Below are 115,343 nucleotides of genomic sequence, written 5' to 3' on the forward strand. Positions count from 1 at the left end.
GGACAAGGCGCCCGATGCCGGGGCGGACGCAGCGCAGGATGGCGATGCGAACACAACGCCGGAGATGCCGCCAGCCGGATCGTCGAACGAGGCGCCGATCTCCCTGCCGAAGGATTGTGAAGACGGCCGTATCACGATTCCGCTTGATCCGTCTTATCGCTGGATAGGCGACGAGCAGCTTTGGATCGACGGGATCGCGTATCCCATCGCGAATAAGCTGGAACCCGCTATGAAAGAAGAACCCGAACAGGGGACCGAAACGCTGGGAGAGGCTGAACAAGGCGGACAATAAATAGATTACAAACAAAACCGTCCGGGATCATGTTCTCGGACGGTTTTTCAGCGCCCCCATTCGGAGGCGTTGCATTATTTCTCCAATATGACAAGCAGCGTATCCGGCCCGATCGGAGCGAAACTGCCGCCCTTCGGCTCGAGACTGATCGTAATGTTGTCGGCGCCGCTAATTTTCCCGCCATGCACATACAGATGCGCCATTCCCTTCTTCCATTTCAGTATGCCCCCGTTCTCCCGGATATTGGCGGTATTGAATGTAAACCAGGCTTGATAATCTTTCTCTGTCGAGGGCTCCAGCCCATCAATCAACAGAAACACTTCATCCGACAACCGGTTGACCCAGGCGTAGCCTTCGGCGTCCTTCGCATTGAGCGCGGTCATTTTATATTGGACGGTCTTCGGATCGACCAGCATGGTCAGGCTGCGGTCTTCGGGATGAAATTCGGTTGCGATGCGATCGAGCGAGGCAGTCAACGGTGCGCGGATTTCACCCGAATCCTTGAACGTTTGAAACAACCCTAAGAAGATGAACAGAAGCGCAACGGCTCCCGCGAGTGCGGCTGCCTTGCCGGAACGCATCATCCCGCGGGCGAATGCGGGCAGCTTCTTGAGCCATATATATTTGAGCTTTAACCCGGTTTTCAAGCGCGGGGGCGGGCCGGGCAAGGCCTCTTCCTGGCGGGAAGAGAGCAACTCCATCCATTCCCGCATTTGGTCGCGGCACGAAAGGCAGCCGGCAACATGGTCCCGCAACCGGGCGCAACGTTCTTCAGGCAGCGATCCTAATATATAATCGACGAGTTCTTGCTCGGAAAAGCCGCATTGCCGTTCATTCATGTTGCCTCGCCTCCTCCGATTTCGATAACTGTTTGCGGTCGTTCCATTGTTTGCGAATATTACGAATTCCGTAACGGATTAACGACTTTACCGTTCCTAGCGGATAATTCAGTTTTTGCGCCAATTGCTTCTGCGTTCGCGCTTCGCAGTAAAATCCGATCAACGCTTCCTTTTGCGGTTGCGGAATGTTGTCGATGGCGGCGTACAGACGTTCTTTATCGAGCTCCAGCATGGCCCGCTGTTCCGGATTGGCGTCGGCCGGCGCAGCATATTCCTCTTGCGGTTCATTATAAACGAGCCGCTGTTTGCGTCGCAACCGGTCTAACGACCTGCTGCGCGTCATAACCGAAAGCCATGCTTCCAGGCTCCCCCGCGACGGATCGAATCGATCGGCCTTGCGAAACACTTCGAGAAATACGTCATGGCAAATATCTTCCGCTTCCATCCGGTCTTTTGTCAGCTTCAGCGCAATATGAAAGATAAGCGGCGCGTACCGCTCGTAAAAAACTTCGAAAGCTTCCATAGAACCGTTATGCATCTCTTGCAGCAATGATGACGTTGTATCCTTTGCAATCATCCGACTCACCTCGCATTCCCTCATTTCATATTTACAAAATTTTTGATGAAAAGGGAACGGGAGTTCCGCAAAATTTAAGTTGTTTTAAGCAAAATTTTATGTTGTTTTAATAAATCCAAAGGCCTTCTCCGTGCGTACTTAGAGTGATGATCAACGAGCGGATCTCTCGCAAGGCGGCAAAGGGAAATTGCCGAAGAGTCCGCTTGGACAAAACATATGGGAGGGTCTAAGCATGCGCAAATGGAGGTTGGCGTTAAGTCTGCTGCTAACGGTGATGACGGGGGTGTTTCTATTCGGAGGAACCGGCGTATACGCGGCCAGCGGCGTCGTGATGTATACGCCGTATACCGATATTTCCGTCACGCCGGGAGAATCCATCTCTTATTCGATCGATCTGATCAACAATACGAGCGAAGTGCAAAATATGAGCCTGTCTTTGGACAATATTCCGGCGGAATGGAAGGCCGAGCTTACTTCGGGCGGCTGGGCGATTCGGCAAATTGCGGTCAGACCGAACGACGAGAAAAATATTAATTTGCAAATTGACGTGCCGTTAGCCGTCGATAAAGGAACGTATCATTTTAAAGTGAACGCGCAAGAATCGTCTTTGCCGCTCACCGTTAACGTAACGGAAAAGGGAACGTATAAGACGGAACTGGCTACGGAACAGCCGAATTTGCAAGGAGATGCGAATTCGTCGTTCGACTACACGCTTTCCTTAAAGAATCGAACCGCCAGCGACCAGCAATACGCCATCGCATCGTCTGCTCCGCGCGGCTGGACGGTTGAATTCGTGCATGGCGGCAAAAAAGTCACTTCCGTCGACGTCAAGGCGAACTCGGCGGAAGATATTAGCGTCAACATCAAACCGCCGGCGCAAGTGAAGGAAGGAAGCTACAAAATTCCGGTCAAAGCGGCTACGAACTCCACTTCCGCGGAAACGGAACTGGAAGCGGTCATTACCGGGACGTACGGTCTCGAATTGAGCACTCCGAACGGATTGCTTAGCGCGGACGTAACGGCCGGAAGAGAGAAGAAGATCGAACTGCAGTTGAAAAATACCGGCACGGCGGCGTTGAAGGATATCGAATTGACGGCTTCGACGCCGGTCGATTGGGAAGTGACGTTCGACGAGAAAAAAATTGCGAGCCTGGAAGCAGGGCAAACGGCGAACGTAACGGCAACGGTGAAAGCGGACGGCAAGGCGATCGCGGGCGATTATCAGTTGAATATCAATGCGAACACGCCGGAATCGTCGTCTATGGCTCAGTTTCGGATGACGGTCAAAACGTCCATGTTATGGGGATGGATCGGAGTTCTCATCATCGCCGCGGTCATTGTCGGCATGTACTATATTTTCCGCAAGTATGGGAGGAGGTAAACGTGAGTCAGCCCAGCAAGGAAGCCGTTGATATGACGAACGCTTTGACGGAACAAACGGAAGGGAAAAAACCGATTATTGAAATGACGGATTTAACGAAGCAATACGGCGATTACGTCGCGGTGGATCATTTGTCGTTATCCATCCAAGAAGGCGAAATTTTCGGATTGCTTGGCCCGAACGGAGCGGGCAAATCGACGACGATTTTGATGCTGCTCGGGCTTACCGAGCCGACATCGGGCGAAGTGCGCGTATGCGGAATCGACTCGATCCGCCAGCCGATCGCCGTCAAGAAGCGGGTCGGATATTTGCCGGACGATGTCGGGTTTTACGAAGATTTATCCGGGGCGGAAAACTTGATGTATACCGCGAGATTAAACCGCATTCCCGAGACGGAAGCGCGCAAGCGGGTGGAAGAACTGATGCAGCGCGTCGGATTGGCGGATGCGGCCGGCAAGAAGGCGGGCACGTATTCGCGCGGCATGCGGCAGCGGTTAGGTTTGGCGGATGTGCTGGTGAAACAGCCGGAAGTCATCATTCTCGACGAGCCGACGCTCGGCATCGACCCTGAAGGGGTGCGGGAGCTGTTGCTGCTCATTAAACAATTGAGCCGCGATGAAGGCATAACCGTATTGCTGTCGTCGCATCATTTGCATCAGGTTCAACAAATTTGCGACCGCGTAGGTCTCTTCGTGAAGGGACGACTCCTTGCCGAAGGCGATGTGCCGTCTTTGGCGAGAGCGCTGTTCCTCGAGGAGACGTTCACGTTGGAGGCAGGCGTTCGGCCGCTTCATAGCGGTTTGATGGAGACGTTGCGGGCGCTGCCGGGCGTCGCCAGAATCGAAGAGCATGGCGAACTTCTTCACATCGGCTGCACGGAAGATATAGCCGCCGAACTGGCGCGGGCGATCATTGAATCGGGAAGCTCCCTGTATCATTTGAACAAAAAGGAATACGGGTTGGACGAAATTTACCATCGTTACTTCGAAGGAGGGGAGTCAGATGACCATCAACGGAAACGGCATGCTCGTTAAAATACGAAACTTGATAGCATGGGAAGACCGTGTGCGCAAGCCGCGAACCCAATCGCCGGCGCCCCATCCGTTCTGGGTAATCGTTCGCAAGGAAATGTCCGATTTGATCCGCAGTTGGCGCTATATGGTGCTGCTCGGTTTAATGACGCTGACATGCATCGGTTCGCTGTATACGGCGATTACAAGCATACGCGCGGCCGTTCCGGCGGATCACGATTTAAACTCGTTCGTTTTCTTGAAATTGTTTACGGTGTCCGACGGAACGATGCCCGCGTTTATGACGTTTATTAGTTTTCTCGGCCCTTTGATCGGCATTGCGCTCGGATTTGACGCCGTCAACTCCGAACGCAACAAGGGTACATTGTCAAGGATGATGGCGCAGCCGATTCATCGGGACTATGTCCTGAACGCCAAATTCGTGGCGGCGATCAGCGTCATTGCCATTCTGTTCTTCGGCTTGGGATTTTTCATTATGGGCCTTGGCTTGTTGACGATCGGCATTCCGCCTTCGTTGGAAGAGTTTTTGCGCATGCTGTGCTTTTTGGCGCTGAGCGTCTTTTACGTCGCTTTTTGGTTGAACCTGTCGATCTTGTTCTCGGTCAGGTTCCGCCAACCGGCAACATCGGCACTGACCTGCATCGCCCTTTGGATTTTCTTCGCCATTTTCTATTCGATGATTGTCGATTTAATCGCCAAAGGAATTGCGCCTGTCAATCCGACGCATATCGATCAAGTGCTCGGATTTCAACAAACGGTGCAATTTCTGCAGCGATTGTCGCCGAGCCAATTGTTCGGCGAAGCGACAACGACGCTGCTTATGCCCGAAGTGCGCACGCTAAGTTTGTTCGTCACTCCGGAGCAAGCGTACGGCGCGCTGCCGAGCCCGCTGCCGCTCGGCCAGAGCTTGCTGCTCGTATGGCCGCAGCTGACCGGATTGATCGCGGCCGTTATGGTCTGTTTTATCATCGCATATGTTTGGTTTATGCGGCAGGAGATTCGTTCCCGCTAAAAGCCGCCTCGCAGGGCGCAGAAACGGAATGTTCGTTTCTGCGCCTTTTTTTGGTGATGAAAGGTGAAATATATCAATTTTGGCGATTAGGGCTATGGCGTAGCATCGAAAAGGCAGCGGATTCGAGTTCATGGAAGCTGCCAATGCGCGATTGGCCGGGAACTCACCGTGTCAAATACTAATTCGTGTAAATATGCAGGTAATAGAGGGGAAAAGCCTGCGATTAGAATCAATTTCATCATACCATTGACGGCTGACGTTCCTTCGGGTGGGACGAAACGTAGAGACGCTAATCGCGTGGAAATCACCTTGTTGCTCGTGCAACGAAACTGAAACACGCTAATGAGGGGAAAAAGACGCTCAAACCGCCGATTTCCAATGAATAACGATACGTACTTTCGTTAAATTGGGAATATCTTCATTTTGAGCCCGATAAGGATGGTCAGTTTCGTTAGCGCCAAACAAGAAGCGTAGGTCCGCGGGGAGCGCCTTCGAAATAGGGGGTTACCTCTTCGATATGCGTAATAAAGCCAGTTACATCAACGGTGGCGAATTGCAGGAAATCCGCCCCGAACCGTCCCATCCCCCATTGAAAGCGTGAAAAAAGATGCCTTTTCACAAGCTTTGTCGCAGTTTTGATCGATCAAAACGGGTTAGAAGATGCACAATTGCGGGTTTCCGAATCAAACTCCTTCATCGCCTAAGCTCTTTTCCTTCCGCTGGGGCGGATGGTTTGAAAAGACGAATACACTGCTTCGTCATCCTAGCCCGTTTTAAAATGAATGCAACGCCGGTGAAAAAACCGCAAGAATTGGCCTGTTTTCCCCGATCTGTGCATCAACCCATCGTGCGCTGCTGATAGTGTGTGATTTTTCATACAATGTACAGGGATTAGGGCTCATGCGCCGCACATTGTGTATGATTTTTCGCATACATTAGCAGGATTGAGGGCTAAAATCGCGATTCGTGTATGAAATTTCGTACAAATCGACGGATTCGATCCGTCCATCCCCTTTTTGTGTGAACGAAACCGACTACAATCAGAATGAGAATGAAAGGTCCTTCATTGCCTGGTTATTCTTTCGCGCTGGTGCGGTATGGTTGGCCGTATCGTTTCGTTATCCCAACCCCTTTTACAATGGGTGCAACGGGGGTAGGGTTAGAGGCATGTACGGATCAAATTCCGGCAGGGGAAGTGTATTATGCCCGCCGCCCATGGGTTTTTTTACTGGAATGGCAATCTTCTATTTTTATATCACTACACTGTTATCTCTATCAAAAGGCCGATGCGAATCATAGATTATATTATTACAACGGGGGAGGGAAAAGTATGGATACTGAAATGAGAAATGTTTCCGAAGAAGTAGCTGAAACAAGCAGCGACCGCAGCCATCGCAGCCATCGCAGCCATCGCAGCACTCGCGGTACTCGCGGTACTCGCGGTACTCGCGGTACTCGCGGTACTCGCGGCACTCGCGGCACTCGCGGTACTCGCGGCACTCGCGGCACTCGCGGCACTCGCGGCACTCGTGGTACTCGCGGCACTCGTGGTACTCGCGGCACTCGTGGTACTCGCGGCACTCGTGGTACTCGCGGCACTCGTGGTACTCGCGGCACTCGTGGTACTCGCGGTACTCGCGGAACCAAAGGTACACGCGGCACTCGTGGTACTCGCGGTACTCGTGGTACCCGCGGCACTCGCGGATGTCGCGGATGCCGCTGTACGCGCGGTACGCGCGGCTCAAGAGGACGCAGATAAGGAGTCTCTACCGGATATCGACACATTCGCATTTGCCAGTTAACGGACAATTGCCGTGTCAATGGATACAGCAATGGCATAGAGTAATGCAACAATAAGCCTATCGCATCGATAGGCTTATTGATCTACCTCGGGAAAGGTGATTGCTCTATGAGCTTTCCGGTACGGCAAATTTTTATTTCGGAAGACCAATTGAAGCTGCTGAACAAAGATGTATGGAGCAATAAGTTCGTCGAAGCGTACGTGCTGAACAAAGGGATGCGGGAACGTGTTCAATTGCGCTACCGCGGAGGACATACGCGCGGCTACAGTAAGAAATCGTACGAGATCGTAAGAAAAAATAAAACATATCATTACAATGCCGAATACGACGATCCTTCCATGATTCGAAACGCTTTATCCTTCCGGTTTTTCGAACGGATCGGAGTGCCGAGCCCGAAGACGAAACATTGCTTGATCAAGCTGAACGGAAAAAATATGGGGGTTTATCTTGAGATCGAAGGAGTCGACCGGTATTTTTTCAAACGAAGAGCGATCCCGATGCAATCTTTGGTGTATGCGACGAATGACGACGCCAATTTCAGTTTCATCAGCCCGGAAATGAATCGACGCAAAACTTCATTATTTGACGGATACCAGCTCATAATCGGAAACGATGCGGACCGGAGAAGGCTGCAAGGATTCATATCGCGTGTCAATACGCTTTCGCAGCGGCAACTGCTTCCCTATTTGCGTTCGCATCTCGATATCGACAACTATTTGCATTGGCTTGCGGGTGCGGTATTTACGGGAAATTACGACGGTTTTCATCATAATTACGCTTTATACCGCCATAAAGGACGCGGCTATTACCGCATCATCCCATGGGATTACGAAGGAACTTGGGGACGGGACAGCTATGGGGACATTTTCGGGAGCAATCCGGTGCCGGTGACCGGGCGCAATCATTTGACGAAACGATTATTAACCTATAAGTCGGTACGGCAAAAATACAAAACGATCGTGCGTCAAATCGCCAAACATGCGTTTACGGAGAAAAGGCTCGCTCCAGTCATCGCCCAGATGTACGCGAAAATCGCCCCGTATATTATGGAAGACAGGACCCGCCGCTGGCCTTCTTCGGTATTTCTAAACGAACCCGGCGTCATATTGGAGTATATTAGGGAACGCAGAGAAATTATTTTGCGGGATATCGATGCGTTATAACAGGAATACCCGGCCTTCTAACAGAAGACCGGGGCTGCATAGAGAATCGGGTTAGAACAGCCACGAAACCCAGTAATAGAGCACAACCAGCGTGAAAATGACCGTTGGCGGAATCGCGATAAAGGTAACGCGGATATAATCTTGCCAGTTGATTTTCACATGATGCTGTTTCAAGATATGCATCCACATTAACGATGCCAAAGTACCGATCGGGAGGAGCAATGATCCGATGTCGCTGCCGATCACATTGGCAAGATAGGCGATTTTCAAAGTGAGCGGATCGAGTCCCATATTCGTTAACGTAAGCGTCCCTACCATCAAAGCGGGATGGTTGTTGAATAATATCGACATAACGCTGATTAAGCTGCCCATCGAGAGGCTGGCATTGAGAAGATTTCCGGAGACGATCGGTTGAAAGATGGAAATAAGCCGTTCGGTTAAACCGATATTATGCAATCCGTAAATGATCACATACATCCCGAAACAGAAGATGAGAATATGCCAAGGCGTCTTTTTGATCATGTCGGCCGGCGAAATGTTGAGATAGAGCCATCTCCAGCCGAGCAGCAGCCCGGACCCGATAACCGCCACAACCCAAACCGGTATTCCGGCAAAGGAAGCGACAAATAAACCGACGCGTACGCTGAATACGAACAGCAGAATATACAGCATAAATCTCGAGCGATTTTTAATTTTCGCAACGGCGGGGGAATGCGATTTTAACGGGTGCGATCTAGGATCCGGATGAATCCCTCTCCAAGCCGAGGGGAGTTTGCCGGGCAGTTCCCGGCGTACGAGCAAGAAGATGATGAACAGCAGGAACAATAATCCGAGCGTGGAAGGGATAAACATCATTTCGGTATGCTTGTATAAATCCATATCCACGATTTTCAGAGCGATCAGATTGACGACGTTGCTGACGCCGATCGGCGCGCTCGAAGCGGTAGCGATTAACGCCCCGGAGAGCAAATACGGTATTTTTTGTTTATTTTTCAGACCGAGGTTTTTCAGCAAAATTAAAAGAATGGGAGTCGTTATTAGAATACTTCCGTCGTTGTTAAAGAAAAGCGTCATTAGAAAACATAGCAGGTTCACGTACCAGAACAGGCGAATTCCCGAGCCTTTCGCTCTTGCGGCCAATCCTTCAGCGGCCCAGGTGAAGAAACCGAAGCTTTCCAATATGATCGCCATGACGATCGTCGACATAATGGTAATGGCGGCGCCACTGACCGTATCTCCGATCGTGACCAGATCGGACCATGAAACGCTCCCGCTTAATATAACAAGGATCGCTCCGCCCATGGCGGGAATGGCTTCATTTAAGCCGCGAGGCCGCCACAGAATAAGCACGAGCGTGAGGAAAAAGGAAATGACCGTTAGCGTTACCATAGCGGACCCATGCATCTACTCATTCTCCTTTGCAGCCAGGCGTTAATGTTGCAAAAGTTCGGTTTCGCGCAATGCAGGGTCTGGGGACGCTTCATCGGCGCTTTCAGCATGATAAGAGTGAATACTGGCAATCGCGGGCGGTTTAATGAGATAGTAGATCGCAACGCCGGATATCGTAAAAGCGATCAGTGTAATGAACATAAATCACCCTTCCTTCCTCATCATAGATTTATGATTCGCGCAAGCAGCGCGTTTTTAAGGCAAATGGACCGTCTTAATATGATCGATATGAAGATAGACGGATTCTTCGTTTGCGGTGATCAACTCGACTCTGCTGTTCTCGACCTTTTTCAATACCCCGATTTTATGAGGGTTGTCCCCTAAATCCAGAACGAGCAAAGTTCCCTCCAATTTTTTGAGCTGCTGGTCGAAGGATCGGGACAAGGACATATTGGTTGGAATGAGCGGGAAATGGTCTTGGCTCAAGGAGTACGGAGTTGCGTTCGGATTGTACGGAATTAAATATTTGAGATGATGCAGAGGGATGATTAAGGTGTGAAACACCGGAGAGTAGAAAATAAAATAATTGGTCATAATGCTCGTAATATAACCGGAGATGGATTGATTTCCGGTAATATAAACCTCAAGAAAGACTCCCCTTGCGTTCATTAAAATTTTTCGATACGAGATTTCTTCATTTGGGTTTTCAAACGGGGACGGGGAATCGGGAATAAAGTTCAATTCCGGATTAATATGTTTGGCGAGCTTCATCAAATGAATATGAAACGTCGGAATGTACAGAAATTGTTCGCCGTTGTAAACGACGATTATATCGCTCCCTACGTCAACAAGCGCACCTTTGACCATCGGTATTTTACCGGGAATATCGAGTTCGATTTGTTTGCCCAGCAAAGTTTTAAATTCATTCACTTGTGAACCTCCTCTCAACAACATGGATTCGTTCGTTTTGGAAGATGCGTTGGAAGTGTGGAGTTCCAACGCATCGTATCAGGGTGGGAGAATGATGAATCCCGCAATTTTTTGTTGGATTACAAGGGGAGAATAGGAGCACCGGTAAGGAATAACGATAGGAAAATCGTGACGGGAGAGGAAGAGCGGCGTTGCGGGATATTGGGGGAGAGGACGGGATGTTATCTCGTTCTTGTTTTTGTTCTTGTTCTCGTTCTTGCCGAGGCTCTGGCGCCGCTTCTTTTAACGACTCTGGATCTCGTTCTCGTTCTGCTGCTTGTTCGTCTGCTTGTTCGTCTGCTTGATCCGGCTCTGCGGCCGTAGCTGCCCCAATCGAAAGCGGATCTGTTGCGGCTGGATCTGCTGCTGGAGCGATGGCCCGACCGGTTGCCGGATTTGTAGCCGGACTTATTGTTGGCGTTTGCGTCGTTATTATTGTTTGCGTTGTTATTGTTATTTTTATTATTGTTATTGTTATTGTTATTTCCGGTATAACCGTACGTTTTGGAAGATACTCTGACGCTCTTGATATGGTAGTTGGCGATTTTGATCGGTTCGCGATCTGATACCAAGAACAAGTATTGATCGTCGCTTTGCACGACAAAGCCGTCCAATTTTTCATGCCCGCCGTTATTGATCTGCACGAATCTATGATTCAATTTTTTCATGATCGAGTTGAAATCGGATGCGGAAATAATATCGTAATCGGTAGTATAAGAGTCTTTAGAATATTGCGAGCTCAGGCTCATGCTTTTGATATGGGAATTGCGGACATAAACGATTTCGCAATAATTTTGATTGTTTCCTTGTCCTTGCCCTTGACTCTGACCTTGCGCCTGTCCCTGATTATTGTTCTTATTGTTATTATTATTGTTGTTATTGTTCGATTGAGCCAGCACGACCACGTAGTCGCTTCCGATCTTTTTCAGGATGCCTGTAATAAAATCCGGTCCGCCGCGGTTGATGATTACCTCTTTGCCGAGAAAGCTGCGAACGCCCGCCGATTTCGACGAAGTGGAACTTGAATGAGTGGATCTCGACTTCAAATGCGATGACGACGATGATCTGGAGGATTTCGAGGAAGAGGATTTGGAGGATTTGGACGATCTCGAGGAACACGAGGAACTCGAAGATCTATGGGATTGACTTGTTAAACGGGCACGGTATGCCATTTTAAACATTTCCCCTCTCATTTAATATGGATTTACGAGCTTGTTGATCACTGCTTGATAGATACATCTGCAACAATGCTATAAACGATCACCTGCCTTTGGCAAACATCGATGGACCGGTTGGACGAATGATTCCCTCAAGGTGTCATTGATGTTTATTTGTAATTTATTTATATGTATACCGCATCAAAAGGTACTAGATTTCAATCTATTCTCTCGAAAATCCATGAATATCTTAGTATGTTGGACGAGGGTTTAGAAGATTTGGAGCGAATCCCCTTAAGCTGTGCGAAGTACGGGACATATGCCGTGTCCGCATTCATCCCGCCCGCATAACGTAACATCAAAAAGGCGGATGTCCCTATGAGCTTGCCAACCCGTTTTATTGAGATCCATCAGGATGAAGAGCGCGCACTGGAAGAGGATATATGGAGCACTGAATACGTAAAGGCGTATTTATGGAATAGAGGGATTAGGGAAACCGTGAAATTGCGGTATCGTGGAGGGCATACGAGAGAGTATCCCAAAAGATCCTACGATGTATTGCATGGAACGCAAATGTTTCATTTTAACGCGGAATACGACGATCCTTCGATGATTCGCAACGCGCTTTCCTTTCAATTTTTCGAATGGATCGGCGTTCCCTGCCCGCAAACGAGGCATTGCCGGCTCGTGATCAATGGGGTGAACAGAGGCGTTTACCTTGAGATTGAAGCGGTAAACCGCCAATTCTTCGCGAAGCGGGGCATTCCTATGGAATCTTTGGTGTTTGCTGTAAACAATCACGCCAATTTCAGCCTGTTTCATTATAAAACCGGAAAAAGAAAGCAATCGCTGTTTAAAGGATACGATCTGGAAATCGGAAAAGAAGCGGACGCCCGCAAATTGTCCCGGTTCGTTTACAAGCTGAATACGCTGAAAGGAAGGGAGTTGTTCTCCTTCTTGGCCAAGGAGGTCGATATCGAAAATTATCTCCGCTGGCTGGCCGGCGCGGTGTTTACGGGCAACTACGACGGTTTCGATCAAAACTATGCCCTGTATCGCCATAAAACCCGCAACATGTACCGCATTATTCCGTGGGATTATGAGGGGACATGGGGACGGAACTGTTACGGGAAACAGGTGGAAAGCAGTTTGGTCCGCGTAACCGGATATAATCAATTGACGAAAAAATTGCTGCAATTTAGCAGCGTGCGGGTCAGATATAAAGAAATATTGCGCGAAATACTCAAAGAGACGTTTACCGTGTCCAAAATATCGCCCGTTATTTACAAAATGTCCCGGGAAATTTCGCCATATATTTATGCGGATTATGGACGGAAATGGCCGCTGTACGTATACGAAAACGAACCGTTGGTCATTCAAAACTATATTCAGGAACGGCGAAAGCTGATATCGCGGGCGATACTGAAGCTGTAATCCGCGGTACTGCGCATGATTACGGCATAAGCCGAACCGGCGCTTTCTAATCATTCGTCATTCATGATATAATAATGGCAATCTTGCTAGAGCGATACTGACGAAAGAAGGCGTGGAGATGGCTGTGGACGATACACAACGCAAGCCGGATTGGATCAAAATCAAGCTGACAACCGGCGATAATTATAACGAGATCAAAAATATGATGCGTTCCAAAACATTGCATACGGTATGCGAAGAAGCGCGTTGTCCGAACATTTACGAATGTTGGGCGAACCGTACGGCAACGTTTATGATTTTGGGCGATATTTGTACGCGCGCCTGCCGTTTTTGCGCCGTCAACACGGGCATGCCGACGGAACTTGACTTGCAGGAGCCGGAGCGGGTGGCCGATGCCGCGGAGAAGATGGGTCTGCGCCATTGCGTCGTGACGTCGGTCGCACGCGACGATTTGCAGGACGGCGGAGCCGCGATTTTCGCCGAGACGATTAAGGCGTTGCGGCGCCAACTGCCTTTGTGCAGCGTGGAAGTTCTCATCCCCGATTTTATGGGGAATTGGGATGCGCTTCGCGTCGTGATGGATGCGAAGCCGGACATCCTGAATCATAATATCGAGACCGTGGAGCGCATGTCGGACCGGGTTCGGGCCAAGGCGAAGTACCGCCGCTCGCTTGAACTGCTGCAGCGTGCGAAACAAATGCAGCCGCAAATTCCGACCAAATCCAGCATCATGCTCGGCGTCGGCGAAGAATGGGATGAAATTTTGCAGGCGATGGACGATTTGCGCGCGGTCGACTGCGATATTTTGACGATCGGCCAATATTTGCAGCCGACGAAGAAGCATTTGGCGATCGAGAAATATTACCGGCCCGAAGAATTCGCGACATTGAAGGAAGAAGGGCTGCGGCGCGGATTCAGCCATGTCGAATCCGGACCGCTCGTTCGCAGTTCCTATCATGCGCATGAGCAAGTGAAATCGGCGTCGAAGACGCTGCAGGCTAATCATGCGGCTTCTGTGCGATAAGTTAAGTTGAGGTTCGTATCTGCCATAGAAGCGCCTTTCTTGTAATACGCGTTCATAAAGTCAACTTTATTCGCGATCAAAAGCGGGCTTTTTGAACAACCTCTCGTAATTTGATGTTGGGGAGTTGTGTTCATGTTGATACATGTATCCGGCAAAACATATGAACTGGTTCAGGATCATAAAAACGGCTGGAATCCGGAAGCGTTCCGCGACCGGTACAGCGATGTGCTTGACCGTTACGATTACATTATCGGCGATTGGGGATATAATCAGTTGAGATTGAAAGGGTTCTTTCGCGACAATCATCCGAAAGCGTCCAAAGACACGGCCATATCCGGAATCGTCGATTACATTAACGAATACTGCAACTTCGGCTGCGCGTATTTCGTCCTGGAGAAAAACCGCGAACCGCGGCCGAACGGCGGATCGTAACCGACAAGAAACCCCTCGCATGCTGACGAAAGTCAACAAACGAGGGGTTTTATAATAGAGAGGCGCTAATCGGTTGCAGCCGCTTCTTTCGGGATAAAGGAATAGATTTCTCCGGTTTCGAAGGAATCGATTAATCGATGCAGCCAGCGGTAATAATTCAGAGCTTCATTGATTTTATCAATATCGGATTTCAACACAGCTTCAAGCTTCTCGTCCCCTTCATATTCCTTGCGAAGATTGGACAGTTCAAGCAGCGATTTCTTCAAGGCGTTTGCGTTTAACTCCACCGCTTTTCTCCATTTGACCGAGAAATAATCGGTAAAATTCTGGTGCCAATCCGGGTCGACCTCGTACAAGTCTTTGCGTGCTCCCTTTTCCCACACTTTATTTACCATTTTCAAATCCATCAACGTACGCATGCCTGTGCTCATGCTCGTTTTGCTCATTCCCATCGTTTCGCCCATTTCGTCGAGCGTAACGGGATGGTTGTAGAAATACATATGCCCGTATAAGTGACCGATGGATAAGGTTACTCCGTAAAGATCCATATTTTTGCCGATCGACTCGATCACTCTTTGGCGCGATTTTTGTATTCTCCCGATTTGCTCTTCGCTGAGTCCCTCGAACTCCTTCATGATTGATCCTCCCACGGATGTAAGTAGCTATTAATCTTTTCTATCTATTTGAACACGCCCTATTATATATCATTATTCTAAAAAAACAATCCTTCGATGTAAAGAAAGGGGTAAGGAAGGAAAAGGGAGGAAAACAGAGTATACAGTACATAAAGCTTGTAAAGTTAAAACTGTACAAAGATTACAAAGGATTCTCCGTTTTGACGGATCGTCGGTAACATCTCTAAACTTAAACAAAAGAACATTGAGGAGGGTGACGATGCCGATTATTGAGGTAAAGCAATTAACGAAAATATTTGGCTACGACCCCAAACTCGCGCTTCCGCTGCTTGAACAAGGGTGGTCTAAAGATCGGATTTTAAAAGAGACGAAGCAGACCGTAGCGGTGAACCAAGTGAGTTTTTCCATTGAACCCGGCGAAATCTTTGTCATTATGGGATTGTCGGGGAGCGGCAAATCGACGTTGGTCCGTTTGTTCAATCGATTGATCGATCCGACGTCCGGCCAGGTGTTGATTAACGGGGAAGATTTGACCAAGAAAAACGCGGAGCAACTGCGGGAAATCCGCAGAAAGCAAATTAGCATGGTGTTTCAGAAGTTCGCTCTGTTCCCCCATCGGACCGTGCTGCAAAATGTGGAATACGGGCTCGAAGTACAAGGAATTGAGCGTAAAGTGCGCAAAGAAAAAGCCATTCAAGCATTGGCGCTGGTCGGTTTGGAAGGCTGGGCCGACAGTTATCCCGATCAGTTGAGCGGCGGCATGCAGCAGCGCGTAGGGTTGGCCCGGGCGCTTGCCAACGATCCGGCCGTATTGCTGATGGACGAGGCGTTCAGCGCACTCGATCCGCTCATTCGCAAGGAAATGCAGGATGAGCTGTTGGAGCTTCAAACGAAAATGAAAAAGACGATCGTCTTTATTACGCATGACTTGGACGAAGCGCTGCGAATCGGCGACCGGATCGCTTTGATGAAAGACGGGGCGGTCGTGCAGCTAGGCACGCCGGAGGAAATTATGACGAAGCCGGCCGACGCCTATGTTGAGAAATTCGTAGAGGATGTAGACTTGTCCAAGGTGCTTACGGCATCGCATGTCATGATTCGGCCGGAGACGATTACGCCCGAGCGCGGTCCGCGGGTTGCGCTGCAATTGATGCGCGATCTCGGCATATCCAATTTGTACGCGGTGGACAAAACGAAATCGCTGCTCGGGGTCATTACCGCGGACGGGGCGTCGCAGGCCGTACGCGAAGGTTTGCAGTTGGAAGATATTATCGTAACCGATGTCCCGACGGTTTCGCCGGATACGGTGCTGCACGACTTCTTCGATACGATGAGCAGTTCCAAAGTGCCGGTTGCCGTCGTCGACGAGAACAGACGGTTGAGAGGGATTATTATTAGAGGTTCCGTCTTGGCAGCATTGTCAGGCAACTCGGATATAGAGGTAGGTGGAACGCTTGAACATGCCTAAAATTCCGATCGGGTCTTGGATCGAATCGCTCGAGACCTGGCTCGGTAATAACGTAGATCCATTATTTCGCTTTATTAAATTGATTATTGGAAGCATCGTACAATGGTTTGAATTTATCTTTTTAGGAATTCATCCGCTCGTTTTAATCGTATTGTTCACGGCAATCGCTTATTTGATCGGCCGCTGGAAAATTGCCCTGTTTACGCTGATCGGATTCGGCTTGGTGCTGAATCTGGGGTATTGGGACCATACGATGCAAACTTTGTCGCTTGTGTTGACGGCTGCGCTTATATCCGTTCTGTTCGGCATTCCGATCGGAATATGGTGCGCGAGATCGGATAGCGTTCAAAAAGTTGTGACGCCCGTCCTCGATTTTATGCAGACGATGCCCGCGTTCGTCTATTTGCTGCCGGCAGTCTCGTTCTTTTCTTTGGGCGTCGTTCCGGGAGTTATTTCTTCCATTATTTTTGCGATTCCGCCGACGATTCGGCTGACGAATTTAGGAATTCGCCAAGTGCCGGGCGATTTGGTGGAAGCGGCCAACGCGTTTGGCTCGACATCGATGCAGAAGTTGTGGAAGCTGCAACTGCCGCTTGCGCTGCCGACGATTCTCGCCGGCGTCAACCAGACGATTATGCTGTCGTTGTCGATGGTCGTCATCGCTTCGATGATCGGGGCGCAAGGCGTCGGGGCCGACGTATACCGCGCGGTGACGCAAACGAAGACGGGAGTCGGCTTCGAAGCGGGATTGGCGATTGTTGTTTTAGCTATCGTTCTCGATAGATTAACTCAAAATATGATGAAGAAAAAAAGAAAGGGTTGATGGAGCATTGAAGAAACATTGGGGGAAAGGTCTGGCGTTTATTCTCATGTTAAGTTTGGTACTAGCAGGCTGCGCAAGCGGAGGTCAGGCGAAAGGCGGCAAAATATCGCTGGCTTACGTCGCCTGGGATTCCGAAATTGCCAGTACGCATGTCGTTAAGCATATACTGCAAGACAAGTTAGGATATGACGTGGAAATGCTGCAAGTCGATGCAGGGCCGATGTGGAGCGGGGTTGCGGACGGCAGCGCCGATGCGATGGTTGCCGCTTGGCTCCCTGTCACGCATGCCAGCTATTTGGAGAAAAACGAAAGCAAAATCGAGGATCTCGGGTCTAATCTGGAAGGAACGAAGCTCGGATTAGTGGTGCCTTCCTATATGGATATTCAAAGCATTGAGGATTTGAGTAAAGACGAAGTCGGCGCCGCCGTCGATTATAAAGTGATCGGCATCGAACCGGGCGCCGGAATTATGATGTCCACGGAAAAGGCGCTGGAGGATTACGGCTTGAAAGATAAATGGAACTTGGTCGAAAGCTCTTCCGCAGCGATGGCTACGGAATTGCAAAAAGCTTACGACAAGCAAGAGCCGATTATTATTACAGGCTGGACGCCGCACTGGATGTTCGCCAAAATGGACTTGAAGTATTTGGACGATCCGAAAAACGTATACGGGGACGAAGAACAAATTCATACGATCGTACGGAAAGGATTGAAGGATAACGAGCCGAAAGCCTACCAATTCCTCGACCAGTTCCATTGGACGCCGGAAGATATGGCTGCTGTTATGGTCGATATCCAGGAAGGAACTTCGCCGGATGACGCTGCGGTCAAATGGATCGAAGCAAACGATGCGAAAGTGCAGGAATGGCTCGCCGGAGTGGAATAACGACGTAAGGAGAAAGGGGGAGAAACTCGAAGGAGTTTCTCCCCCTTTCTATATGTTGGCGGGATTAATCTTCGGTATTCTCATAGCCGATGAACGCCCGCCGCACGCGATTCCAGAACGGATAAGGACGGTAGCGCGCGAAGCTCACCTTCTGTTTGGCGACGCTGCAGCGCACATAATGAAGATTTCCGAGCGGCACGGACAGATGATCCACCGTTAATAAAAGGCGCTGCTCGTTGCGGGGGTAAATATCGCAATGATGATGATTCGGCAATATTAACGACGAGCCGAGCGTACGATACACTCTATTGTTGATCGAGGCGATCTCGGCCAACTGCAGCGCTTCGATCGACGGATGAAGCATGGCGCCACCCAAGCTTTTATTATAGGCGGTACTGCCGGACGGAGTGGAGACGCAAATTCCGTCTCCGCGAAACATTTCAAACAGTTGATCGTTAATATCGATTTGCGCGACGATCGTTCCGTCGATGCCTCTGACCGTAAATTCATTCAAAGCCAAATATTTCCTCACTCCGCTATCCGTATGAATTTCCAGCTCGACTAGCGGATATTTGACAATGCGGGGCGAGAGGAGATCGGATTTCTTCACGCCCGACATGAGGTCGACCAAATCTTCGAGTTCCGTTGCTTGCCAATCGGCGTAAAATCCTAGATGTCCCGTATGTATGCCCACAAATGCGATTTCGTCCAACCGTTCGATATAACGGTGAAATGCGTGCAGCATCGTTCCGTCCCCGCCGATGGATACGACGATCTCCGGGGTTTGCTCGTCGCACTGCAAGCCTCGCTCGGCCGCGAGGCGGTGAAACTTGTCCGTCAATTCTTTCGAAACGCTGTCGCTGCGTGTTTGCACGAAGTATCTCAACGTAATAACGACTCCTTTAAAATGTTTGTTCAAAAGAGGACTTTTTGAACAACCTCTTAAAATTACTCTCTTTAGATCATAATCAATCTGAACGAGGATTACAATGCGTAATATACGAAAACGATCGCCATCGCCAATATGCCGTGAACGAAACGGGCAAGCAAGAAAGGCCCGTACCGGAGATCGGTTGAATTTAATATGCTCACGACTTGCGCATGCACCGATAATCCGCCCCAGGACAAGACGAAGGCGGCGACGGCCGCTTTAAACGGAATCGCAATATTCGCCCCTGCTTCCCCGGCGGATTGGGCTCCGAGCGTCACTTCGAAAATGCCGTTAACAATGGCCTCCGATAACGATTGCGGCATGCCGAACAACTCGAGCACACTGCGAATGAGCGCGTAGAAGCCGCGCATCGCATTCGCATCGGTCAACAATTGCAAGACGACGGAGAAGAAAACGACCAAGCCTCCGACGACGATGATAAGTTTCAAGGAGGATTCGAGCGCGCTTCGCATCAATTCGCCCAAATTGCGCCCGTCCCGAATGCGGGCTTGATGCATCGATGCGAATGCCCGCTTAAGCCTGCTCCGCTCTCCGCTTTGGCCCGCATGTTCAGGCGGCGTGGGAGGCGCTCCGCGTCCGTGAAACCGCATGAGGAGGCCGATCAATATGCCGGCTCCGTAATGCGCCAGCGCCAATATAGGAGCCATCTTCGCATCTTGGAAAAATCCGACGGAAACGGCGCCGATCAGAAAAATCGGATCGGATGTCGTCGTAATGGCGACAAGCCGCTCTCCTTCTTCGCGCGTAACAAGCTTCTGCTCCCATAATTGCAAAGTCAGCTTGGCGCCGACCGGATAGCCGGAAGCGTAGCCCATGGCAAAAACGAAACCTCCGGTTCCGGGAATGCGGAACAGCGGACGCATGAACGGATCGAGCAGCGTGCCGACAAAATGGACGATGCCGAAACCGAGCAATAATTCCGAAATAACAAAAAAAGGAAATAAAGCGGGAAATAACACGTCCCACCAAATGGCAAGCCCTCGCACCGCAGCTTCCAATGTCGATTCCGGAAAAACGATCATGAGTACGATCAACGAAAAGGCGATTAATGTCAATAGCGGCGTTGCGGATAATCGTAAGGGAAACATAATGTGAATAACTCCTTTGGATTTTTCAACTGCCTTTCTTCTATTGTTATGACCGGGACCGGACAAACAGTACTGAAGAAGGTCAAGCTTCCTTAAAGAATGCGGAAAGAAAACGTTTACATTGCAGCGCTTCTATGTTAGACTATAGGAAATGGAATATGTCGAACGGATCGACAATATGGACGTGGAGTGATGAATATGAGCATTATTGCCGGAATACTCGTATGCGCTTTCGTATATGTCATTCGCGAATCGTTAACCGTACCGGCGGAAGAAGATTATGAAAGCGAAATGAACGGACCTGCGAGACGCTAAACGTAAGTCGAAGTTTACTTTTATAATTTCTTTAGAATTCACCCTTACAATGAATCTGCACTCGGACGCAATCCGGCTGCAGATCATGGAAAGGGTGATTTTTTTATGAAACCTGTTATTGCTCAGGAACGTATTCCTATTCTCGACATCGCCAGAGGACTGGCTATTCTGGGCATCCTTCTCGCCAATATGGCGTTTTATTCTATTTCCTTACAGGCGATTCAATTTCAGATCGAGCAGTGGCCGGATTTCTGGAACCAAGCAGCGAATAAGTTTCTTGAAATATTCGTTAACGGCAAGTTCATCGCTGTGTTCTCCTTCCTGTTCGGTTATGGCATGATTCTATTGAAAGACCGGGCGGCAACCAAAGGCAGGCGTTTCGTGCCGCTGTATTTACGAAGGCTGCTTGCCCTGTTCCTTTTTGGATGGATTCACGGATGGTTTATCTGGTTCGGGGATATTCTTCTCCACTATGCCTTGCTTGGGTTTGTTCTGCTGTTGTTCCACAAATGCAAACCAAGAACGCTGCTGATTTGGGCTGTCTTGCTAATCATGCTGATTCCGGTATTGCTCCTAGCCACTGGAGGGGAAGGAGCAGGAACTGTGCAGTTGAGTCCTGAATTCCAGCAGTACGTCGGTCAAATGATTGAACGGGATCAGATGATTTATGGGGCCGGCACTTATGGGGAAATTCAGAAGCAGCGAGTGTGGGATTGGAATATTTCGCTGGGCAACCAGCTCCTGTTTTACCCGCAGCTTCTCGGCTTATTTCTGTTGGGTGCTTACTTCGCCAAGCGCAGACTGCTTCATGATGTAACCGCATATCAACCGGTATGGATTCGGATTTGCCTCTGGTCGGGAGCAATAGGGCTTGTGTCTACCTTGCTGCCGGTCGGACTGGAGCTAGTCCGAGCCCATTCGGGGCTAATCAATCAATTGAATGTCATCAGGCACTTGATCGGCAGTCCATTGCTCGGCTTGTTCTACATTGCCCTGCTTGCCTTGCTTGTCCGCAAGCAAACAGGGGAGAAAACCTTGCGGCCATTAGCGAATGTCGGCAGGATGGCTTTCACCAACTATATCATGCAGTCCGTCCTGTGCACGCTGATCTTTTGCAGTTACGGATTGGGCTGGTACGGGAAACTCAACGTGCTGGAAGGCCTGCTCTTGTCCGTATTCCTATTTGCTTGCCAAATGGCGATCAGCGCCCTCTGGCTGCGGAGATTCCAAATGGGTCCGCTGGAGTGGATCTGGAGGATGCTTACTTATTTATCGATTTCACCGATTCGCAAGAAAAGGCCGGGTGCCGAACTTTCAGGATAATCCGTACATAAGCCCCGCCCTCGGGGAGATTCCCGGCAGCAACGCTTCCCCCGTGCTTTTCCGCCAATGTTTTGACGATATACAGTCCAAGACCGGCATGACCTTTGGCCGCGGATCGTGAAGGATCGCCTTGATAAAATTTATTGAACAGATAGCTCAGGTCAGCTTCAGTAAACCCTGGACCGGAATCGGCCGTTTCAATAACGGCGGTTTCCGGTCCGATGTTTATCCGCCAACGAATCTGCCCGCCCTCAGGAGTGAACCGAATGCTGTTGGCAATCACATTATCCATCATTTGCTCCAATCGGTGGACATCGGCATCGATTCTCCCGGGATCATCATCGGACATATGAAACGACGATTGAAAATCGATCCGTTTAGCTGCGCACATCATCTGGTATTCCTCCGCTTTTTCCTGACAGAAGGCCATCAAGTCAATCGGCCGTTTAGTCAGAATAAAATCGGGCTGATCGATTTCCGAAACAAGATTCATATCGTCCAGCAATCGGACGGCTCGGTCTGTGCTTTTCCGAATCGTATGCAAATATTTGTCCAGCCGCTCGGCTTGCTTGTCTTTCCTCTCCAGCAAATTGTCGACATGGCCTTGAATGATCGTCAAGGGTGTCCGAAGATCATGCGCAATCGCGGCCACCATATCCCGGCGCTCCTGATCCATCTGCCATTGGGTTGTCAGGGAAGTATGAAGCGCCCGACGCATGTCCTCGAAAGCGCTGGCCAGCTGTGTCAATTCCTTTGAGCCGCCGACGTCGGACAAGGTAAAATCAAGATCGTTCTGGCGAATCCGTGCGGCTCCATCGATCAGTTTCGCGATCGGAGGCTCCAACCGCTTGCCTATTCTGTGGGCAAACAGAATGGTAAACAGCAGAATAAACAGGAAGGGAGCGGCCATGTTTCCGAATATAAACAAGGAAGTTTCGCATCAACCGGCTGGTTGCTGTATAACAGGCTAAGGGCATATCGAAGCACGAAGACGCCGGATAACCGTTCCTCCTGATCCAATATGGGCAAATAACGAATAAAGTATCCGTCCAATTGCTCGGATGTGTTCACCTTGCGTACGATATCCCCAGGTTCGGACAAGAAGCGGCGGCCTTCCCATCCATGGATAATCTGGCCGGATAAATCAACCACTTGATAGTTTATCACTTCTAACGGAATGATCCGCTCCAATTCTGGCTGGAACGATGGGGAGAGCAGCATGTCCTGATTCTGTTTGGCAAACTGTATAATCTCCGGAATTTTCCGTTCGTAGTAATTAGCCGGACGAAGGAAATCACCCTCATTGGAAAGGAGATAATAGAGGCTTGCCCCCCATATGGCTGCAGTACATACCATACTGAGTACAAGCGTCAAGATTAAGGCAAATATAAATTGTCTGCGAAACGATGAGTTCCTCTTCACGACTGCCCACCCCACTTATAGCCGACACCCCATACGGTGGAAATATGGCTTTGATCCGGTGCCAACTCGGTTAATTTCGCCCGGATTTTTTTAACATGTTCCGTGACGGTACTTGAATCTCCTTCTGCATCGAAACCCCATACTTTTTCATAAATTTGCTCCCTGCTAAAAACCTGGTGCGGATGCATCAGTAAAAATTGGACAATTTCAAACTCGCGGACGGTTAACGGCACCTGGCGATTTCGTATAAATACTTGATAGCTCCCAGCATCCAGCGTCAATTCGCCATAGTGAATAATCGAACGGGTCCGGCCCATGCCGTTTCTTTGCTCACGCCGCAAGTGCGCGCGAATTCGCGCTTTCATCTCTTTGATGCTGAAGGGTTTGAGCAAATAGTCATCGCCGCCGACCATCAGCCCTTGAATGCGATCTTCTTCGCTTTGCCTTGCACTTAGGAACAGAATCGGACAAGCGACAAGTCCGCGAATCGCCCGACATACTTCCCATCCATCAAGCCCAGGCATCATTACGTCGAGTATGATCAGATCCGGTTTGGCTCCCAACAGTTCGAATACCTGATCCCCATTCAAAGCTGTGATCACATCATAACCTTCGTCTGTCAACGCATCTTGAATAAACTCCACGATTTCCGGTTCATCATCAACAATCAGTATTTTTTCCTTCATTGGTTTCCCCTCTGTATGTCCTACTGTCTAGCTCGAAACGATGTTATGGGAATTATAGCATAACTCCGTCGATAGGGGTTCAGTTGAACGAACGTAAAGGATACCGTTAGGCCTTTTTCTTAATTTTTTGGTATACTAATATAGAGCGAATAGAACTGTGTTCAATAAATTTGCCTCTTAGAGCGTTCTATTCATAACATAATGGAAAGCTGGGAGAAACGATGAGCAAATACGGTACGATTTACGAAGCGCTGGGCGGCGCGCCTGCTGTACGCCGTCTAGTCGAAGCTTTTTACCCGCGAGTGCAGAAGCATCCTTTGATAGGACCGTTGTTTCCGGAGGATATTAACCCGGTGATGGAGAAGCAGTATATGTTTTTGACGCAATTTTTCGGCGGACCGTCGCTGTATTCCGACGAATACGGCCATCCGATGATGCGTGCGAGACATCTCGCTTTCGAAGTGACGAAGGAACGGGCTGAAGCATGGCTAGGCTGTATGGAGGAAGCTTTGGAGGAAATCGGAGTCGAGCCGGAGCTTAGACAATTTACGATTCAAAGATTATCCGGCCCCGCTTTTCATTTTGTAAATACACCGTAAAAAACGGGACTGGAGGTGGGCGCATGGCTCTGGAGCCGCTATATAAAATGAAAGTGAAGTGCGCGTATTGCGAGAATGTGTTTGAAACGTCGCGAGTGCGCCATAGTTTAAAAAAAGCATATAAAACCGATACCGACTTTTGCGCGTATTACAAAACGATGAATCCCGATTATTACGTCGTAAGAGTTTGTCCGGCTTGCGGATTCGCTTCTACGGAAAATTTCGGAGATAAATTGTCGGATAAGCAGCGCAAAGATTTTGAATCGCAGATTAAAGAGCGCTGGGTTCCCCGCGCCTACGAGGGTGAGCGTTCCTGGGAACAAGCGCTCGAAACGTATCAGCTGGCATTGTTGTGCGCGCAAGCCGTCAGCGAGAAAAAGCGGCTGATCGCAAGTCTCCTGCACCATATTGCCTGGCTATACCGTTACCGGAACGATCACGAGCAAGAGCAACGGTTTATGCAATATACGCTGCAGGAATACATTCGCGTCTACGAGTTGGAAGGGGTGGGCGCCAACAACGCGCGCCTGTTATATTTGATCGGCGAGATCAATCGCCGCCTGGGCAATTACAATGAGGCGGTCAAATGGTTCTCCCGTGTCGTGCATGACAAAAAAATTATGGACGGCGCCATGATTCGGGCGAGCCGCGAGCAATGGCAAGCGCTTCGCGAAGAAATGGCGGAGCGTAAACTGGAGCCGACCGAAGAAATGAAAGCCGCGGAACAAGGAATGTAGCGCGGGCGATCAATCTCCGATTAGCGCGAATGTTCCGATTGACCGGACGAAGGCCGTTTCCGCAGGACGGTATCCGTTAACAAATAATCCCTGTCCGTGTCAACCACGGTTACTTTGTTGCGGCAACAGGGGAAAACAAGCAATTTTTTCTTGCCGTCGTGGATAGCTGCCAATTCCTTCGGCTTCAGCGGAAGCAGAACGTTGGATTCGCCGCAGAACGGGCAATCTTGTACATAGAGATCGTTCATGATGATTTCATACGGCCAAGTTTTTTCGAACGGGATCATGATTGTTCCCCGGTCTCTTCGTTATTTTTTTGCTGGTCGGTTAATTCCGCTATTTTTTGCAATAAAATATGACGAGGCATATGCATCAGATGCTCGAGCGGAACGTTTAATTTTTTGGCTAGCATGACGGCCGTTTCAGGCGATATTTGCAGAGGTTTCATAGGACGCCTCCCGAAAGTTTTTCCACCATTATATCAATAACGAAAGGAAAGGTGAAGAAGGTGAAGCAGCCTTTACAACCGACTTGGGATTTAGATTCGATTTTTGCAGGGGGATCCGGCTCTGCTCCTTTCGCTAGTTTTCTGCAGACGCTGCAAGAAGATTTGTCTTCTTTGCAGCAACAGTTCAAGGAGTTTCAGTTGCCGCGCAATGTAGAGGAAACCGGCAAATTAAACGAATTATTGGATCGGATTCAGAGCGCGATGCAGCGTCTGCGCGAGGCAAGCGCATTTACGGAATGCCTAACGGCGGAAAATCAGAAAGACCGCCAGGCGGTCTTGTTAACCGGCCGCGTCAAATCGATCAACGCGCAACTGTTGGCCGCTTTTACGCGATTTGACGAAATATTGAGCAAGATGGACGAACAAGTCTGGAACGCTTGGCTGGAAACGGCTGAGGTGAAGCCGCTCGCCTTCAATTTGAACGAACGCCGCGAACAAGCGCGCGACAAGCTTCCGCCGGAACAGGAGGCGTTAGCCGGCGATTTGGCGGTTGACGGATATCACGGTTGGGGAGAGTTTTATAATACGCTCGTAAGCCGGATTCGCATTCCGTCCACGGAAGACGGGAAGACGGTTCATTGGTCGGCGGGGCAGGCGTCGAACAAAATGCATGACCCCGATCCGGAAGTTCGTTCGCGCATTTTCAAGCAATGGGAACAAACGTGGGGGGAACAGGCCGATTTATTCGCGGATACGCTGAACTATATGGCCGGCTTCCGGTTGAAATTGTACGAACACCGCGGTTGGGACTCGGTATTGAAAGAGTCGCTTGAAATCAACCGCATGTCGGAGCAAACGCTGCAAGTGATGTGGGACGTGATCGTCCGCAGCAAACCTGTATTCGTCCAATATTTGCAACGGAAGGCCAAGTTATTGGGGAAAGACAAGTTAAGCTGGGAAGACGTCGAGGCGCCTGTCGGCTCTTTGCATAAGAAGGTGTCGTACGACGAGGCCGCGCAATCGATCGTGGAGCAATTCCGCAAATTCAGCCCTAAAATGGCCGATTTCTCGGTTCGGGCATTTGAAGAGCGGTGGATCGAGGCGGAGGATCGCCCGGGCAAGCGTCCTGGCGGATTTTGCACTTCGCTGCCTGTCAGCAGGCAAACGCGCATTTTCTTGACGTTCGCCGGAACGCCGTCCAATGTTTCGACATTGGCGCATGAGCTTGGCCATGGGTACCATCAGCTTGTGATGGACGATTTGCCGGCATTGTCGCAGGAATATGCGATGAATGTGGCTGAGACGGCATCGACGCTGGCGGAGGCGATCATGATGGATTCGACCTTGAAGCAAGCCGAGAGCGATGAAGAACGGATCGTGCTGCTCGATGAGAAAATTCAAAATTCGATCGCATTCTATATGAACATCCATGCTCGCTTCTTGTTCGAAACCCGTTTTTATGAGCTGCGCAAACAGGGATTGGTCGGCGCGGACCGATTATGCGAATTGATGGCGGAAGCGCAAAAAGAAGCGTACTGCGATGCGTTATCCGAATATCATCCGCATTTCTGGGCATCCAAGCTGCATTTCTATATTACGGACGTTCCATTCTACAATTTCCCGTATACGTTCGGTTATTTGTTCAGCGCGGGCATCTATGCCGAAGCGCTGCGCCGCGGCGCCGGCTTCGAAGAGCAATATATCGATTTGCTGCGCGATACGGGCCGGATGACGGTAGAGCAATTGGCTCAGAAGCATCTCGGCGTCGACCTGACGAAGCCGGATTTCTGGCAAAGCGCGGTCGATTTGACCGTGAACGACGTTCGCGAGTTTTTGCAGATTACGGAATAATCCGCCCAATAGAAAAGCGATCGGGGAGAGGTGCGCTCTGTCCGATCGCTTTTTTCATAGTCTCGACTTTAACGACTATAGCTTGAAAATTTGAATCGTTCGCTGCAACTGGATGACCATTTGCTGCATTCGTTCGGCTTCCTGCACCATTTCGACAACCGAATTGATTTGTTCGTTCATCGACGCGGACACTTGCTCCGTGCCGGCGGCCGATTGCTGCGTAATGGCGGAAATATTCTCGATTGCGCCCGATATTTTCTGAGCGTTCGCCAGCATCAGATCGCTTTGCTGGGCGAAATTATAAATTTCATCGGTAATAAATTTTACGCTATGTACAATTTCGGCAAACACTTTCTCGGTTTCCTGGATGAGCTGTGTTTGCATTTTTACGATTTCTTCGTTCACGCTTATGTTTTCGATCGCTTTTCTTACTCCTTGCTCGATTCCCCGCACCAAGGTGAACACTTCTTTGGTCGAAGCGGAAGATTCTTCAGCCAATTTCCGCACTTCATAGGCGACGACCGCGAACCCTTTGCCGTGCTCCCCGGCGCGAGCCGCTTCGATGGAGGCGTTAAGCGACAATAAATTCGTTTGTTCCGCAATTTCGGATATCGTCTTCGTGATTTTGGTAATGCCGTCCGCTTGTTTGGCCAGTTCTTCGATTGTGTAAGCTACGGTTTCCGTCGCTTCGATATTTCTTTGCATGCCGGCGCTTTGGCTTTCGACAGCCGATCTTCCTTTTTCGACTAGCATCAAGGCGCTTTCGGAACGGGCGTTCATTTCTTTGGTCGATGCGGCATAACTTGCGACCTTCTGTTCGATGTCTTTAATCGATTCGGACACGGAGCCGACTTCTTCCGAAATCTCGGCCGCGCCTGTCGCCAGTTCGTTGGAAGAGGATGCGACTTGTTCCATCACAAGCTTCATATTATTGTTTTTATTGAAAATGTCTCTGCTTGTATCCGCTACGTGGCGGGAAATATTCGACGTTTCTTTCAAAATTTCTTTCAGTTTGTCAATCATGCTGTTGAACGAACGCCCTAGTTGGCCTAATGCGTCGTCGGACGTTATCGAGACACTGTTCGAAAAGTCTCCTTTGGAAATGCTGAGCGCTACGCGAGAAATATTCTCGATCGGTTCGGTCAGCGCTTTCTCAAGCATGCCGATAAACGGATAGCTGGCCGCAATGAGAACGAGAAGCACGATAAGTCCCGGTACGAAAGCGCCTCCAGCCGTGAGCAGCAATACGATCGTCGCGATCGAAAATACGCCTACGATAGAGTAACAGCCGATGAGAAGTTTCTGTTTGAAAGAGAGAGAATGGAACCAGTTCATAGGAACGCTCCTTTTCTAAAATGATATCCATATTATAACATCGGTTCGATAAATGGTCTACAAGACCCAATGAAGTCTTTTGTTGAATAGACCCATAAAATGCAGAAATATGTTGATATTAGGAAATTCGTTCCGTATAATGTGAAATAAGCACTATTAATAAATAGAAAATTTAGGAGATGAAAGGAGGGAAATGATGGAATTGAACCAACTTTCTTTGGCGAGGCAGATGGATATGGTGGTTAGAGAACTGAGCGATGAATTGTCTTCCCTCTCTTCGGGTACGGTATTTGTGCAAATTCGCAACAATGCGATCGGCAAATTCGGCATCCGGCATAATCCGATCGAAAGCCGCAACGGTGAGATGCAGCAGCCGCAGCAAGGTTTGACGTCCGTTCAGCAACGGTCGTTCCGCAACATGGCCATTGAAGCGCTCAAGTACAAAACCAGTTGGACGCACGGAGAAATTTGTTTCGATTTTACGGTGAGGCAACAGGCTGTCGTTATTAGCGTACAATTTGAATCCCATTATAATATGGCGAATTTATTAATCCGCATGAATCAACGGCATACATACCGCGAGAAAAATTTGGACTTATAGCAATTTTTATATCAACGTCCCCTAGTATTATAAAGTACTAGGGGCGATTCATGTTATGGACTACTTACCCCGCCAAACGATCCGACGACGGTACCTGATGCGTTTAGGTTAACGGATTTTCGGGGCGTTATTTTGTCCGAAAATGCTGTTTTGGCGGAGTTAACGGATTTTGAGGGCGTTATTTTTCCGAAACTTATTAAAATTAAACATTCTCGGGTAAATTGCGGCATATTAACGGATCGAAAATCCGCTAATTCCGAAACATTGACTGGAAACTGGAAAATAGGGCCTTGGAAATCCGTTATTTTTTGCGGCACGTTACCATCCGCATCCCAGTTAGTCAATGTAATTGCTATGCTAACCAACGCTAACGGTAAAAACCGGCGTTAATTCCTCCATTTATGCTCTGCGGCATAAAATAACGGTATTTCCTACAGTTAATTCTTACGTAAAAACGAATTTAGCCGGGAATGTGCCTAATTAGAGGTAGAAATTGGAGTTGCTTTCGCTGCGGCCTTAAAAACAAGGAAAGTAGCGGTAGTTTTTACCGCTACTTCGTTCAGGCAGCAATTGTTACAATCTCGGATGCCGCCGCGGAGCTTATACGTATTCCTGTTGCGCGATCAGTTTCGCTCGGCGACGCTCATGCCGGCGAAGAGCCGGTCGACATCCTCCGGGCGCACGTTGCCGGCACTCGGCGTCAGCGCGTTGGCGCTGCCGCAGGCGCAGCCGAAACGGAGCAAGTCGGCGTCGGAATAGCCGCGCTTCATCGCTACAACCATGCCGCTGACCATCGAATCGCCGCTGCCGACCGGATTGACGATGTCCATCGGCGGAAATTGGACGCGATAGACGGAGCCGTTGCAACCGGCCAGAGCGCCGTTGCCGCCGAGCGAGACGACGACGTACGGAATGCCGCGTCCCATGATGTCGCGAATGCAGGCGATCAGATCCGCTTCCGTCCCGGCCGCTTTGCCGAGCAGCTTCCGGATTTCATGCTCGTTCGGCTTGATGAGCGCCGGCTTCGCCTCGATTCCGGCGACCAAGGCGTCGCCGCTCGTGTCGAGAATGAGCCGCAACGATCCGTTCGCGGAGCGGGCCTCTTCGATCAGTTCCGCATACGTCCCGGCAGGACAGCCTTTCGGCAAACTGCCGGAGAACACCATATGCGTCGACCGTTTCGCCAACTCGCCGATTTTCCGTTTCATGGCGTCCAATTGCCCGCTCGTGATTGTCGGTCCGGGCTCGAGCAATTCCGTTTGCCGGTTCGCGTTCGCCGGATCGAGCACGGTGATGCATTGGCGCGATTCGCCGTCGACCTGGACAAAATCGTGGGCGATCTTCTCCCGATCCAGGCCGCTTGTAATAAACGATCCATGGGAGCCGGCGACGAAGCCGGTCGCCGTCACGACCTCGCCCAACGTCTTCGTAACCCGGGCGACGTTGATGCCTTTGCCGCCGGCAACGGCTGTCATGCTTTGGACCCGGAATACGTTGTCCGTGCCGAAGTGGGGAACCGTATACGTTTTGTCGATTGCCGCATTTAAAGTGACTGTCGTAATCATCGTTTATGCTCCTAACTTACGCTTTGCATTCGTTTGCGCGTCCCACGCAGCCGGTAAGCTGCATTTTCTCGATCGCCAAACGTTTCACCGCTTCTTTCGCAGGAACCATATATTTGCGCGGATCGTTCTCTTCCGGGTTCTGTGCGAATATATGCTTGATCGCATCGGAGAAAGCGATGCGCAGTTCCGTGGCAACGTTCATTTTCGCCATGCCGAGACTGACGCAACGCTTCACTTGGTCGGCGGGAATGCCCGAGCCGCCGTGCAGAACGAGCGGGACTTGCACCGAATTGAAAATTTGCTCCAATTTATGGAAGGCGATGTTCGGCTCGCCTTTATAAATGCCGTGCGCGGTGCCGATCGCGGGCGCGAACGTCGGTACGCCGGTCCGTTCCACGAATACGACGCATTCCTTCGGATCGGCCAAGCGGGCGTCTTCCTCTTCAACGACGATATCGTCTTCAACGCCGCCTACCTTGCCAAGCTCGGCCTCGACGTTGACGCCTGCGGCTTTGGCCACTTGAACCACTTCGGCCGTTCTGCGGACGTTTTCCTCGAACGGATGCATCGAAGCGTCGATCATGACCGATGTGTATCCGGCGCGAATGCAGCGCACAATCAAATCGTAATCGGTGCAATGATCCAAATGAAGCGCGATCGGCACCGACGATGTTTTGGCCGCGACCGAAGCGGCTGCAACGATATATTCAGGCCCGAGATGCTTGACGGTTCCTACGGTCGTTTGCAATATGAGAGGCGCTTGCGCCTCTTCGGCCGCTTCGACGACGGCCTGAAGCATTTCAAGCGTATGAACGTTAAACGCGGTAATGCCGTATCCGTTCGCTCTTGCAGTTTCCAACATCGATGTTGATGAAATTAAATGTCCCATTGAATGTCCCCTCCAATAAAATGATTGAAACGATCAAAATAATGATTTATACTTTCATTTAAGTTGATTATAGTGTAGGATAAAGCAAGTGTCAATTGCGATGAACGGCAAGTACATCAAATCGCTGCCAATCAACGGCCTCCTGCGTTTCCGAGCTTATCGGCGAGGGCTCCAATATGCTATAATGATGTGAGCCTTTCAATCAAATGCATCATCGGCGATCGGATGGGCGGCACCAACGAATAAATAATACCAATGGGCGGAGTGACTTATCATGACCGGACCGGCTCTTACCAAAGGCGAGCTTAGACGTCAACAAATTTTACAATTTATTAAGCAAAAAGGACGAATCACGATACAGGAGATCATCGAAAATTTCGATTGTTCGGAAGCGACCGCGCGCCGCGATTTGGACTTGTTGGACAAGCAAGGCGCCATCATCCGGACGATCGGCGGAGCTTTGTTCGAAGGAATGAATTCCGTGCGCGAGGTTCCTTTCGCCGAGAAGAAACAGCAGTTGTGGCTGGAAAAAGAAAAGATCGCGCGCAAGGCGGTCGAATGGATCGAAGAAGGGGATAGCGTCTGTCTAACCGGCGGTACGACCACGTTTCTGATCGCGCGCGAGCTGAAACAAATGCAGGGCGTGACGGTTGTGACGAACGCGGTCAATATCGCGATGGAACTCGCCGATTCCGACGGCATCCAAGTCGTTGTCGTCGGCGGCGTTATGCGCAGCAAAAGCTACGAGCTCAGCGGGCCGCTTGCGGAGAAGACGATCGAGCATCTCAATATCGAGAAGCTCTTTATCGGCATTGACGGCATATCGATCGAACAAGGAATTTCGACGTATTCAGAGCTTGAGGCCCAGACGGCCAAAATGCTCATGGCCCGCACCAAGCGCACCATTGCCGTATTCGACCATACAAAGGTCGGCAAGGCCTCCTTATTCTCGATCGCGCCGCTTACCGAACTGCACGCTTGCCTTACGGATACGAGGATGGACGCGGCGATGGAAGCCGAATTGGACCGCCACGGCATAACGGTCGCTTACGCGCTATAGCGCCGCAAATGCAAAGAAGCAATGCCTCCGGCGAACGAGGCATTGCTTCTTTCTTATTCGTAACGGATGTCGAGGTTGACCTGCAAATCGACCTTATCATGCGGCTGGATATCGATTAACCCGGTAACGGATCGATCGAGCTTCAAATTCGGCGCATCCGGCAGCCAAGTATACGGTTCGATGCAGATGAATTGATCGGCCTCGCCCTTCGTATAGACGACCCAATGTTTAAAGTATCGTTCCCCCGCGCTGTACACTAGCTTCAATCCGTCGTCGCGCGTTAAGACGGCGCGGACCGGGTTGGCGCCGATTTGGAAGGCGGTATCGAAATTCGTTCCTTTCAACTTGATCCCTTGCGGCAATAAAGCGTGTTCGCCGAGCGGCAAAACGTTGCCGGTCGGCAGCAATTCCGCGTCCAGTTCGTATATGGCGGAAACCGGCAGTTCCAGCTTCCACTTCTCGGGTTCTCCGTCGATCATAAACCAGGTATGCAGCCCGAAGCCGAAGGGAGCGGCATGCTCGCCGAGATTGTGCACCTGGAGCGATTGCGACAACGTCGAACCGCGCAATTCGAGCGTCATCTCAAGCTTGAGAGGGATCGGATATTGCCGCGCCCAGTTCGGATCGCTGTCCGTCAGGAACGTTGCCGTAACGGTGCAATATTCGTCCAGTTCTTGAATATCGGCCACTTTCCACGACTGCGTACGGTGCAAACCGTGAATATGGTTGTTGTTGGCCGTATTTTGATCGAATTGGTATTGCACTCCGTCATATTCGAAGGCGCCGCGGCGGATCCGTCCGGGCGGAATTAACATCGGAATGCCGAAGTGATACGGTTTCTGCATATAAAAATCGAGATCGGCGGCATCGGGTACGCGCAGCACTTCGCGCTGTTTCGTGCGGTCCCAAATGCGGATGACGTTGTTGCCGAGTCCGGGAAGAAGCGTTACTTCAAGTTGTTCGCTATGTAGGATATACGTATCATGGCCGTTCCATTGTCCTTTTGTTACTTGGGGCATAGCGCATTAACTCCTTTTAGAGGTTGTTCAAAAAGTCCTCTTTTGATCACGAAGTATTACTGGAGCGGATTCGACATCGAATCTTGCGTTCACCCTCGAATAGCTTATGCTTACGAAGTATGTTTCCTCCGGAAACATTGCAGGTGCTCATGCAGGTTTTGCCTACACTCCGCTCCTCCTGAAAGTTTTGCGCAGCAAAACTCGCTTCGGAAGCATGGCTTCGGGTTCCCGCAACCTTCTCGGTGCTGAAAAGCTGACTTTTTGAACACGCATTTTTATATAATCTCTTCTCATCATATCAAATTCGAAGAAGAAAGTCATAATAAATGTATCGGCGCGGGTCAAGACGACTGCCGGGGGCAACGTACCGCCATTTGACATTCTATGCGGCAATCTGTTATGATAACCCCAAAATTCAATGAAACGAAAAGCGATGAGAGGGATAAGTAAACGGTCGGCGGACCCTGCAGAGAGCCGGTGGTTGCTGCGAACCGGCGGAGCCTATTGATTGAAATGGACCCTTGAGCGCCGAAGCGGAAACGATAGAGGCCAGGTAACGCCGTGAAACGGCGGAGGAACGGCGGCAGCGGCAAGTTGCCCGTTCTAGGCCGAATTGAAGTATGCCGGTCGTCCGCCCCGCGTTAAGGGGTGAGAAGGTTTGTTCGGATCGTTTGCTGCATGGTTCCGAACGAACAAATTAGGGTGGCACCACGGTCTTTCGTCCCTTGCGGACGGGAGGCCTTTTTGATTTGAAAATAGGTTGCAAGCACAAGGAGGAGCAAATAATGAAACGAGTATTATCGGGCATTCAACCAAGCGGCAAGCTGACTCTCGGCAACTACATCGGCGCGATGTTGAATTTCGTGAAATTGCAGGAGGACCATGAATGCTTCTTCATGGTTGTCGATTTGCACGCAATTACGGTTCCGCAGCAACCGGAGGCTCTCAGAGAGCAGTCGGAAGCGGTGGCGGCATTGTTCATAGCGGCGGGAATCGATCCGGCGAAGGCGAACGTTTACATGCAATCGCATGTGCCTGCGCATCCGGAGTTGGGATGGCTGCTAACGACGTTAACGTATATGGGCGAATTGGAGCGAATGACTCAATTTAAGGATAAATCCGAGGGGAAAGAATCGGTCGGAGCGGGGTTGTTCGTCTATCCGGCATTGATGGCGGCCGATATTTTAGTGTACAATGCCGATTTGGTGCCGGTCGGGGAAGACCAGAAGCAGCATTTGGAATTATCACGCGATTTGGCGGTACGTTTCAACCATCGGTTCGGGGAATGCTTCACCGTTCCGGAACCGTACATTCCGAAAGTGGGCGCGCGAATTATGTCGCTTGACGACGCAACCAAAAAAATGAGCAAAAGCAATCCGAATCCTGGCAGCTACATCGCCCTGCTCGATACGCCGGACGAGATTCGCAAAAAAATTAGCCGCGCCACGACCGATTCCGGACGCGAAGTCCGTTACGATCCGGCGAATAAGCCGGAAGTCAGCAACTTGATGAGCATCTATTCGCATGTTGCGGGCTTATCGCTTGAACAGATCGAAGCGAATTACGAAGGTCAAGGATACGGAGCGTTCAAAAAGGATTTGGCGGAGCGGGTCGTTGCGGCAATTGAGCCGTTGCAGCAGCGTTATCGCGATATTCGCGAATCGGGCGATATCCATGATATATTGCGGCAAGGAGCCGAGCGGGCTTCGGAAGTCGCCGAAGCGACGCTCAAGCAAGTGAAGGAGATGATGGGCTTCCTGCCAAGAATGCCGCGTTAACGATCGGCAATATTAATTCGTCGAATTGCCGGACTGGCGCCGTCCCATTCGCGCCTTGACGACAAAGCCGAAACCGATGTTGGCGAGCGTGACGACGGCGAGCAGCACGGCAAGCCACGCATAATGGCTTATCGAGACGGCCGTGGCGATCATTAGCACCACCGAACTGACGGCAAACCATAAAGAGAGACCTTTACTCATTGTATAAAACCTCCAATGACATTTCGTGTACGTTTTCTTTGGATATGGGAATAACATTTTCAAGGCGGGTAATAATAAGCTTGCAAGCTTGCAAGAACACATTTTATCGCAGCGTGAAAGGAGATTTTATTGTATGGGTCAATCACGTCGCTCTAACCAGTTATTAGTTCCAGAAGCGAATGCAGCTTTGGAGCGCATGAAAATGGAAGCTGCTCAAGAACAAGGCGTTACGATTCCTCAAGACGGTTACTACGGTCACGTTACATCGCGCGACGCCGGATCTCTTGGCGGATACATCACGAAACATTTGGTTCAAATGGCTGAACAACAACTTTCCGGCCGTACGAACCGCTAATCGATCGGCAAAGATTCAAAAGAGCTCGAGGCTGCGCCTTGAGCTTTCTTTTTTTCATTATATAATGTTGATTGTGACGCAAGTTGGGGCGATCGTCAATAGCTGTTTAACCGCAGCCGTTTTTCGATGCGTTTATCGTTGATCCAGCCGACATAGGATTCCAGCGGTTGAAACTCTTTGTCCATCATCACGACGGCGACAAACGGAAACTGTCTCCGGTGACGGAAGCGGACGTCCGACCAGCGCACCACATACCCGACACGGGTTTTCTTCACTTCGGCGCAAGCGTAAGAGGATAGATGCAGCATTGCTTGCACGCATTCGTCCTGTTTCGATTCGCTCACGGCCGGATGATCGGAGCATGTCACATGTTCGATCCATTCCAACTGATTCGGATGAAACTTTCCGATCATATAGCTTCGATCCGGCTTCGTCTTCACGACATGCCAACGGGACAGCGATACGGTAGGAATAAGAACATAGGTATCGCCTTGCTCGTATTCGGAATCGAGCTTGGGCAAATTCCGTTCCAACCGGTTATGGTCGAAGGTGCGCCATAAATAGTAAAGAATCAGAAACCCGTACAATAACGGGAAAATGACATTTGGCCGGCTTAAACCGAAGGCCCACATAAAAATCGCGACGACATGCGTTGCGAAAATAACCGGGTCGAACAGGTGGATAATATTCCAAGAAACCCGCTTATTCATCAGGGGCCAAAACGCTTGCGTGCCGTACGGATTGAACAGGTCGGTGAAGTTGTGCAAACAAACGGCGAAAAACACCCAGAATGCGACGTGATCGACCGGCACGTTGCGAAAAAAGAAAGTGACGACTAGCGTGACCAATAAGGTCCATATCGGAATAAACAAAAGCGAATGGGTAATGCCGCGATGATGGCGGACATAGAACGCATTGCTTTTTAACCGCAGCACATCGTCGAAATCGGGGGCCTGCGAGCCGATGACGGTCCCGAGCAACACGGCGGCCGCAAGCGAGGAATTCGCCGCAACGGCCGGATCGATATAACTGAGCCCGGCGAGTCCGAGTCCCATGACCAGATGTGTTCCCGTATCCATTTTGAAATTTCCTCCCTTTTGACTAGAAAACTTATGCAACGAATGTTAGTATTGGCCGAAAGCATGTAAAATATAAGACGGATGAAAGCAAGAAAGGCGGAATGAAGAAATGAATGTCGGCTTTGTAGAGTATAAAATCGATCCCGAGCGCCGCGAAGCTTACTTGAAAACGATGAAAAGGCTGCTGGCGGATTGCGGGGGGAACGTCACGCTGTATGAAGGCGCCGATCAACCGAATTTGTTCGTCGAGACGTGGAGCTTGACTTGCCCCGAAGATTTCGAACGCATAAAACGGGATAGGCTTACCGCGGGCAGCGAATGGGAGCGCATGACCGATTTTATCGTCGGCGGTAAGGATAAAATACATATCTGGGAGTTTATTCATGTGTTAGATGCGAAATGCTAAGGAATTGTCAAATTGATGAATGTTCTCGCGCGAACGTTGTCAAACGTCGAATGGTTTTGATATGATAAACATCATAGCAAAGCCGTGAAAGTTGCGCTTTCGCGAGTACAAGCGAAGCGAATGATTGCGAGGCAATGTTGTTTCTCGGCTGGCCTCGCGTGGAAGCGAGTCTTTCGCAAAACTTTTAGGAGGAACGAATCAGTGGACAAACAATTAGGTTACCAAGTTCCGTCCGATTCCGTATCCATTCCCAATCCTTCGATTGCAAGCAAGAAGGAGGGCAAATGGAAAGAATTTATACGTGTGACGAAACCTGGGATACTCCGTTCTAATTTATTTGCGGCTTTTGCCGGGTATTGGGTAGCTTCGCAATGGGAAATTTATATTCCCACTTTACTATGGATGCTGCTCGGGACCGCTTTCGTATTAGCGTCTTCTTGCGCGTTCAATAACGTTTACGATCGCGAGCTGGACGCCAAAATGGAACGAACCCGCACACGTGCGCTGCCGGCCGGGAGGCTGCAGCCGAAGACGGTGATTTGGTACGCAACGATTCTTGGGGTGCTCGGATTAGCGATTTTATTTATTTTGGATCCTCTGGTGGGAGCGATCGGCGCCCTCGGCATGATTGGGTATGATGTCGTGTATACGATGTGGTTAAAGCGCTCGTCGACGTGGAGCACTTCGATCGGTGCGATCGGCGGCGCGATGCCTCCGTTGATCGGTTATGTCGCCGCCGCGGGCGTGGTCGATCAGGGAGCGTTGTTGGTGTACGCCATCATGTTTTTATGGCAGCCGCCTCATTTCTGGGCGCTCGGCATCCGCCGCTTGGAAGAATACCGTCAGGCCGGATATCCTCTATTGCCTGTCGTCAAAGGAATCAAGCGCACCAAATATCAAATGATTCCTTACTTGGTACTGTTGATTGTCGCATCGGTTCTTTTATATGCATTCGGATATGTAGGCGTTTTTTATTTGATCGTGGCTTTAATTACCGGAATCGCATGGCTATGGATTTCGCTTTCCGGATTTAAGGCGAAGGACGAAAATCTTTGGGCGAAGAAGACGTTCCTGTTCTCCATCAACTATTTAATGATTACATTTCTCGTAATGATCATCGACACGGTGCATAAATAAATATGTTGCTACGTTTATAGCGGGGTCGGATCCGGGTATATGATATACTCCTCCAGCCCCGCTTTTTCTAATTGTTGAATGAGATATTCGTCCGGAGTTCCTTCCACGCCCGCATAGCCGCGCCGCGTGTATATATGTTCCGCATCCGGATAAGTGTCGCGCAGAATGGCTCTTATTTTTTTGCCCGACGCATCGTTATCCATAAACAAATAAACGGCGGAATCGCCGATTTTCTTTTTCAACGATTCGATCCGCTCTGTGCTTAACGTCCCGTAAGTGCATAATATGGCGATTTCGGAAGAGAGCAGCTTCTGCAATCTGTTGCGGTCGTTTTTTCCTTCGACGACAATGACGATCGACATCGGTTTCACTCCTTGTTCTATTCCCCGGGAAATGGCCGAAATGTTGCATCTTCGGTAGCGATTATACATGAAAAAAAGCGGCTTGCCAAACGGGCAAACCGCGAGCGGACGAAACAAAATTAATATAAACGCGCTCTGGATATAATGACGAGCAAAATAAACAGGACAAGAATCACGCCGACCGATGTAAAGCCGCCGCAACCGAAGGACGGTCCTATGGCTGCAGGCGAAACGATTGGCGGCGGACAGTATGGAGCCGGCGAAACGGCTGCCGGCGAAACGGCCGTCGGCGCATAAGGGGTGGCATAACTCGGGCCATGGCATCCGCAATCTTTTTTATATTCCACTTTCAAGAAACCTCCTCATAGTTATTTGTGCTAGGTCACAATGCATACTATGTGGTAGGCAAGTACAGGTATTGTGCGCATACCTATGTCCCAGAAAATAGGTCAATGGACCATTCCGTAGAAGAACGTCAAGAATGAACCGGATTGCCGTTTTTATTGCCGGGGACGAAAGCGGTCGTGCGCGAAGCGGGCTGGCCCGGCAAAAAGCAAAGGCCGAGCATCAGGACGATAAAGGCGATATAATAAGACGAGACGAAGTCGCGCAACTGTCCCGCCAGCATCGGACCGAGGAACGATCCGACGGACATGGCGATCGCAAGCCCGGAGAACATGCGTCCGTACCGCGTTCCGCCGCTTAGTTCGATCAACAGTGTCGACAGAGCGGGGAATACGATTCCTTTGGCCATGCCGATGACGAGCAAAATGGCGGTTAGCGGGATCGGCCACCCCACGGCGATGGTGAAAAAGCAAATGGCAAGGGCCAAGCACCCGAACCATGTGCGGAAATAGGACGAATACCGGTTGAGAAACAAAAGGCTTAGCGTCACCAAAGCGCCGAAGCTGACGATGGAGAATAAAATTCCCGTCGTCATAATGGATTCAAGCGCGATTTGCATTAAAGGAAGCTCGAAAAACAAGATGCCTTGCGAGCATGAAATCGCAATCGGCAACAGGAAAAAACGCCAAGGGATCTTCGTCACATTCTGTTCGGCGATCGCCGCCCCGCCCGCCGGCATAGCTGTCTCCTCCGCATTAGTTGTAGAAGAAGGGGCCGGAGAGGGCGAATCATGTATGAAAAAAACGGCCAGCAAGGCGATGCCGATCAAAACGTATCCGAGCGCCGTAAAAGCGTGGAAAAAGCCGATTTTGGCGACCAAGTACGCGCCCGCCGCGGGCGAAACGACGGAAGCGAGCGTATGAACCAGGCCGTTGCCCGCCATCAGCTTGCCTTGATGGATATGATCCTTGGCCAGCCGCGCCAGCAGCGCCAAACAAGCCGGAGACAAGAAGGCCAGCACAAATCCGCTTACGGATCGGAGGGCGAGCAGCTGCCACGGATTCGTCGCCATCCCCTGCAGCAGCATGATCACACCGGCGCCGGCCAAGCTCAACACGATGAAAATCCGGCTGCCGTAGCGGTCGACGCTGAAGCCGGCGATAATGTTGCCGGGCAAATGGGTAAATGAATAGATGCCCATCATTAACCCGATAAACGACGGCGCGGCGCCCAAAGAAATGGCGAAGGGCGTTAATATCGGGTATTGCGCATGCAAGTCGAAAAAAGCGATAAACAGAAATAAATACAGCCAAACGGCGGTTTTCAATGAAGCTCCCCCCTCATCGTTGCGCGAAGCCGTACGTTCGTCGAATAGCTGCGCATGCTATACTTGTACGTCTTATGGGACGAAGTTATTCCTTTTTCCGGTAAAGGTTTCTTTTATGCGAAGCGGCGCAGTCTAAAGTAACATTTACGTAGAAACTGGGAATCATGTATAATCAATAGATGGAATAGGAAGGAGTTGAATTGGTTTGAATACGGAAGCCGTTTTGCAGTTTTTGCAAGAAAACTGGCTCATTATCGCCATAGCTGTCGTCGTGCTGTTCCTGATCGTCAGCTTTGTGAAGACCGTCTTGAAATGGGTGCTTGTGATCGGCATTATCGTCGGCATCGCCATTTACGGGGGATATACGATCAACGATATTTCGAAAGTCGTCTCCACCGTTACGGACGTCGATAAGTTGAAGGACGAGGCGATGAAGCTGATGGCATCGGAAGCGAAGGATGCCAAATATACGATGAACGAAGACGGGACCTTTACGGTAGAAACGCCGTCGAAGTTAGTATTGACGGGTAAACCCGGTGCCGATAAGGTGGACGTTACGTTCCGCGGCATTTCGCTCGGCGAATGGAGCGTTAGCGGAGCCGTCAAGACGTTAATCGACGGAGCGGGCAAGTAACATGTTTGCCGATCTTAATATTGTCTCCGCGATTTTGATCTTGATCGTCATCGTATCGTGTTTGTATGGAATGTTTCGAGGTGCGTCGGGTTCTGCGAGGCATCTTTTTTTCTTTATCGCGTCCGGAGCGAGCGCGTTAATCAGCATCGCGCTTGCCGCATACCTCGCGCGCTCGTTGTCGCCGCTCGCGCAGCGCTGGTTGACGGCGCGGGAGATCGTTGTCCCGGATCGCGCGCTGCGGGTGTGGGAGCAATTTTATTACACGCTTGTGACCGCGCTGCGCGATTTTTCTTTGCTTCGATTTGCCGTTATCTTCATCCTTCTCTATCTTCTCATTCGCATGATTCTCGATATGTTCGGCAATTGGGGAGCGCATCGCTTCTCGCCTGAGCCGACGGCGGACGCCGCGCAGCGGGCAGGATTGTTTAGCCGCGTCATTGGGGCGTTGATCGGAACGGTGATCGGTGCGGGGCGGTCGATCATGGCGATCGCTCTATTATTCGTTGTCGTCTCGTTATACCCGCAATTATGGATCAGCGATTATATTAAAGAGTCGTCCGTATATAGCCGGGGGGCGGCGCTCGTTGTCGAACCGCTGACGGGCCGTTGGATGAAGGAGCAGCTGCCCGTTCTGACGAAAGCGGCGGAACAGGAATTTCAGGCGGTGCTGCAGCGTAAATATGAGGTAATCGATCATGCGATACCGGACGATATCGCCCTGGCCGCGGGCAGCGTGACCGACGGCGCGAAGAGCGACGAGCAGAAGGCGCGACGGCTCTACGATTGGGTCGGTACGCGCATTCGCTATGATTGGGATAAAGTGCGAGCGTACGAGGAGCGCGGCGAGTGGAAGGAGCAGACGCCGCAGCATACGTTTGATTCGCGGGAAGGCGTTTGTATCGATTATGCAAGATTATACGCCGTCATGGCCCGTTCGGTCGGGCTGCAAGTGAAAGTCGTGACCGGCTTGGGATACGACGGCAATGGCGGGTTCGGGGCGCATGCCTGGAACGAAGTGTATTTATCCGAACGGAACGAATGGGTTCCGCTCGATCCGACATGGGCCGGCGCAGGCGATTGGTTCGACCCGCCCGGATTTTACGACACGCATCGCAAAGATGCATATTACTCTACTTTAGACTCGGCTTAAATTATGATAAACTAATAGAAAGATAGATAGAAAGAGCGGGTTAGGCCGCTTTCACTTGGATCATTGCCGGGTGAATCCTATCCGGGCAATAGCGCCGCTTCGGGAATTTCGAGGCATAGCGGAATTTAACGGTTTTTGCCGAATTCTCGCAAAATGCGGCACGAAACCGACGTTCATCGAATTTTAACGGATCTGGAGGACCTTAAAGCGGCAATAAGCGGTCTTTTCGAATTTTAACGGAAGCCAGTGCGCTTATTCGATATTTTTCTAGCCAGAAATGAACGAATGACCGCAAATAAGGTCCGCCACTTCCGTTACATTTTGAAATGTCTCGATTTTGCGCAAATAGCGTCTGCGATTTCCGTTAGCCGTGAATAGCACATGTGCCGATTGATCGTCATTAAGGCTACGGACTCCTATTATTTTTAAGCGAGGAAGGATTTATGTAAGATGACCAACCATTCCATGGATGATCAGCAAAAACGGGAGATTATTAACCGCCGCAATTTTTCGTTTCGTTTAAATTTATTCTTTTTCGCCACATTTGTCATTTTCTCGGTGCTCATTGTAAGGCTCGCCATATTGCAATTTGTCGAAGGCCCCGGTTTCCGGGAAATGGAGGCGAGAATCGGGACGAAGGATGTCAAGATCCCGCCCATCCGCGGTTCGATTCTGGACGCGAACGGCGAGAGAATCGCCTATTCGACGTCTACGCAATCGCTCTATTTTAATTTCGACAAAGATTACAGCAGAGAAGTGAAAGGCGTTAAAATCTACCAGCCGGAGGCAATCGAGCTTGCGCATCGTTTGGCGGAAGTGTTCGATAAATTCGGCGATCCGAACGTGCCGAAGATGACGGCGGACGATATCGTCAAGCAAATGGATTTGGACGCGAGGCTTAATTACGGGTATGTTCCGCGCCGGATCAAATCGGGGCTGAGCAATGAAGAAATCGCTTATTTCATGCAGCATAAAGCCGATTTCCCCGGCATCGATATCGTGGAAGACAGCATCCGCAATTACGATACGGATACGGTGGCCGTTCAATTGGTCGGTTACTTGAAAAAATTCAATGCGGCCAGCAATCCGGACGGGGGATTGCAAAAATACCAGGATATCGACAATAGCGAACTTCCGGCGGAAGAGCAGTATATATCGACCGAAGACGTCGGGTACGACGGCTTGGAGTTGATGTTTCAGGACGAATTGCGCGGCAAGAACGGGTTAAAGACGTTCCCTGTCAACGGCGTCGGCAATATCGTCGGTCCGATGGAGTTGACGAAGCCGGTGAAAGGCAACGACATTTGGATGACGATCGACAAAAACGTGCAGTTGAAAACGGAACAAGCGATCATGGATCAGATCAAATATTTGACGTCTGTTTCGCCTAGTTCCCCCGATTACGCTCCGAATGTAAAAGCAGGCTATGCCGTAGCGATGGAAGTGAAAACAGGCAGAGTGGTCGCCATGGCCAGCATGCCGGATTACGATCCGAATATATGGCAAGGCGGCACCATTAGCTCTGAAGACTATAGCAATATCGAAACGAGAATGGGCAACGGTACGATTCGCGAAGTGTATCAGAAATACGCAACGAAAGAAGAGCAAAATAAGCATCCTTCCTCTCTCGTTCCGCTCGGTTCGGTCATTAAGCCGTTGACCGTTCTTATCGGATTGCAGGAGAAATTCATTACGCCGAACACAAGATTTACCGACCGGGGTTCGTACACGATCGGGAAGAAAGGGTATGAACGAACGATTAAAAACGCCTCCGGCCGGGCGCTGGGATCGCTCACTCCCGTAACGGCGATTCAGAAGTCCTCCAACGCCTTCATGATGGCGATGGTTGGGGATAAGCTGTACAAGGAGCGAAAAAACGGCGTTGACCTTTGGGACCAATATATGGAGCAATTCGGTTTGGGCGTATCGACAGGCAGCGGCTTGCGGGGCGAACAAATAGGCACGAAAGAGTATTTCCACGAAGCGAAGAGCGGCAGCGCCCAATCCGCGCTCGTCTACGCGTCTTTCGGCCAGCAAGGGAGATATACAACGCTGCAGTTGGCCCAGTATACGACGATGCTCGCCAACCGCGGCAAACGGCTGAAGCCGCAATTTGTCAGCAAGGTGACCGATGTCGACGGCAATACGGTGAAAGAATTTCAGCCGGAAGTGCTTGGCGAAGTGGACTATAAAGACCAATATTGGGACATCATCCATAAAGGGATGCGAAGCAGCGTGCAAGGCTTCGAAGGCTTCCCATATGAGTATGCCCGTAAATCGGGAACGTCGCAGCAATCCGTAGGCGGTGGGAAAATTATCGACAATGCCGTATTTATCGGCTTTGCGCCTGCGGACGATCCGGTGCTTGCCGTGGCGGTCGTCGTGCCGGAAGGCGGATACGGCGGTCGCGGCGCCGCGCCGATCGCGCGTAAAATTTTCGACGCTTACGACGAGGCGGTCGGGCTGCGCGGCGTGCCGCGCAAGCCTGTGACGGACCAAACAGCGCCGCCCGACGACGATGCGGCGGGCACGCAATCCGGCGAGCAGTCGGCAACGAATCAACAGTCGTCGAATCGACCAACGTCCAATCAAGCGGCAAACCGGCAAGCGACGAACAAACAAACGACGAACCAATCGTCAAATCAACAATCGACGAATCCGGATACGCAGGGGAATTCCGGCACATCCGCGCCAAACGGCGGCAATCAGACGGATGGGCAAAGCGGCACGAATCCCGGCCAATCCCAGCAGCAGGAGGGCGGCACGGGTGAGCGGCGCACGAATGAAGGAGAAACTTCTACGCCGCCTCCCAACAACGATCCGCCGCCGGATACGGAGCAGCAATCGGAAACGCCTACGGACGGTTAACGACCATCAGGATCGCCTTATGCTTGAGCATCACGCCAAGCGGGGCGGTCTTTTTTTTCGTCTGAAGACCTCGAGCAAATCGTGACATGTTGTTTCAATCTTTCCATTCGCTTCTAATTTGCGCGGAATTGCGCACACTATACCGGAGATCGAGTTGGAAAGGAACGGCATGCGATGACAGACCAGATGATGAATGAAGAGCAAAAAAGGCAGCTGCGCAATCAGCGTACATTCTCGTTCCGGTTAAACCTGTTTTTCTTTGCGACGTTCGTCTTGTTCTCCGTCTTAATTGTCCGGCTCGCTACGCTGCAGTTTGTCGACAGTCCGAGGCTGAAGGAAATGGAAGTAAGAGCGGGGACGAAAGACATATTGATTCCTCCGATCCGCGGTACGATTTACGATGCAAGCCATCGCAAAATCGCTTATTCCACTTCGACCCAATCGCTTTATTTTCGCTTTGACAAAGATTACAGCAAGACGGTGAAAGGCGTAAAAGTCAATCAAACCGAGGCGATCGAGCTGGCGCGGAAAATAGAGAACGTATTCGCTAAGTACGGCGATCCGAAATTGCCGCGAATGACGGCGGACGATATCGTCAAACAGATGGATCTGGATGCGAAAATGAACTACGGCTATGTGCCGCGGCGGATCAAATCGGGACTGACGAAAGAGGAAATCGCCTATTTTATGCAGCATAAGCATGATTTTGCCGCATTGGACATCGTGGAAGACAGCGTGCGGAATTACGATCCGGATACGGTCGCGGTGCAGTTGGTCGGCTATTTGAAAAAATATAATGCAGCTAGCAGCGAGAACGGCGGTTTGGATTACTACAAGGAAATCGACAATGCCGACGTACCGCCGGTCGACCGGTATTTGGAAAACGAAGATGTCGGGTACGACGGGCTGGAATTGTTGTTTCAAAACGAATTGCGCGGCAAAAACGGGTTGAAATCGTACCCGGTCGATTATTCGGGCAACATTATCGGGCATATGGAGCTGACGAAGCCGGTCAAAGGAAACGACATATGGATGACGATTCATAAAGATGTGCAGCTCAAAACCGAACAAGCGATCATGGATCATATCAAATATATTCGAAGCCTCCCGCGCAGCAGCCTTGATGCGGCACCGCACGCCCGTGCGGGATATGCCGTCGCGATGGAAGTGAAGACCGGACGAATTGTCGCCATGGCGAGCCAGCCCGATTACGATCCGAATATATGGCGCGGCGGCAAAATCAGCAATGAAGATTACCGGAATTTCGAGGCGAATTTGGCGAACGGGACGATCCGGGAAGTGTATCAAAAATACGACAGCGAAACGGAGCAATTCAAGCATCCATCCTCCGTCGTTCCGCTCGGTTCGGTGATGAAGCCGTTGTCCGTGCTGATCGGCTTGGAGGAAAAATTAATAACCCCGAACACAACCTATTCGGATCGCGGTTCGTTTACGTTCGGAAAAAGGGGCTACGAACGGAAAGTTTCCAACGCTTTCAGCGTGCCGAACGGGGTGCTCACGCCTTCGAGCGCGATTGAAAAATCGTCCAACGCCTTTATGTCGGAGTTGATCGGCAATGCGCTATACATGCGCAACGGAAAGAAAGGCGTCGATTTATGGGACCGTTACATGGAACAATTCGGCTTGGGAGTTCCGACGGGCAGCGGGCTGCAAGGGGAGCAGCCGGGTACGAAAGAATATTTCCACGAAGCCGAACTAAGCGCGCAATCCGCGCTGGTGTTCGCGTCATGGGGGCAGCAGGGGAAATACACGACCTTGCAGCTTGCGCAATATACGGCGATGCTGGCGAACCGGGGAAAACGATTAAAGCCGTTGTTCGTAAGCAAAATTACGGATGCCCAAGGGAAGACGGTCAAAAAGTTCGACAAGCCCGAAATATTGAACGAAGTTAAGTTGAAGAAGCAATATTGGGATATTGTCGAGCGAGGGATGCGCAAAGTAAAAGTAAGCGGATTTGACGATTTTCCGTATCCGCTTGCGCGCAAAACGGGAACGAGCCAGCAGGATGTCGGCGGCAAAAGGGTGGAGAACGCGGTATTTATCGCCTACGCTCCGGCCGACGATCCGGTGCTGGCGGTTGCGGTCGTCGTGCCGGAGGGCGGATTCGGCGGACGCGGCGCGGCCCCGATCGCCCGCAAAATTTTCGACGCGTATGACGAGAGGATCGGTCTGCGGGGCAAACCTCGCAAACCTGCGGGGAAACGGGCTGCGAACATTGCCGCTTCGGCTGTGCATCGCTTCTCCCGAAGAGAATACTAATCCTTCATCATAAAAAAAGGGGGCCGGCTGAAGAAGCCCGGCCCTCATTTCTTCCGACCCATAAATCGTAAATCGTTCTAATTGTTCTTTAATCCGTTGTAAATGACATCCGCGTTCCATTCAATCATTTTCATATAAGTATCCCCGTCTTCGCCCGTTTTGCCGAGCGAGTCGGTGAAGATGGTTCCGGCAATCGGAACTCCCGTCTCGGAAGAAACGGTCTCCATGCTTCTTGGGTCGACACTCGTCTCAACAAACAAAGCGTTGACGTCATGACTGCGGATGATGTCGATAATCGCCTTTAATTGTTCCGGCGTCCCTTCATCGTGGGAGTTGATCTCCCAAATGTAATAGGCTTCGAAACCGTAAGCGTTGGAGAAATATTTAAAGGCACCTTCGCTGCTCACCAGGATTCGCTTCTCTTTAGGCAGTTCATTCATTTTTTGTTGTACGGATTCATGCAATTCTTTCAATTGAGCGATATATTTTTCGGCATTTTGCTCGTAAATTTCCTTGTTTTCGGGATCGACTTGAATCAACGCTTTTTTGACATTTTCGGCATATATGATTCCGTTCTCTACGTTCAGCCACGCATGCGGGTCTTCTTCTCCTTCATGTCCGCCCGATTTTAAATACATCGGCTCGACTCCTTCGCTAATTTTAAAGACGGGGGCGTTATCTCCCGTTTTCCCCGCTGTCTCGATCATTTTCTCAAACCAACCGTCCCCCGTTTCCAGGTTCAGCCCGTTATAAAATACAATATCCGCATCGGCCGTTTTCTTCACGTCTTCAGGAAGCGGGTCGTATTGGTGAGGGTCGGAACCGATGGGCGCCAGACTATGAACGTTCAGCCGATCGCCGCCCACATTTTTAACAATATCGTATATCACGGAATACGTAGTTATGGCTTGCAATTTTTCCTTATCATTCGATTCGGCGGGCGCTTTTCCGCCGCAAGCGGCAAGCGCAAGCATGGAAATCCCTATGAATGCCGTTAATAGAATATTTCTTTTTTTCATCGCGTTTTCGCACAGAGATCGTGTGGATGTTCTGTGCTCCCTCCCTTTCCTATTTCGTTTATTAAAATTAATAATTGACTGCGGATTTTTGTTTCCGGCTTTTCAGCGAACGCCAGACGAGACCTTGTTTCGGCGAAAACATAAATGCCGCAATGAACAGAATCGTTGCGACCATTACGATCGTGGCCCCGGAAGCCAAGTTAAACCGGAAACTGACGTACAGCCCGAGTATTGCGGAAAGCGCCCCGCAGCCTGCTGCAATAAACAGCATTTTCCAAAGCCGATTCGTTAATAAATAAGCGGTTGACGCCGGTGTAATCAACATGGCCACAACGAGAACGATTCCTACCGTTTGCAAGGAAGCTACGGTCACCATCGTCAGCAGTGTCATCAAGAAATAATGAATCAGCTTGTTGGGCAACCCGTAGGCCTGGGACATCGTAGGGTCAAAGGAACTGACAAGCAGTTCTTTATAAAAGATGTACACGCCCGCCAAGACGAAAATACCGATGCCAAACGTCGTCCACATATCCGAAGGCCGTACGGCCAGCACGTTGCCGAACAATATGTCGTATAAGTCGGTGCTGCTTTTGAGAATCGTGATCAATATAATCCCTAATGCAAACGCCGACGTAAACATAATGCCGATGGACGAGTCGTTCTTGATTTTACTGTTCTGGCTAATATATCCGATGCCTATCGCCGTTAAAACGCCGGTTAGAACCGCGCCAAAAAAGTAGTTGACGCCGAAAAGATAGGATAAAGCGACCCCCGGAAGAACGGCATGGGATATGGCGTCCCCCATGAGCGCCATGCCGCGCAAAATAATAAAGCAGCCAATGATGCCGCAAATGATGCCGACCATAATAGATGTGACTAACGCCTTTTGCAAAAAACCATACTGCATAACCGCCTCAAAAAAATTCATGCTCCCGTCACCACCATATCTTTTAGAAATGAGAGTTGCCCTCCGTAAGCTTTGGCGATCATGTTCGGATTCATCACTTCTCCCACCGAACCGTAGCGTACCAGTTCCTTATTGAGCAGCACCAACTCGTCAAAATATTCATCCGATTTGCTCAAGTCGTGGTGCACGACAAGCACCGTTTTTCCGCCGTCGCGCAGTCCTTTCAAAATCTGAATGATCGTCTCTTCGCTGGCAATGTCGATTCCGACAAACGGCTCATCGAGGAAAAAGATTTCCGTTTCCTGCGCAAGCGCCCGGGCTAAGAACACGCGCTGCTGCTGTCCGCCGGATAATTCGCCGATTTGCCGATCGGCAAAAGACTTCATCCCTACCTTTTCCAAACATTCCAAAGCCCATAATTTCTCCTTTTTCTTAGGCCGGTGAAAAACTCCCAGCCTTGGATACGTGCCCAGCACCACCGTCTCTAATACTGAGATCGGAAAGTCCCAATCAATATTGCTGCGTTGGGGCACATAAGCAATTTGCTTACGGACTTGCTCCACTTCCTTGCCCATAATGGTTACTTCACCTTTGTCGCGGGGGATTAGTTTCAATAACGACTTTAAGAGAGTGGACTTTCCTGCCCCGTTCGGTCCGATGATGCCGACAAGTTTTTGTTTCTCGACGGAAAAGCTGATATCTCTTAGAGCTTCGCTCCCGTAATACGAAACGTGCAGATCCTTCACTGTTAAAATATAAGACATATCTATCTCTCCTCACCTAAGTCCTTGTCACCCTATTTTACCTAGGAAAACAATTTTAATCAAGTAAAACTATTTTGTATTACAATAAAAAAGTTTCATTAGGTAAACTTTCTGCGCATATATGCGTATAATGCAAAAAACGGATACAAAACAATGAATAAAGAAAATAATGGGGAAGTGAGATCGTGAAAAAAACAAAAAAAATCCATTCTTCCTTCAAACGATTCATTATGACGCTTGTTTTTTTGGCGGCTGCCGTAGGGTTTGGACTAAGTATGATGTAGAGGAGGCAAGCAATGCCTCAGGATGCATTTTAATTGCGATTATCGGCACTAGCGTTGCATCGAAAAATTGGTATCCGGACCGCAGGGCCGTTATTTCGCGTTAAAACCCCTTATTCGCTGTTTAGGCGGACACTGGTTCCGTTATTCCTTCGTTGAAGGGCTTATTTTTACGCTTTTACCGCGAATAAAGGATCGTATGTCCGCAAACTGTCCCAAATCGGGCCCTTTGTCACAATTAGCGTCTCCTGTGTCCGCGATCCTGGAATGTTGAAAAAAGTGAATGCAACGCCGGTGGATTATCGGCCGTTTTGCGGCGCTCCTCCGCGGCAAGACGGCTCTTTTATGCGTGGAATGGGACAAATTCGAGGGGTAAACGGAATATTTTTGTTCCTATTGACCGGGTATGCTAAAATGGCTTTATATTACGACACGTTCGATGTTGCGATAGGAGGCAAACATGGCAAAGTACAAATTGTTGGCATTGGATATGGACGGGACATTGTTGAACGAAGCGCTGGAAGTGACGCCGGAAACGGCGAAATGGATTGCCGCGGCCCGGGAGGCCGGCGTGACGGTAAGCTTGTCGACGGGGCGCGGGTACCAGAACGCAATCTCTTATGCGGAAATGTTGCATTTGCAAAGCCCGATGATTACGGCGAACGGCAGCGAAGTATGGAAATCGCCGGATCAATTGCTGTACCGCCGTACGCTGGACGGCGCCGTCGTTCAGAAGTTGTACGAACTTGCCGAATCGCATGGAACATGGTTCTGGGGGTATACGCCGGACGGGCTGTTCAATAAAGAGAAATGGACCGATCGCATCGCGGAACAAGAGTGGACCAAATTCGGATACTATTCGGAAGATCGGGCGGCGTTGTCGGCCATTTGGGAAGAGCTTGCGAAGTGGGAAGTGCTGGAGGTTACGAACTCCGCTCCCGTCAATATCGAGATCAATCCCGCGGGGGTTTCCAAGGCAAGCGGCCTTCGATCCGTTTGCGAACTAATGGGGATCGGAATGGATCAGGTCGTAGCCGTAGGAGACAGTCTGAACGATTTGGCGGCGATTCGCGCCGTCGGGCTCGGCGTAGCGATGGGCAATGCGCAGGACGTGGTGAAGGAAAACGCCGACGTCATCGTCGCAACGAACGAAGAAGACGGCGTTGCCCAAGTCATTCGCGACTATATTTTGAATTAGGCGTAACATACGGGAGGCGCGGTTCGCATGGTGTTGGAAATTATCGGCTGGATTCTGGTCATTCTGTTGTTTGCCGTCGGCATGGCCGGAGCAATATTTCCGGTGCTGCCCGGTTCGCTTGCGATTTACGCCGCGTTTTTCGTATACGGGTTATGCATTTCGTTTGCGCCGTTCGGGGTATGGTTCTGGACGTTGCAGACATTGATCCTCGTCGTCTTGTTCGTTTCCGATTATGCGGTCAGCGCCTGGGGCGTCAAAAAATACGGCGGAACGAAGGCGTCCGTCATCGGCAGCACGATCGGCGTCATTATCGGTCCGTTCGCCATACCTGCCTTCGGATTGATTATCGGCCCGTTCCTCGGCGCGGTCATCGGGGAATTGCTCGTCGGGTCGGATTTCAACCGCGCGGTCAAAGCCGGTTGGGGATCGGTCGTCGGTCTGTTCGCCAGCACGGCGATGAAAATTATTTTGCAAATTGTCATGATCGTTCTGTTCGTCATTTGGGTCATCTGGAATTAACGCCTCGGGGGAAGCGATGTAGTCGCGGTTAAGGAGAAGGAAGGGAAACGGTTTTGTCGAAGAAAGAGTCGTTTATTAAAGGTACGCTTATACTGGCCGCCGCCGCGTTAATCGCCCGCGTGCTGGGGATCGCCCAAAAAGTGCCTCTGGAGCATATGCTGGGGCATGCGGGGAATATATCGTTTGCGATCGCGTCAAATGTTTATTTAATGTTGTTAACGGTAGCCACCGCCGGCATTCCGAGCACGCTCAGCAAAATGGTCTCGGAAAGGTACGCATTGAACAAGGAAGAAGAAGCGCAGCGAGTATACCGCGCGGCGCTTCTGTTCGGCTTTGCGACAGGCGCGGTCATTACGGTATTATTGTACGTGTTCGCCCCGGCCTACGCCGCGCTCAACAGAGTGCCGGAGTCGGTGTCAGCTATACGGGCTTTAGCGCCCGCGCTGCTGATGTTTCCGACGATTGCGATGATGCGCGGATATTTCCAGGGGCGGAACATGATGGCCCCGGGAGGCGTTTCGCAAATCGTCGAGCAGATCGTACGCGTCGTTGCGGCGCTTGGCATCGCTTTTGCGCTGCTGCAATGGGGCTACAGCGATCAGTGGGTCGCTGCGGGCGCTTCTTTCGGCGGGGTGCTCGGCGGAATCGCGGCGCTCCTCGTGATGATCTATTACGCCCGCAAGCTGAAGAAGGCGGACAGACAGAGCCGGGGTAAGGTCGCCAGACATTCGCCGCCCGTCCCGCTGCGGACAATATATGCGGATATATTTAAAATATCGGTGCCGCTTATTTTTACAGCCATTACGGTGCAAGCCGTATATACCGTTGACGGCACGATCGGCATTCGGCTATTGGAACCTTGGCATGGCTACGAGCAAGCAATGCAAGCGATTGATATTCTCAGCATGCGCGCGCAAGCGGTCGCCGGCATTCCGCCGATCCTTGCGATCGCGCTCAGCACGTCGCTCCTGCCGGTCATCTCCGCCGCATTTGCGCGGGGCGATCAAGAGCATTTGAACCGGCAAGTGACGCTGGCGATGCGCATCTCGATATTTACCGGCATGCCGATCGTGCTCGCGCTCAGCGTCGCCGCTTATTCGGTCAACGGCCTCTTGTTCAGTACCCAGGACGGTGCGGCGATTGTCGGCATGCTGACGGCGGGGACGATCTTCCAAATTACGATGATGGTGACGAATTCGATCCTGCTCGGAGTTAGCAAACCGAATGCCGCGATGGTTCATGTCATCATCGGGATCGCCGCCAAGCTTGCCTTCAGCTTCATTCTGGCGCCATGGCTCGGCGTTTACGGCATTATCGCCGCGACGACGCTATGTTTCGTCATCATTACGTTATTGAATATTAGAACGTTAAAGAAAATCGTCCCGTTCCAAATTCTCGGCAACCGCTGGGGAGGATTTGCGGCAACGGTAGCGGTGCTTGCGGCTGTCGGAGGCGGGGTCGAATGGGCCGGAAATCTGCTGGTGCATCTGCTTCCCGCCCGCGTCGCCTTCTTTTTTTCGTCCGGCTTGGTCGGATTGGCCGTGCTCTTGCTGTATCCGGCGCTGCTCGCCGCGCTGCGGCTTGTTACGGCCGAGGAGTTAAACAACTACCCGGCTCCGCTGCGCAAAGCGTTGAAACCGTTCATGCGGCTGCAGCGTTCGAAATCGGCAATGAGGTAAGAGGTCAGGAATATGTTGTTATATCGTGTTTTCAAGGAATGTTTTGCACAACCTAGAAGGAAGAAATGGAGTGAATCACGATGGAAAAAATAACGTCCACAGAACAATTTCAAACGTTGATCCAAGGGGAAAAACCGGTTATGGCCGTATTTAAGGCGGTTTGGTGCAAAGACTGCCATTTTATCGATCCGTTTATGCCGGACGTCGAGGCGAAATATGCGGACAAGCTGACGTTGATTGAAATCGACCGCGACGAATTTCCGGATTTATGCGATCATTACCAAATTCTTGGCATCCCGAGTTTTATCGCTTTCTCGCAAGGCAAAGAACTGGTTCGCTTTGTCAGCAAATTGCGGAAAACGCGCGAAGAAATTGAGCAATTTTTCGATCGTGCGCTGCAAGTGGCGGACACGCTGCAAAAAGGATAACTTCATTTTATTAATCGACACGTTCCTGCGAATCAGGCAGGGACGTTTTTCTTTTTACATGTCGATTCGCAGGCCGGAGCTTTTGCTTTTTGTCACAATTGGGATGTAAATTCCCGCAATAAATCAGGTATAATGAGAATTAGTTCTATATCGGTTGTGACATTTTTTATGGACTAGTAGGTGAACATAAATTGAAAACGAACAAACTGAATTGGCTGTCCTACATCACTTGTTTCGGCATGGTGCTCGTTCTGCTGAACGGGGCGCTCGTAACGAAGACCGGCTCCGGCCAAGGCTGCGGCAGCGACTGGACGATTTGGCTCTGCAACGGCAAATTCGTTCCTGCCAAGACGATCGAGTCGCTCATCGAATACTCGCACCGGGCGGTTAGCGGAATCGTAGGCATATTAGTGCTTGTTTTATTTATTTTGGTATGGAAGTACGTCAAAGAACGCAAAGATACGTTATGGTACGCTTCTATTGCGCTTTTTTTCACATATGTGCAAGCGGTGATGGGCGCTTTGGCTGTCGTCAAAGGACAAGTCCCGGCCGTGATGGCGCTGCATTACGGCTTTTCGCTGCTGGCGTTTGCCGGTACGCTGATGCTGTCGATCGCGCTGTACCGAAGAAGCAAAGGGCTGACGGATCCGCCCCGTACGTTGCCTGCGGTATCGAAGCGGTTCCGCAATTCCGTATGGCTTGTCGCCATCTACTCATACATTGTCGTCTATGTCGGCGCTTTCGTGCGGCATACGGAATCATGGGGCGGCTGCCAAGGATGGCCGCTCTGCAACGGCGAAGTGATCCCAACGCTGCACGGATCGACGCTGATCGCCTTTCTGCATCGCGTGGCGGCGCTGCTGCTGCTCATTGTTGTTGCGGTTATGGCCCATTTCGCTTATCATCGACATAAGCATGTACGCGAAATCCGCATCGCGGGCGTCTGGGCGCTCGTATTATGCGCTTCCCAAGTGTTGAGCGGCGCTTGGCTTGTGCTGTCGATGCATAACGAGAACGCGCATTTGTACGCGAGTCTGCTGCATACGGTGCTCGTTTCGGGCTTGTTCGGCGTTCTATGTTATTTAAGCGCCCGCGTATTGCAATTAGGAAAGGGGGAATCTCGTTGACTTATACGAATTTGCGCCAATATATCGAGGTGCTGCGCCGGGAGAAGCAATTGGCGGTCATCGAAGCCGAGGTCGATCCGTATTTGGAAATTGCGGAAATTCACCGCCGCGTCATCTCCGAGGAAGGGCCCGCCTTGCTGTTTACGAACGTGAAAGGCAGCCCGTTTCCGATTGTCACCAATTTGTTCGGAACGAGCCGGCGCGTCGATCTTGCCTTCGGCCCGCGTCCGGAGGCGTTGGTGCGGCAAATTATGGGGGCAACGAAATCGCTGCTCCCTCCCACTCCGAAGGCGCTATGGGGGGAACGCGGCTTAATTAAAGATCTGTTGAAGGTCGGCATGAAGACGGTCGGCAAAGAGCAGGCGCCGATTCTCGACGTCTGCCGCAAGGAGGCGCCGCTCGCGGGATTGCCGGCCATTACGAGCTGGCAGGAAGACGGCGGGCCGTTCGTGACGCTACCGCTCGTCTATACGGAACATCCGGATCATAAGAGCGACAACAACCTCGGAATGTACCGCATTCAAATATACGACGACAAGACGACCGGCATACATTGGCAAATACATAAAGGCGGCGGCTTTCATTATCATGTCGCGGAACAAAGGAACGAGGCGCTGCCGGTATCGGTCTTCATAGGCGGCCCGCCCGCGTTGATCGCTTCTGCGATCGCCCCGGTGCCGGAGCAATTGTCCGAACTGCTGCTGACTTCGCTCATTATGGGACAGAAGCTGCCGATGGTGGACGATCCGCTCGGGGGCCATCGCATGCCGGCCGAAGCGGAGTTCGTGATCCGCGGGACGGTGCCGCCGCATGTGCGCCGGCCGGAAGGGCCGTTCGGCGATCATTACGGCTATTATTCGTTGGTGCACGACTTTCCGGTGCTGAACGTCAGCCATATGTACCACCGGAAAGACGCCATCTACCCGGCAACTGTTGTCGGCAAACCGCGTCAGGAAGATTATTATTTAGGCGAATTTTTGCAGCGCCTGCTTGCGCCTGCTTATCCGCTTGCGCTGCCGGGCGTCAAATCGCTATGGGCGTATGCGGAAACGGGCGTTCATCCGCTTGCGGCGGCGATCGTGCGCGAGAGCTACTCGCGGGAAGCGTTGACGAGCGGCTTCGCCATTCTCGGCCAAGGGCAGCTGACGCTGACGAAATTTTTAATATTAACGGATCAATCGCTCGACTTGGCGAATTTCGGGCATTTGATGGAAACGGTGCTTGAACGGTTCGATCCGAAGACGGACTTGTTCATTCTCAATAAAACGTCGCATGATACGCTCGATTATACCGGACTTCGATTGAATCACGGCAGCAAGGCGATCATGCTCGGCGTCGGCGAGCCGGTTCGCGAATTGCCGCGCAGTTACGGCGAAGGCGACATCGAGGAAATCGACAATATTGAAGTATACTGCGGCGGCTGTCTCGTCGTATCCGGCGCATCTTACGAAGCGGAACCGGAGTTGGCCCAGCGGCTGCTCGCGCGATTGCGAGCCAAAGGAACGGCTTGGCCGCTCGTCGTTCTGGTCGACGATGCGCGGATTGCCGCAACGCAGGCTTCGTTCTTATGGACGGTGTTTACGCGATTCAACCCGGCTACGGATATGTTCGCTCACGCGGAAGTTCACCAGCATCATCTCGGATACGATGTTCCGATCGTCATCGACGCGCGCATGAAGCCCGGCTATCCGGACGAATTGTTCCCGCGCGAAGATATCGTGAAATTGGTGGATGACCGTTGGAAGTCGTATTTTGCCAATGGAGCGTGAGACGCAAATGCTGCGAGGCTTGTTCGGCGAAGCGCCGAGACATAATGAAGGGCTGCTCCGCTCGACGTTCGAAGCGATGGAGCGAACGGTTCTTCAACTGCAAAGACTGACGAATGCGGACAACGATCCTAAGCATATATGGCGCAAGTACGAAATATGGGCACGCGGGCTGATTACGTCGCTCGACGAGCTGGAACAGAGCCGGTATGCGGCGGAACGCTTCCATTCGCGGGTAACGAAGACGTATCAGGACGAAATGACGCCCGAGGAAGAAACGGATTACCGCCGTCATCTCTATTTTTACAAAAACGGGCTTATTCGCGTGTTCTCGGTGTTGGACAAGCTCGGCACGCTGCTCAACGGGGTGCTTGAGCTGAATACCGGGAAGGTGAAGCAGCGGTTTTCTTACTTCACCGTTTTGCGGCAAATGCGATATACGGGGACGGAACCCGAGCTTGCCGAGAAGCTTGGAGCCATTAAGGAATCGTACAAAGATCCGATGAGCCGGCTGCGCAAACAGCGGAATACCGAAATTCATTATATGAACAGCGAAATGCAGGACGATCTTTGGCAGCGTCATCAGGCGCTGGACGGCAGAGTCAAGCTGGAAGACATCGGTCACAATATTGCCGATTTGGATCAGGCGTTGGAAATGGTATGCAAGACGCTGCTGGCGTCGTTTCAGCATATCGCTCGATTGCTGCGCGCGAAATCGTAAATTTCGCTCCGTGAAAATTTTATTGTAATTTTTCATCTAATTTCCATTGACTCATGTGCAAAGACCTAGTATACTCAAACTAATTTCATAATTCGTTTCTTATCGAGAGCGGCGGAGGGAAAGGCCCGATGAAGCCCGGCAACCGATTATCGGCAAGCGGTTCGCATGCCGTTAATGTCATGGTGCTAATTCCTTCGGAATGGATCATTCCGGCAGATGAGAGAGGCTGTTGCTGAACATGACTAACAACCCTTTTGCGCATCTGTCCGCGAAAGGGTTTTTCATATTGGAATACGGCAATGAATCTAGCATTCTTCGAAATAAGAGGGTGATAAATTGATCGAATTAAAAGGTTTGACGAAAAAATACGGCAAAGGCGCACGCCAAACGACGGCTTTGGAGCATGTCGATTTGCAAGTGCGCAAAGGCGAAATATTCGGAGTGATCGGCCATTCCGGCGCGGGCAAAAGCACCCTGATCCGCTGCATCAATTTGCTGGAAAGACCGACGGGAGGGGAAGTGTGGGTAGACGGGATCGAGCTTACGGCGCTGGACAAAAAAGAACTGCAGACGCGCCGCCGCAAAATCGGCATGATCTTCCAGCATTTCAATCTGCTCTCTTCCGCGAACGTATACGACAACATCGCATTTCCGCTGCGTCTGGCGAAAACGCCTGCAAACGCAATCGAGCGCAAAGTGAACGAATTGCTTGCGCTCGTCGGATTGGAGCAGCATGCAAGCAAGTATCCGGCCCAGCTCTCCGGCGGGCAGAAGCAGCGGGTGGGCATTGCAAGAGCGCTCGCCAGCGATCCGGACGTGCTGTTATGCGACGAAGCGACATCGGCGCTCGATCCGCAGACGACGGATTCGATCTTAAAGCTGCTGTCGGATATTAACCGGCGGTTTCATCTCACGATCGTCCTGATTACGCATGAAATGCATGTCATTCAGAGCATTTGCGACCGCGTGGCTGTCATTCATGCAGGGGGCATCGTCGAACAAGGCGAGGTAACGGACGTGTTCCTGAAGCCGAAGCATGAAGTGACCAAAGACTTTATCGCCCGCGACGGCATCGGGGGCGAGTTATTGCGGGCGGCGATCGCGACGTCGCAGTCGGCTTCGTCCCGGGCGGTGAAGATTACGTTTCTCGGAGAGAAAACGTATGAATCCACGCTGTCGCAGACGACGCGGGAGACGAATGTCGATTTCGCGATATTGCAAGGCACGATATCGACGATCAAAGATACGCCGTACGGCCAGCTAATCGTAAGATTAGAGGGCAGCGCCGACAATATCGGCCTGACGATTGACAAGCTTACGGCGCAAGGGCTTGATGTGGAGGTGATCCGATGACGGCCGCGCTCGATTTTTCGATCGTCAATTGGCCGGAAATGGGCAAGGCGACGCTCGATACGCTGCGTATGCTGGGCGCTTCGTCCTTGTTCTCCATTATGATCGGCCTGCCGCTCGGGATCGTATTGTTTCTTACAGCCCGGTCCTCGTCGTTCTGGGGAAAGGCGGTATACGCCGTACTTTCGTTTATTGTCAATATTTTGCGATCCATTCCTTTTATTATATTAATCTTTGCGATGATTCCGATCACCAGATCGATTGTCGGCACATCGATCGGCGTGCTCGGAACGATTCCGCCGCTCGTCGTCGGCGCGGCTCCGTTCTTCGCCCGTTTGGTGGAAACGTCGCTGCGGGAGGTGGACCGCGGCGTGCTCGAAGCCGCGCAAGCGATGGGGGCGAGCACGTTCCAGATCATTATGCGAGTGCTGATGCCTGAAGCAAGGCCAGGCCTCCTTGCGGGCATCACGATTACCGTCGTCACGCTCGTCTCTTATACGGCGATGTCGGGCATGGTCGGCGGAGGCGGACTGGGCGATTTGGCGATCCGATACGGATATCACCGCTATCAATCGGAAACGATGATCGTCTCTATCGTGCTCGTGGTATTGCTGGTGCAATTGCTGCAAATGGCGGGCGACCGGTTAGTGCGGCACTTTACGAGAAAATAAGGAGAAATTCCATTTTAGAGGTTGTTCAAAAAGTCAACTTTTGATCACGAAGCGTGACTGGTGGCAGATTCGACATCGAATCTTGCGTTCACCCTCGAAGTCCGGTGCTCATGTAGGTTTTGCCTACACTGCGCTCCTCCTTCTTCGGGTTCTCGCAACCTTCTCGGTGCTGAAAAGCCGACTTTTTGAACACGCATATATATAAATCCTTATTTAAAAAATGATGATTGAGGGGAGAAACAAAGATGAAAAAATGGGTACTTGCAATTGTTAGCTTGACGCTTGTGGCGGTGTTGGCCGCTTGCGGCAATAAGCCGGCTCAGAACGGCGCTTCGCAGCAGCCTGCCGCTCAGAACGAGAACGGCTCCGCTGCCGAACAAACGGTGACGCTGACGGTCGGCGCATCGCCTACGCCGCACGGCGATATGTTGAAACATATTCAAGCGCAATTGGAGCAAGAGGGCGTGAAACTCGAAATTAAAGAGTTTACCGACTACATCTTGCCGAATACGCAATTGGCGGAGAAAGGACTGGATGCGAACTTCTTCCAGCACCAGCCTTACTTGGACGAACAAAACGAGAAAAACGGCACGGACCTCGTCTCCGTGGTGGCGGTGCATGTCGAGCCTTTCGGCGCGTATTCCAAAAAAGTTAGCTCCGTAGAGGAAATTCCGGACGGAGCGAAAGTGGCGATCCCGAACGACCCTACCAACGGCGGACGCGCCTTGATTCTGCTGGCGAAAAACGGTTTGATCACGTTAAAAGACGATACGAACATCACGTCGACCGTTGCCGACATTACCGAAAATCCGAAAAATCTGCAAATTATCGAACTGGAAGCGGCTATGCTGCCTCGCCAACTGGATGAAGTGGACGTAGCGCTGATCAATACGAACTATGCGTTGGAAGCGGGACTTGTTCCGACGAAGGACGCCCTCTTTATCGAGGATCAAGAATCTCCATACGCCAACATTTTGGTCGCCCGTCCGGATAACAAAGATTCCGACGCAATGAAGAAGCTGGCAGCGGCGCTTACTTCCGACGATATGAAGAAATTTATCGAAGAGACTTATGAAGGATCGATCGTTCCGGCATTCTAAGGAACAAAGACAGCAATCAATTGCATAGCGAAAACATCATCCCGCAGAGGCAGGCCCTCTGCGGGATTTGCCGTTTACCGGACAATCTTTTATACTTGAACATGTACCGGCTCCGGACGCGCATGTTCTGTCCGCAGCGGTTATGTTGTACAACTTTGAAGGAGGTAAGACGTTGAGTAGAAAAGTGGCCCTCATTACGGGGAGCGCCAAAGGGCTCGGCAAGATGGCCGCCCTTGCGTTGGCCGATCAAGGCTGCGATACGGTCGTCAATTATGTGCATAGCGAGCGCGAAGCGATGGCGCTTAAGGCGGATATCGAAGCGAAAGGCGTCCGATGCGCGGCGGTTCATGGCGACGTTTCCAAGCAGGAACATATCGAGAAGCTGGTCGAAACGGCTTATTCGCAATTCGGCGCGATCGATATATTGGTAAACAATGCGGGACCTTTTATTCGCGAACGGCGAACCTTTGCGGAATATACGCCGGATGAGATCGCTTATTTGCTGAATGGCAATTTCGTCGGCACGATGATGCTCGATCATCTCGTATTGCCTGGAATGCGCCGGAACCAATGGGGCCGGATTATCCATTTCGGGTTCGGGCATGCTGCCGAAGCGAGGGCATGGCCGCATCGGGCCGTATATGCCGCTGCCAAAGTCGGCCTGGTGTCCTTCACGAAATCGCTGGCGGTCGAAGAGGCCCCTTACGGCATTACGGTCAATATGATCTGCCCGGGCGATATTCGGGGCGACAATAAGGAGAAGACAATTGCCGAAGCGGAACATGTCAGGGACGACGAGTCGCCGCGCGGCAGGCCGGGCACGGGCGAGGATGTCGCCAGGGTGATCCGGTTTTTATGCCAGCCGCAGTCGGATTTTATTACCGGCAACATCTTGGATGTCTCCGGGGGGCTTGATCCGATCCGCGCCGTCGTCAAGCGGGCTTGAGGCGGATTGGCGCCGGAACGGAAAAAGAGCCTTGCCGAAGCAAGGCCCTTTCAAATTTATGAAAATTAGAATACTTGTACGACTTCTTGCACACCGTCAACTTCTTCGATCAAAGCGCGCTCGATTCCCGCTTTCAGCGTGATGGTCGAGCTTGGGCAGCTGCCGCATGCACCCATCAGTTTCAATTTGACGATGCCGTCTTCGACGTCAACCAGCTCAACGTCGCCGCCGTCGCGCTGCAAAAACGGACGAAGTTTATCAAGAACTTCAAGCACTTCATCGTACATGTTGTTTTGTACTTCTTGGCTCATATCTTTCAACTCCTTTCTCTATATATTATATTATAAAGTATTGTAAAATAAAATGCCCGAACGAAGAAGGGGGACGAAAGCATGCGCCCTGTGATCGAGTTTTGCGCCGGCAATATGCATCACGGAACGGATCAAACGATGCGCAGATTGGAACGAAACCCCGAATACGACGTCATCGAGTACGGTTGCCTCGGCAATTGCGGCGAGTGTTATTTGTTTCCTTACGCCTATGTGAACGGCGAAATCGTCGCGGCCGAATCGGCGGAGAAGCTGTACGACGCCATCATGGAAAAGGTGAAAGAAATCGAAGCTTGGCCCGACGATCATATCGGATGAGCGGGTTTAGCTTACCCGAAGTGATGCTTCGATTTCCACAGCACGCCCATTTTGAGCAGGCGCGGCACCCGTCCGATAAACGTTCTTTTGCCCATATAACCGAATCCGGATTTTTTGCCTAACGAACCGAGCACGCCTTTCAAGCGGATTTTGTCCAGGCGCGGCGTCTGGCCTTGCCATATCGCCTGCACGACTTGCGCGATCTGATCCCCTTGCACGCCCGCAACTTGCGCGCTGGGGGAGAAGGCGAGGCTCGCGCAGTCTCCGGCCACGTATACTTCCGGGTAGGACGGTATTTGATAATACTCGTTCAGCAAGATGCGGCCTTGCGCATCTTTCGGCACGTTCAGCTTCTGCACGACTTCCGACGGTTGAATGCCGGCCGTCCATACCGCGACGTCTCCGTATATAGGTCTCTCCTGATCGTAGATGACGCCGGGCTCGATTTTGCTTACGGATATATGAGAGCAGAGCGCGATATCGTGTTCGACAAACCAGGATGAAACGAACTGCGAAAGCTTCTCCGGAAAAGCGGACAACACCCGCGGGCCGCGATCCAAAATCCGAATGTTCAGATCGGGACGGCTTTCGCGCAGCTCGGCCGCAATTTCCACTCCGCTTAGCCCTCCGCCAATAATATTAACTTCGCCGTAAGGCTTCACATCGTTTAAGATGGCATACGTTTTTCTCGTGTTCGCCAAGGATTGAATGCTCGCCGTATATTGATCGGCTCCGGGGATGCCGTGATGTTTGTCGGTGCAACCCAAAGCAATGGCAAGCCATTCATATTCGATCGTTTCTTCCTGATCCATGGTAACGGTTCGGCTCTCCAGATCGATCCCGGTTACGGCGCCGTATTTATATTCGATACGCGGATCGGAAGGAAAGGCGACGCGAACGTCAAGATCGGATATCGTACCCGCCGCCAGCGCGTAAAATTCCGTTTTTAATCCTTGGTAAGGCATTCTGTCGACCAACGTGATGATCGTATCGGACGGAATATCGCCTTCCAGCAACCGGTTCGCGATGGCAAGCCCGCCGTATCCCCCTCCAAGTATGACGAATTTCTTCATGAATTGCTTCCTTTCTAGTTTGTCAGTGATTAGGATGCCCTATTCGTATACTTTCATTTCGTTATAGAACGTATCGCGCTCGACCGGAATGCGTCCTGCGCCTTTAATTAGCCAAATCAATTCATCCCGCGTCAAACCTTCCGGCGTCAAAGCGCCCGCGGCGTGGCTGATGCGTTCCTTCACGATCGTGCCGTGCGCGTCGGATGCGCCGAACGTGAGCGCCATTTGAGTTAATTGCGTGCCGATATTAATGAAGTAGGCTTTAATATGTTGAATATTGTCCAGCATCAGTCGGCTGATCGCGATCGTTCTCATATCCTCGTACGCGGAATTTCTGCGGCGGATGTCGGCTTTCGGGCTTCTCGGCTGCATTGACAGCGGAATGAATACCATGAAACCGTTCGTTTCATCCTGCAGTTCGCGAATATGGAGCATGTGGCGCACGCGATCCTCATGCGATTCGATCGAACCGTACAGCATCGTCGTATGCGTGCGCAATCCCAATTGATGGGCTGTCCGGTGCACTTCCAAATATTGTTCTACATTCGCTTTTTCGACACGCATTTTTTTCCGGTATTGATCCGATAATATTTCGGCCCCGCCTCCGGTCAGCGACTTCAGGCCGGCTTTCATCAATTCTTGAAGCACTTCCTTCGTGCTTAATCCGCTAATGCGGGTGAAAAATTCGATTTCCGCCGCAGTGTATGCCTTCAATGTTACATCGGGATACCGTTCGTGCAACGCTTTAAGCGAATCGACGTAATATTGAAAAGGGACATGCGGATTGTGGCCGCCGACAATATGGAATTCCCGGATGCCGGGATGATAATGCTGCTCGATATATTCGATCATTTGCTCGCCGCTGAGCGTATAAGCGCCTTCGTCGCCCTCGTCTTTGCGGAAGTTGCAGAATGCGCAATGCGCTTCGCAGACATTCGTAAAGTACAAGCTCATATTTTCGATAAAATAGACTTTCTTCCCGTTTTTCTTCAAGTTCGCTTCGTTGGCTAGCTGGCCAAGCGTAAGCAAATCGTCCGTTTGGTACAAATAAACGCCGTCCTCAAGACTTAAACGTTGTCCATGTCTTACTTTTTCAATAATTTCAGCCATTTGATTGTCGGTATTGCTTGTCACGATTGTCGACATTTCGGCTCCTCCTTTTGCGGGTGTTTTGATTACAGCCTATCACAACAAGTGATCAGGCATGTGAAAAAAAATACTTAATAAGCTGCCATTGGAAAATAAACCGCTGGTTAAAAATAATGCAATAAAACAGCGCCTGTACGGCTTGCATAAAAAAAGCGCGCCGACTCGCGCAAAAACAACCGCTAACCGCGGCTGTGCCATAGGGTTGGGTTCGTGAATCTGATTTCTATTATAAACCTCACATAGGAGAGGGGCAATACGGTTACCATAAAAAAGCGAGTATATTTCCAACTTAGCGAATGTCACTTGAGAGAGAATGAATAGTTCGGTATACTGTTAATAAGACGGTTTAGGAGGAGGTAGTTGCCGTGATTACAATCAGCGATACGGCGATTGAGAAAATACAAGAAATGCTTGCAGCGGAAGAAACGCCGAATTTATTTCTGCGGATTGCGGTGCAAGCGGGGGGATGCAGCGGTTTCTCCTACGGCATGGGTCTGGACAACGAGCAGAATTATAACGATAAAGTTCTTGATATTAAAGGGATGAAAGTCGTTGTCGACGAAGACAGCGCGAAATATTTGTACGGCGTTGAAATCGATTATAAAGAATCAGGCATGGGCGGAGGGTTTACTATTCATAATCCGAACGCCATCGCGACATGCGGCTGCGGATCGTCGTTCCGCACGCGCGAAGAAGCGGGAACGCCAAGCGAATGTTAACTCCCTCTCGTGCACGGGAAATTCCGGGAAACTGCAATATAAACTTTATAAGCAAGCAGACGAATGTCTCGTTAGGAAGAGAGCGCCGCGTTACGCGGCGTTTTTTTTTCCTCGTTTAATTCCCTTCCTTTTGCCGCTATCCCCTTCCTTCAGAGTATCACGATTCTTTCAATTAAATCGACGAAAGTCCTGCGTTCTGCCGACAACCGCCCTCTCTTCTAGGCTCTTAGTCTAGTTTTCTATTAAAATAAGGCGCTAGCCTTGGATAAACATACAAGAGGTGCACGTCCCGTTTGAGTATGAATAAGTATACCACCAGAGAGGAGAGACGCATATGCCAGGAAGACAGTTAGCCAATAAATGGCTAAAAACGGAAGCGTTGCTTTCCGATGCAATGGTAGCTGGCCATATTCCTCAGACGAAAAAATTCAATGCGGACAATTTGCGGCACATGTTATCCGTTTACGGAATGGTAGTTATAAAGCCGGTCGTAGGTGGCGGCGGTTACGGCGTGATTAAGGTCAGTAAGAAAGGCGACATGTATTCCTATACGTATCTTTCCCATAAAAGATCGTTTCAAGGTTTTGAAAGGTTGTTCCACTCATTGGCACGGGTGAAGAAAAAACGGGGCTACATCATCCAGCAAGGAATCCATTTGGCGACGATCCAAGGCCGGCCGATCGATTACCGCGTGAAATATGTCAAAACCGAAGGGAGATGGGTGTTTCGCTCGATGTTGGGACGTCTCGCCCGCAAAGGCTTGTTCGTCACCAATTTGTGCAAAGGCGGGACGATGATCCGTTTCGCGCCGGCGGTCCGCCATTCTTTCTCGAAAGCGATGGTCAAACCGAAACGAAACGAGATGCGGATCTTAACGCGAAAATGTACTGAGATTCTGGAAGCGCGTTTTCCGGGGATCGGCGAATTGGGATTCGATTATGGCATTGATCGAAGCGGGAAAGTTTGGATTATCGAAGTTAACACGCGGCCGCAATGATCGGTCGGTCGGTGGGGGCGGGTTGGTCGATAGTTTTCGGTTGTTGTCGGATGATAGATTAATAGAAGTTTTTTATTATTAACGTTCCGGTTATCGATTGTGAATAAGTCTATCCACATTATCCACCCGAATAACAAAGGGATTTCATTACTTGCTCACAAAGTATTCACAGGATTTCCACAGCGAATTGTGGATAACCGGAACGCTTGTTCTGTTAAAGTTGGGCATGTTATGATAGATTCGTAGGAAATATTAGGAAAGGGTGTGAAAATCTATGGCGTTGCTTTCCGACACCATGTTGCTCGAATCTTATTACAAAGCGGTTGAATTGCAACTGGACAAAGAATTCATACAAATTTTATTCAATGAAATTGATCGAAGAAAATTGCCGGTTATTCTTTCGTAACGATTCCCCCTTCATTTCACGTAACAATCGATCCCCATTCTTGAATTTTACAGCGATAATCCCTGTTGCAATTCGCGCAATACAGCACATGCACGCAGTAATGTTCGCGGTCGGTTTCGGCGAGCAAAATTTGGGACATTGCCGCGGCTTGATGCAACGGTTCGTACGGGCTGTACGGGCCGGCGAAATCGTCCAATTTCCCGTAATCGATCGTCTGATGCGTACAGACCGGGCAAGCAACCTCTAACGAAGTGAGACCATTACATAATGGGCACAAATGAAACAAAAGGTATCCTCTCCTTACATTCCGGCATCATGCGATGCGTCGATTGTTAAGGAGTAGGATACCCAATACAGCCGTTTTTACAACGATCGGAGATCTACAACTTCATATTGCTGCTATGGCCCGGGGAAAGCCGGGCGTTCGGATCGATATACACTTTGGCATTGTTAACCGCCGTAGGCGCCTCGCCGAATCCGACGGCAATCAGTTTGAGCTTGCCGGGATACGTCGTAATGTCGCCTGCGGCGAAAATGCCGGGAATATTCGTCGCCATGCGGGAATCGACGACGATCGAGTTGTTCTCGATTTGCAGCCCCCATTCCGCAATCGGTCCGAGAGAAGAGACGAAGCCGAAATTGACAATGACCGCGTCCGCGTCGATTTGCTGCGTTTGCTTCGTTTTCATGTCGGCGAGCGTTACCTTCTCGATCCGGTCGCCGCCGTGCAACGCCGTAATTTCGGCGAATGTGACGACATTCACTTTGGACGCCATCAGCCGTTCCACGCTATGTTCATGCGCCCGGAACTTGTCGCGGCGATGTACGAGCGTAACTTGCTTCGCGATTGGCTCCAGCATGAGGGCCCAATCGACGGCCGAATCGCCGCCGCCGCTGATCAGGACGTTCTGGCCGGAGAACTGCCCCAAATCGTTGACGAAATAGTGCAAATTTTTATTCTCAAACGAAGCGGCTTCGGGCAATTCGAGACGGCGCGGCTCGAAAGCCCCGACTCCTGCCGTAATAATAACCGCCTTCGCTTGATGGACCCCTTTATTGGTCGTAATCTCAAACAAACGCTCGTCCTTTTTTGCAACGTTCAGAACTCTTTCGTCCAAACAGATTTGCGGATCGAAGAGCGCCATTTGCTGTTTCAAATTGTCGACAAGCTCCTGTGCCGTAATTTTCGGAAAGCCGGCTACATCGTAAATGTATTTTTCCGGGTAGAGAGCGGATAATTGACCGCCTAACTGCGGCATATTTTCAATCATTTTGACGGACGCTTGTCGCATGCCGCCGTAAAATGCGGCAAACATTCCGGCGGGTCCGCCGCCGATAATGACGATGTCTACGATATCGTGAGATGTATGTTGTTGCTGATCCACAAAAGCACCTCCGAAGTTCTTATAAAATAGGTTTCTTTCCGCTTGTTCAAAAAGGGAGCTTTTTGAACAACCTCTCTTATTATAAGCTTAGTGGGAAGGGAAAGAAAACCTCATTTGGCGTGCCAATTGTTAATAAATATCAAACTTCAAATGCCGATATGATAAATTGATCATTGATTTTGAAAAAAGACTTGATATTATTTTGAAAAATGATATGATTTCATTTGAATTATAAAAATTAGGTGTCGTAATTTGCGATATTTTGTAACGGTTTATTCATAAATTGTTCACAAAATGTTGATCCTATTTCCAAGATGGAAAACAAAACTTTTGGTTATTATTGTGTAATTTTTCACAAACTTTTATAAAAAAATTAGAGAAAATCACAAATTTTACGAAATGGAAGGGATTGTTGATGAGTAACATACCGAAAATCGTCATCCTCGGAGCCGGATACGGAGGGATACTGACTGCACAGCGGTTGCAAAAAGAACTGAATTATAACGAGGCCGACGTTACGTTGGTCAATAAGCATGATTATCATTATTTTACGACGCATCTTCATATGCCCGCGGCCGGTACGGATAAAATGGAAAACGCCCGCGTTTCGATATCCAAGCTGATTGACGAATTCAAAATCGATTTCGTCAAAGCGACGGTTCAACAAATTCGTCTCCAGGACAAAAAAGTGCTGCTTGAAGACGGCAGCGCGTTGTCTTTCGATTATTTAATCATCGCAATGGGCGGAGAGCCTGAAACGTTCGGAATTCCGGGAATGGCCGAGCATGCGATGAACATTCGGAGCATCAACTCTGTTCGCTTTATCCGTCAACATATCGAGTTTCAATTCGCCCGCTATAAGCGCGATCAATCGCGTACGGAATGCCTGACCTTCGTCGTTGGCGGCGCCGGTTTTACGGGCATCGAGTTCGTCGCGGAGCTCGCGGACCGCATTCCGAAGCTTTGCAAAGAATATGACGTCGACCCTGAGTTGGTGAAAATATATAATATCGAAGCGGCTCCGAGCGCCTTGCCGGGATTCGATCCGGAATTGGTGGAGTACGCCATGGATGTGCTGAAAAAGAAAGGCGTTACGTTCAAAATCGGCACCGCGATTAAAGAATGCACGCCGGATGGCGTCATTGTCGGAGAAAATGAATTTATTAAAGCCGGTACGGTCGTTTGGACGGGCGGAATCCGCGGCAACCATATGATCGAAGAAGCCGGTTTCGAGACGATGCGCGGACGGGTGAAGGTCGATGAATATTTGCGCGCGCCGGGCCATGATAACATCTATATTATTGGAGACAACTCGCTCATGTTCAATCCGGAAGGGCGTCCGTATCCGCCGACAGCGCAAATCGCGATGCAGCAAGGCGTCACATGCGCGCATAACATCGTCGCTTCGATCCGGAATCAGCAGCCGAAAAAATTCGTTTTCAGCAATAAAGGAACGGTTGCTTCCTTAGGGAAAGGCGAAGCGATCGGCGTCGTCGGCAACCGCAAATTTAAAGGATTTATCGCCGCCCAACTGAAAAAAGCGGTGGATATTCGATATTTGTTCATTATCGGAGGCATTCCGTTAGTGCTCAAAAAAGGGAAGTTCTTCTAAATGCGCCACTGCAGCGTACAAGTTAGAGGTCTATTAACCCGTGAGGAACTGGACCGCTACAATGCGTTGATGGAGGTCGGCTCGTTCCTGGAATCGCAAAATCGGTACGATCTCGCCTACACCGTGCAGAGGGAAGTCGATCTGTTGATCATGCCGGCGATTGAAAGGCTGAAAGAAAAAGGACGCGCCCGCGACCGAGCTACGGCAGAGTTCATGCAGTCGATGAGGCAGGAACGGGCAGAAGACGATCAATAAAAGAGTGCAAAAGGGTTGAAGAATCGTATCTTCAACCCTTTTATATATAGCGGCTGGCGGATGCGTCCGATTAGACGGGGCGCATGCGTCAAGTGTCGCTAGACATTATTAAATGGAAAAATAGGCGCTAAATGAATGTAATTCGGCTCCTTGCCACTAGCGTTGCATCGAGAAGTTGATAGCTTCGAAAACCCGCAATGGAGTCTGCTTCATCATTCGCCACCGTTGATGGTACTGGCTTTCTCGCGCATTTAGAAGGGGATATCTCCTACATTTCGAAGGCGATCGCGCGGACCTACGCTCCTTGTTTGGCGCTAACGAAACTGGAAATTCTTATTCGACTCAAAATGAAGACGTCCCCATTCTAGCGAAAGTACGCATCGTTATTCATTGGAAATCGGCGATTGCACCGCCTTTTTTCCCCTCATTAGCGTGTTTGAGTTTCGTTAGACATTGCAACATGATGATTTACAGGCGATTAGCGTGTTTAAGTTTCGTTAGCCCGCTCGGGCGGATCGTCAGCCGCCGGCGGTATGATGAAGTGGACTCTGATCGCAGGCTTTACCTTTTTACCCCACGGGAATCGCTTGCCAGCACGCTATACAGCTTCGGCTTCCTCGGGCTTGAAGAGCAGCAATACGCTCGATGCACCGCTAATGGCTCCTTGCCCTCATTACATGGAGAAACTGGCGTTAGTTCGCCGTTATCGCCGTTATTGATCGTACGGATGTAACTTAGATGTAGAAATGTCCGCTAGTATGTATCATTCGGTCGACTATGGGAAATTACCTCCGGTTTTTACCTGCTAATCGGCGCAATATATCGCATGCGCCTGCCAAGTGTCCCGAATGTTTACTCCGCCGTCGAAACTTGCCCGCCGGCTCCCCGTTGAAAGTCGCGCAGTTCCCGCCATGTGATCATGCGGATGCCTTCCGCGGCGATCAGCGCCCGGATATCCTCGTCAAGAAACAATCTCGCTTCGATGTCCCGTTTCGGGGCATGCGGCATAATGGAGCGGAGCTCCTCCGTATCGAATCCCGGATGTATAATTATTTCCGAAATGCCGGGCTTCAAGCCGCGCAGTATTTGGACCATTTTGGCTTTCTCGGTGTCGTACGTTTCCGTACCATCGTATTGGAAGGTCAGGCCGAGCAAATCGTCGATGATCATAATCCCTTTCCGCTCGGCGTCTTGAATGCGCTGTTTGGCCACATCAAGCAGCGGCGGCGGCAGATCGGGATGCTCGGCGTATGCGCGCGGAAGCCGGAGCGGAAGGCCGAAACGGAGACATGCGTCGAACACGCTGTCCAAGAAATCGCGCCCTGTCGCCAGACCGTACAAACTTCCCATGTGAATGTCCAAATGGGTCGGATCGACTCCCCAAGCGATTGCGCGCTCGATTTGGCTCGATATTTCTGCCGCTACATCTTCAGCGGATGCGTTTTTTTCGAACGTTTCGCAATCCGGATACATCCACCCTTCTTCCGTACGGAGCGATTCTACGCCGCTGCTGCGGGTTGCCGGTTCCCACTTGTACAGCGGCCATTCGCTTGTAAACGTCAGATGGACGCCGACATCCAATTCGGGATGATCGCGGCTGAAGGAGGCCGCTTCCTTCGCCCAAGGACAGGGAACCATCAAAGTAGCGGACGAGATCGCCCGCTCGAGCAGAAGCCGCTTCGCCGCTTTGTTAAATGCGTGACACATGCCGAAATCGTCGGCGTTTATGAGCAATAACCGCTCATTCTCGCCATAACCCATTTTCACCTGCTGTTTCGTCATACCGTATCGGTCTCCTTTCAAGAGAAACTTGCGCTTGGCGAACAAGCCGCCATGATGACACCGTTTACATGAAAGATGTTCTTTATTTATTTATACGGGGTGCAGCGGCGCTTCTATGCCTGTACGTTCTGTTGCTGCGGTTGTCCGCGTTATAGTAAGCATATGCCGATTTGGCGGCGGCGTCAATCCGCAAACAAAACCGCCGAATCAAGATTCGGCGGCTTGCCTTGGATCTATTTCACATGCAGCATTTGATCGAACTTCTCTTCCTTTAACAAATTCCCGACGTAGAAGGATCCGAACTCGCCAAAACGCGCGCTTACTTCGTCGAACCGCATTTCATAGACGAGTTTCTTGAATTGAAGGGCGTCGTCGGAGAACAGCGTCACGCCCCATTCCCAATCGTCGAGACCGACCGATCCGGTAATGATCTGCTTCACTTTCCCGGCGTAGGAGCGGCCGATCAATCCGTGGCTGCGCATCATTTCGCGGCGCTCGTCCATCGACAGCATGTACCAGTTGTCGGACAGATCGCGTTTTTTGTTCATCGGATAGAAGCAAATATGTTTGCTCTTCGGCAAAATCGGCTTCAGACGTTTGACGACCTCCGGATTTTCCATCGGATCGGAACCGGGCTTGGCCATATAATTGCTTAATTCGACGACGCTGACGTAAGAATAGACGGGGATCGTGTATTGCGCGAACGAAGTTTTGTTGAACTCGTTCTCGAGCTCGTTCAATTCTTCCAACGTTTCCCGCAAATGCATAAAGACGAAATCGGCCTTTTGCCCCACAATCGAATAGATGGCGGTGCTGCCGCGGTTATCCGCTTCGACGCCCGCCCAGTCCCGCATGAACGCTTTCAGCTCCGCAAGCGCCTGGCGCCGCTCCTCCGCACTGCTTTTTTTCCAGGCATGCCAATCGACCGCGCGAAAATCGTGCAACGCATACCAGCCTTCCAAAGTTAGCAACGCTTCGCTCATTCCATTCACTCCTCCATATGCTTGTTTGCATTTGTCTATGAACGATTTCATTATAGACGCTGCCTTCATTGTAGCCAATTCGCGAAACAAGGGCAAATATGGCAGAAGTGTGACGAAAAGTCACGGAATGTTCGTTGCTTCGCCAATTTTTTTTTAGTACACTACATCTTAGGAAATCATTGTATATGCATGATATGGTCTGACAGCAGAAGGAGAGTGTCGTCAAAATGGGTTTTATTCCCGTATTCGTCTTGTTTGTACTATTTTTCGTCATGATGTTCGGTATCGGTTTCATTTTAAATATGTTGATGAAAACGACTTGGTTCCCGTCTTATTTGTTTGTTATCGTCATTTTGCCGATCGTGTTTTTCTCGTTTTGGAAAGAAGGCTCGCTGCTTGACAATTTAGCCGCCTATTCCGTCGTCGACTATTTGACGGCCGTTGGCGGACTTGTGGGCGCTTGGGCCAGCGGCGCCGCCATTCGCAAGCTGCGCCGAGCCGGATTCAAAATGTTCTGACAGCAGCAAATAAGAATGTTATCTTCGCGACAAACAAGAAGGGAGAATTCAGATGAACAAAAAACTGGTTATCGCTTTATTCGCCGCAATATCCATGTTCTCGGCCGCGCCCGCATCGTATGCGGTGGAAATGCATGACGCCTCCGCGCATGCGGCGATGCTGCCGCTTCGTCAAGCTGCCGAATCGATCGGGGCCAAGGTGAAGTGGGACAATCAGCAGAAGCGGGTTACCGTTGAGTACGACAGGCATCAATGGGCCGTTCGTCCGGGCGAAGCGCAGTCGGAAATCGACGGGGATCCGTTCGAATTGAGCGCTGCCGCAAGCTACGACGATAAGGCGGTGCTGCTCGTTCCGGTCGACGATTTCAATAGAGCGCTCGACGTGAAGATCGATTGGAGCGCCAAGGGCGAACCGATCATCCGCCCGACGGATGTGAAGACGAAAGCGAGCCGTTTCGTGAAATTGCTTGAATCGGGGCAAACGGCGCAAGCGCGCAGCATGATGAGCGACGATCTGAAAAAAGCGCTGCCGGAAAGCATGCTGAAAGCGACGTGGCAGCAGCTTGGAGCGATGTTCGGCACATTGACCGCGCTGAAGGAACGCTCGGAGGAAATCACGGCCGTTCACCAGAACGTACGGCTGTTGTACCAGAACGGCCAAGGCATGCATGTTAGCCTGGAACTGCGGTTCGACGCGGACAACAAGCTGAACGATATGTATATCCCGTATTCCATGGCGGCAGATACATATAAATCGCCATCGTATTACAATCCGGCCAAATTTACGGAGCAGGAAGTCGTTGTCGGCACAGGCAAATTGGCGTTGCCGGGAACGCTGACGATCCCGGTCGGCGAGGGGCCGTTCCCGGCCGTCGTGCTCGTGCAAGGATCGGGGCCTAATGACCGGGACGAATCGATGGGCGGCAGCAAAATGTTCCGCGACTTGGCGGGCGGCTTGGCGAATCACGGAATCGCCGTGCTGCGTTACGAGAAACGCACGCGCGAGCATCCGTTCAAATCGCAGCATCCGAAATTTTCGGTGCGGGACGAAACGATCGACGATGCAATTGCGGCGATTCAAGTGTTGAAAACGAAAAAGCAAATCGATCCGAAGCGGCTTTTTGTGTTGGGACATAGCCAAGGCGGCATGCTGGTGCCGAGAATGATCGAGCAGGACCAAGACAAGGCCATTGCGGGCGCGATGATTATGGCCGGCCCGGCCGGTTCGATCGAAGATGTGATGGCGGTGCAATTTAAAGGCATGGTCGACCGGGCGAAACAAGCCGGGGCGCCCCAAGAGACGATTGCTCAACTGGAAGCGCAAGCGAAGCAATGGGACGGAGTGCTGGCGCTATTGAATAATCCGGCTTATTCCGCGGCAAATCTTCCACCGTCGTTCCCGATGCCGAACGCATACTGGTGGTTCGATTTCCGCAATTACAAAGGCGGCGAAATCGCCAAATCTCAAAGCGTACCGTTATTCATCGCCCAAGGCGACAATGACGTGCAGGTCGACAAAACCCACTTGGACGGCTGGAAATCGGCTCTGGCGGAACGAAAGAACGTGACGTATAAGCTTTATCAGAAATTGAACCATTTCTTCACGCCGTACGACAAACCGTCGACCGGCGAAGAATATGGCATTCCCGCCAATGTGCCCGAGACAGTCATCGAGGACTTGGCGAAATGGGTGAAAGAAACAAAATAGGGCAACAATGAAAAGACCACAAATTTCTTCATATAAATAGGGGGTCAACAGAGATGGCTCGTTTAGAAAATAAAGTAGCGATCGTAACAGGCGCAGGCAGCGGGATGGGAAGAGAAGAAGCGCTGCTGTTCGCGAGGGAAGGTGCCAAAGTCGTAGCCACCGACATCCGGGAGGAGACTGTTCGCGAAGTTGTCGCCCTCATTCAAGAAAACGGCGGCGAAGCGGCCGGCTTCTCCCATAACGTCGCTTCGGAAGATCAATGGGCTCAGATTGTGAAAGAGACGATCGCAAAATACGGCAAGGTGGATATTCTCGTTAACAACGCCGGCGTTTCCGGCGATGCGACGCGGATGCATGAAATTACGCTGGAAACGTGGAATAAAATTATGGACATCAATTTGACGGGCACGTTCCTCGGCATGAAATACGTCATTCCTCACATGCTGGCAAATAAGGGCGGGTCCATCGTGAACATTTCTTCGATCGCCGGTTTGACGGGCGGCAGCGGAGCGGGACCCTATACGGCATCCAAAGGAGCGGTGCGTCTGTTAACTAAAGCGGCGGCGGTCGACTATGCGAAAGACAACATTCGCGTCAATTCGGTTCATCCGGGATATATCGAAACGCCAATGACGACCGGATTGTTCGCGGATGAGCGGATGATGCAATGGTTCCTGTCCCAAACACCGTTGCCGCGTCTCGGCAAAGCGATCGATGTGGCGGAAGGCGTGCTGTTCCTGGCATCCGACGCCTCCTCGTTCATCACAGGCATTGAACTGCCGGTCGATGGCGGTTATTCGGCACAATAATAGGCTTCATGAACGAAATCCCGTTCTTCGCATAGGAGAACGGGATTTCGCCGTTTGGCCGCCATGGTCTAAAGCTGTTCCTGACAGGACTATCGCTTCAAAGGAACTTTGATCGCTTTCTTGTATAAGGGGTATAGCCATTTGACGCCGCTCGGCGTCAGCGTATCGGCCAGCAGATGGGACAAATAGCCGGCTGCCGCAACGGTTGCGATCCCTTCGATTTGCAAGTCGCGCTCCATGCCTGATCCGATCGCCGTCCATAGGATAACAGCCCATACGGTATGGGTCATGCCTCTATGCTTCAGCCATGGCGCGCAAGCGATAAACAAGCCTAAACCGATCAGCCAGCTTGCAGAGGCGATCCATCCCGCCGCTATCAATCCGGCGCCGATCAGGCTGATCAGCGCATTGCGAATGACGCCGGCTTTCGCGACGCAGCCGAGCAGGAACAGGACGACCGTGACGGTTGCGAATGCCCTGTCTATCGATTGATGTACGAAATACATATAAATGACGCCCGCGAAAGAGAGGACGCCGGACCAAAGGATAAGTTCATGAAGCATCTTCGATAATTTGCCGAGCTTGCTGCTAAGCATGCTCGGTCCGTCCAGATCCGCGCTCAAAGCCGAGAAGGCCGCGATCGATATGTACAAGACGGCATGATTGAAGCTGAACGGGTAGTAGGCGGCGGCCGCCAAGCCGATGGTTGCGCCGATTGCGAGATGTGTTGTTCCTTTCATGCTTCCTCCTATGACTGATGATGTCGGTAGATCGCGAACACATGACAAACATATGTTTGCTTATCCATTATACACGCCAGCTCTTGTCCATACAACCTTGGATAAAAATGAAAAAACTATTGACTATTAAATTTATATCCGATAGGATTACTAGTAATTATATTTTTGTGTTACAAGTGATGACTGAAGGGGCGTATAGTGGATGCACAAATGGAAACAGAACAAATGGATCATCTTGGTGCTGGCGGTTATGTTGATCGCTACAGCATGCTCGAACGGCGGAGGCGGGGAAGCTGCGCCGACTGCTTCCGAAGGAGAAACTCCGGCGGTTAATGAAAAGGTAGAGAACTTGCCGGACAAAATAGCGCAAAAAGATAAGGTGAAAATTATGGTGGTCCGCAAAATCGGCGGGGACGACCATACGGCGCAATTTTTGGCCGGGGCAAAGCAAGAGGGCGAATCGCTCGGCTTCACCGTAGATTCGTTCTCGGCTAACGGCGACACGGCCAAATTCCATGACGCCATCGCGCAAGCGCTGGAGAAAGACTATGACGGCTTCATCATTTCGCATGGCGACGATGCGGCTACGGTGGAAGATGTCAAGAAAATAACCGGAAAAGGCATTCCGGTCGTTACATTCGACTCGACGCCGGATTTGGAGCAGATCGAAGGCGTGACTCTCACGTCCCAGGACGACGAGGCTCTGGCGAAATTCGCTTTGGATCAATTGATTCAAGAACAAGGAAATGATGCGAAGATCGTCTATTTATGGGTCGACGGCTTCCCGCCGATGGTCAGACGCAATCACGTCTATCAAGAGACGCTGCAGCAAAACCCCGGCATCAAGGAAGTTGAAAGATTCGGCATCGCCTCGGCCGACACTTCGGTGCAAACGCAAAATGCGGTAGCGGCCATGCTGACCAAGCATCCGAAAGGCGAGATCGACGCGATCTTCGCGGCTTGGGACGCATTTGCGATCGGCGCTACCCGCGCGATCAAGGAAGCGGGCCGAGATGAAATCAAAATTTACGGCATCGACGTGTCCAATGCGGATCTGCAAGCGATGCAGGAAGAAGGCAGCCCGTGGGCGGCGACAGCCGCGGTCGATCCGAAAATGATCGGAGCGGTGAATGTAAGAATTCTCGCCGGCAAAATTGCCGGCGAAGAAACGCCGCAAAAATATGACCTGGAAGCCGCTCTTATTACACAGGATAAATTGAAACAGGCAAGCGAAGCTGTAAACATGGTTAACTTGGCCGACATTATCCCGGGTTGGGGCACTACGGACGCTTTCGAGACGGATTGGATGAAAGCTTTGAAGGAAGCGAACAAAAAGTAACAGAAAATATGTTATCGCCAAGCGCTCTTATGCATGTAAGAGCGCTTGCTAATGGTTATTTCCCGTTGGAGGTGAGAAGTGGATGAAACAATCGGAGCAAATCGAACTGGAGATGAATCATATATCCATTGCTTTTCCCGGCGTTCAGGCGCTGGCTGGCGTCGACTTCCGGACGGCGACCGGAAGTTCCCATGCGCTGATCGGCGCGAACGGCGCGGGCAAATCGACGTTGATGAAAGTGCTCTCCGGCGCGTACGGCCATTATACGGGCGAAATACGAATCGGCGGACGGGAAGTGAATATCCGCTCGCCTAAAGATGCGAAAGATTTGGGTATTCAAATCGTCTATCAGGAAGTCGATACGGCGTTGATCCCGTACTTGACGGTCGGCGAGAACATTATGCTGGACGACATGGTTGCGGGCATGGGGAAGAAGCAGTTGATCCGTTGGCGCGGGCTGCATCGCAGCGCGCAGGATATATTGAACAAAATTAATGTGCGGGTTTCTTCGAAAACAACGGTTAGCGAGCTGTCGTTGGCCGAAAAGCAAATGGTGCTAATCGCCCGGGCGATCTCCAAATCTTGCAGGTTTCTTATTTTGGACGAGCCAACGGCGCCGCTCAGCCGTTCGGAAACCGATCAATTGTTCCGCATCGTCCGCGAACTGAAGCGGGACAATGTCGGCGTTATTTTCATCTCCCACCGGCTTCCGGAATTATACGAAATATGCGACGAAATTACCGTCATGCGCGACGGGAAATTCGTCGCCAAAGCGAATATGGCCGATATCGCGCAGCATGAGGTCGTCGAGCATATGCTCGGACGCAAGCTGGAACAGCAGTTTCCGAGGGAAGAGCGCGTCATCGGGGAGATCGGTTTTGAAGCGCGCCGATTTACCGTTCCCGGCAAAATCGATCATATCGATTTGTATGTTCGCAAAGGGGAAATCGTCGGCTTGGCCGGGCTCGTCGGAGCCGGCAAGACGGAGCTATGCAAAGCGTTGTTCGGAGCGTCCGAATCCGCTTCCGGGGAGCGCCTTCTGCACGGCGCCGACATTCGCGTGAGAACGCCGTACGATGCGGTGAGGCAAGGGATCGCCCTCGTTCCGGAGGAGCGGAGAAAAGAAGGGGTTCTCGTCGGCGAATCGGTCGTTGCGAACTTGACGGCGGCGAGCCTTGCGCAGTTTTGCACATGGGGACAGATCGTCAGCGGCAAGCGGGAAAGGACGGCGGCGGCCCAAATGATCGGCGACTTGGGAATTAAAACGCCGCATGGGCAGACCGTCGTGCGCAACTTGTCGGGCGGCAATCAGCAAAAAGTGGCTATCGGCAAATGGTTGATTGCGGATGCCGAAGTCTACATTTTTGACGAACCGACGAAAGGCGTCGACGTGGGGGCGAAAAAAGATATATTTACGCTTATCGCCGAGCTCGCCAAACGCGGGAAGTGCGTTATTTATGCGACATGCGAGCTGTCCGAGCTGATGGGCATCACCGATCGAACCTATGTGCTGTACGACGGCAAAATTGTAAAAGAGCTGGAAACGAAAAATACGAACGAAGAAGAATTGCTGTTCTATTCGACAGGAGGCATGCCGGCATGAATTCGCCAAAGCCCGTCCGAACGAAATCCGGATCGATGAACGCTTCATTTCATCTTATCGGGTTTCTATACAAATACGGAACGATCCTCACTATCTTGCTGCTCATTGCCGTGTTCGGCGCAATGTCCAGCAGCTTTTTGCAACCGACCAACATTATTAACATATTGCGCTCTATTTCGATCGTAACGATTATTGCAACCGGAATTACGATATCGTTAACCGTCGGCGGATTCGATCTTTCCGTCGGATCGACGGCCTCGATCGCCAACGCGTTCGTCATCTCGATGTTCGTGTGGCATGGGCTGAACGTCCCGGCCGGCATCGTCTTGACGCTGCTCGTCTGCCTTGCCGTGGGCGTTGTTAACTCCTTTTTCATCGTCAAATTCAAAATTCAAGATATGCTGATTACGCTCGCCATGATGTTCGTCTTTCAAGGGATCGCTTTGACGTATACCCGCGGGGCGACGATATCGCAAAATATGATTATGCCTGACGGCAATTTCGCAACAGGGCAAATTCCGGCTTTATTCGGCAAAATCGGCCAGGTGCCGTGGATTATTGTCATTATGCTGACAATCGTCGTTCTCGTGCATCTGTTCCTGACCTATACGAAACACGGACGCTTCATGTATGTTATCGGCGGCAATATGGAGGCGGCGAAGCTGTCGGGAATTCCCGTCAATCGCTACCGCGTGCTCGCTTATTTGCTGTCGGCTCTATTCGCCGCGATCGGCGGCATTATACTCGGCGCGCGCGTCATGACCGCGGAAGTGAATGCCGGAGCGCCTTACTTGATGGACGCCGTGGCGGCCGCATTTATCGGATTTTCCGTTCTCGGGGCGGGGAAGCCGAATGCGATCGGAACGTTCGTCGGCGCCGTGTTGATCGGTATTCTGCAGAATGGGCTCGTCATGTTGTCCGTCCCTTACTATGCGATGGATATTGTGAAGGGCGCCGTTCTTGCTTTTGCTTTGGCGATCACCTATTATAGGAGAAATTAGTGGAAACGAGAGGGGAAAAATGGGGCATGAGCGACTTTCAAGCTTACTTTACGATGAAAGAACCGGATGCGATCGAGTATGCGCGGACAAAATTGGATTTTTTCGCGGAAGGCGCCAAGCTGACATGCGAGGAAATCGGCGACGGCAATTTGAACTATGTGTTCCGAATTGTCGACGAAAACACGGGGAAATCCGTTATTATTAAACAGGCCGGACCTGTCGCGAGAATTTCCGACGAATTCAAAGTATCGACGGATCGCAACCGGATCGAGAGCGAAATTTTGCAAATGCAATATAAACTGGCTCCCGGCTTGGTGCCGCAAGTGTATAAGTACGATGTCGTAATGAACTGCTGCGCGATGGAGGATTTGTCCGATCACGAAATTATGCGAAAAGCGCTGATGGAATATAAGCAATTTCCGCTGTTTGCCGACCATATTACGACATTTCTGGTCAATACGCTGCTTTTGACCAGCGATGTCGTGCTGCATCATAAAGAAAAGAAAGAACTCGTTAAACGTTTCGTCAATCCGGATTTATGCGAAATCACCGAAGATCTGGTATATACCGAGCCGTTCTACGATTGTCCGCGCAACGATATTTTCCCGGCTACGCGCGCGTTCGCGAAGCGGCATTTATGGGAGGACGAGGCGCTGCAATTGGAAACGGCGAAGCTGAAATTCGAATTTATGAGCAATGCCCAATCGCTGCTGCACGGCGATCTTCATACAGGCTCGATCTTCATTAAGCCCGACTCGACGAAAATGATCGATCCCGAGTTTGCTTTCTACGGTCCGGCCGGCTACGATGTCGGCAATGTAATTGCCAATCTCGTCTTCGCCTATCTGTACGCGGATGCGACGTTGGAAGAAGGCGAGCGGCGCGACGTTCATATGGAATGGCTGCTTGCGACGATTGAAGACATCGTGGATACGTTCCAGGAGAAATTCGCGCAAGCCTGGCAAGAGCATGCAACCGAACGGACAGCGGGCTACAAAGGCTTCCGGGAATATTATTTGGGTGCGATTTTGCGTGACACGGCAGCCGCCGCCGGTTTGGAGCTATGCCGCAGAACGCTCGGCATCGCGCATGTCAAGGATATCGTCTCTATCGCCGATTCGACAGCCAGAGAAAAGGCGGAGAGAGCTTGTCTCATTCTCGGCAAGAAATTTATTATGGAGCGCGGGCATTATACAACCGGCGCCGATTATGTGAGAGCAATACGGAACGAAATCCGATATTGAATCCCATAGATCCATTGGGTACAATAGTTTTATCTCGTATCATCGTAGGCTTCCATACCGGCTTTATATCGTGGTCATCGCAATAGTCGGACAAGGCGTTTTCCTGCATCTATCGTCTCACGAAACGAAGTGTATGTTTCCGAAGCGGGATATCGACGAGATTCGATTTCGATTACATGTTAAGGAGGATGAGCGTAAATGTCAGAAGAACGTTTTAATCGTCTGGAAGGGATGATGACGCAACTGATCGGTATGGTAGGCAATGTATTAAATGAACAGCAATCGATGAAGAGCGATATCGCAACGTTGAAGAGCGATGTTGGAACGCTAAAAGGCGATGTTGCCACGTTGAAGAGCGACGTTGGAACGCTAAAGAGCGATGTTGCCACGTTGAAGAGCGACGTGAGCGCGTTAAAAGAGGAGATGAGCGTCGTGAATCAGCGGCTGGATCGCATAGAGAAGCAAAACGCCTCTTTTCACGATACGATCACTTATCTAATGGATAAATCGAATAAACACGACCATGATATTCATGTTTTGCAACAAAGGCTGATTAGACAAGTGTGACCCTGTAGATGGACCGGGAAGCGGATTCGTAATATCCGCAACTCCCGGTCCGTTTTTATTCGGTCGCGCATAAAGCCGCATCATCGATAGCAATCCAATCATCGGTAAGATTCGCGATTGACGAATACGGCATCGTATGATGTAATAGACTGTAACTGGTAATGACGACCTGATGAGTTGAGAAGGATCGATCGATGAAAATATGCGAAACGAGGTGGCAAACAGCGTTGAACTCAATCGGCAAGAACGGCAACGAAATATCGAAGCAAGCCCCGGTTCCTTTGTACTATCAATTAAAGGAGATTTTGAAACGGGCGATCGAACGGCAGGAATGGCGGCCAGGCGATCTGATTCCGTCGGAGCGGGAACTGATGGAACGCTACGATATTAGCCGTCCGACCGTAAGACAGGCGGTCGCGGAGCTTGTAAACGAAGGGCTGCTGCGCAAAGAGCACGGCAGAGGGACGTTCGTGGCCAGTCCGAAAATTACGGGACGGTTTCTAGAAACGTTGGGGAGCTTTCAACATGAAATGGAACTGCAAGGGCTGCCGTTCGCAACCGTCGTCGTACAACAGAAGATCGTGCCTGCCGATCAAGCGCCGCAAGAAATTTTCGCGAATCGATACGAATCGTACCTATTGCTGGAGCGGCTGCGCGTTGTGAAGAACGAGCCGTACGTTGTCGCAACGACTTACGTTCCGCTGGCGCTCGCGCCGGGCATTGAGGGCGAAGATTTCGAGCAAGTATCGTTATATCGGCTTATGGAGGACAGATATCATTACCGAATCGGTTATGCTCGCCGAACGATCGAATCCGAGCATGCAACCCCGGAACTGGCTGCGATGCTTCGGATCAAACACCGGGACGCGATTCAGAAAATCAGCACCGTCGGCTATTTGGATTCGGATATGCCGTTCGAATATACGATCGGACGATATCGGGGAGATGTCAGCAATTTCACGGTTACCGTTCCTTACCGGCGGCCTTAACAATGAAATCGGAGGAGGATGGATGCGGGATGTCGACCAAATATATATTGGCTCATGACATCGGCACGACAGGCAACAAAGCGACATTGTACACAAGCGGCGGGGAAAAGATCGGGAGCGCCTTCTACGGATATGAAACGCATTATCCGCAAGTCGGCTGGGCCGAGCAAAATCCCGACGATTGGTGGGAGGCGGTATGCGTCTCCACCCGCAAGCTGCTGCAAACGACGCAAACGGGACAAGACCATATCGGCTGCGTCTCGTTCAGCGGGCAAATGATGGGCTGTTTGTTGGTGGATAAGCGGGGCGTGCCGCTTGAACGCTCGATCATTTGGGCGGATATGCGGGCCGAGGCGGAAGCGGACTGGATGCTGAACCGGCTTGGGATGGAATATGCGTATCGGATGACAGGGCATCGCATCAGTTCTTCCTACCCCGGGCCGAAACTGCTATGGATCAAGCGGCGTCGTCCGGACATTTACGGGCAAGCGGCGAAAATGCTTCAAGCGAAAGATTATTTGGCATACAAAATGACGGGGGCATTCGCGACCGATTATTCCGACGCTTCCGCGACCAATCTATTCGATTTGTCCGCGAAGCGCTGGTCGGAGCGCATCATCGAAGCATGCGGTTTCGATATGAATCTATTGCCCGCCCCTTATCCGTCAGCGACCGTCATTGGCGAAGTGACGGCGGAAGCCGCCGCCGCAACCGGCTTGAAACAAGGAACGAGCGTCGTCATCGGGGGCGGAGACGGATGCTGCGCCGCCGCCGGCGCGGGTGTCATGAACGAAGGAGAGTCTTTCAATTGCATCGGCACGTCTTCGTGGATTTCGATTGCGACGAACGAACCTCTTTTCGATCCTGCCATGAGAACCTTTACGTTCGTTCATTTGGACCCGGCCCAATATGTGCCTACCGGAACGATGCAATGCGGAGGCGCTTCGCTGCAATGGCTGAAAAACCGCTTTTACGCGGCGGAGTCTGCAAGCGCTTCAAACGTTTATGACCTGTTGAATGCGGAAGCGGCCGCTTCTCCCGCCGGCGCGAATCGGCTGCTGTATCTCCCCTATTTGCTGGGGGAGAGGGCTCCGCGCTGGAATCCCGATGCGCGGGGAGCCTTTATCGGCCTGCATATGAAGCATGACCGGGGCGATTTGGCGAGGGCGGTGATGGAAGGAGTAGGCTATAACCTGAAAATCGTGCTCGATACGTTCCGCGGACAAGGCGTATCGATCGATCGGATGCGGGTATTGGGTGGCGGTGCGAAAAGCCCGTTATGGCGCCAAATTCTCGCAGACATTTACGATACGGAAATATCGGTTCCCGCCGATCTGGAAGAAGCTACTTCGATGGGAGCGGCGATGGCCGGCGCGGTCGGAGCCGGCTTGATTCCGTCCTTCTCCGCGGCGAAACGATGGATCAAGGAAGTATCGACGCATCAACCGGCGCGGGAATATCGGCAAATCTATGACGAGATGTTCGACATATTCGAACAAAGTTATCGCCAATTGCTGCCTATCTATCAATCTTTGAAACAAGTAAACGGAAAAACGGAGGGGTAATATGGAACTTTATCTCGATACGGGAAATTTGGAGCATATACGATCGGGCATGGAGTTGGGCTTTTTGGATGGAATTACGACGAATCCGAGCATTTTGGCGAAAGAAAAAAAGGCGCCGATGGAATTGCTGAAGGAAATCGACCGAATCGTTCCCGGGAAAGTATGGTACCAGGTGACGGGACGGACGGCGGCGGATATGATTCGGGAGGCGCGGGAAGCGGCGAGCCTATGCAAACGTCCGGTCATCAAATTTCCGATGAGCATGGACAGCTTGCAGGCGCTGCATGCCATTTCCAAGGACGGAATCGAAACGAATATGACGCTTGTCTACACACCGGGGCAGGCCGTTCTGGCGGCGAAGGCGGGGGCGGTTTATATCAGTCCGTATCTGGGCCGGATCGACGATGTCGGCGCATCGGGCCTCGCCTTTGTTCGAGAAGTTCGGGAAATGTACCGGACGCTCGGATTTGAGACGAAAATTATCGCCGCCAGCATTCGCGGCACGCAGCATGTCGTCGACGCCGCCAAGCTCGGGGTGGACGCGATGACGATGTCGTACGAGGTGTTCCGGGATTTGGCGGTACATCCGTTAACGGAAAAAGGAAGCAGGCAATTCGCGGACGATTGGGAAGCCTTGCTTGGCGAATCCGGCACTATTTGAATTTCCAAAATTAAGCTATAATAAAATGGTTCTATTCTATCATTCTAGTATTTGACGGAAAGGAAGTTATCAATCGTGCCAAGATTTGCATCTATCGTTAGATTCCATCCGCGCGCCTATTGGATCGTTGCTGCCTCGATGCTGGCTTTGCTCGCGGGTTATGCCATGCATCCCGCCGGTGTCCATGCCTCGTCCGAAGAGAGCCGGACAGGCCATTCCATTGAACAAGTCGTCGAGAAATGGTGGCAATACCGCCCTGCCTACGCCGGCAATCCTTATGCGGAACAGCCCGGCTTGTATCCCCCGTATCGAACGGGCAAGCTGGACTCTGATTATTTGCAGGACGGGATTCATACCATCAACTTTATGCGTTTCTTGGCGGGGATGCCGGAAAACGCGATGTTGGACGAAGCGCTGAACGATCAAGCCATGCAATCCGTCATTCGAAACGCCGTCGCCGATCTGAAATCCGCCGGGCAATCGATGCCCGATTTGCCCGCAGCGCTCGGTCAACAAGCCGGATCGGGCAATATCGGATATTTGACATTTAATGTCACCAATCCGATGTTGGGATTGCCGTCTTTGCAAGAAGCGGTGAGCGGAACGATAAGAGATACCTCTTCCCTTGAGCGGCTCTCCGGCAAACGGAATACGTTTCTGGCGCCTGAGAGAACGCGGTTCGGCTTTGGCTTTGCATTTACGCCTTCGCTTCACTACCGGAGCATCGCGTTCAACACCCCTGCCGATTCGGGCGCGGCCGATTACGATTATATCGCCTGGCCGGGAGCCGGAGCGTTTCCGCTGAGCGAAATGTCGGAATACGACGGTTGGACCGTGCGCCTGAATCCGAATAAGTATGGGAATTTATCCGCAAGCCAAGTGAAAGTAACGTTGCAGCGGATCAACGACAACAAGACATGGTCCTTCAGCGCCGCGGATCAAGGAAAGCAGGGGGACCGGGCTTCCAAATTTTTTGCCGTCGATTCCGCCTCCGGCAGCATCACATTTCGTCCGGACCAGTTGATGTTTCTTAACGATTACGATGTGTACAAGGTACATATTTCCGGCATTCGGGACAATGGAGGAAGCGAGAAGACGATTTCCTACGAAGTCCGTTTCTTCGATCTTCCGCCGGACGGAATGACCAAAGAGTATATCGCGGATTGGAAGTCTCGCTCCGGAAAGCCTGCCGGATCCGACCGCAAAGTGCGTTTCGCGAACAAAGAGTTTGAAGCCGCAATAAGGCTCATGCTGAATAAGCCGGAAGACGACGTAACGGAAGCCGAAATGGCCAGAATCCGCTTCCTGGAGCTGATGGACGATCCGGGGAAAGATGCCGCTCTGCTGGCGAAACTGACCCATTTGCGAACGTTGTTCCTGTTCGATGATTTGTCGGACTACAGCTTTCTAAAACAAACGAAATATTTGCAAAGGGTGGAGTATCAATCGTGGACGAGCGAAAAATCCGGATTGATAGACGCCGTCGAAACGACGCCGTTACCCTACATGGACAATTTCCAAATCTACACTCCGGTTCGAATCGGCTCGATCGACAAGCTTATCTCCCATATTCCCAATGTCCGCACGCTTACATTGGAGAGCGGAGATATCGACAGCTTGCAGCCGCTCCTTCCGCTGCATCGGCAGTTGAAACGGCTTACGGTCAACGGCGAGAATTTAACCGATATCTCGGCGCTCGACCGCTTTCAATTGCAGGAATTGCGTCTGGAGTCGGCCAAAATGAAAGACGTTTCCGCTCATATCGCCAAGCAGAAACGTTTGAACGTTCTGCGCGTCAGTTACTCGGGAATCAATGATCTGTCGTTTGCGTCCTCCTTGCCGGGATTAATGTCGCTGGACATTTCGGGCAACCGGATAAGCGATTTGTCGCCATTGGCCGCTCTGCCGAATTTAGCCGAATTGTATGCGGTCCAAAACCGGATTAAAGACATATCCGTATTAAAGCAATTGAAACATTTAAACACGGTTAACGTTTCTTACAACGGGATGGACGCCGGAGCAAGCAAAGCCGCAGCGGATATTGCTGTGGAATTGAGAGAACGGGGCGTTTACTTCGAAGACCAGCCGCAATCTTGACGGCTGGCCCCAATAAGAGAAAACACGCAAGACGGTGTTCCGTTGCCGCTCTGCGTGTTTTCTCTTATCTATGCGCTTGTTTACACCAGTTCGGCCGCGCGCGCGTTGCTCTCGACCTGTTCTACATTTTTGCAGCCCGGTATGACGCAAGTGACGGCATCGTTGCGCAGACACCATGCAAGCGCCCACTCCGCCATCGGGACGCCCGGCGGAACCTCGTTCCGCCGGATTTCCTCCGCTTGCTCGAGCTTCCGCTTCACTTCCGCGGGATCGTGATTTTGCCGCACGTCGTTGGCGGCGAATGTCGCCCCCGGCTTGTACTTGCCGCTCAAATATCCGCTGGCCAGCGGCACCCGGGCCAACACGCCGAGATTTTGCTCCCGGCACGAGGGGAATACCCGCTCTTCCGGTTCCCGTTCCAGCCGGTTGTACACCAACTGTATGGCGCCGGCGCCAACGCGGGCCGCCGATTCGGTCTGATGCATGCTGTTGCTCTTATTCAGCGACAGTCCTAGATGGCGCACTTTCCCCGCTTGCACCTGCTTGTCCAAGGCCGTCCATAGATCGTCGTTATCAAACGCTTTGTCGTCGCCGGAGTGGAATTGGTACAAGTCGATATAATCCGTCTGCAGCGCCCGCAGCGAATCGTCCAATTGGCGAAGCACTTCCTGCGCCCCGTATTGCGGGGTACGGTTCAGGTGGGAATGGAACTTGTGCCCGAATTTGGTGGCGATAATCCAATCTTCGCGCCGGTCTTTGCGCACGAATTCGCCGATTAACGATTCCGACAAATGATCGCCGTAGCATTCCGCAGTGTCGATCAAGTTGATGCCCAATTCCTTCGCTCTGCCCAATATTTCGTCCGCTTCCCGCTGCGTATAGTCGCGGCCCCATTCTCCGCCGAACTGCCACGTTCCGATGCCGATTACGGATACGTTCAGATCCGTCTTGCCGAGTTTGCGGTATTTCATATGCGATGCACACCTTTCCTCGTTTTTACGTCTATGTTTTGGATACTTCTATCATATATAAAAAACGGCGCTGGCGCCAATAACGAATCCCCGGGGCGATACGGATGTATAAGCTCCGGGGATTATGTTATTCCTCGACCCGAACGTATTCGCGCTCGCCGGTCTTTGGATGGTAGTATACTTGATATTTTTGTCCGTCTTTCGGATCGAAAAATATTTCCTTGGTTTTGACGAAATCGCCGCCGTACAACGATTGCTTCGGATCGCGGCCATTGCTCCGGTACCTTTTATCGAAATAGCGCCAACTGATCCATAGGATAAGCAGGAAGCCCGCGACTTGCAGAACGATCCACGCGATTCCCCAAATCACGTCAGCGGCCTCGCTTGCACAGCCGTTCCGTAGGCGACGATCTCGCTCATGTTGCTGCCGATATCGCCGCTGTCGAAGCGCATCATAACAACTGCGTTGGCTCCCATCGCATGCGCGTTTTGAATCATCCGGTCGATCGCTTGCCGGCGGGCGTCTTCGATCATTTGCGTATATTGCGTCACTTCGCCGCCAACGAGCCCTTTCAGCGACGCCATAATATCTCCGCCGAGCCCCCGCGCCCGCACAACGACGCCGAACGCCGTTCCGTACACTTCCGTGATTTCGTAATTTTTAATGTTTTCCGTTGTCGTAATTAGCATGATCCTGTTCGCTCCTTTTTACATGAAATGATCGCTTGCCTTATATTACGGTTTCAAGTGACTTTCATCATTATTCATTTACGATCGGACGTATCCGGCTGCGGCGGCGCATTATCCCGCTTGCCTGCGCTTCCGCCGATTCTTCCCGCCCGCGAAGCGGCCTCGCGCAGCAGAAATTCGATATGGCCGTTTACGCTGCGGAATTCGTCCGCGGCCCAGCGCTCCAGCGCCTCGTACAGTTTCGGATCGATTCGCAGCGGGAAATTTTTTTTGGCTGGCATTGCGGTTACCCTTGGCCTTTGTTAGTAAAGGCTGCCCGTATTGATTACAGGCGAAGCGCCGCGATCCGACACAATGGCCACCATCAAATTGTTAATCATTGCCGCTTTGCGTTCCTCGTCCAGTTCAACCCCGCCTTCGGCCTGCAGTTGGGCGATCGCGAGCGCAACCATGCTGACGGCGCCTTCGACGATTTTTTGCCGGGCGGACACGATGGCCATCGCCTGTTGGCGCTGCAGCATCGCGCCGGCGATTTCCGTCGAATAGGCCAGATGCGTCAACCGCGCCTCGATCACTTCCACGCCGGCGACGGCAAGCCGCGCTTGCAGTTCCTGGCTTAATTCAAGCGCTACTTCCTCGGCGTTGCCGCGCAAGGAGTAACCGCCGTCTTCGAATGTATCGTACGGGTATTTGCTGGCTACATGGCGCAAGCCCGTCTCGCTTTGGATTTCGACGAATTGTTCGTAATTGTCGACATCGAAGGTGGCTTTGGCCGTATCGACGACCTTGAATACGATCACCGCGGCGATTTCGATCGGATTGCCTTCGATATCGTTCACCTTCAGTTTCGCGCTGTTAAAGTTGCGGACGCGCAGCGATACCTTGCGGTAGGTGGAGAAAGGAACGGTAATCCAGAATCCGCTCTCGCGAATCGTCCCCATATACCGGCCGAAGAACGTGACGACCGCGGCCTGATTCGGCTGGACGACGACCGGCGCCGTGAAAGAGGCGGCTCCGATCAATGCAATGACGATTCCGACTAACTCCAGTTGCGTCATCAAGAGAAGATACGCTCCCAATACTACGCAAGCAAGCGTAAACAAAGCCGCCAAAAATCCATTCACCCGAAAAGCTTTTTTCTCTTTCATCGTACATGCTCCTTTACTGTTCATTATGATATATATTATATTGATACTCATTTGATATTCATATGATATCACTTTTACATAAAAATGTAAAATGTAAATAAATCCAATTCCGCCAATTTCCTTTGCTAACCCCCTTCATTCTAGTATGTTCGACATCCCTTTTATGATAGAATAGGATAGATACGGATTCGTGAACGACAATGAGGTGACACGGACGATGCGCATTACGAATTTGCTGCATTTTACTGAGAATCACAGATACTGTACATACCGGGATTTTTCGTTGAGCGCGCTCGATTACAAAATGCTCAACTTCATATATCAACCGCTTGTAGGAGCCTTTGCGATCGGCTTCTATCAACTGCTCTATCAGCATGTGCCCGGCGAACGCGTCGGATATTCCCGCATGGAGCAGCAGCGCCGTTTGTTTCTGACGCTGGGGGTCGACCCGAGCGAGAAGGGACGGAAATATTTGATCGAGCAAGCGTCGAAGCTGGAAGCGGTCGGCTTGCTGCAGACGTCCCGCATTTACGTTCCCGAAACGGACGATGCGATCTACGAGTATGAGCTGCATGCCCCGCTTTCGCCGAACGAATTTTTCAAGACACAGCATTTGACGCTTCTCCTGCGCGACAAAGTCGGCAAGTTTTCCGTACTCGCGCTGCGGGAGCAATTTTGCGCGGAAGAGCCCGAGGAATTGACGCATATCGCCTTGCATAAGGAAGATTTATCGATTCCGTTCTACGAATTGTTTACGCTCAACACGCATGTGATCGATTATGAGTTGGAGCAAGCGCTCACGGAAGTATCCCCGCCGCGGCAGGCCGCCTTTCGAATGGGTTCGGGTTTGGCCGATTCCGGGCTCAATTATGCGGATATTATTTCCCGTTTTCCGCGCATATCCGCCAATCGCGTCTATGTCGAACGATTGCGCTACGAACCGGAACAGCTCGGAATCATCAATTATGTGGTGAAAAAATATAAGCTGACGCTGCAAGATATTTGCAGTCTACTGGACGAGGACGGCATGTTCGACGAGCAAGGCGAGGTTCGGCTCGACGAACTGCAGCGGCGGGCGAATTTGCAATACCGCCAAGGGAAGAGGCGGGCTGAGGAAACCGAAAGGCTCGTACATAAAGTTGCGGGCATGCGCCGGGAGGAAGAAGCGGCCGCCGCGGCCGAGCGCTTATCCGTCGAGCATGCGGTGGAAATGGAGTATTACTTGGACGTGCCGGTGCAATTTCAAGGCAAATGCGACATTCATCAATATAACATGATGATGCGCAACGAACCGTACACGGAAATGCTCAAAAAATTTTTCCCCGGCTCGGTTCCCGATAACTTGCTGGACATGTTCGAGAAAATCGATTTAAATTATAAATTGCCCGAAGAAGTGATCAACGTATTGATTCATTATTTGATGTCTTTGCTGATTGGCGGGACCAATCAACGCATCAACCGCAATTTCGTCGATGCGATCGCATCGAACATGCTGATGAAGCAAATCGATACGTACGAGAAAGCGGTGCGGCATATTCGCGACCAGGAGAAAATAGGGCAGAACGCGGAATCCGCGAAGAAAAGCGGCGGAACGACGCGGCGCGGACGAACCGGATACGATAAAACTGGCAAGCAAAAGCCGAATATTCCGATTATCCAGAACGTCCCGCAAGGCCGGGCCGTAACGCCGGAACAGCTGGAGGAAATGCGTAAAGTCGCCCGCAAGCTGGATCAAAAAAACGAATAGCCGCAAACTAGGAATCCGAACGAGAAAGGTGCATGTCAAATGGAATCGTTAGGGCAACTTCTGAAACAAATACCAAGCCGCGAAATGTGGGAAAGAGCGGAGGAGAAAGCGGCGAAGCTGCTGAACGACCCGCTTATCGTCAAGCTGCGCGCGAAGTATCCCGAACTGGACGAATCGGCGCTGAAAGCGAATATGAACCGGTTGTATCAATACGTATCGGAATATTACCATTGTTCGAATTGTCCCGGTCTGGACGCATGTCCGAACGATTTTCAAGGGCATTATACGCTGCTGTCGGCCGAAACGGTGAACGATTCGGTGCAGTTATACGACCGGAAAGTATCATGCAAAAAATTTAACGCGCGCAGATCCCAGGAACAAATACGCAATCGCGTGCGCAGCTTCTATGTCGATGAAACGGCGTTGAACCAAGGTTATTCCGCCGACGAAATATTAGTTCGGGATTTGGAGCGCGCGCCGGCGGCCGGCGAAGTGCTGACCTATATTTTGCAAACAAAGGAACAAGGGCTGCAGAAAAAGGGACTGTATCTGGTAGGCAAATTCGGCACGGGCAAAACGTTTTTAATGTGCTATTTGCTGTATGAATTGGCCAAAGCGGGATACTCGGGCGTGATCGTCTATATGCCGGAGTTTGTCGAAGATTTGAAGTCCATGATGACGGACGGGGCGAAGCTGAAAGAAACGGTCGAACTGATGAAGGAAACCGACCTGCTCATTTTTGACGATATCGGCGCGGAGAACTTGAATCCGTGGGTGCGCGATCATGTGATGGGCGCAATATTGAATTACCGGATGAACCGCAAGCCTACCTTCTATACTTCCAATTATGAATTGGATGCGCTTGAGAAGCATTTCAGCTTTACGAGCAAAGACGGGGAAGAGGCGTACAAGGGACAACGGCTGATGGACCGCGTCCGCCCGTTCGTCGATGTCGTCGTCGTGAACGGGGAGAACAAGCGCGGAACTTCCTAACGTTCTACGGTTCCCCAAGGCCTTCCAAACGTTGCATGAGACGGGATTGCCGTATCGCCTGTTTCGTTTCGTCGGTGCCAAGCTTGTAGATCAGTTCGTATATCCGGTTCAAATACGAATCGTACATGTCGTTATCCGGATCGACGTGGTACGGATAAGCGGGAATATGCGCGCGATAGAACGTCTTCTGGTCGGCTTCCGATTTGAAATCGAACAGCGATTGCAATTTGTCGACTTCCTCTTGAGTAGCCTGTATTTCGAATTCGTAAGGCGTGGCGCCTTGCTCGGTCAAGATCGAGCTCGATTGGACGGATACGTAATATGTTTGTTTCTCCATGGGGACCTCCGGTGCAAGCTTAATATTTGATCGAATAATAGACGACCGCGACAATGACAATCGCGATGAGAACGAAATAAGGAATAATCGCCGGGTTTTTCAGTATCGGATTCTTCTTCATGTTGGCGTAGTTTTGTTCGTTCATCATATCCTTTTCCTCTTCTTTCACAACGACCGCTCCTTTGCTTCGGTATGTAGTTGACGTGAATAGTTTGTCCAAATAAAAAAGTCTGATTCGCGCCGTTAGACGTCGAGTCAGACTTTTTCCCGTTTTGCCCATGAAGCCGTTCGGATTAGCTGATCATATACTTAATCGCAACCATCGCAAAGAATATGACAAACATAAACCCGAACATGTAAGTGAAGCCTTTCATCAAATCGCCGAAATCGTCGGTCGGGTTCTCGTTCACATGCTCCCGCGGATCCGCCATGTTTACATTCGCATTAGCTTTCATTACTGACCTCCTGAACGTTCGACACCGATTTGTGCAATGAATCTCATCACAAAATTGGAATCCAAATGTTTACTTCAAGTATACAGAACTACTCGTTCATTTGTAAAGTAACCGAAAGTGACAAATATGAGTCATCTTCGCAAAAAGAAAAACATTGTGGTATACTTTACATGATAATTAAGAACATAAGAATAATTCGTAAGCGTATGTCATCGAAGCCGGCAGCCGGCTATCGAATGTGTCGCTTGCAAAACTTTTAGGAGGAATTGTCATGGCAATTGTCAATGTGTCGGATCAATCTTTTAAAACGGAAGTGGAAAGCCAAGGTACGGTATTGGTCGATTTTTGGGCGCCATGGTGCGGACCGTGCAAAATGCTCGCTCCGATCTTAGAAGAGCTTGACTCCGAAGTTGGTGATCAAGTGAAAATTGCGAAATTGAACGTGGATGACAATCCGGAATCGGCATCCCGGTTTGGCGTGATGAGCATTCCGACATTAATCGTGTTTAAGGACGGTCAACCGGTCGATAAAGTGGTCGGCTTGAATTCCAAAGACGCGTTGAAAAATATGTTGAGCAAACATCAATAATTGACGATGAATAAGCAAGCCCTCCGGTTGGAGGGCTTGCTTATTTGTTGCCTGAAGCGAGGTCCGCTAATGGTTCAACGCGTAATCGCTTTGCTTGTCGAAGGCGACGATTGCAGCATAGAGCAGGAGGATCGATCCTGTGAACAGAAACCCTCCGGCAATAGGGAAGGGCAGCCAGCCCAATACGGAAGATCCGGCGACGACGCCTAACGAGAAGAAGGCGTAGAAATAACCGTATGCTTTCCCGCGCAGCTTGGCGGGCGTCGCTCTTATAAGCATCGTATTAATAGACGGGAACAGGAAGGCAAAGCCTACCCCATACAGACCTAACACGATGTAAAGCGCCCATACCGTCGTTGATTGGCTTATGAGCAGTTGGCTCAATCCCATCAAACCGATGCCTGCCGCCATTGTTCCCGATGGGGCGACACGGTCGAAAATACGGTTCGTAGGAAGTACAAATATAAGGACCGCAATGATTCCGAATGCGCTCATCAAGGTGCCGCTTAATTTCGAATCATGTCCCAGCGTTTGAACATGCAAAGGCAGCAGATAGGCGATTGCGCCTTGCGAGAACATTAAGAAAAAAGCGCCGCCATAAGCTTTTGCCACCCCTGCGTTGAAGAACGAACCCGATGCTTGCGCGGCGGCAACGTCCTTTTCTTTTTTCGCCATGTTGTACTTGCGCAGAAAAACGGCGGACAGGAGGGCGAGTAGAAGCCCGATCGCCGCAACGCACGTAAAGACGAACGGTACGGAAGTTTTGCTTGCCGTAATGCCGCTGAAAGCGGGGCCGATAATGGCAGCCAGCCCCACAAAGGTGCCGGTGAAGGCGACTTTTTTCCCTTGCTGGTCTTTCACCGTCGTATTGGCAGAGAAGGTGAAGGCGGCCGGAACAATCAATCCCGCGACAAAACCGTGAATGATGCGAACGGCGATCAACGCGGCGGGCCGGTCGACGAACTGATACAGCAGCAGGGCAACGCTCGATAGAATCAATCCCGCCATTAACATTTTGAAAGGCCCGACCTTGTCGGTTTTAATGCCGGATAGAACATTGCCCAGCGTATTAGCCAGCGAATACAACCCGATGACAAAGCCGGCGATAAACGGGGTGGCGCCGACGGAAGTCGCGAATGTACTCATGACCGGCAACTGCGAGAACAGATCGAAGAAAGAGAAAAATACGATACCGTATACGAGCAAGGAATAGTTAAACGGCCGTACATCGTATTTGGCTTGCGCCTTCTTCAGCTTTCCGTCCAACACAAAATTGGCGAACGGGACGAAGGCCGCGACAAGCGCTGCAACAGACCAAAGAATATTCCACTTTACTCGCAGCCCCGCATAAATGATGGCCAGCGCATACAGCATGAAGATCCCGCCGTGCAGGCTTCCGACAACCGTTACCGCTTTGTCTATCCCCCAAATATACTTCAAGGGCATAGCGATGCCAAGCAATACTAGTAATGAAATACCGTCAAAAATACCTGCTATACGCAACATATAGATTGGATGTGCCCGCACTTGTAATAACCCCTATCGATATATGGAATGGATGACTCTATTCTATCATTTTGCCGGACGTATCATGCATACCGTGCGAAGGGAAAATGTTAAAAATCCATTACAATTCCAACCTGCGATGTTCCGTCCGCTTGTTCCGAACTTCCAACGGTCGATACCAAAAATCATAATATAATCAACTTTTTACAGGAAAATATTCAATTCCTTTTGTTTCCATGCGCCTATAAAATGAAGTCACGCACAATACGGGGGGTGCAGCAAATGAACGAAGAGAATCAGCCGTCTAACGCGGCGGGGCCGCTCGTCCTGATGGAAGGGATCGAGAAACGCTTTCCCGGGGTTCATGCTCTCGACCAATGCCGGTTTGAATTGAAGGCAGGCGAAATCCATGCGCTGGTCGGGGAGAACGGAGCGGGCAAATCGACGCTAATGAAAATATTGACGGGCGTTTATCGGAAAGACGCCGGCCGCATCGTTTACAAAGGGAAGGAAGTTGACATTCCGAACACGAAGGCGGCGCAGCATTTAGGCATCGGCATCATTCATCAAGAACTGAATTTAATGCCGCATTTAACGGTGGCGCAAAATATGTATATCGGCCGCGAACCGCGCAAAGCGTTCAAGCTGTTTCTGGACGAAAAGGAATTGAACGCACGGGTTGAGACATTGTTGAAGAAAATGAATGTGCAGCTCGATCCCCGGATCAAAGTGTCCGAGTTAACGGTTGCCAAGCAGCAAATGGTCGAAATTGCGAAAGCGCTGTCATTCGATTCGGAAGTCCTCATTATGGATGAGCCTACGGCGGCGTTAACCGATGCGGAGATCGAAGAATTGTTTCGCATCATTCGGCAATTGCGCGAGAATGGCGTAGGGATTGTCTATATTTCGCATCGAATGGAAGAGTTGAAGCGCATTACGGACCGGATTACGGTGATGCGCGACGGCTGCTATATCGATACCGTACCGACGAAGGAAACTTCTATCGACAAGATTATCTCGATGATGGTAGGACGGCAAATTTATACGGATTCGAAGCCGGAGATCGAAGATCAGGCGCGGGAAACGGTTCTGGAAGTGAAACATTTGCATGCAGGCTCTACGCTCAAAGATATTAATTTCAAATTGCGCAAAGGGGAAATTCTGGGCTTTGCGGGGCTCATGGGCGCAGGACGCACGGAAGTGGCGCGGGCTATCTTCGGCGCAGATCCGATCGATTCCGGAGAAATTTATGTTCATGGAAACAAAGTGAAGATCAGAAATCCTCACGATGCGGTCCGGCAAGGAATCGGTTATTTATCCGAAGATCGGAAACGGTACGGCCTGATTGTGGATATGAACGTGAAAATAAACAATTCGATGGCGGCCATGAAGAAATTTACGATTTGGGGCTGGGTGAACAAAACGAAGATGCGCAAAACCGCCGCCCATTTTGCCGAAGCGTTGAAAGTGAAAACGCCGAGCGTCATGCAGAAGGTGAAATTTCTGTCCGGGGGCAACCAGCAGAAAGTCGTAATCGGAAAATGGTTGACGCGCGATTGCGATATTTTAATTTTTGACGAGCCTACGCGCGGGATCGACGTCGGCGCCAAAAGCGAAATTTATAAGCTGTTGATCGATTTGGTCGGGCAGGGAAAATCGCTTATCGTCATTTCGTCGGAATTGCCGGAAGTTCTCCGCCTCAGCCATCGCATTATCGTGATGTGCGAGGGAAGAATTACGGGAGAATTGGATAACAAAGAGGCTACCCAAGAAATGATTATGAAATATGCGACGATGCGTGAACCCGAGATGAATGAGCATGGTGTTATAAAGATATGAAATCGAGGTGTTCTTACGATGAAAACCGAAATAATTCCAAAACAGCAACCGTCCCTCAAAACAGGCGCGACACAGAAAATATTGGCTTTTGCCAGCTTGATCGTCCTCGTCGTCATCTTCTCCGTATCCTCCGGCAACTTTTTGCGTTTTGACAATATTATGGGCATTTTGCTGTCGACCGCTGTCATCGGAGTGCTCGCGCTAGGGTCCACCTTCGTCATTATTACCGGCGGTATCGACTTGTCGGTAGGAACGGTCATGACTTTCTCGTCGGTGATGGCCGGCGTTATCATTAATTTCTGGAATGTGCCGATGCCGTTCGGCATTATCGGCGGCATTGCGACAGGCGCCTTATGCGGATTAGTGAGCGGGCTTGCGGTAGCCAAAATGAAAATACCGCCGTTCATCGCGACGCTCGCCATGATGATGATCACGAAAGGCCTCTCGCTCGTCATATCCGGAGCGAAGCCGATTTATTTCAACGACACGCCGGCATTCAAGGAAATATCGACCGGATCCGTCATCGCCAAATACGTGATCCCGGGACTCGAAATTCCGAACGCCGTCATCATTTTCTTTGCCTTGGCGATTGTCGCCAGCGTCATCTTGTCCAAAACGATTATCGGAAGGTATAATTTCGCGCTCGGCAGCAACGAAGAAGCGACGCGGCTTTCCGGCGTCAACACGAAATATTGGAAAGTGGTTATCTATACGATTACGGGCATATTTTGCGGAATTGCCGGCATTATGATGGCTTCCCGTCTCAATTCCGCGCAACCGGCGCTGGGACAAGGATATGAATTGGAGGCGATCGCAGCCGTCGTCATCGGCGGAACGTCGCTGAGCGGAGGCCAAGGCTCGATTCTCGGCACCGTGATCGGAGCGCTGATCATGAGCGTGCTGACGAACGGCTTGCGCATTTTATCCGTGCCTCAGGAGTGGCAAACCGTCATTATCGGATTGGTCGTATTGCTCGCGGTATACGCGGATATTTTGCGGCGGCGCAAAAATTCGGTATAAACTCCCGTTATGCGGGAGCTTCATACAAAACAAAATCGATTGCAAAGGGGAACGGTGGAACATGAAAAAATCAAAGATGTTGTTGCTTTCCGTCATTTTGCTGCTGACGATGGCAGCGAGCGCATGCGGCTCCTCTTCCGGAACGGAAGGGCAACCGGCTTCAGGTCAGCAAAGCGAAGGCGGGCAGCAAACGAGCGACAAGAAATTGTACATTCCGGTCATTTCCAAAGGATTCCAGCATCAGTTCTGGCAAGCGGTGAAGCAGGGCGCCGAGAAAGCGGCGCAGGAATTAAACGTCGAGATTACTTTCGAAGGTCCCGAAAGCGAGTCCCAAGTAGACAAACAAATCGAGATGCTGCAAGCCGCGTTGGACAAAAAACCGGATGCGATCGCCTTTGCGGCTTTGGACAGCCAAGCGGCATTATCGTTGCTTGAGAAAGCGAAAGCGGCCAACATTCCGGTCGTCGGTTTCGACTCCGGCGTAGAGGGGGATATTCCGGTCACGACCGCCGCGACGGACAACATTGCCGCTTCCGCGCTGGCCGCCGACAAGATGGCGGAACTGATCGGCAATGAGGGCGAGATCGCCATGGTCGTTCACGACCAAACGAGCCGAACGGGCGTCGATCGCCGCGACGGTTTTAAAAACCGCATCGAACAAAACTATCCCAACATCAAAATCGTCGACATCCAATACGGCGGCGGCGACCAATTGAAATCGACGGACCTTGCCAAAGCGATCATGCAAGCGTACCCGAACTTGAAAGGTATCTTCGGATCCAATGAAGGTTCGGCTATCGGCGTCGTCAACGCGGTGAAGGAAATGAAAAAAGAAGGCCAGCTAGTCGTGATCGGATACGATTCCGGCAAACAGCAAACGGATGCCGTCCGCAGCGGGCTCATGGCCGGAGCGGTCACGCAAGATCCGATCGGCATCGGCTATTGGGCGGTGAAAGCGGCCGTGCAAGCGGTGAACGGAGAGCAGCTGGAGAAAACGATCGATACCGGTTTCCACTGGTATACGAAAGACAATATCGATTCCGATGAAATTAAGCCGCTGCTGTACGATTAGAAAAATGCTAGAATAAGACGAATTTACGAAGACCCTATTAGGAGACTAATTTCCTGACAGGGTCTTTTTGGGTTACCGATAACCTGGATACCGGCGCAAAAAGCAAGAATATTCGACATGCTTGTAGCTTCATAGATGATCATAAGAACGTTTGTCGAAAGTGTTGATATTGTTTTCGTTTTTTTATACTTTAGTTGTATTCCACACCTTGTCTAAACGATTGCAAAGTGTAACGATCCGCACTGCTTATAAAATAGTAAGGCAACTTCCCACCAGACACGTGTTACCGGCAACCCGGGCATGAGCGAAGAGAAGTTTATCTTATTTCCATATTGGAAAGGATGCGATCGAATGAAACGAAAAATCGTACTCATGCTGTTGGTCAGTCTCGTTTCCCCGTATATGATGTTATCCTCCTCATTGGCGGCGGATGCTCCGGAATTTCTCATTACCGCGGATAAGCAGAGTTTGAAAGCGGGAGAAACCGTTACGATGACGTTGAGCGGCAAAAACTTGAAAGATTTGTACGCCTATGAAGCGAAGTTTGACTATGATCCCGCCAAATTGGAATTGCAAGAATCGGAGTCGAAAATGAAAGGATTCTCGGTTTTTCCGATTAAGAAAGATCGGGAGATTACGGTAGCGCATACGAAAATAGGCAGTGTCGAGGGCGAGAAGGGAGACGTCCAGATCGGTACGCTTACCTTTAAAGCGAAGGGAGCCGGATCGTCCGAAGTCAAATGGACTGCGATGAAGGTCGTCGACCATAACTTGAAATCCGAAACATACGAGGTGAACCAATCCGTATCCGTAAGCGCTTCCGGCACGGCGGAGCCGCCTCAGCTCTCCTTCACAGACATTAAAGGGCACTGGGCGGAAGAGAAGATTATGGAAGCGGTCGGCAAAGGAATGATCGAAGGATTCCCTGACGGAACGTTCCGCCCTAACGATTCGATTACACGGGCGCAGTTTTCCGCGATATTGGCCAGAGCGTTGAAGCTGCAAGAAGAAGAGAATATGGCGTTTGCCGACTTGGATAAAATCCCGGCATGGGCGAAATCGGAAATCGCCAAAGCGGTGAAAGCGGGCATTATACAAGGATATGAGGACAACACGTTCCGGTCGGATCGCAATATTACGAGATCGGAAATTGCCGTGATGGTTGCGCGCGGCTTGAACCTGGAAGAAGGAGACGGCTCGGGATTAACTTTCGCGGATACCGGCAAAATTCCGGCATGGGCGAAAGGCTACGTGGAAGCCGCGGTAGAGAAAGGCGTCATTCAAGGCCGCGGCAACAATATGTTCGTTCCGGGCGCGAGCGCGACGAGAGCGGAAGCTACGGTGCTTGTGCTTCGAATGCTGGAATCCAAGTAAAGAGCGGAACAGGAGCTTGCGAGTCGGGGTACCGCCGCCAAACTCATTATAGAAGCACAAGGTAACAGCTGTGGGAGGAGACTATTCTCCTCCCTTTGCGCGTCGAGAAACGTGGAGCACAGCATATGCCGCGATCGGCCTGAGAATCCCCGGTTTTGTGAAGTGGCGGCAAAATAGAGCCGTCAAATCCACTAACTCGCCAAAACGGCGTTTGTGGACAAAATAAGGCGATTAGAGCCCAAATCCCCAATCGGTGTATGAAAGTTCGAATAAAATCGACTGGTTCGATCCGCACGCCGCACATAGTGTACGATTTTTCGCATACATCGTCCTTCTTCCCGCAATCGCTGCATTCCGTAGCATTCCTTTCCTTACAACGATCCAAAGAGACAAGCCACTTATTGGTACCATATTGAAATATTGTGTACAATTGTTTTATGATTAGACTTTAGAAAGAGAAACGCGGATCGGGAGAGATAACGACGTCGGGGATCGCGGAAAGATGCGTTCGCCTCGGCAATTATGTAAGCGCAACCAATATTGGGGGATGGTCGGTATATGTCGGATAAAAAATGGACGCTGCTCCTCGCAACACTTGTCATCGCGTTCATGTATTTGCTTATTCAATTTATGATCTCGACCTACGAGAATCAGGCGTTAATTCAGCATTTAAGCGAACATGAGACGGACCTGGGCTCCAAGCCGCATGTGATGCTCATTTCGCAGGAGCTCGACAATCCGTATTGGAGATTGATCGAGCAAGGGGCCAAGGATGCGGCGAATCAACTTGGCATGGCGCTGGAATACGTCGGGCCGCTCCGCATTAATACGGACGAGCAAACGACGCTGCTGGAGAAGGCGATCGCGGCCAAAGTCGATGCCATTATCGTTCAAGGCGTTCATAATATTATATATAAACGCCTGATCGATAAAGCGGTCGATCAAGGAATCGCGGTCATTACCGTCGACGCCGATTCGGCCGACAGCAAGCGTTACAGCTATGTCGGCACGGACAATATCGAATCGGGACGCAAACTGGGCGAGCTTGTCGTCGAAGCGGATAAGAAGTCGCCCCGTTCCGGCAATACGAATATCGGCATTATGATCGGCAGCAACCTGGCGGAAAATCAAATGCTGCGTCTGGAAGGGTTCCGGTCCGTTGTCAGCCAGCACCGCAATTTACGGATCGTCGACGTGCGCGTGTCCAACATTTCGCGGATCGAAGCGGCGCAGAAGGCGTCCGAAATGCTCTATATGCATCCCGAGATCGACATGATCGTCGGGATGAGCGCGTTGGATGCGGTCGGCATTTTGCAGGCCGTCAAAAACTCCGATCGCGACAATATCCGCATCTTCGGCTTTGACGATCTCGAAGAAACGAAACAGGCGATCGCCCGCGGGGAAATCGAAGCGACGATCGTGCAAAATCCTTACCGGATGGGATACGACGCCGTCACGCTGATTCACGACGCTTTGGAGGGCATTCAACCGCCGCCGGTTCATCTGATGGATATCGGGGTATTGGCCAAAGACGGCAACGGATGGAGTGACGGGCGATGAATATCCGTACGAAATTGTTCGTCTTCATCCCCGTCCTCGTTATTCTCGTCAGCGCGGTGACTTATTTTATTTACTATAGCAGCAAGACGATGCAGGAGAGCTATAATTTGATGATGGAACGGATTTTGCTGTACAAGCAAATCGCCCAGCAAACGCAGCAAAATCTGCGTACGTTAAGCAGCTATTTAATCGACCAGAAAGAGGAAACTTATCAAGCGTTATTGGAGCAAAATAACGAACTTCAATCGTTGAAACTCCATTTGGGCAAACAAGCGCGTACGGAAATGAATGTGATGTCCATCAAAAACTATGAAAATATGATCGAGTCTTTCCTGGAAAAAGAAGAGCAGGTACTGGAAGCGACCGATGTGCGCGGCTTGCAATCCTATGTCGCGTTGTATGAAGAAACCGAGAAAATCGCCGGTTTCATCCAAGACCACGGCCAGTCGCTGGTCGATCTCGAATTAAGCAATTATCAGCCGTATTACAAGCAAATTTTGTGGAATACGCAGCAGATGAACAATATCGGTCTCGCCTTGTTTGTCGTCAATATGCTGCTCAGCATCGTTTTTGTCATTTGGTTGTCCCGAAGCATCACCCGTCCGATTCATCTGCTCGTCCGAACGGCGAAGCAAATTTCCAAAGGCAATTTGCAAATTACGCCTCCCGTATTTCGTCGGGACGACGAGTTTCGCATTTTATCGGAAGCGTTCCATCAAATGTTAACGAACATTCGCAAGCTGATTGCGAAGGAAAGGGAACATTTGGAGCGGGACCGGCTCGTGAAGGAGTTGGAATTGAAAGCGCTCCAAAGCCAGATTAATCCCCATTTCCTGTTTAATACGCTCAATGCGCTCTCGAAGCTGGCCTTGATCGAAGGCGCGGAACGAACGAGCAATTTGACCATATCGGTATCCAATTTGCTGCGCTACAATTTGCGCAAATTGGATAAGCCGGTGACGCTGCGGGAGGAAGTCGACAATACGAAAGAATACTTCGCTATCCAACAAGCCCGTTTCCGGGATCGCATTCGCTTCGAGATGCATATCGAGGAAACGGCGATGGATCAACAAATTCCTTGTTTATCGCTGCAGCCGATTTTGGAAAATGCGTTTATACACGGGGTGGAAGGAATGGAAGAAGGAGCGGCGGTCAGCCTGTCCATTACGCGATCGGAGGATGAGGTGCTCGTGACGATCGCGGATAACGGCGCAGGCATGAGCGAAGAGGTGCGCAAGTCGCTGCTGGACCTCGGTTCGCCCGAACCGTTCCGCCCTTATATGGAACGGAAATCGACCGGACTCGGTTCGCGGAACGTATTCAAGCGGCTTCAACTTTTCTATGGGCGCAACGATATCGTCGAGTTGGAGAGCGAACCGGGCAAGGGAACGACGGTCAGGCTCCGATTACCGATGAAAGAGGGGGCAGACGCCAATGTATCGATTGTTAATCGCTGATGACGAAGCGTTGGAACGCGAAGGATTGGAATTGATTATTACCCGGGCCATGCCGGGCACGTTCGAAATCGTCCATGCGGACAACGGCCGCAAAGCGATTCAGCTTGCGGAACAATACCGGCCGGATATCGTGCTTATGGACATCAAAATGCCGGGCATTCAAGGTTTGGAGGCGTTGCAAGAGATTAGGGCGATGAACAGTCAAGTGAAGATGGCGCTTGTAACGGCATACGACTATTTCGCTTATGCGAAGCAAGCTTTAACGCTCGGCGCCAAAGATTATATCGTCAAACCGGCCAAGCAAGAGCAAATTATTGGCCTGATAACGAAGCTGGTGCAAGAATTGGACCAGGAGAGAAGCAAACGTTACATGGAGCTAAGTCTGCGCGATAAAGTATCGCAACTGCTGCCCCTGGTCGAGAACGAGTTGGCGATGATGCTGATGAACGATCAGGTGCTGGATTGGAATGTGGAGCAAATGGCCGAATTTGCCGAGTTTTCTCCCCAGCGCGGTTATGCGATCGTGATCGCTTTGCCGGATCGTTCCCATGATGGGGAACAAGGGAGCCGCTTGCAAAAGGAACGGGTCTATCAGACGGTGAAAAGCTTTATTGCTTTACAGCTGCCATGCATCGTCAGTCCGATCGTGCACGATCATATGGCGATCTTCGTCAGAATGGAGGCGGGCGCGATGTATTCCAAAGGTGAGACGATGTCATGGGGAGACCGTCTTCATCAATTGCTCTACGGTACGGAACATTTGCCGGTTCGAATCGGTTTCGGGTCGTTGAAGCACGGCATCCGCGCTTTGCGCGCCTCCTACTTGGAAGCGGTATGGGCCGCGAAATGCGGTATGACGGACGTTGTCCATTACGAAGATATTCCCGCCCCGTCGGTCGGCTCGGAACCGGAACGAATGGAGCGGCTTGCTTCCATTCGCAACGGTTTGGCGGATCAAAGCGCGGTCCAGGCCGTTATGCGGCAAGTGCGGAGCCGGCGGGAGCAGGAAGCGGGTTCCGTCATGGAACAGGCGAAAGCTTTCGTCCATGAGCATTTTCAAGACAACATATCGATGGAAGAGGTGGCGGAACAAGTTCATCTCAGCCCGTTTTATTTCAGCAAATTGTTTAAGCAGCATTTCGGGGAGACGTTCACGGATTATATTACGCAGCTTCGCATCGCGCACGCCCGCACATTGATTGAGCAGAGCAGGTTGTCGTTGAAGGAAATTTGTTTTGAGGTCGGGTATAAAGATCCGAATTACTTCAGTAGAGTCTTCAAAAAAGTGACGGGTGTCGCTCCGACGGAGTATCGCAATTACCATGTCAAATAAATGCGCTCAATACGCGGCCTGCCGGCAAAATCGGAACGTTCCGATTTTGCCGGCAGGTTTTTTCATGGATTTATATGCGATTTCCGATCGTATTAAAATGCTAGTTCGGGAAAATTTCGGACTATGCGCCGATCATGTTAAATCCGTCCAGCTACATGCCAAACGAGTGCAGATGTTTCGCCGCCGGAAGGCGCGAGGTCTATGTTATGCTTTTTTTGTAAGCGATTTCGCGACAGGAAGCAGCCGAAATTCGCTTATCAATACGATGGAGGGGGATTTACATGAGACAAAAAATGTTGCTTCTCATTTCCGTCATGATCGTCTTAAGCATGTTTATGGCGGCTTGCGGAAATTCCGGCTCGGAGAAGCCGGCAACAACGGGTGATCCGGCGCCGACGGCGCAAGAGCCGGAGAAAAAGGAGGAGACGAAAGCGCCGGAAGGGAAAAAATCGGTTGAAATTTTCAGCTGGTGGACGGGGGCCGGCGAAGAAGCGGGCTTGCTCGGCCTCATCGATCTGTTCAACCAGAAGCATCCTGACATTGAAGTGATCAATGCGGCCGTTGCCGGCGGCGCGGGCACGAACGCGAAGGCGGTGCTGGCAAGCCGGATGCAAGGCGGCGATCCTCCGGGAACGTTCCAAGTGCACGGCGGCGCCGAATTAAATACGGGATGGGTCGCCGCGGGCAAAATGGAAGGCTTGAACGACCTGTTCGAGAGCGAAGGCTGGATGGATAAATTTCCGAAAGATTTGATCGACATGGTTAGCGACGGCGGCACCATTTATTCCGTACCCGTCAATATTCACCGGGGGAACGTCATTTTTTACAACAAAAAGATATTCGACGACAACGGATTGACGCCGCCGACATCGTTCGAAGAGTTCGTTACCGTGGCCGACGCGTTGAAAGCGAAAGGCATTACGCCGCTCGCGCTGGGCGATAAAGAGCCTTGGACGGCGACGATGGTATTCGAAAACGTATTGCTTGGCGTGCTCGGACCGGAAGATTACAAAAAACTGTTTACCGGCGAGATTGCGTTCGACGATGCCAAAGTGAAAGACTCTTTGGAGAAAACGAAAAAAATGTTCAGCTATATTAATGACGACCATGCGGCACGCAACTGGCAGGACGCTTCCCAACTCGTTGCGAACGGCCAGGCGGCGATGAACATTATGGGCGATTGGGCGAAAGGGTATTTTACGACCGATTTGAAATTGCAGCCGAACGTAGATTTCGGTTGGATCGCCACGCCGAATACGGCGAACAGCTTTATGGTCATTACGGATACGTTCGGACTTCCGAAGGGCGTGAAAGATCCGGACACGGTCAAAGAATGGCTGAAAGTCCTCGGCTCGGTGGAAGGACAGGATGTATTCAATCCGCTCAAAGGATCGATCCCCGCACGCGTGGATGCGGATGCGAGCAAATACGACGTATACGGCCAATCGACAATCGAAGACTTCAAGAAAAGCAGCCTGGCGGCAAGCTTGGCTCACGGTTCCGCGGCTTCGGAAGGATTCCTGACGCAGGCGAACCAAGTCATGACGATCTTCGTCACGAACGGCGACGTGGAGCAAGCGGCCAAATCGCTGCGCGACGCGCAAGTGTCGAGCGGCATGGCGCAATAAGCAACCAGATTAAGCGAACGGGGCCGAATGAAACTGCTTATTCGGCCCCAAGGTTAGGAGTGTGAGGAAAGAATGAATGCAGCTAGCTCGAGGCAGCAAGCGCAAACCATACGCGAAACAGCGCCCCGTCCGAGAATGAGCCGGATGAAACGGGAAAAGATCGTTCCGGTCTTGATGATTACGCCGTCGCTCATTGCAATCGCCATTTTTGTATACGGTTTCATCGGTTGGACCGGATACGTCTCGTTAACGAACTGGAACACGCTTGTTAAAAATATGGATTTTGCCGGGTTGAACAACTACGCTTTTCTATTCCAAGATTTCCGTTTTCAATCCGACTTGCGGAACACTTTTGTTTTTACCGTTCTGTTTATCGCAGCGACGATGGTATTCGGCCTCTTCCTGGCGACGATCGTCGATCGGAAAATTCGTGCGGAATCGCTGTTTCGCAACATCTTTATTTTTCCGATGGCATTGTCGTTTATCGTTACGGGGGTCGTATGGCAGTGGATTTTGAACCCTTCGACCGGCGTGAACTTAATTTTGAAGGCGATCGGTATGGAGAATTTGCCGAAATGGTATGTCAGCACCGAGATAATTCCCGGCTTCAAACCGGGGCAGATCGAACTGGGCATTCCGATCGCCTTGATCGCCGTCGTGATCGCGACTGTCTGGCAAATGTCGGGCTTCGCCATGGCGATGTATTTGGCGGGACTGCGCGGCATATCCGACGAATTGAAGGAGGCGGCCAGAGTGGACGGAGCCGCGGAATGGACCGTATTCCGCCGCATCGTGCTGCCGCAGCTAAAACCGATTACGATCAGTTTGGTCATTATGCTGACGCATGTTTCGCTGAAAATATTCGATCTCATCTATGCGATGACGGGACCGGGGGCGATGTTCGTGACGGACGTTCCGGGCGTCTACATGTTCGAAACGACGTTCCGCGGCAACCATTACGCGCAGGGCGCGTCGATTGCGATGATCATGCTCATTCTCGTCTCTCTGCTCATCGTGCCGTATATTATGAGCAGCATGAAGAAGGAGGATGCGTAAATGGGTGTGAAACGGGCAAATCGTCTTATTTTGTATGTCGTATTGATTCTGTTGGCCGCGCTCTTTCTCGTGCCGATTTACGTGCTGCTCGTCACCAGCTTCAAAGGGGTGGACGAGATTACGCTGGACCGGATGTGGGCGCTTCCGTCGAGCCTCGATTTCTCGGGCTACCGCGAAGCGTTCGGCAAACTGTTCCCGCATTTGGGCAACAGCTTTATGCTTGCGATTCCGGCAACGCTGCTATCCGCTTTGCTTGGATCGCTAAACGGCTACGTGCTCTCGAAGTGGCGGTTTAAAGGGTCGGATGCGCTGTTTGCGCTCATGTTGTTCGGCATGTTCATTCCGTACCAGAGCATTTTGATTCCGCTCATCCAGTTTATGCAGGGCATCGGACTGTACAATTCGATTCCGGGACTGATTCTGATTCACGTCGTCTACGGTTTGCCGATTTGCACGCTGATGTTCCGCAATTTTTACGTTGCGGTTCCGAATGAAGTGCTGGAAGCGGCGAAGATCGACGGCAACGGATTTTTCGGCATTTACAAAAATATTATGGTTCCGTTATCGGTAACCGGCTTTGTCGTTGTAGGCATTTGGCAATTTACGAATATTTGGAACGAGTTTTTGTTCGCGGTGACGATGACGACGCAGAAGCAGCAGCCGATTATGGTTGCGCTGCAGAACTTGTCGGGCAGCCAAATCGTGCAGTGGAACATCCAAATGGCGGGAGCTCTGCTGGCAGCGCTGCCGACGCTGCTCGTCTATATTTTCCTGGGGCGTTATTTTATTCGAGGATTGCTTGCGGGATCGATCAAAGGGTAACGCAGCGAAGAATAAGAGAAGACCCCGCCCTATTTTCGCGAAATTGTGGTTTGCGGCCCAAATGATCGGAAATAAGTGAGGTCTTTCCTATGACTTTAATCCTAATGTCCTTTTTTGTCAAATATTGAAGGACGATTAAGGGTTTCAATGTTATCCCGATTCCCTGCGATTGGAGTATGAATGGGAGGTTATAGGGTGAAGAAACAGTTTCGGAAATGGTTTCATGCTATCATTTGTTTCACCGTGCTAGCAGGCACAGTAAATATGCCGTCGGCATGGCAAGAGACGGCCGCGGCGGCGGAAGCCGGGGCAGCGGATTTTTTCAGTTCGTTCGAAGCGGACGGCCCGCCCCTGAACTGGGTGAATACGGCCGAAACGAAGGACGGAGAGAAACTGGCCAAGAATATCGACGGCAACGCCAGTTCGCTCATCGGCAATATTACAGATACGGTCGTGAAGGTGACATCCAATAGCAAGGACAGCCCGTCGAGTGAGCAAGACGTCAACTTGACGGACGGCAATTCGGGCACCAAATGGCTTACGTTTGCGAATAAAGGGTGGGTTCAATACGAGCTTGCCGAACCGGCGGCCGTTGTGGCCTATACGATGACGTCGGCCAACGATTCGCCGGATCGGGATCCTGTCGACTGGACGGTATACGGCTCGACGGACGGGACGAATTGGAAGTTGTTGGATGCGCAAACAGGTCAATCTTTCCCCGACCGTTACTTGACCAAGACATACGAAATGGCGAATGAAACGAAATATTCGTTTTATAAGCTGGATATTACGAGAAATAACGGCAGCTCCAATATCGTGCAGCTTGCGGATTGGCTTATTTCCGACGGAGTTGATCGGGTGTTCGATATGAAATCCCGGATCACCGCCGGCCCGGCCGGTCTTTATACGGGCAAATCCGGAGTCGGATGGACCGGGTTAAAAGCTTTAACTTTGTCGGGGACAATTACCCAGAGCGGCGAAGCGTACGCCTATAATAAAATTTACGAAACGGACATCCCCGTTACGCCGAATATGGAACTTTCGTACTACATTGCGCCCGAGTTCACCGACCGGCAGCAAACGGAGTATACCAGCACCTATGCTGCGGTCGATTTGGCATTTGACGACGGCACCTATCTGCACGATTACGAAGTATACGACCAGCACGGAGTGAAGCTCGACGCACAGGCGCAGGGCGAGTCCAAAACATTGTACAACAATCAATGGAATTTCAAAAAAGCGAAAATCGGTGCGGCGGCGCAAGGCAAGACCATCGAACGGATTCTTGTCTCTTACCGTCACCCCGACGCCAAGCAAGGAAGAACGTTTAGAGTAACCGTCGATGATATCAAGCTTGAAAGCAACCCCGTTCCCAAAACGTATTCCCATCTGTCCAGTTATGTCGACACTCGCAGAGGAACGAATGCTAACGGGTCATTCTCAAGAGGCAACAACTTCCCGGCTGTTGCCGTACCGCATGGATTCAACTTCTGGACGCCGAAAACCAATGCCGGTTCGGACTGGATTTACCAGTATCAGGAACGCAATAACGCCGCCAACCTTCCCGCTATCGAAGCGTTTGCGCTTAGCCACGAGCCGAGTCCATGGATGGGAGACCGTCAAACGTTCCATGTGATGCCTAGCGCCTCCACGGAAACTCCGCCGATTGACCGTAAAAGCCGCGCGCTGGCGTTTACGCATGATAATGAAATCGCGAAGCCTTATTATTACGGCGTTACGTTCGAAAACGGGGTACAGGCCGAATTGACGCCGACAGATCATGCCGCCATGTTCCGATTTACGTTTCCGGGGGCTTCTTCCAACCTGATTTTCGATAATCAAGAGAATAACGGCGGCATTACGCTGGATGCCGAAAATAGAACGATAACAGGGTACACCGATAAGCGAAGCGGACTTTCCACCGGCGCGACGCGGATGTTCTTCTATGCGGAATTCGACAAGCCGGTACTGAGGGGCGGCAAGCTGTCCGGCAGCGGCGGCGGAGGAACGAACGTCCAGGCTTACTATCAATTCGATGCTTCCGCGGATCGAACGGTAACGATGAAAATCTCCACCTCGCTCATTAGCGTGGAGCAAGCAAAGAAAAATTTGGAGATGGAAATTGCGGACACGGATACGTTCGAATCGGTGAAAGAGAGGGCGCAAGAGCAGTGGGATCGGAAACTGGGCATCATCGAAGTGGAAGGCGCGACGGAAGACCAGCTCGTCACTTTGTATTCGAATATGTACCGTTTATTCATGTACCCGAACTCGGCGTTCGAAAATGTAGGCAACGTCGACGAACCGAAGTATCAGCATGCCGACCAGACGCCGATTAATCCGTGCACAGACAGTACGGCGACCCGAACTTGCGCTGCGATTAAAGAAGGCAAAGTATATGTGAACAACGGCTTCTGGGATACGTACCGGACGGCATGGCCGGCATATGCGCTCTTAACTCCTTCGATGGCGGGAGAACTGATTGACGGTTTCCTTCAGCAGTATCGCGACGGCGGTTGGGTATCCAGATGGTCGTCCCCGGGATACGCCAACTTGATGGTCGGCACAAGCTCGGACGTCGCTTTCGCCGATGCGTATTTGAAAGGCGTAACGAATTTCGATGTCCGCGAGTTTTATCAATCCGCCGTGAAGAATGCCGCCGTCGTCCCGCCGAACGGCAATGTCGGCCGGAAAGGAATGGACAGCTCGGTATTCAACGGCTATACCGATACGAGAACGGGCGAAGGCATGTCCTGGGCGATGGACGGCTACATCAACGATTACGGCATCGCCAATTTGGCTGCGAAGCTGGCCGAAGAAGCGGATCCGGACGATCCTTACCAGCCTTATTACGAAGACGACGCCCTCTATTACATGAATCGCGCCCGGAACTACGTCCATATGTTCAATCCGCATATCGGATTTTTCAACGGCCGCAATGCGGCCGGCGAATGGCGCTCGTCGCCGGATACGTTTGATCCGGCCGCATGGGAAAGCGATTATACGGAAACGAATGCCTGGAATATGGCCTTTCATGCCCCGCAGGACGGGGTAGGCCTGGCAAATCTATATGGCGGCAAAGAGGGGCTTGCGGCCAAGCTGGATGAATTTTTCGATACGCCGGAATCGGGATATACAAGCCGCATCCATGAAATGAGAGAAGCTAGAGATGTGCGAATGGGCATGTACGCGCACAGCAATCAGCCCGCCCATCATATCATTTACATGTACAATTACGTCGGGCAGCCTTGGAAAACGCAAGAGCTTGTGCGCGAAGTGCTCGACCGGCTGTATATCGGCAGCGAGATCGGGCAAGGTTACGCGGGCGACGAGGATAACGGCGAAATGTCCGCTTGGTATATTTTCAGCGCGATGGGCTTCTATCCTTTGAAAATGGGCAGTCCGGAATATGCCATCGGCGCGCCATTGTTTACCAAAGCGACCATTCATCTGGAGAATGGCAAGGACATCGTCATTAACGCTCCGAACAACAGCAAGGAAAACAAATACGTTCAAAGCTTGAAATTGAACGGAACGGAGTATACGAAAAACTATATTATGCATGCCGATCTGGCTGACGGAGCCGTGCTGGATTTCGATATGGGGCCTAGTCCGAACCGGGATTGGGGAAGCGGGGAAGCGGATGTGCCGATATCGATTACGCAAGGGACGGACATTCCAAGACCGCTGATAGACAAGACGGACCGGCTTATCGCGCAAGGCTTGGGCAGAGCGGTCGACAGCGAAGGAACGGCCGCTGCGGAGTTGAACAAATTGTTCGACAACACTTCGGGCAGCGCGGCGACGATCAACGGCTCGGCGCCTTGGATTCAATTTCAATTTATGTCAGGCAAAGAAAAAATAAATATGTATACGTTGACCTCCGGCGGGGGAAGCGCAGCAGCCGATCCGAAGAGTTGGATATTGAAAGGCTCCAATGACGGACTGGAATGGACGACGTTGGATACGAGAACCGACGAAACATTCCAATGGCGTAAATATACCCGCGCTTTCGCCATTGACGGCGACGCTGAGTACGCTTATTACAGGCTGGAGATCGCCGCTAACAACGGGGGCACTACTACGTCCTTGGCGGAGATGGAGCTTCTAGGCCAAGATATTAAGGATCAAGATGCGGTAGCCGCCGCTGTTGCGGCGCTGGATCTGGGAGACGTAAGCCATGTAACGACAGGGATTGCGCTTCCGAAATTCGGCGCGCATGGCACGACGATATCGTGGATCAGCTCCGACGACTTGGTGTTGAGCGCCAAAGGCAAAGTGATATCGCGTCCCGACGTAGGCCGGCCGGATGCAATCATTACTTTAACGGCAACCGTAAGCAAAGGAACGGTAAGCCAGAACAAAACATTCGATGTTGTCGTGAAAGCGTGGAGCCGGGAAGATCCGCCGCATGTCGTCGATTTTGCCACAAGCTTTGAGAGCGGGCAAAAACAGCCGAAATGGAATAATTCCCGGATCGATTCGAAGAATGTTGTGGAATATTGCTGCGGAATAGGCGGCATGGAATCGAAAGTCGGCAGTGTGGATTACGATCAAGCCCAGGGAGAAACCAACAGCGCTCTGCTGTATTCGGGGAATGCGGCGGATGCGGCGTTGAACTACTCTTATAACCAAGTATTTGAAGAAGCGCTTGAGATTAAGCCATCGACCTTCCTTACCTACAGAGTTCATCCGGAAGGTCCGAATGCGGCTACGCAACCCGAAAATAAAAGAGAAACAAGCCAATATGTGGCGATGGATCTCTTGTTTACGGACGGCACTTACCTGCATGATCTAGGCGCTGTCGACCAGAAAGGAATCGGGCTGAATCCGTTAGATCAAGGCAAGGCGCTGCAACTGGACGTCTGGAATACGGTCACGTCGAAAATCGGGGATGTGGCTGCTGGGAAAACTGTAGATAAAATTGTCATCTCCTATAACGCGACGGGGCATACCGGTAAATTTAGAGGTTATGTAGACGATATTCAAATCTATCATCTGGAGGATATTCCTCCGCTCGGCGACGACGCCAGACTGCAAGAGCTTCGCATCGACGGCGAGCCGCTCCCCGGATTCGAACCCGGCACGCATCAATACGAGGTGGAATTGCCGGAAGGAACGACGGTCGTTCCGAGCGTCACGGCGGTGACGTACGATCCGAACGCTGCGGTGCGCATTGTCGACGCGACCGTATTGCCGGGCACGACCTATATCGATGTAACAGCGGAAGACGGAGAAACGACTACGACATACAGCATTTATTTTAAGCTTGCGGATCGGGAAGTGCCGAAAGGG

General features: G+C 51.1%; 113 protein-coding genes, 1 riboswitch and 1 other annotated feature (2 of these 115 cut by a window edge). Of the genes, 68 read left to right on the plus strand and 45 right to left on the minus strand.

The window, feature by feature from the left end; all coding sequences use genetic code 11:
- A protein-coding gene (locus LQ229_RS03730; RefSeq protein WP_216537152.1) for a hypothetical protein crosses the window boundary here: on the plus strand, window positions 1–292 show its end. The gene continues 2,696 nt to the left of window position 1, outside the view; the window shows 292 of its 2,988 coding nt (coding positions 2,697–2,988); its start codon lies beyond the left edge, outside the window; its stop codon occupies window positions 290–292.
- Between the two features lie 74 nt (window positions 293–366).
- Here LQ229_RS03730 and LQ229_RS03735 read toward each other — a convergent pair whose 3' ends face one another.
- On the minus strand, window positions 367–1,131 hold the full coding sequence (locus LQ229_RS03735) for an anti-sigma factor (RefSeq protein ID WP_216537241.1): 765 nt from the start codon (window positions 1,129–1,131) through the stop codon (window positions 367–369).
- Window positions 1,124–1,708 (minus strand): sigma-70 family RNA polymerase sigma factor, encoded by a 585-nt coding sequence (locus LQ229_RS03740; RefSeq protein WP_216537153.1) that lies wholly within the window; start codon window positions 1,706–1,708, stop codon window positions 1,124–1,126. The genes LQ229_RS03735 and LQ229_RS03740 overlap by 8 nt, the downstream gene beginning before the upstream one ends.
- A gap of 232 nt (window positions 1,709–1,940) precedes the next feature.
- Between LQ229_RS03740 and LQ229_RS03745 the strand changes: the two genes are divergently transcribed.
- Genes LQ229_RS03745 through LQ229_RS03755 form a run of 3 tightly spaced genes read left to right on the plus strand, consistent with a single transcriptional unit; the run spans window position 1,941 to window position 5,132 of the window.
- Window positions 1,941–3,089 (plus strand): NEW3 domain-containing protein, encoded by a 1,149-nt coding sequence (locus LQ229_RS03745; protein ID WP_216537154.1) that lies wholly within the window; start codon window positions 1,941–1,943, stop codon window positions 3,087–3,089.
- A 32-nt stretch (window positions 3,090–3,121) separates the two neighbouring features.
- The gene (locus tag LQ229_RS03750; RefSeq protein WP_216537242.1) at window positions 3,122–4,123 is read left to right on the plus strand and encodes an ABC transporter ATP-binding protein; all 1,002 of its coding nucleotides are present in this window, start codon (window positions 3,122–3,124) and stop codon (window positions 4,121–4,123) included.
- Window positions 4,092–5,132: an ABC transporter permease gene (locus tag LQ229_RS03755; RefSeq protein WP_216537155.1), complete on the plus strand. Its 1,041-nt coding sequence runs from the start codon at window positions 4,092–4,094 to the stop codon at window positions 5,130–5,132. The genes LQ229_RS03750 and LQ229_RS03755 overlap by 32 nt, the downstream gene beginning before the upstream one ends.
- A 451-nt stretch (window positions 5,133–5,583) precedes the next feature.
- On the opposite strand, the gene LQ229_RS27085 is transcribed toward LQ229_RS03755, so the two are convergent.
- Window positions 5,584–5,715, minus strand: coding sequence for a hypothetical protein (locus LQ229_RS27085; RefSeq protein ID WP_290370014.1), 132 nt, complete (start codon window positions 5,713–5,715; stop codon window positions 5,584–5,586).
- 667 nt (window positions 5,716–6,382) lie between these two features.
- A complete protein-coding gene (locus LQ229_RS03760; protein ID WP_230190995.1) occupies window positions 6,383–6,877 on the minus strand; it encodes a hypothetical protein in 495 nt (164 codons plus the stop codon).
- A 164-nt stretch (window positions 6,878–7,041) separates the two neighbouring features.
- Between LQ229_RS03760 and LQ229_RS03765 the strand changes: the two genes are divergently transcribed.
- Window positions 7,042–8,097 (plus strand): CotH kinase family protein, encoded by a 1,056-nt coding sequence (locus tag LQ229_RS03765; protein WP_230190996.1) that lies wholly within the window; start codon window positions 7,042–7,044, stop codon window positions 8,095–8,097.
- A gap of 51 nt (window positions 8,098–8,148) precedes the next feature.
- Here the strand turns inward: LQ229_RS03765 and LQ229_RS03770 are convergent, their stop codons facing one another.
- From LQ229_RS03770 to LQ229_RS03785, 4 genes are all read right to left on the minus strand, one after another.
- Complete coding sequence (locus LQ229_RS03770) at window positions 8,149–9,501, minus strand: arsenic transporter (RefSeq protein WP_230190997.1); 1,353 nt, start codon at window positions 9,499–9,501, stop codon at window positions 8,149–8,151.
- 27 nt (window positions 9,502–9,528) lie between these two features.
- A complete protein-coding gene (locus tag LQ229_RS03775) occupies window positions 9,529–9,687 on the minus strand; it encodes a hypothetical protein (RefSeq protein ID WP_230190998.1) in 159 nt (52 codons plus the stop codon).
- A gap of 54 nt (window positions 9,688–9,741) precedes the next feature.
- Window positions 9,742–10,416 carry a DUF2642 domain-containing protein gene (locus LQ229_RS03780; RefSeq protein ID WP_230190999.1) on the minus strand — a complete coding sequence of 225 codons (675 nt, stop codon included), beginning with the start codon at window positions 10,414–10,416 and terminating at the stop codon, window positions 9,742–9,744.
- 221 nt (window positions 10,417–10,637) lie between these two features.
- A complete protein-coding gene (locus LQ229_RS03785; protein WP_230191000.1) occupies window positions 10,638–11,501 on the minus strand; it encodes a hypothetical protein in 864 nt (287 codons plus the stop codon).
- 489 nt (window positions 11,502–11,990) lie between these two features.
- On the opposite strand from LQ229_RS03785, the gene LQ229_RS03790 reads away from it, so the two are divergent.
- The 3 genes from LQ229_RS03790 (at window position 11,991) to LQ229_RS03800 (ending at window position 14,502) form a co-directional block, all read left to right on the plus strand.
- Window positions 11,991–13,046, plus strand: coding sequence for a CotH kinase family protein (locus LQ229_RS03790; protein ID WP_230191001.1), 1,056 nt, complete (start codon window positions 11,991–11,993; stop codon window positions 13,044–13,046).
- 118 nt (window positions 13,047–13,164) lie between these two features.
- The gene (gene lipA / locus LQ229_RS03795) at window positions 13,165–14,070 is read left to right on the plus strand and encodes a lipoyl synthase (RefSeq protein ID WP_230191002.1); all 906 of its coding nucleotides are present in this window, start codon (window positions 13,165–13,167) and stop codon (window positions 14,068–14,070) included.
- A 132-nt stretch (window positions 14,071–14,202) separates the two neighbouring features.
- Complete coding sequence (locus tag LQ229_RS03800) at window positions 14,203–14,502, plus strand: YutD family protein (protein ID WP_230191003.1); 300 nt, start codon at window positions 14,203–14,205, stop codon at window positions 14,500–14,502.
- A 65-nt stretch (window positions 14,503–14,567) separates the two neighbouring features.
- On the opposite strand, the gene LQ229_RS03805 is transcribed toward LQ229_RS03800, so the two are convergent.
- Window positions 14,568–15,137, minus strand: coding sequence for a GbsR/MarR family transcriptional regulator (locus LQ229_RS03805; protein WP_216537164.1), 570 nt, complete (start codon window positions 15,135–15,137; stop codon window positions 14,568–14,570).
- A 259-nt stretch (window positions 15,138–15,396) separates the two neighbouring features.
- Here LQ229_RS03805 and LQ229_RS03810 point away from each other — a divergent pair, with 259 nt between their 5' ends.
- Genes LQ229_RS03810 through LQ229_RS03820 form a run of 3 tightly spaced genes read left to right on the plus strand, consistent with a single transcriptional unit; the run spans window position 15,397 to window position 18,314 of the window.
- Window positions 15,397–16,605 carry a glycine betaine/L-proline ABC transporter ATP-binding protein gene (locus tag LQ229_RS03810; RefSeq protein WP_216537165.1) on the plus strand — a complete coding sequence of 403 codons (1,209 nt, stop codon included), beginning with the start codon at window positions 15,397–15,399 and terminating at the stop codon, window positions 16,603–16,605.
- Window positions 16,598–17,428, plus strand: coding sequence for a proline/glycine betaine ABC transporter permease (locus LQ229_RS03815; protein ID WP_216537166.1), 831 nt, complete (start codon window positions 16,598–16,600; stop codon window positions 17,426–17,428). The genes LQ229_RS03810 and LQ229_RS03815 overlap by 8 nt, the downstream gene beginning before the upstream one ends.
- A gap of 7 nt (window positions 17,429–17,435) precedes the next feature.
- Complete coding sequence (locus tag LQ229_RS03820) at window positions 17,436–18,314, plus strand: glycine betaine ABC transporter substrate-binding protein (RefSeq protein WP_230191004.1); 879 nt, start codon at window positions 17,436–17,438, stop codon at window positions 18,312–18,314.
- Between the two features lie 64 nt (window positions 18,315–18,378).
- On the opposite strand, the gene LQ229_RS03825 is transcribed toward LQ229_RS03820, so the two are convergent.
- Window positions 18,379–19,200 (minus strand): NAD kinase, encoded by an 822-nt coding sequence (locus tag LQ229_RS03825; RefSeq protein WP_230191079.1) that lies wholly within the window; start codon window positions 19,198–19,200, stop codon window positions 18,379–18,381.
- Window positions 19,201–19,298: 98 nt separating this feature from the next.
- Window positions 19,299–20,354, minus strand: a complete 1,056-nt coding sequence (gene ylbJ / locus LQ229_RS03830; protein ID WP_216537168.1) for a sporulation integral membrane protein YlbJ — start codon at window positions 20,352–20,354, stop codon at window positions 19,299–19,301.
- A 420-nt stretch (window positions 20,355–20,774) separates the two neighbouring features.
- On the opposite strand from ylbJ, the gene LQ229_RS03835 reads away from it, so the two are divergent.
- Entirely contained in the window at window positions 20,775–21,992 is a 1,218-nt protein-coding gene (locus tag LQ229_RS03835; protein ID WP_230191005.1) for a DUF418 domain-containing protein, read from the plus strand.
- Here LQ229_RS03835 and LQ229_RS03840 read toward each other — a convergent pair.
- Genes LQ229_RS03840 through LQ229_RS03850 form a run of 3 tightly spaced genes read right to left on the minus strand, consistent with a single transcriptional unit; the run spans window position 21,931 to window position 24,100 of the window.
- On the minus strand, window positions 21,931–22,902 hold the full coding sequence (locus LQ229_RS03840) for a HAMP domain-containing sensor histidine kinase (RefSeq protein WP_230191006.1): 972 nt from the start codon (window positions 22,900–22,902) through the stop codon (window positions 21,931–21,933). The two genes, LQ229_RS03835 and LQ229_RS03840, sit on opposite strands and share 62 nt — an antisense overlap.
- Entirely contained in the window at window positions 22,845–23,414 is a 570-nt protein-coding gene (locus tag LQ229_RS03845; RefSeq protein WP_230191007.1) for a hypothetical protein, read from the minus strand. Before LQ229_RS03845 ends, LQ229_RS03840 begins: the two co-directional genes overlap by 58 nt.
- The gene (locus tag LQ229_RS03850; protein WP_216537170.1) at window positions 23,411–24,100 is read right to left on the minus strand and encodes a response regulator transcription factor; all 690 of its coding nucleotides are present in this window, start codon (window positions 24,098–24,100) and stop codon (window positions 23,411–23,413) included. Before LQ229_RS03850 ends, LQ229_RS03845 begins: the two co-directional genes overlap by 4 nt.
- A gap of 221 nt (window positions 24,101–24,321) precedes the next feature.
- On the opposite strand from LQ229_RS03850, the gene LQ229_RS03855 reads away from it, so the two are divergent.
- Together LQ229_RS03855 and LQ229_RS03860 are read left to right on the plus strand one after the other, a co-directional pair.
- Window positions 24,322–24,699: a globin gene (locus LQ229_RS03855; RefSeq protein WP_216537171.1), complete on the plus strand. Its 378-nt coding sequence runs from the start codon at window positions 24,322–24,324 to the stop codon at window positions 24,697–24,699.
- Between the two features lie 23 nt (window positions 24,700–24,722).
- The gene (locus LQ229_RS03860) at window positions 24,723–25,436 is read left to right on the plus strand and encodes a DUF2225 domain-containing protein (RefSeq protein WP_216537172.1); all 714 of its coding nucleotides are present in this window, start codon (window positions 24,723–24,725) and stop codon (window positions 25,434–25,436) included.
- A gap of 20 nt (window positions 25,437–25,456) precedes the next feature.
- Here the strand turns inward: LQ229_RS03860 and LQ229_RS03865 are convergent, their stop codons facing one another.
- Together LQ229_RS03865 and LQ229_RS03870 are read right to left on the minus strand one after the other, a co-directional pair.
- Window positions 25,457–25,723: a hypothetical protein gene (locus LQ229_RS03865; protein WP_216537173.1), complete on the minus strand. Its 267-nt coding sequence runs from the start codon at window positions 25,721–25,723 to the stop codon at window positions 25,457–25,459.
- Entirely contained in the window at window positions 25,720–25,884 is a 165-nt protein-coding gene (locus LQ229_RS03870) for a YycC family protein (RefSeq protein WP_216537174.1), read from the minus strand. The genes LQ229_RS03865 and LQ229_RS03870 overlap by 4 nt, the downstream gene beginning before the upstream one ends.
- Window positions 25,885–25,944: 60 nt before the next feature.
- Here LQ229_RS03870 and LQ229_RS03875 point away from each other — a divergent pair, with 60 nt between their 5' ends.
- Window positions 25,945–27,735, plus strand: coding sequence for a M3 family oligoendopeptidase (locus tag LQ229_RS03875; protein WP_230191008.1), 1,791 nt, complete (start codon window positions 25,945–25,947; stop codon window positions 27,733–27,735).
- 75 nt (window positions 27,736–27,810) lie between these two features.
- Here the strand turns inward: LQ229_RS03875 and LQ229_RS03880 are convergent, their stop codons facing one another.
- On the minus strand, window positions 27,811–29,070 hold the full coding sequence (locus LQ229_RS03880) for a HAMP domain-containing methyl-accepting chemotaxis protein (RefSeq protein WP_216537176.1): 1,260 nt from the start codon (window positions 29,068–29,070) through the stop codon (window positions 27,811–27,813).
- Between the two features lie 193 nt (window positions 29,071–29,263).
- Between LQ229_RS03880 and LQ229_RS03885 the strand changes: the two genes are divergently transcribed.
- The gene (locus tag LQ229_RS03885) at window positions 29,264–29,671 is read left to right on the plus strand and encodes an O-methyltransferase (protein ID WP_216537177.1); all 408 of its coding nucleotides are present in this window, start codon (window positions 29,264–29,266) and stop codon (window positions 29,669–29,671) included.
- Between the two features lie 623 nt (window positions 29,672–30,294).
- Here the strand turns inward: LQ229_RS03885 and LQ229_RS03890 are convergent.
- Entirely contained in the window at window positions 30,295–31,236 is a 942-nt protein-coding gene (locus LQ229_RS03890; RefSeq protein ID WP_230191009.1) for a 1-phosphofructokinase family hexose kinase, read from the minus strand.
- Window positions 31,237–31,252: 16 nt separating this feature from the next.
- On the minus strand, window positions 31,253–32,125 hold the full coding sequence (locus LQ229_RS03895; protein ID WP_230191010.1) for a class II fructose-bisphosphate aldolase: 873 nt from the start codon (window positions 32,123–32,125) through the stop codon (window positions 31,253–31,255).
- A 274-nt stretch (window positions 32,126–32,399) separates the two neighbouring features.
- Between LQ229_RS03895 and LQ229_RS03900 the strand changes: the two genes are divergently transcribed.
- Entirely contained in the window at window positions 32,400–33,185 is a 786-nt protein-coding gene (locus tag LQ229_RS03900; protein WP_216537180.1) for a DeoR/GlpR family DNA-binding transcription regulator, read from the plus strand.
- Window positions 33,186–33,238: 53 nt separating this feature from the next.
- On the opposite strand, the gene LQ229_RS03905 is transcribed toward LQ229_RS03900, so the two are convergent.
- The gene (locus LQ229_RS03905) at window positions 33,239–34,204 is read right to left on the minus strand and encodes an aldose 1-epimerase (protein WP_230191011.1); all 966 of its coding nucleotides are present in this window, start codon (window positions 34,202–34,204) and stop codon (window positions 33,239–33,241) included.
- Window positions 34,205–34,628: 424 nt separating this feature from the next.
- Window positions 34,629–34,933: a binding site (T-box leader), on the plus strand.
- Window positions 34,934–34,989: 56 nt separating this feature from the next.
- Between LQ229_RS03905 and trpS the strand changes: the two genes are divergently transcribed.
- Complete coding sequence (trpS, locus tag LQ229_RS03910; protein WP_216537182.1) at window positions 34,990–35,982, plus strand: tryptophan--tRNA ligase; 993 nt, start codon at window positions 34,990–34,992, stop codon at window positions 35,980–35,982.
- A 12-nt stretch (window positions 35,983–35,994) separates the two neighbouring features.
- Here the strand turns inward: trpS and LQ229_RS03915 are convergent, their stop codons facing one another.
- Complete coding sequence (locus LQ229_RS03915; RefSeq protein ID WP_216537183.1) at window positions 35,995–36,183, minus strand: DUF5325 family protein; 189 nt, start codon at window positions 36,181–36,183, stop codon at window positions 35,995–35,997.
- Window positions 36,184–36,316: 133 nt separating this feature from the next.
- On the opposite strand from LQ229_RS03915, the gene LQ229_RS03920 reads away from it, so the two are divergent.
- Entirely contained in the window at window positions 36,317–36,538 is a 222-nt protein-coding gene (locus LQ229_RS03920; protein ID WP_216537184.1) for an alpha/beta-type small acid-soluble spore protein, read from the plus strand.
- A gap of 95 nt (window positions 36,539–36,633) precedes the next feature.
- On the opposite strand, the gene LQ229_RS03925 is transcribed toward LQ229_RS03920, so the two are convergent.
- The gene (locus LQ229_RS03925; RefSeq protein WP_216537185.1) at window positions 36,634–37,617 is read right to left on the minus strand and encodes a metal-dependent hydrolase; all 984 of its coding nucleotides are present in this window, start codon (window positions 37,615–37,617) and stop codon (window positions 36,634–36,636) included.
- 109 nt (window positions 37,618–37,726) lie between these two features.
- Between LQ229_RS03925 and LQ229_RS03930 the strand changes: the two genes are divergently transcribed.
- Both LQ229_RS03930 and cyoE read left to right on the plus strand, forming a co-directional pair.
- A complete protein-coding gene (locus LQ229_RS03930; protein WP_216537186.1) occupies window positions 37,727–38,023 on the plus strand; it encodes an MFS transporter in 297 nt (98 codons plus the stop codon).
- Window positions 38,024–38,224: 201 nt separating this feature from the next.
- Window positions 38,225–39,160 carry a heme o synthase gene (gene cyoE / locus LQ229_RS03935; protein ID WP_216537187.1) on the plus strand — a complete coding sequence of 312 codons (936 nt, stop codon included), beginning with the start codon at window positions 38,225–38,227 and terminating at the stop codon, window positions 39,158–39,160.
- 14 nt (window positions 39,161–39,174) lie between these two features.
- Here cyoE and LQ229_RS03940 read toward each other — a convergent pair whose 3' ends face one another.
- The 3 genes from LQ229_RS03940 to LQ229_RS03950 all read right to left on the minus strand — a co-directional run bounded on the left by LQ229_RS03940 (window position 39,175) and on the right by LQ229_RS03950 (window position 41,194).
- Complete coding sequence (locus LQ229_RS03940) at window positions 39,175–39,522, minus strand: toprim domain-containing protein (protein WP_216537188.1); 348 nt, start codon at window positions 39,520–39,522, stop codon at window positions 39,175–39,177.
- A gap of 119 nt (window positions 39,523–39,641) precedes the next feature.
- Complete coding sequence (locus tag LQ229_RS03945; RefSeq protein ID WP_216537245.1) at window positions 39,642–39,740, minus strand: YjcZ family sporulation protein; 99 nt, start codon at window positions 39,738–39,740, stop codon at window positions 39,642–39,644.
- A 257-nt stretch (window positions 39,741–39,997) separates the two neighbouring features.
- Window positions 39,998–41,194 carry an MFS transporter gene (locus LQ229_RS03950; RefSeq protein ID WP_216537189.1) on the minus strand — a complete coding sequence of 399 codons (1,197 nt, stop codon included), beginning with the start codon at window positions 41,192–41,194 and terminating at the stop codon, window positions 39,998–40,000.
- Between the two features lie 205 nt (window positions 41,195–41,399).
- Between LQ229_RS03950 and LQ229_RS03955 the strand changes: the two genes are divergently transcribed.
- From LQ229_RS03955 to LQ229_RS03970, 4 genes are all read left to right on the plus strand, one after another.
- Window positions 41,400–41,828: a hypothetical protein gene (locus tag LQ229_RS03955; RefSeq protein ID WP_216537190.1), complete on the plus strand. Its 429-nt coding sequence runs from the start codon at window positions 41,400–41,402 to the stop codon at window positions 41,826–41,828.
- A 1-nt stretch (window position 41,829) separates the two neighbouring features.
- Window positions 41,830–42,978, plus strand: a complete 1,149-nt coding sequence (locus LQ229_RS03960) for a transglutaminase domain-containing protein (RefSeq protein ID WP_230191012.1) — start codon at window positions 41,830–41,832, stop codon at window positions 42,976–42,978.
- A 450-nt stretch (window positions 42,979–43,428) separates the two neighbouring features.
- A complete protein-coding gene (locus LQ229_RS03965; RefSeq protein ID WP_230191013.1) occupies window positions 43,429–45,846 on the plus strand; it encodes a penicillin-binding transpeptidase domain-containing protein in 2,418 nt (805 codons plus the stop codon).
- 174 nt (window positions 45,847–46,020) lie between these two features.
- The gene (locus LQ229_RS03970; RefSeq protein ID WP_230191014.1) at window positions 46,021–48,126 is read left to right on the plus strand and encodes a penicillin-binding transpeptidase domain-containing protein; all 2,106 of its coding nucleotides are present in this window, start codon (window positions 46,021–46,023) and stop codon (window positions 48,124–48,126) included.
- A 77-nt stretch (window positions 48,127–48,203) separates the two neighbouring features.
- Here the strand turns inward: LQ229_RS03970 and LQ229_RS03975 are convergent, their stop codons facing one another.
- The 3 genes from LQ229_RS03975 to LQ229_RS03985 all read right to left on the minus strand — a co-directional run bounded on the left by LQ229_RS03975 (window position 48,204) and on the right by LQ229_RS03985 (window position 50,816).
- The gene (locus tag LQ229_RS03975) at window positions 48,204–49,145 is read right to left on the minus strand and encodes a metal ABC transporter substrate-binding protein (protein ID WP_230191015.1); all 942 of its coding nucleotides are present in this window, start codon (window positions 49,143–49,145) and stop codon (window positions 48,204–48,206) included.
- Window positions 49,146–49,212: 67 nt separating this feature from the next.
- Entirely contained in the window at window positions 49,213–50,073 is an 861-nt protein-coding gene (locus LQ229_RS03980) for a metal ABC transporter permease (RefSeq protein WP_216537195.1), read from the minus strand.
- On the minus strand, window positions 50,070–50,816 hold the full coding sequence (locus LQ229_RS03985) for a metal ABC transporter ATP-binding protein (RefSeq protein ID WP_230191016.1): 747 nt from the start codon (window positions 50,814–50,816) through the stop codon (window positions 50,070–50,072). Before LQ229_RS03985 ends, LQ229_RS03980 begins: the two co-directional genes overlap by 4 nt.
- 741 nt (window positions 50,817–51,557) lie before the next feature.
- Here LQ229_RS03985 and LQ229_RS03990 point away from each other — a divergent pair.
- The 11 genes from LQ229_RS03990 to LQ229_RS04040 all read left to right on the plus strand — a co-directional run bounded on the left by LQ229_RS03990 (window position 51,558) and on the right by LQ229_RS04040 (window position 62,602).
- Complete coding sequence (locus LQ229_RS03990) at window positions 51,558–52,295, plus strand: Cof-type HAD-IIB family hydrolase (protein ID WP_230191017.1); 738 nt, start codon at window positions 51,558–51,560, stop codon at window positions 52,293–52,295.
- Between the two features lie 33 nt (window positions 52,296–52,328).
- Window positions 52,329–52,814: a DUF456 family protein gene (locus LQ229_RS03995; RefSeq protein ID WP_230191080.1), complete on the plus strand. Its 486-nt coding sequence runs from the start codon at window positions 52,329–52,331 to the stop codon at window positions 52,812–52,814.
- Window positions 52,815–52,867: 53 nt separating this feature from the next.
- Window positions 52,868–54,493: a polysaccharide biosynthesis protein gene (locus LQ229_RS04000; RefSeq protein WP_230191018.1), complete on the plus strand. Its 1,626-nt coding sequence runs from the start codon at window positions 52,868–52,870 to the stop codon at window positions 54,491–54,493.
- Between the two features lie 80 nt (window positions 54,494–54,573).
- A complete protein-coding gene (locus tag LQ229_RS04005) occupies window positions 54,574–54,921 on the plus strand; it encodes a thioredoxin family protein (protein WP_230191019.1) in 348 nt (115 codons plus the stop codon).
- A 191-nt stretch (window positions 54,922–55,112) separates the two neighbouring features.
- The gene (locus LQ229_RS04010) at window positions 55,113–56,048 is read left to right on the plus strand and encodes a COX15/CtaA family protein (protein WP_230191020.1); all 936 of its coding nucleotides are present in this window, start codon (window positions 55,113–55,115) and stop codon (window positions 56,046–56,048) included.
- Window positions 56,045–57,817: a UbiD family decarboxylase gene (locus tag LQ229_RS04015; protein ID WP_230191021.1), complete on the plus strand. Its 1,773-nt coding sequence runs from the start codon at window positions 56,045–56,047 to the stop codon at window positions 57,815–57,817. The genes LQ229_RS04010 and LQ229_RS04015 overlap by 4 nt, the downstream gene beginning before the upstream one ends.
- Window positions 57,807–58,535, plus strand: coding sequence for a Cthe_2314 family HEPN domain-containing protein (locus LQ229_RS04020; RefSeq protein ID WP_356709538.1), 729 nt, complete (start codon window positions 57,807–57,809; stop codon window positions 58,533–58,535). The genes LQ229_RS04015 and LQ229_RS04020 overlap by 11 nt, the downstream gene beginning before the upstream one ends.
- 96 nt (window positions 58,536–58,631) lie before the next feature.
- Window positions 58,632–58,758, plus strand: a riboswitch (SAM riboswitch).
- A 113-nt stretch (window positions 58,759–58,871) separates the two neighbouring features.
- Window positions 58,872–59,888 (plus strand): methionine ABC transporter ATP-binding protein, encoded by a 1,017-nt coding sequence (locus LQ229_RS04025; RefSeq protein WP_230191022.1) that lies wholly within the window; start codon window positions 58,872–58,874, stop codon window positions 59,886–59,888.
- A complete protein-coding gene (locus LQ229_RS04030; protein WP_216537202.1) occupies window positions 59,885–60,556 on the plus strand; it encodes a methionine ABC transporter permease in 672 nt (223 codons plus the stop codon). Before LQ229_RS04025 ends, LQ229_RS04030 begins: the two co-directional genes overlap by 4 nt.
- 245 nt (window positions 60,557–60,801) lie before the next feature.
- Window positions 60,802–61,656 carry a MetQ/NlpA family ABC transporter substrate-binding protein gene (locus LQ229_RS04035; protein WP_216537203.1) on the plus strand — a complete coding sequence of 285 codons (855 nt, stop codon included), beginning with the start codon at window positions 60,802–60,804 and terminating at the stop codon, window positions 61,654–61,656.
- Window positions 61,657–61,828: 172 nt separating this feature from the next.
- Entirely contained in the window at window positions 61,829–62,602 is a 774-nt protein-coding gene (locus tag LQ229_RS04040; RefSeq protein WP_216537204.1) for an SDR family oxidoreductase, read from the plus strand.
- Between the two features lie 65 nt (window positions 62,603–62,667).
- On the opposite strand, the gene LQ229_RS04045 is transcribed toward LQ229_RS04040, so the two are convergent.
- Complete coding sequence (locus tag LQ229_RS04045) at window positions 62,668–62,913, minus strand: NifU family protein (RefSeq protein WP_216537205.1); 246 nt, start codon at window positions 62,911–62,913, stop codon at window positions 62,668–62,670.
- An 81-nt stretch (window positions 62,914–62,994) separates the two neighbouring features.
- Between LQ229_RS04045 and LQ229_RS04050 the strand changes: the two genes are divergently transcribed.
- Window positions 62,995–63,249, plus strand: a complete 255-nt coding sequence (locus LQ229_RS04050) for a YuzB family protein (RefSeq protein WP_216537206.1) — start codon at window positions 62,995–62,997, stop codon at window positions 63,247–63,249.
- Window positions 63,250–63,260: 11 nt separating this feature from the next.
- On the opposite strand, the gene LQ229_RS04055 is transcribed toward LQ229_RS04050, so the two are convergent.
- Both LQ229_RS04055 and mqnE read right to left on the minus strand, forming a co-directional pair.
- Entirely contained in the window at window positions 63,261–64,322 is a 1,062-nt protein-coding gene (locus LQ229_RS04055; protein WP_216537207.1) for an FAD-dependent oxidoreductase, read from the minus strand.
- Window positions 64,323–64,361: 39 nt separating this feature from the next.
- Complete coding sequence (mqnE, locus tag LQ229_RS04060) at window positions 64,362–65,468, minus strand: aminofutalosine synthase MqnE (protein ID WP_216537208.1); 1,107 nt, start codon at window positions 65,466–65,468, stop codon at window positions 64,362–64,364.
- A 368-nt stretch (window positions 65,469–65,836) separates the two neighbouring features.
- Between mqnE and LQ229_RS04065 the strand changes: the two genes are divergently transcribed.
- The 3 genes from LQ229_RS04065 (at window position 65,837) to LQ229_RS04075 (ending at window position 67,593) form a co-directional block, all read left to right on the plus strand.
- On the plus strand, window positions 65,837–66,190 hold the full coding sequence (locus LQ229_RS04065) for an iron-sulfur cluster assembly accessory protein (RefSeq protein ID WP_216537209.1): 354 nt from the start codon (window positions 65,837–65,839) through the stop codon (window positions 66,188–66,190).
- Window positions 66,191–66,524: 334 nt separating this feature from the next.
- Entirely contained in the window at window positions 66,525–67,187 is a 663-nt protein-coding gene (locus LQ229_RS04070) for a YheC/YheD family protein (RefSeq protein ID WP_216537210.1), read from the plus strand.
- Between the two features lie 274 nt (window positions 67,188–67,461).
- On the plus strand, window positions 67,462–67,593 hold the full coding sequence (locus LQ229_RS04075; RefSeq protein WP_216537211.1) for a sporulation histidine kinase inhibitor Sda: 132 nt from the start codon (window positions 67,462–67,464) through the stop codon (window positions 67,591–67,593).
- Window positions 67,594–67,609: 16 nt separating this feature from the next.
- Here the strand turns inward: LQ229_RS04075 and LQ229_RS04080 are convergent, their stop codons facing one another.
- Window positions 67,610–67,879, minus strand: coding sequence for a hypothetical protein (locus LQ229_RS04080; RefSeq protein WP_216537212.1), 270 nt, complete (start codon window positions 67,877–67,879; stop codon window positions 67,610–67,612).
- Between the two features lie 94 nt (window positions 67,880–67,973).
- Window positions 67,974–68,978: an NAD(P)/FAD-dependent oxidoreductase gene (locus LQ229_RS04085; protein ID WP_290370015.1), complete on the minus strand. Its 1,005-nt coding sequence runs from the start codon at window positions 68,976–68,978 to the stop codon at window positions 67,974–67,976.
- A gap of 415 nt (window positions 68,979–69,393) precedes the next feature.
- Between LQ229_RS04085 and LQ229_RS04090 the strand changes: the two genes are divergently transcribed.
- Complete coding sequence (locus LQ229_RS04090) at window positions 69,394–70,590, plus strand: NAD(P)/FAD-dependent oxidoreductase (protein WP_216537214.1); 1,197 nt, start codon at window positions 69,394–69,396, stop codon at window positions 70,588–70,590.
- Window positions 70,591–70,845, plus strand: a complete 255-nt coding sequence (locus tag LQ229_RS04095; RefSeq protein WP_216537215.1) for a hypothetical protein — start codon at window positions 70,591–70,593, stop codon at window positions 70,843–70,845.
- A gap of 852 nt (window positions 70,846–71,697) precedes the next feature.
- On the opposite strand, the gene LQ229_RS04100 is transcribed toward LQ229_RS04095, so the two are convergent.
- Both LQ229_RS04100 and hemQ read right to left on the minus strand, forming a co-directional pair.
- A complete protein-coding gene (locus LQ229_RS04100; protein ID WP_230191023.1) occupies window positions 71,698–72,627 on the minus strand; it encodes a polysaccharide deacetylase family protein in 930 nt (309 codons plus the stop codon).
- A gap of 233 nt (window positions 72,628–72,860) precedes the next feature.
- Entirely contained in the window at window positions 72,861–73,610 is a 750-nt protein-coding gene (hemQ, locus tag LQ229_RS04105) for a hydrogen peroxide-dependent heme synthase (protein WP_230191024.1), read from the minus strand.
- Window positions 73,611–73,837: 227 nt separating this feature from the next.
- Between hemQ and LQ229_RS04110 the strand changes: the two genes are divergently transcribed.
- From LQ229_RS04110 to LQ229_RS04120, 3 genes are read left to right on the plus strand one after another with little or no spacing between them, the layout of a single operon-like run.
- The gene (locus LQ229_RS04110) at window positions 73,838–74,128 is read left to right on the plus strand and encodes a YuiB family protein (RefSeq protein WP_216537218.1); all 291 of its coding nucleotides are present in this window, start codon (window positions 73,838–73,840) and stop codon (window positions 74,126–74,128) included.
- Window positions 74,129–74,180: 52 nt separating this feature from the next.
- A complete protein-coding gene (locus LQ229_RS04115; RefSeq protein WP_230191025.1) occupies window positions 74,181–75,836 on the plus strand; it encodes an alpha/beta fold hydrolase in 1,656 nt (551 codons plus the stop codon).
- A 53-nt stretch (window positions 75,837–75,889) separates the two neighbouring features.
- Window positions 75,890–76,645, plus strand: a complete 756-nt coding sequence (locus LQ229_RS04120) for a glucose 1-dehydrogenase (protein ID WP_216537220.1) — start codon at window positions 75,890–75,892, stop codon at window positions 76,643–76,645.
- 89 nt (window positions 76,646–76,734) lie between these two features.
- Here the strand turns inward: LQ229_RS04120 and LQ229_RS04125 are convergent, their stop codons facing one another.
- Window positions 76,735–77,385: a metal-dependent hydrolase gene (locus LQ229_RS04125; protein WP_216537221.1), complete on the minus strand. Its 651-nt coding sequence runs from the start codon at window positions 77,383–77,385 to the stop codon at window positions 76,735–76,737.
- 202 nt (window positions 77,386–77,587) lie between these two features.
- Here LQ229_RS04125 and LQ229_RS04130 point away from each other — a divergent pair, with 202 nt between their 5' ends.
- The 9 genes from LQ229_RS04130 (at window position 77,588) to LQ229_RS04170 (ending at window position 88,451) form a co-directional block, all read left to right on the plus strand.
- Window positions 77,588–78,724: a sugar ABC transporter substrate-binding protein gene (locus LQ229_RS04130; protein WP_230191026.1), complete on the plus strand. Its 1,137-nt coding sequence runs from the start codon at window positions 77,588–77,590 to the stop codon at window positions 78,722–78,724.
- 82 nt (window positions 78,725–78,806) lie between these two features.
- Window positions 78,807–80,327 carry a sugar ABC transporter ATP-binding protein gene (locus LQ229_RS04135; RefSeq protein WP_230191027.1) on the plus strand — a complete coding sequence of 507 codons (1,521 nt, stop codon included), beginning with the start codon at window positions 78,807–78,809 and terminating at the stop codon, window positions 80,325–80,327.
- Window positions 80,324–81,328 carry an ABC transporter permease gene (locus LQ229_RS04140; RefSeq protein WP_216537222.1) on the plus strand — a complete coding sequence of 335 codons (1,005 nt, stop codon included), beginning with the start codon at window positions 80,324–80,326 and terminating at the stop codon, window positions 81,326–81,328. The genes LQ229_RS04135 and LQ229_RS04140 overlap by 4 nt, the downstream gene beginning before the upstream one ends.
- Before the next feature lie 26 nt (window positions 81,329–81,354).
- Entirely contained in the window at window positions 81,355–82,572 is a 1,218-nt protein-coding gene (gene mtnK / locus LQ229_RS04145) for an S-methyl-5-thioribose kinase (protein ID WP_216537223.1), read from the plus strand.
- A gap of 198 nt (window positions 82,573–82,770) precedes the next feature.
- Window positions 82,771–83,139, plus strand: a complete 369-nt coding sequence (locus LQ229_RS04150; RefSeq protein WP_216537224.1) for an LPP leucine zipper domain-containing protein — start codon at window positions 82,771–82,773, stop codon at window positions 83,137–83,139.
- A 227-nt stretch (window positions 83,140–83,366) separates the two neighbouring features.
- A complete protein-coding gene (locus tag LQ229_RS04155; protein ID WP_216537225.1) occupies window positions 83,367–84,128 on the plus strand; it encodes a GntR family transcriptional regulator in 762 nt (253 codons plus the stop codon).
- Between the two features lie 29 nt (window positions 84,129–84,157).
- Entirely contained in the window at window positions 84,158–85,693 is a 1,536-nt protein-coding gene (gene xylB / locus LQ229_RS04160; protein WP_216537226.1) for a xylulokinase, read from the plus strand.
- A 1-nt stretch (window position 85,694) separates the two neighbouring features.
- Window positions 85,695–86,354 carry a transaldolase family protein gene (locus tag LQ229_RS04165; RefSeq protein ID WP_216537227.1) on the plus strand — a complete coding sequence of 220 codons (660 nt, stop codon included), beginning with the start codon at window positions 85,695–85,697 and terminating at the stop codon, window positions 86,352–86,354.
- A gap of 75 nt (window positions 86,355–86,429) precedes the next feature.
- Window positions 86,430–88,451 carry a leucine-rich repeat domain-containing protein gene (locus tag LQ229_RS04170; protein ID WP_230191028.1) on the plus strand — a complete coding sequence of 674 codons (2,022 nt, stop codon included), beginning with the start codon at window positions 86,430–86,432 and terminating at the stop codon, window positions 88,449–88,451.
- An 80-nt stretch (window positions 88,452–88,531) separates the two neighbouring features.
- On the opposite strand, the gene LQ229_RS04175 is transcribed toward LQ229_RS04170, so the two are convergent.
- The 5 genes from LQ229_RS04175 to LQ229_RS04195 form a co-directional block, all read right to left on the minus strand.
- On the minus strand, window positions 88,532–89,422 hold the full coding sequence (locus LQ229_RS04175) for an aldo/keto reductase (RefSeq protein WP_216537229.1): 891 nt from the start codon (window positions 89,420–89,422) through the stop codon (window positions 88,532–88,534).
- Between the two features lie 127 nt (window positions 89,423–89,549).
- Entirely contained in the window at window positions 89,550–89,792 is a 243-nt protein-coding gene (locus LQ229_RS04180; RefSeq protein ID WP_216537230.1) for an HD family phosphohydrolase, read from the minus strand.
- On the minus strand, window positions 89,789–90,112 hold the full coding sequence (locus LQ229_RS04185; RefSeq protein ID WP_216537231.1) for a YbjQ family protein: 324 nt from the start codon (window positions 90,110–90,112) through the stop codon (window positions 89,789–89,791). Before LQ229_RS04185 ends, LQ229_RS04180 begins: the two co-directional genes overlap by 4 nt.
- 74 nt (window positions 90,113–90,186) lie before the next feature.
- Window positions 90,187–90,393, minus strand: a complete 207-nt coding sequence (locus LQ229_RS04190; protein WP_216537232.1) for a hypothetical protein — start codon at window positions 90,391–90,393, stop codon at window positions 90,187–90,189.
- Window positions 90,394–90,414: 21 nt separating this feature from the next.
- Entirely contained in the window at window positions 90,415–91,260 is an 846-nt protein-coding gene (locus tag LQ229_RS04195; RefSeq protein ID WP_216537233.1) for an SPFH domain-containing protein, read from the minus strand.
- Between the two features lie 217 nt (window positions 91,261–91,477).
- On the opposite strand from LQ229_RS04195, the gene LQ229_RS04200 reads away from it, so the two are divergent.
- Together LQ229_RS04200 and dnaI are read left to right on the plus strand one after the other, a co-directional pair.
- A complete protein-coding gene (locus tag LQ229_RS04200; RefSeq protein ID WP_216537251.1) occupies window positions 91,478–93,007 on the plus strand; it encodes a DnaD domain protein in 1,530 nt (509 codons plus the stop codon).
- A gap of 39 nt (window positions 93,008–93,046) precedes the next feature.
- The gene (dnaI, locus tag LQ229_RS04205) at window positions 93,047–94,000 is read left to right on the plus strand and encodes a primosomal protein DnaI (RefSeq protein WP_216537234.1); all 954 of its coding nucleotides are present in this window, start codon (window positions 93,047–93,049) and stop codon (window positions 93,998–94,000) included.
- A gap of 4 nt (window positions 94,001–94,004) precedes the next feature.
- Here the strand turns inward: dnaI and LQ229_RS04210 are convergent, their stop codons facing one another.
- From LQ229_RS04210 to LQ229_RS04220, 3 genes are all read right to left on the minus strand, one after another.
- Entirely contained in the window at window positions 94,005–94,337 is a 333-nt protein-coding gene (locus LQ229_RS04210; RefSeq protein WP_216537235.1) for a hypothetical protein, read from the minus strand.
- A gap of 19 nt (window positions 94,338–94,356) precedes the next feature.
- On the minus strand, window positions 94,357–94,506 hold the full coding sequence (locus LQ229_RS04215) for a hypothetical protein (protein WP_216537236.1): 150 nt from the start codon (window positions 94,504–94,506) through the stop codon (window positions 94,357–94,359).
- 124 nt (window positions 94,507–94,630) lie between these two features.
- Complete coding sequence (locus LQ229_RS04220; RefSeq protein WP_216537237.1) at window positions 94,631–94,792, minus strand: YqzM family protein; 162 nt, start codon at window positions 94,790–94,792, stop codon at window positions 94,631–94,633.
- A 271-nt stretch (window positions 94,793–95,063) separates the two neighbouring features.
- On the opposite strand from LQ229_RS04220, the gene trxA reads away from it, so the two are divergent.
- Window positions 95,064–95,381: a thioredoxin gene (trxA, locus tag LQ229_RS04225; RefSeq protein WP_216537238.1), complete on the plus strand. Its 318-nt coding sequence runs from the start codon at window positions 95,064–95,066 to the stop codon at window positions 95,379–95,381.
- 66 nt (window positions 95,382–95,447) lie between these two features.
- Here trxA and LQ229_RS04230 read toward each other — a convergent pair whose 3' ends face one another.
- A complete protein-coding gene (locus tag LQ229_RS04230) occupies window positions 95,448–96,887 on the minus strand; it encodes an MFS transporter (protein ID WP_230191029.1) in 1,440 nt (479 codons plus the stop codon).
- Between the two features lie 282 nt (window positions 96,888–97,169).
- On the opposite strand from LQ229_RS04230, the gene LQ229_RS04235 reads away from it, so the two are divergent.
- The 11 genes from LQ229_RS04235 to LQ229_RS04285 form a co-directional block, all read left to right on the plus strand.
- Entirely contained in the window at window positions 97,170–98,726 is a 1,557-nt protein-coding gene (locus LQ229_RS04235; RefSeq protein ID WP_216536655.1) for a sugar ABC transporter ATP-binding protein, read from the plus strand.
- An 18-nt stretch (window positions 98,727–98,744) separates the two neighbouring features.
- Window positions 98,745–99,746, plus strand: coding sequence for an ABC transporter permease (locus LQ229_RS04240; RefSeq protein WP_216536654.1), 1,002 nt, complete (start codon window positions 98,745–98,747; stop codon window positions 99,744–99,746).
- 61 nt (window positions 99,747–99,807) lie between these two features.
- Entirely contained in the window at window positions 99,808–100,818 is a 1,011-nt protein-coding gene (locus tag LQ229_RS04245; protein ID WP_216536653.1) for an ABC transporter substrate-binding protein, read from the plus strand.
- Window positions 100,819–101,169: 351 nt separating this feature from the next.
- Window positions 101,170–102,192, plus strand: a complete 1,023-nt coding sequence (locus LQ229_RS04250; protein ID WP_216536652.1) for an S-layer homology domain-containing protein — start codon at window positions 101,170–101,172, stop codon at window positions 102,190–102,192.
- Between the two features lie 558 nt (window positions 102,193–102,750).
- Window positions 102,751–103,752: a sugar-binding protein gene (locus tag LQ229_RS04255; RefSeq protein WP_216536651.1), complete on the plus strand. Its 1,002-nt coding sequence runs from the start codon at window positions 102,751–102,753 to the stop codon at window positions 103,750–103,752.
- Window positions 103,749–105,209: a histidine kinase gene (locus LQ229_RS04260; RefSeq protein ID WP_230191030.1), complete on the plus strand. Its 1,461-nt coding sequence runs from the start codon at window positions 103,749–103,751 to the stop codon at window positions 105,207–105,209. The genes LQ229_RS04255 and LQ229_RS04260 overlap by 4 nt, the downstream gene beginning before the upstream one ends.
- Window positions 105,187–106,542, plus strand: coding sequence for an AraC family transcriptional regulator (locus LQ229_RS04265; protein WP_216536649.1), 1,356 nt, complete (start codon window positions 105,187–105,189; stop codon window positions 106,540–106,542). Before LQ229_RS04260 ends, LQ229_RS04265 begins: the two co-directional genes overlap by 23 nt.
- Window positions 106,543–106,823: 281 nt before the next feature.
- The gene (locus LQ229_RS04270; protein ID WP_216536648.1) at window positions 106,824–108,170 is read left to right on the plus strand and encodes an ABC transporter substrate-binding protein; all 1,347 of its coding nucleotides are present in this window, start codon (window positions 106,824–106,826) and stop codon (window positions 108,168–108,170) included.
- Between the two features lie 72 nt (window positions 108,171–108,242).
- On the plus strand, window positions 108,243–109,226 hold the full coding sequence (locus LQ229_RS04275; protein WP_216536647.1) for a sugar ABC transporter permease: 984 nt from the start codon (window positions 108,243–108,245) through the stop codon (window positions 109,224–109,226).
- A complete protein-coding gene (locus tag LQ229_RS04280) occupies window positions 109,227–110,048 on the plus strand; it encodes a carbohydrate ABC transporter permease (protein WP_216536646.1) in 822 nt (273 codons plus the stop codon).
- 195 nt (window positions 110,049–110,243) lie between these two features.
- On the plus strand, window positions 110,244–115,343 hold the 5' portion of the coding sequence (locus LQ229_RS04285) for a GH92 family glycosyl hydrolase (RefSeq protein ID WP_216536645.1). Its footprint extends 1,701 nt past the window's final position; the window shows 5,100 of its 6,801 coding nt (coding positions 1–5,100); the start codon lies at window positions 110,244–110,246; its stop codon lies beyond the right edge, outside the window.

Origin of the sequence: Paenibacillus sp. CECT 9249 (assembly GCF_918697855.1) — a bacterium.
Taxonomy (GTDB): Bacteria; Bacillota; Bacilli; order Paenibacillales; family Paenibacillaceae; genus MSJ-34.

Coding starts and splice junctions, on each gene's coding strand:
- LQ229_RS03905 (WP_230191011.1), bottom strand. CDS start 34,204: ATGCCCCAAGTAACAAAAGGACAATGGAACGGCCATGATACGTATATC.
- LQ229_RS04190 (WP_216537232.1), bottom strand. CDS start 90,393: ATGCCAGCCAAAAAAAATTTCCCGCTGCGAATCGATCCGAAACTGTAC.
- LQ229_RS04240 (WP_216536654.1), top strand. CDS start 98,745: ATGAAAACCGAAATAATTCCAAAACAGCAACCGTCCCTCAAAACAGGC.
- LQ229_RS03765 (WP_230190996.1), top strand. CDS start 7,042: ATGAGCTTTCCGGTACGGCAAATTTTTATTTCGGAAGACCAATTGAAG.
- LQ229_RS04235 (WP_216536655.1), top strand. CDS start 97,170: ATGAACGAAGAGAATCAGCCGTCTAACGCGGCGGGGCCGCTCGTCCTG.
- LQ229_RS04110 (WP_216537218.1), top strand. CDS start 73,838: ATGGGTTTTATTCCCGTATTCGTCTTGTTTGTACTATTTTTCGTCATG.
- LQ229_RS04050 (WP_216537206.1), top strand. CDS start 62,995: ATGCGCCCTGTGATCGAGTTTTGCGCCGGCAATATGCATCACGGAACG.
- LQ229_RS04200 (WP_216537251.1), top strand. CDS start 91,478: ATGCGCATTACGAATTTGCTGCATTTTACTGAGAATCACAGATACTGT.
- LQ229_RS04255 (WP_216536651.1), top strand. CDS start 102,751: ATGTCGGATAAAAAATGGACGCTGCTCCTCGCAACACTTGTCATCGCG.
- LQ229_RS04090 (WP_216537214.1), top strand. CDS start 69,394: ATGAGTAACATACCGAAAATCGTCATCCTCGGAGCCGGATACGGAGGG.
- LQ229_RS03800 (WP_230191003.1), top strand. CDS start 14,203: ATGTTGATACATGTATCCGGCAAAACATATGAACTGGTTCAGGATCAT.
- LQ229_RS03840 (WP_230191006.1), bottom strand. CDS start 22,902: ATGGCCGCTCCCTTCCTGTTTATTCTGCTGTTTACCATTCTGTTTGCC.
- LQ229_RS04260 (WP_230191030.1), top strand. CDS start 103,749: ATGAATATCCGTACGAAATTGTTCGTCTTCATCCCCGTCCTCGTTATT.
- LQ229_RS03810 (WP_216537165.1), top strand. CDS start 15,397: ATGCCGATTATTGAGGTAAAGCAATTAACGAAAATATTTGGCTACGAC.
- LQ229_RS04140 (WP_216537222.1), top strand. CDS start 80,324: ATGAATTCGCCAAAGCCCGTCCGAACGAAATCCGGATCGATGAACGCT.
- LQ229_RS03740 (WP_216537153.1), bottom strand. CDS start 1,708: ATGATTGCAAAGGATACAACGTCATCATTGCTGCAAGAGATGCATAAC.
- LQ229_RS03855 (WP_216537171.1), top strand. CDS start 24,322: ATGAGCAAATACGGTACGATTTACGAAGCGCTGGGCGGCGCGCCTGCT.
- LQ229_RS03770 (WP_230190997.1), bottom strand. CDS start 9,501: ATGCATGGGTCCGCTATGGTAACGCTAACGGTCATTTCCTTTTTCCTC.
- LQ229_RS27085 (WP_290370014.1), bottom strand. CDS start 5,715: ATGGGACGGTTCGGGGCGGATTTCCTGCAATTCGCCACCGTTGATGTA.
- LQ229_RS04195 (WP_216537233.1), bottom strand. CDS start 91,260: ATGAAAGAGAAAAAAGCTTTTCGGGTGAATGGATTTTTGGCGGCTTTG.
- LQ229_RS03890 (WP_230191009.1), bottom strand. CDS start 31,236: ATGATTACGACAGTCACTTTAAATGCGGCAATCGACAAAACGTATACG.
- xylB (WP_216537226.1), top strand. CDS start 84,158: ATGTCGACCAAATATATATTGGCTCATGACATCGGCACGACAGGCAAC.
- LQ229_RS03750 (WP_216537242.1), top strand. CDS start 3,122: ATGACGAACGCTTTGACGGAACAAACGGAAGGGAAAAAACCGATTATT.
- trxA (WP_216537238.1), top strand. CDS start 95,064: ATGGCAATTGTCAATGTGTCGGATCAATCTTTTAAAACGGAAGTGGAA.
- LQ229_RS04030 (WP_216537202.1), top strand. CDS start 59,885: ATGACGGCCGCGCTCGATTTTTCGATCGTCAATTGGCCGGAAATGGGC.
- LQ229_RS03880 (WP_216537176.1), bottom strand. CDS start 29,070: ATGAACTGGTTCCATTCTCTCTCTTTCAAACAGAAACTTCTCATCGGC.
- LQ229_RS03900 (WP_216537180.1), top strand. CDS start 32,400: ATGACCGGACCGGCTCTTACCAAAGGCGAGCTTAGACGTCAACAAATT.
- LQ229_RS03930 (WP_216537186.1), top strand. CDS start 37,727: ATGAATGTCGGCTTTGTAGAGTATAAAATCGATCCCGAGCGCCGCGAA.
- LQ229_RS03850 (WP_216537170.1), bottom strand. CDS start 24,100: ATGAAGGAAAAAATACTGATTGTTGATGATGAACCGGAAATCGTGGAG.
- LQ229_RS03835 (WP_230191005.1), top strand. CDS start 20,775: ATGAAACCTGTTATTGCTCAGGAACGTATTCCTATTCTCGACATCGCC.
- LQ229_RS04265 (WP_216536649.1), top strand. CDS start 105,187: ATGTATCGATTGTTAATCGCTGATGACGAAGCGTTGGAACGCGAAGGA.
- mtnK (WP_216537223.1), top strand. CDS start 81,355: ATGAGCGACTTTCAAGCTTACTTTACGATGAAAGAACCGGATGCGATC.
- LQ229_RS03920 (WP_216537184.1), top strand. CDS start 36,317: ATGGGTCAATCACGTCGCTCTAACCAGTTATTAGTTCCAGAAGCGAAT.
- LQ229_RS04230 (WP_230191029.1), bottom strand. CDS start 96,887: ATGTTGCGTATAGCAGGTATTTTTGACGGTATTTCATTACTAGTATTG.
- LQ229_RS03980 (WP_216537195.1), bottom strand. CDS start 50,073: ATGAATTTTTTTGAGGCGGTTATGCAGTATGGTTTTTTGCAAAAGGCG.
- LQ229_RS04280 (WP_216536646.1), top strand. CDS start 109,227: ATGGGTGTGAAACGGGCAAATCGTCTTATTTTGTATGTCGTATTGATT.
- LQ229_RS04135 (WP_230191027.1), top strand. CDS start 78,807: ATGAAACAATCGGAGCAAATCGAACTGGAGATGAATCATATATCCATT.
- mqnE (WP_216537208.1), bottom strand. CDS start 65,468: ATGTCGACAATCGTGACAAGCAATACCGACAATCAAATGGCTGAAATT.
- LQ229_RS03885 (WP_216537177.1), top strand. CDS start 29,264: ATGATGGAATTGAACCAACTTTCTTTGGCGAGGCAGATGGATATGGTG.
- LQ229_RS04185 (WP_216537231.1), bottom strand. CDS start 90,112: ATGCTAATTACGACAACGGAAAACATTAAAAATTACGAAATCACGGAA.
- LQ229_RS04250 (WP_216536652.1), top strand. CDS start 101,170: ATGAAACGAAAAATCGTACTCATGCTGTTGGTCAGTCTCGTTTCCCCG.
- LQ229_RS03870 (WP_216537174.1), bottom strand. CDS start 25,884: ATGAAACCTCTGCAAATATCGCCTGAAACGGCCGTCATGCTAGCCAAA.
- LQ229_RS03790 (WP_230191001.1), top strand. CDS start 11,991: ATGAGCTTGCCAACCCGTTTTATTGAGATCCATCAGGATGAAGAGCGC.
- LQ229_RS03755 (WP_216537155.1), top strand. CDS start 4,092: ATGACCATCAACGGAAACGGCATGCTCGTTAAAATACGAAACTTGATA.
- LQ229_RS04150 (WP_216537224.1), top strand. CDS start 82,771: ATGTCAGAAGAACGTTTTAATCGTCTGGAAGGGATGATGACGCAACTG.
- LQ229_RS03960 (WP_230191012.1), top strand. CDS start 41,830: ATGTTTGCCGATCTTAATATTGTCTCCGCGATTTTGATCTTGATCGTC.
- LQ229_RS04130 (WP_230191026.1), top strand. CDS start 77,588: ATGCACAAATGGAAACAGAACAAATGGATCATCTTGGTGCTGGCGGTT.
- LQ229_RS03970 (WP_230191014.1), top strand. CDS start 46,021: ATGACAGACCAGATGATGAATGAAGAGCAAAAAAGGCAGCTGCGCAAT.
- LQ229_RS04005 (WP_230191019.1), top strand. CDS start 54,574: ATGGAAAAAATAACGTCCACAGAACAATTTCAAACGTTGATCCAAGGG.
- LQ229_RS04095 (WP_216537215.1), top strand. CDS start 70,591: ATGCGCCACTGCAGCGTACAAGTTAGAGGTCTATTAACCCGTGAGGAA.
- LQ229_RS04020 (WP_356709538.1), top strand. CDS start 57,807: ATGGAGCGTGAGACGCAAATGCTGCGAGGCTTGTTCGGCGAAGCGCCG.
- lipA (WP_230191002.1), top strand. CDS start 13,165: ATGGCTGTGGACGATACACAACGCAAGCCGGATTGGATCAAAATCAAG.
- LQ229_RS03860 (WP_216537172.1), top strand. CDS start 24,723: ATGGCTCTGGAGCCGCTATATAAAATGAAAGTGAAGTGCGCGTATTGC.
- LQ229_RS03990 (WP_230191017.1), top strand. CDS start 51,558: ATGGCAAAGTACAAATTGTTGGCATTGGATATGGACGGGACATTGTTG.
- LQ229_RS04270 (WP_216536648.1), top strand. CDS start 106,824: ATGAGACAAAAAATGTTGCTTCTCATTTCCGTCATGATCGTCTTAAGC.
- LQ229_RS04125 (WP_216537221.1), bottom strand. CDS start 77,385: ATGAAAGGAACAACACATCTCGCAATCGGCGCAACCATCGGCTTGGCG.
- hemQ (WP_230191024.1), bottom strand. CDS start 73,610: ATGAGCGAAGCGTTGCTAACTTTGGAAGGCTGGTATGCGTTGCACGAT.
- LQ229_RS03895 (WP_230191010.1), bottom strand. CDS start 32,125: ATGGGACATTTAATTTCATCAACATCGATGTTGGAAACTGCAAGAGCG.
- LQ229_RS03735 (WP_216537241.1), bottom strand. CDS start 1,131: ATGAATGAACGGCAATGCGGCTTTTCCGAGCAAGAACTCGTCGATTAT.
- LQ229_RS04115 (WP_230191025.1), top strand. CDS start 74,181: ATGAACAAAAAACTGGTTATCGCTTTATTCGCCGCAATATCCATGTTC.
- LQ229_RS03965 (WP_230191013.1), top strand. CDS start 43,429: ATGACCAACCATTCCATGGATGATCAGCAAAAACGGGAGATTATTAAC.
- ylbJ (WP_216537168.1), bottom strand. CDS start 20,354: ATGTTTCCCTTACGATTATCCGCAACGCCGCTATTGACATTAATCGCC.
- LQ229_RS04035 (WP_216537203.1), top strand. CDS start 60,802: ATGAAAAAATGGGTACTTGCAATTGTTAGCTTGACGCTTGTGGCGGTG.
- LQ229_RS04100 (WP_230191023.1), bottom strand. CDS start 72,627: ATGACGAAACAGCAGGTGAAAATGGGTTATGGCGAGAATGAGCGGTTA.
- LQ229_RS04070 (WP_216537210.1), top strand. CDS start 66,525: ATGCCAGGAAGACAGTTAGCCAATAAATGGCTAAAAACGGAAGCGTTG.
- LQ229_RS04210 (WP_216537235.1), bottom strand. CDS start 94,337: ATGGAGAAACAAACATATTACGTATCCGTCCAATCGAGCTCGATCTTG.
- LQ229_RS04220 (WP_216537237.1), bottom strand. CDS start 94,792: ATGAAAGCTAATGCGAATGTAAACATGGCGGATCCGCGGGAGCATGTG.
- LQ229_RS03865 (WP_216537173.1), bottom strand. CDS start 25,723: ATGATCCCGTTCGAAAAAACTTGGCCGTATGAAATCATCATGAACGAT.
- LQ229_RS03775 (WP_230190998.1), bottom strand. CDS start 9,687: ATGTTCATTACACTGATCGCTTTTACGATATCCGGCGTTGCGATCTAC.
- LQ229_RS04045 (WP_216537205.1), bottom strand. CDS start 62,913: ATGAGCCAAGAAGTACAAAACAACATGTACGATGAAGTGCTTGAAGTT.
- LQ229_RS04075 (WP_216537211.1), top strand. CDS start 67,462: ATGGCGTTGCTTTCCGACACCATGTTGCTCGAATCTTATTACAAAGCG.
- LQ229_RS03925 (WP_216537185.1), bottom strand. CDS start 37,617: ATGGATACGGGAACACATCTGGTCATGGGACTCGGACTCGCCGGGCTC.
- LQ229_RS03940 (WP_216537188.1), bottom strand. CDS start 39,522: ATGTCGATCGTCATTGTCGTCGAAGGAAAAAACGACCGCAACAGATTG.
- LQ229_RS04175 (WP_216537229.1), bottom strand. CDS start 89,422: ATGAAATACCGCAAACTCGGCAAGACGGATCTGAACGTATCCGTAATC.
- LQ229_RS03815 (WP_216537166.1), top strand. CDS start 16,598: ATGCCTAAAATTCCGATCGGGTCTTGGATCGAATCGCTCGAGACCTGG.
- LQ229_RS03985 (WP_230191016.1), bottom strand. CDS start 50,816: ATGTCTTATATTTTAACAGTGAAGGATCTGCACGTTTCGTATTACGGG.
- LQ229_RS03745 (WP_216537154.1), top strand. CDS start 1,941: ATGCGCAAATGGAGGTTGGCGTTAAGTCTGCTGCTAACGGTGATGACG.
- LQ229_RS03805 (WP_216537164.1), bottom strand. CDS start 15,137: ATGAAGGAGTTCGAGGGACTCAGCGAAGAGCAAATCGGGAGAATACAA.
- dnaI (WP_216537234.1), top strand. CDS start 93,047: ATGGAATCGTTAGGGCAACTTCTGAAACAAATACCAAGCCGCGAAATG.
- LQ229_RS04245 (WP_216536653.1), top strand. CDS start 99,808: ATGAAAAAATCAAAGATGTTGTTGCTTTCCGTCATTTTGCTGCTGACG.
- LQ229_RS04055 (WP_216537207.1), bottom strand. CDS start 64,322: ATGAAGAAATTCGTCATACTTGGAGGGGGATACGGCGGGCTTGCCATC.
- trpS (WP_216537182.1), top strand. CDS start 34,990: ATGAAACGAGTATTATCGGGCATTCAACCAAGCGGCAAGCTGACTCTC.
- LQ229_RS03975 (WP_230191015.1), bottom strand. CDS start 49,145: ATGAAAAAAAGAAATATTCTATTAACGGCATTCATAGGGATTTCCATG.
- LQ229_RS04165 (WP_216537227.1), top strand. CDS start 85,695: ATGGAACTTTATCTCGATACGGGAAATTTGGAGCATATACGATCGGGC.
- LQ229_RS04120 (WP_216537220.1), top strand. CDS start 75,890: ATGGCTCGTTTAGAAAATAAAGTAGCGATCGTAACAGGCGCAGGCAGC.
- LQ229_RS04275 (WP_216536647.1), top strand. CDS start 108,243: ATGAATGCAGCTAGCTCGAGGCAGCAAGCGCAAACCATACGCGAAACA.
- LQ229_RS03915 (WP_216537183.1), bottom strand. CDS start 36,183: ATGAGTAAAGGTCTCTCTTTATGGTTTGCCGTCAGTTCGGTGGTGCTA.